The organism is Dyadobacter linearis (assembly GCF_907165045.1).
Taxonomy (GTDB): Bacteria; Bacteroidota; Bacteroidia; order Cytophagales; family Spirosomataceae; genus Dyadobacter; species Dyadobacter linearis.
This window is the reverse complement of the sequence record NZ_CAJRAU010000003.1, coordinates 865,071-980,413: the sequence shown is the minus strand read 5'-3', so window position 1 is coordinate 980,413 and position 115,343 is coordinate 865,071. Positions and strand designations below refer to the sequence as shown.

Annotated in this window: 108 protein-coding genes (2 of these 108 cut by a window edge); 64 read left to right on the top strand and 44 right to left on the bottom strand. The window is 45.6% G+C overall.

Annotated elements, in window-relative coordinates; translation table 11 throughout:
• The 6 genes from KOD92_RS14545 to KOD92_RS14520 form a co-directional block, all read left to right on the top strand.
• A protein-coding gene (locus tag KOD92_RS14545; RefSeq protein WP_215234278.1) for a dihydrodipicolinate synthase family protein crosses the window boundary here: on the top strand, positions 1-564 show its 3' portion. The gene continues 375 nt to the left of window position 1, outside the view; the window shows 564 of its 939 coding nt (coding positions 376-939); the start codon falls outside the window, past its left edge; it ends in the stop codon at positions 562-564.
• Positions 565-815: 251 nt separating this feature from the next.
• On the top strand, positions 816-2,297 hold the full coding sequence (locus KOD92_RS14540; protein ID WP_215234277.1) for an aldehyde dehydrogenase (NADP(+)): 1,482 nt from the start codon (positions 816-818) through the stop codon (positions 2,295-2,297).
• 193 nt (positions 2,298-2,490) lie between these two features.
• On the top strand, positions 2,491-3,492 hold the full coding sequence (locus KOD92_RS14535; protein ID WP_215234276.1) for a 4-hydroxyproline epimerase: 1,002 nt from the start codon (positions 2,491-2,493) through the stop codon (positions 3,490-3,492).
• A gap of 107 nt (positions 3,493-3,599) precedes the next feature.
• Positions 3,600-4,859: an NAD(P)/FAD-dependent oxidoreductase gene (locus KOD92_RS14530; RefSeq protein WP_215234275.1), complete on the top strand. Its 1,260-nt coding sequence runs from the start codon at positions 3,600-3,602 to the stop codon at positions 4,857-4,859.
• 39 nt (positions 4,860-4,898) lie between these two features.
• Entirely contained in the window at positions 4,899-6,680 is a 1,782-nt protein-coding gene (locus tag KOD92_RS14525; RefSeq protein ID WP_215234274.1) for a DUF885 family protein, read from the top strand.
• Positions 6,681-6,724: 44 nt separating this feature from the next.
• On the top strand, positions 6,725-8,176 hold the full coding sequence (locus KOD92_RS14520; RefSeq protein WP_215234273.1) for an APC family permease: 1,452 nt from the start codon (positions 6,725-6,727) through the stop codon (positions 8,174-8,176).
• Here the strand turns inward: KOD92_RS14520 and KOD92_RS14515 are convergent.
• From KOD92_RS14515 to KOD92_RS14505, 3 genes are read right to left on the bottom strand one after another with little or no spacing between them, the layout of a single operon-like run.
• Positions 8,173-8,505: a nucleotidyltransferase family protein gene (locus KOD92_RS14515; RefSeq protein WP_215234272.1), complete on the bottom strand. Its 333-nt coding sequence runs from the start codon at positions 8,503-8,505 to the stop codon at positions 8,173-8,175. The genes KOD92_RS14520 and KOD92_RS14515 overlap by 4 nt on opposite strands.
• Positions 8,498-8,893: a nucleotidyltransferase substrate binding protein gene (locus KOD92_RS14510; protein ID WP_215234271.1), complete on the bottom strand. Its 396-nt coding sequence runs from the start codon at positions 8,891-8,893 to the stop codon at positions 8,498-8,500. Before KOD92_RS14510 ends, KOD92_RS14515 begins: the two co-directional genes overlap by 8 nt.
• Before the next feature lie 54 nt (positions 8,894-8,947).
• Positions 8,948-10,330: an aminopeptidase P family protein gene (locus tag KOD92_RS14505; RefSeq protein WP_215234270.1), complete on the bottom strand. Its 1,383-nt coding sequence runs from the start codon at positions 10,328-10,330 to the stop codon at positions 8,948-8,950.
• A 104-nt stretch (positions 10,331-10,434) separates the two neighbouring features.
• Here KOD92_RS14505 and KOD92_RS14500 point away from each other — a divergent pair, with 104 nt between their 5' ends.
• Positions 10,435-11,256, top strand: coding sequence for a DUF3800 domain-containing protein (locus tag KOD92_RS14500; RefSeq protein ID WP_215234269.1), 822 nt, complete (start codon positions 10,435-10,437; stop codon positions 11,254-11,256).
• Positions 11,257-11,433: 177 nt separating this feature from the next.
• On the opposite strand, the gene KOD92_RS14495 is transcribed toward KOD92_RS14500, so the two are convergent.
• The 9 genes from KOD92_RS14495 to KOD92_RS14455 all read right to left on the bottom strand — a co-directional run bounded on the left by KOD92_RS14495 (position 11,434) and on the right by KOD92_RS14455 (position 26,358).
• Complete coding sequence (locus tag KOD92_RS14495; RefSeq protein ID WP_215234268.1) at positions 11,434-13,017, bottom strand: RagB/SusD family nutrient uptake outer membrane protein; 1,584 nt, start codon at positions 13,015-13,017, stop codon at positions 11,434-11,436.
• Positions 13,018-13,039: 22 nt separating this feature from the next.
• Complete coding sequence (locus KOD92_RS14490; protein ID WP_215234267.1) at positions 13,040-16,033, bottom strand: SusC/RagA family TonB-linked outer membrane protein; 2,994 nt, start codon at positions 16,031-16,033, stop codon at positions 13,040-13,042.
• Between the two features lie 135 nt (positions 16,034-16,168).
• On the bottom strand, positions 16,169-18,469 hold the full coding sequence (locus KOD92_RS14485) for a S9 family peptidase (protein WP_215234266.1): 2,301 nt from the start codon (positions 18,467-18,469) through the stop codon (positions 16,169-16,171).
• Between the two features lie 325 nt (positions 18,470-18,794).
• Complete coding sequence (locus tag KOD92_RS14480; RefSeq protein ID WP_215234265.1) at positions 18,795-18,962, bottom strand: hypothetical protein; 168 nt, start codon at positions 18,960-18,962, stop codon at positions 18,795-18,797.
• A gap of 11 nt (positions 18,963-18,973) precedes the next feature.
• A complete protein-coding gene (locus tag KOD92_RS14475) occupies positions 18,974-19,417 on the bottom strand; it encodes a DUF6934 family protein (protein ID WP_215234264.1) in 444 nt (147 codons plus the stop codon).
• A 142-nt stretch (positions 19,418-19,559) separates the two neighbouring features.
• Positions 19,560-20,438, bottom strand: a complete 879-nt coding sequence (locus KOD92_RS14470) for a helix-turn-helix domain-containing protein (protein ID WP_215234263.1) — start codon at positions 20,436-20,438, stop codon at positions 19,560-19,562.
• 16 nt (positions 20,439-20,454) lie between these two features.
• Positions 20,455-21,426, bottom strand: coding sequence for an arabinan endo-1,5-alpha-L-arabinosidase (locus KOD92_RS14465; RefSeq protein ID WP_215234262.1), 972 nt, complete (start codon positions 21,424-21,426; stop codon positions 20,455-20,457).
• A gap of 9 nt (positions 21,427-21,435) precedes the next feature.
• Positions 21,436-25,197, bottom strand: a complete 3,762-nt coding sequence (locus KOD92_RS14460; RefSeq protein ID WP_215234261.1) for a PVC-type heme-binding CxxCH protein — start codon at positions 25,195-25,197, stop codon at positions 21,436-21,438.
• Between the two features lie 33 nt (positions 25,198-25,230).
• On the bottom strand, positions 25,231-26,358 hold the full coding sequence (locus tag KOD92_RS14455) for a Gfo/Idh/MocA family protein (RefSeq protein WP_215234260.1): 1,128 nt from the start codon (positions 26,356-26,358) through the stop codon (positions 25,231-25,233).
• A 239-nt stretch (positions 26,359-26,597) separates the two neighbouring features.
• On the opposite strand from KOD92_RS14455, the gene KOD92_RS14450 reads away from it, so the two are divergent.
• Positions 26,598-27,203, top strand: a complete 606-nt coding sequence (locus KOD92_RS14450; RefSeq protein ID WP_215234259.1) for a GNAT family N-acetyltransferase — start codon at positions 26,598-26,600, stop codon at positions 27,201-27,203.
• Between the two features lie 111 nt (positions 27,204-27,314).
• Positions 27,315-28,748 carry a glycoside hydrolase family 125 protein gene (locus KOD92_RS14445; RefSeq protein WP_215234258.1) on the top strand — a complete coding sequence of 478 codons (1,434 nt, stop codon included), beginning with the start codon at positions 27,315-27,317 and terminating at the stop codon, positions 28,746-28,748.
• Positions 28,749-29,000: 252 nt separating this feature from the next.
• On the opposite strand, the gene KOD92_RS14440 is transcribed toward KOD92_RS14445, so the two are convergent.
• Both KOD92_RS14440 and KOD92_RS14435 read right to left on the bottom strand, forming a co-directional pair.
• Positions 29,001-29,297 (bottom strand): hypothetical protein, encoded by a 297-nt coding sequence (locus KOD92_RS14440; RefSeq protein WP_215234257.1) that lies wholly within the window; start codon positions 29,295-29,297, stop codon positions 29,001-29,003.
• Between the two features lie 127 nt (positions 29,298-29,424).
• A complete protein-coding gene (locus KOD92_RS14435) occupies positions 29,425-29,637 on the bottom strand; it encodes a hypothetical protein (protein WP_149640470.1) in 213 nt (70 codons plus the stop codon).
• A 172-nt stretch (positions 29,638-29,809) separates the two neighbouring features.
• On the opposite strand from KOD92_RS14435, the gene KOD92_RS14430 reads away from it, so the two are divergent.
• Both KOD92_RS14430 and KOD92_RS14425 read left to right on the top strand, forming a co-directional pair.
• Positions 29,810-30,271: a DUF6934 family protein gene (locus KOD92_RS14430; RefSeq protein WP_215234256.1), complete on the top strand. Its 462-nt coding sequence runs from the start codon at positions 29,810-29,812 to the stop codon at positions 30,269-30,271.
• The gene (locus KOD92_RS14425) at positions 30,268-30,423 is read left to right on the top strand and encodes a hypothetical protein (protein ID WP_215234255.1); all 156 of its coding nucleotides are present in this window, start codon (positions 30,268-30,270) and stop codon (positions 30,421-30,423) included. Before KOD92_RS14430 ends, KOD92_RS14425 begins: the two co-directional genes overlap by 4 nt.
• 112 nt (positions 30,424-30,535) lie before the next feature.
• Here KOD92_RS14425 and KOD92_RS14420 read toward each other — a convergent pair whose 3' ends face one another.
• The 4 genes from KOD92_RS14420 to KOD92_RS14405 form a co-directional block, all read right to left on the bottom strand.
• Positions 30,536-31,687, bottom strand: a complete 1,152-nt coding sequence (locus KOD92_RS14420; RefSeq protein ID WP_215234254.1) for a PepSY-associated TM helix domain-containing protein — start codon at positions 31,685-31,687, stop codon at positions 30,536-30,538.
• 27 nt (positions 31,688-31,714) lie between these two features.
• Entirely contained in the window at positions 31,715-34,192 is a 2,478-nt protein-coding gene (locus KOD92_RS14415) for a TonB-dependent receptor (protein WP_215234253.1), read from the bottom strand.
• Between the two features lie 156 nt (positions 34,193-34,348).
• Positions 34,349-35,173, bottom strand: coding sequence for a sugar phosphate isomerase/epimerase family protein (locus KOD92_RS14410; protein ID WP_215234252.1), 825 nt, complete (start codon positions 35,171-35,173; stop codon positions 34,349-34,351).
• A gap of 192 nt (positions 35,174-35,365) precedes the next feature.
• Entirely contained in the window at positions 35,366-35,794 is a 429-nt protein-coding gene (locus tag KOD92_RS14405) for an META domain-containing protein (RefSeq protein ID WP_215234251.1), read from the bottom strand.
• A gap of 259 nt (positions 35,795-36,053) precedes the next feature.
• Between KOD92_RS14405 and KOD92_RS14400 the strand changes: the two genes are divergently transcribed.
• The gene (locus tag KOD92_RS14400; protein ID WP_215234250.1) at positions 36,054-36,914 is read left to right on the top strand and encodes an AraC family transcriptional regulator; all 861 of its coding nucleotides are present in this window, start codon (positions 36,054-36,056) and stop codon (positions 36,912-36,914) included.
• 9 nt (positions 36,915-36,923) lie between these two features.
• On the opposite strand, the gene KOD92_RS14395 is transcribed toward KOD92_RS14400, so the two are convergent.
• From KOD92_RS14395 to uxuA, 6 genes are all read right to left on the bottom strand, one after another.
• Complete coding sequence (locus KOD92_RS14395; protein ID WP_215234249.1) at positions 36,924-37,247, bottom strand: helix-turn-helix domain-containing protein; 324 nt, start codon at positions 37,245-37,247, stop codon at positions 36,924-36,926.
• Positions 37,248-37,254: 7 nt separating this feature from the next.
• Entirely contained in the window at positions 37,255-37,593 is a 339-nt protein-coding gene (locus KOD92_RS14390; RefSeq protein WP_215234248.1) for a type II toxin-antitoxin system RelE/ParE family toxin, read from the bottom strand.
• A gap of 185 nt (positions 37,594-37,778) precedes the next feature.
• Positions 37,779-39,215, bottom strand: coding sequence for a Gfo/Idh/MocA family protein (locus KOD92_RS14385; RefSeq protein ID WP_215234247.1), 1,437 nt, complete (start codon positions 39,213-39,215; stop codon positions 37,779-37,781).
• A 33-nt stretch (positions 39,216-39,248) separates the two neighbouring features.
• The gene (locus KOD92_RS14380; protein WP_215234246.1) at positions 39,249-40,091 is read right to left on the bottom strand and encodes a ThuA domain-containing protein; all 843 of its coding nucleotides are present in this window, start codon (positions 40,089-40,091) and stop codon (positions 39,249-39,251) included.
• Between the two features lie 82 nt (positions 40,092-40,173).
• The gene (locus KOD92_RS14375; RefSeq protein WP_215234245.1) at positions 40,174-40,962 is read right to left on the bottom strand and encodes an SDR family NAD(P)-dependent oxidoreductase; all 789 of its coding nucleotides are present in this window, start codon (positions 40,960-40,962) and stop codon (positions 40,174-40,176) included.
• Between the two features lie 29 nt (positions 40,963-40,991).
• On the bottom strand, positions 40,992-42,197 hold the full coding sequence (gene uxuA / locus KOD92_RS14370; protein WP_215234244.1) for a mannonate dehydratase: 1,206 nt from the start codon (positions 42,195-42,197) through the stop codon (positions 40,992-40,994).
• 424 nt (positions 42,198-42,621) lie between these two features.
• Here uxuA and KOD92_RS14365 point away from each other — a divergent pair, with 424 nt between their 5' ends.
• On the top strand, positions 42,622-42,933 hold the full coding sequence (locus tag KOD92_RS14365; RefSeq protein WP_215234243.1) for a helix-turn-helix domain-containing protein: 312 nt from the start codon (positions 42,622-42,624) through the stop codon (positions 42,931-42,933).
• A gap of 12 nt (positions 42,934-42,945) precedes the next feature.
• Here KOD92_RS14365 and KOD92_RS14360 read toward each other — a convergent pair whose 3' ends face one another.
• From KOD92_RS14360 to KOD92_RS14340, 5 genes are read right to left on the bottom strand one after another with little or no spacing between them, the layout of a single operon-like run.
• Positions 42,946-44,265, bottom strand: a complete 1,320-nt coding sequence (locus KOD92_RS14360; RefSeq protein WP_215234242.1) for a DUF3748 domain-containing protein — start codon at positions 44,263-44,265, stop codon at positions 42,946-42,948.
• 4 nt (positions 44,266-44,269) lie between these two features.
• Positions 44,270-46,498 (bottom strand): hypothetical protein, encoded by a 2,229-nt coding sequence (locus tag KOD92_RS14355; RefSeq protein ID WP_215234241.1) that lies wholly within the window; start codon positions 46,496-46,498, stop codon positions 44,270-44,272.
• An 11-nt stretch (positions 46,499-46,509) separates the two neighbouring features.
• Complete coding sequence (locus KOD92_RS14350) at positions 46,510-47,685, bottom strand: sialidase family protein (RefSeq protein WP_215234240.1); 1,176 nt, start codon at positions 47,683-47,685, stop codon at positions 46,510-46,512.
• 7 nt (positions 47,686-47,692) lie between these two features.
• Positions 47,693-49,951 carry a ligand-binding sensor domain-containing protein gene (locus tag KOD92_RS14345; protein WP_215234239.1) on the bottom strand — a complete coding sequence of 753 codons (2,259 nt, stop codon included), beginning with the start codon at positions 49,949-49,951 and terminating at the stop codon, positions 47,693-47,695.
• The gene (locus KOD92_RS14340; RefSeq protein WP_215234238.1) at positions 49,948-51,873 is read right to left on the bottom strand and encodes a PfkB family carbohydrate kinase; all 1,926 of its coding nucleotides are present in this window, start codon (positions 51,871-51,873) and stop codon (positions 49,948-49,950) included. Before KOD92_RS14340 ends, KOD92_RS14345 begins: the two co-directional genes overlap by 4 nt.
• A 465-nt stretch (positions 51,874-52,338) precedes the next feature.
• Here KOD92_RS14340 and KOD92_RS14335 point away from each other — a divergent pair, with 465 nt between their 5' ends.
• Positions 52,339-52,878, top strand: coding sequence for an RNA polymerase sigma factor (locus KOD92_RS14335; RefSeq protein WP_215234237.1), 540 nt, complete (start codon positions 52,339-52,341; stop codon positions 52,876-52,878).
• 77 nt (positions 52,879-52,955) lie between these two features.
• Here the strand turns inward: KOD92_RS14335 and KOD92_RS14330 are convergent, their stop codons facing one another.
• Both KOD92_RS14330 and lgt read right to left on the bottom strand, forming a co-directional pair.
• On the bottom strand, positions 52,956-53,558 hold the full coding sequence (locus KOD92_RS14330; protein ID WP_215234236.1) for a hypothetical protein: 603 nt from the start codon (positions 53,556-53,558) through the stop codon (positions 52,956-52,958).
• The gene (gene lgt, locus KOD92_RS14325) at positions 53,555-54,406 is read right to left on the bottom strand and encodes a prolipoprotein diacylglyceryl transferase (protein ID WP_215234235.1); all 852 of its coding nucleotides are present in this window, start codon (positions 54,404-54,406) and stop codon (positions 53,555-53,557) included. The genes KOD92_RS14330 and lgt overlap by 4 nt, the downstream gene beginning before the upstream one ends.
• Positions 54,407-54,456: 50 nt before the next feature.
• On the opposite strand from lgt, the gene yidD reads away from it, so the two are divergent.
• Entirely contained in the window at positions 54,457-54,666 is a 210-nt protein-coding gene (yidD, locus tag KOD92_RS14320) for a membrane protein insertion efficiency factor YidD (RefSeq protein WP_149640489.1), read from the top strand.
• 1 nt (position 54,667) lies between these two features.
• Here the strand turns inward: yidD and KOD92_RS14315 are convergent, their stop codons facing one another.
• Both KOD92_RS14315 and prmC read right to left on the bottom strand, forming a co-directional pair.
• Positions 54,668-55,621, bottom strand: a complete 954-nt coding sequence (locus KOD92_RS14315) for an AAA family ATPase (RefSeq protein WP_215234234.1) — start codon at positions 55,619-55,621, stop codon at positions 54,668-54,670.
• A 25-nt stretch (positions 55,622-55,646) separates the two neighbouring features.
• Entirely contained in the window at positions 55,647-56,507 is an 861-nt protein-coding gene (gene prmC, locus KOD92_RS14310) for a peptide chain release factor N(5)-glutamine methyltransferase (protein WP_215234233.1), read from the bottom strand.
• Between the two features lie 91 nt (positions 56,508-56,598).
• Between prmC and ribD the strand changes: the two genes are divergently transcribed.
• Positions 56,599-57,666, top strand: coding sequence for a bifunctional diaminohydroxyphosphoribosylaminopyrimidine deaminase/5-amino-6-(5-phosphoribosylamino)uracil reductase RibD (ribD, locus tag KOD92_RS14305; protein ID WP_215234232.1), 1,068 nt, complete (start codon positions 56,599-56,601; stop codon positions 57,664-57,666).
• Here ribD and KOD92_RS14300 read toward each other — a convergent pair.
• Positions 57,663-58,436: a shikimate dehydrogenase family protein gene (locus tag KOD92_RS14300; RefSeq protein WP_215234231.1), complete on the bottom strand. Its 774-nt coding sequence runs from the start codon at positions 58,434-58,436 to the stop codon at positions 57,663-57,665. The genes ribD and KOD92_RS14300 overlap by 4 nt on opposite strands.
• 246 nt (positions 58,437-58,682) lie before the next feature.
• Here KOD92_RS14300 and KOD92_RS14295 point away from each other — a divergent pair, with 246 nt between their 5' ends.
• The 8 genes from KOD92_RS14295 (at position 58,683) to KOD92_RS14265 (ending at position 74,212) form a co-directional block, all read left to right on the top strand.
• On the top strand, positions 58,683-64,070 hold the full coding sequence (locus KOD92_RS14295) for a S8 family serine peptidase (RefSeq protein WP_215234230.1): 5,388 nt from the start codon (positions 58,683-58,685) through the stop codon (positions 64,068-64,070).
• Between the two features lie 140 nt (positions 64,071-64,210).
• The gene (locus KOD92_RS14290; protein ID WP_215234229.1) at positions 64,211-67,780 is read left to right on the top strand and encodes a T9SS type A sorting domain-containing protein; all 3,570 of its coding nucleotides are present in this window, start codon (positions 64,211-64,213) and stop codon (positions 67,778-67,780) included.
• Positions 67,781-67,809: 29 nt separating this feature from the next.
• Complete coding sequence (locus KOD92_RS14285) at positions 67,810-71,058, top strand: DUF6443 domain-containing protein (RefSeq protein WP_215234228.1); 3,249 nt, start codon at positions 67,810-67,812, stop codon at positions 71,056-71,058.
• A 6-nt stretch (positions 71,059-71,064) separates the two neighbouring features.
• Positions 71,065-71,370, top strand: coding sequence for a hypothetical protein (locus tag KOD92_RS14280; protein WP_215234227.1), 306 nt, complete (start codon positions 71,065-71,067; stop codon positions 71,368-71,370).
• Position 71,371: 1 nt separating this feature from the next.
• On the top strand, positions 71,372-71,503 hold the full coding sequence (locus KOD92_RS27550) for a hypothetical protein (protein WP_255567387.1): 132 nt from the start codon (positions 71,372-71,374) through the stop codon (positions 71,501-71,503).
• Between the two features lie 121 nt (positions 71,504-71,624).
• Positions 71,625-71,972 (top strand): polymorphic toxin type 24 domain-containing protein, encoded by a 348-nt coding sequence (locus tag KOD92_RS27735; RefSeq protein ID WP_215234226.1) that lies wholly within the window; start codon positions 71,625-71,627, stop codon positions 71,970-71,972.
• A gap of 5 nt (positions 71,973-71,977) precedes the next feature.
• Positions 71,978-72,520, top strand: a complete 543-nt coding sequence (locus tag KOD92_RS14270) for a hypothetical protein (protein WP_215234225.1) — start codon at positions 71,978-71,980, stop codon at positions 72,518-72,520.
• Positions 72,521-73,231: 711 nt separating this feature from the next.
• A complete protein-coding gene (locus KOD92_RS14265; RefSeq protein WP_215234224.1) occupies positions 73,232-74,212 on the top strand; it encodes a nucleoside hydrolase in 981 nt (326 codons plus the stop codon).
• A 9-nt stretch (positions 74,213-74,221) separates the two neighbouring features.
• Here the strand turns inward: KOD92_RS14265 and KOD92_RS14260 are convergent, their stop codons facing one another.
• Positions 74,222-75,328, bottom strand: coding sequence for an acyltransferase family protein (locus tag KOD92_RS14260; RefSeq protein WP_215234223.1), 1,107 nt, complete (start codon positions 75,326-75,328; stop codon positions 74,222-74,224).
• A 197-nt stretch (positions 75,329-75,525) separates the two neighbouring features.
• Between KOD92_RS14260 and KOD92_RS14255 the strand changes: the two genes are divergently transcribed.
• From KOD92_RS14255 to KOD92_RS14245, 3 genes are read left to right on the top strand one after another with little or no spacing between them, the layout of a single operon-like run.
• Positions 75,526-78,132, top strand: coding sequence for a family 20 glycosylhydrolase (locus KOD92_RS14255; protein ID WP_215234222.1), 2,607 nt, complete (start codon positions 75,526-75,528; stop codon positions 78,130-78,132).
• Positions 78,133-78,180: 48 nt separating this feature from the next.
• Positions 78,181-79,437 (top strand): MFS transporter, encoded by a 1,257-nt coding sequence (locus KOD92_RS14250; protein WP_215234221.1) that lies wholly within the window; start codon positions 78,181-78,183, stop codon positions 79,435-79,437.
• 21 nt (positions 79,438-79,458) lie between these two features.
• Entirely contained in the window at positions 79,459-80,619 is a 1,161-nt protein-coding gene (locus KOD92_RS14245) for an AraC family transcriptional regulator (protein WP_215234220.1), read from the top strand.
• Between the two features lie 100 nt (positions 80,620-80,719).
• On the opposite strand, the gene KOD92_RS14240 is transcribed toward KOD92_RS14245, so the two are convergent.
• The 8 genes from KOD92_RS14240 to KOD92_RS14205 all read right to left on the bottom strand — a co-directional run bounded on the left by KOD92_RS14240 (position 80,720) and on the right by KOD92_RS14205 (position 90,784).
• A complete protein-coding gene (locus KOD92_RS14240) occupies positions 80,720-82,762 on the bottom strand; it encodes a M13 family metallopeptidase (RefSeq protein WP_215234219.1) in 2,043 nt (680 codons plus the stop codon).
• A 32-nt stretch (positions 82,763-82,794) separates the two neighbouring features.
• Positions 82,795-84,288: a peptide MFS transporter gene (locus tag KOD92_RS14235; protein WP_215234218.1), complete on the bottom strand. Its 1,494-nt coding sequence runs from the start codon at positions 84,286-84,288 to the stop codon at positions 82,795-82,797.
• Between the two features lie 148 nt (positions 84,289-84,436).
• Positions 84,437-85,345, bottom strand: a complete 909-nt coding sequence (locus KOD92_RS14230) for a hypothetical protein (RefSeq protein WP_215234217.1) — start codon at positions 85,343-85,345, stop codon at positions 84,437-84,439.
• Positions 85,346-85,420: 75 nt separating this feature from the next.
• On the bottom strand, positions 85,421-86,206 hold the full coding sequence (locus KOD92_RS14225) for a TPM domain-containing protein (RefSeq protein WP_215234216.1): 786 nt from the start codon (positions 86,204-86,206) through the stop codon (positions 85,421-85,423).
• 4 nt (positions 86,207-86,210) lie between these two features.
• The gene (locus tag KOD92_RS14220) at positions 86,211-86,654 is read right to left on the bottom strand and encodes a TPM domain-containing protein (RefSeq protein WP_215234215.1); all 444 of its coding nucleotides are present in this window, start codon (positions 86,652-86,654) and stop codon (positions 86,211-86,213) included.
• Positions 86,655-86,738: 84 nt separating this feature from the next.
• Entirely contained in the window at positions 86,739-87,320 is a 582-nt protein-coding gene (locus KOD92_RS14215) for a LemA family protein (RefSeq protein ID WP_215234214.1), read from the bottom strand.
• Positions 87,321-87,470: 150 nt separating this feature from the next.
• Complete coding sequence (locus tag KOD92_RS14210; protein ID WP_215234213.1) at positions 87,471-88,652, bottom strand: deoxyribodipyrimidine photo-lyase; 1,182 nt, start codon at positions 88,650-88,652, stop codon at positions 87,471-87,473.
• A gap of 122 nt (positions 88,653-88,774) precedes the next feature.
• A complete protein-coding gene (locus KOD92_RS14205) occupies positions 88,775-90,784 on the bottom strand; it encodes an OmpA family protein (protein WP_456305219.1) in 2,010 nt (669 codons plus the stop codon).
• A gap of 298 nt (positions 90,785-91,082) precedes the next feature.
• Here KOD92_RS14205 and rpsL point away from each other — a divergent pair, with 298 nt between their 5' ends.
• From rpsL to carA, 34 genes are all read left to right on the top strand, one after another.
• Entirely contained in the window at positions 91,083-91,496 is a 414-nt protein-coding gene (gene rpsL / locus KOD92_RS14200; protein ID WP_026631225.1) for a 30S ribosomal protein S12, read from the top strand.
• Positions 91,497-91,613: 117 nt separating this feature from the next.
• A complete protein-coding gene (gene rpsG / locus KOD92_RS14195; protein WP_131961012.1) occupies positions 91,614-92,081 on the top strand; it encodes a 30S ribosomal protein S7 in 468 nt (155 codons plus the stop codon).
• Positions 92,082-92,373: 292 nt separating this feature from the next.
• A complete protein-coding gene (gene fusA, locus KOD92_RS14190; RefSeq protein ID WP_215234212.1) occupies positions 92,374-94,494 on the top strand; it encodes an elongation factor G in 2,121 nt (706 codons plus the stop codon).
• Positions 94,495-94,630: 136 nt separating this feature from the next.
• Entirely contained in the window at positions 94,631-94,936 is a 306-nt protein-coding gene (rpsJ, locus tag KOD92_RS14185) for a 30S ribosomal protein S10 (protein WP_026631228.1), read from the top strand.
• 277 nt (positions 94,937-95,213) lie between these two features.
• Entirely contained in the window at positions 95,214-95,834 is a 621-nt protein-coding gene (rplC, locus tag KOD92_RS14180) for a 50S ribosomal protein L3 (protein ID WP_215234211.1), read from the top strand.
• 4 nt (positions 95,835-95,838) lie between these two features.
• Positions 95,839-96,468 carry a 50S ribosomal protein L4 gene (rplD, locus tag KOD92_RS14175; protein ID WP_215234210.1) on the top strand — a complete coding sequence of 210 codons (630 nt, stop codon included), beginning with the start codon at positions 95,839-95,841 and terminating at the stop codon, positions 96,466-96,468.
• Positions 96,469-96,470: 2 nt separating this feature from the next.
• Positions 96,471-96,758, top strand: a complete 288-nt coding sequence (gene rplW, locus KOD92_RS14170) for a 50S ribosomal protein L23 (RefSeq protein ID WP_138365927.1) — start codon at positions 96,471-96,473, stop codon at positions 96,756-96,758.
• A 39-nt stretch (positions 96,759-96,797) separates the two neighbouring features.
• Entirely contained in the window at positions 96,798-97,622 is an 825-nt protein-coding gene (gene rplB / locus KOD92_RS14165; RefSeq protein ID WP_215234209.1) for a 50S ribosomal protein L2, read from the top strand.
• 9 nt (positions 97,623-97,631) lie between these two features.
• On the top strand, positions 97,632-97,910 hold the full coding sequence (gene rpsS / locus KOD92_RS14160; RefSeq protein ID WP_031528749.1) for a 30S ribosomal protein S19: 279 nt from the start codon (positions 97,632-97,634) through the stop codon (positions 97,908-97,910).
• A 51-nt stretch (positions 97,911-97,961) separates the two neighbouring features.
• Entirely contained in the window at positions 97,962-98,348 is a 387-nt protein-coding gene (rplV, locus tag KOD92_RS14155; protein ID WP_215234208.1) for a 50S ribosomal protein L22, read from the top strand.
• A 19-nt stretch (positions 98,349-98,367) separates the two neighbouring features.
• Positions 98,368-99,216: a 30S ribosomal protein S3 gene (rpsC, locus tag KOD92_RS14150; protein ID WP_215234207.1), complete on the top strand. Its 849-nt coding sequence runs from the start codon at positions 98,368-98,370 to the stop codon at positions 99,214-99,216.
• Positions 99,217-99,259: 43 nt separating this feature from the next.
• A complete protein-coding gene (gene rplP / locus KOD92_RS14145) occupies positions 99,260-99,685 on the top strand; it encodes a 50S ribosomal protein L16 (protein ID WP_138480884.1) in 426 nt (141 codons plus the stop codon).
• A gap of 41 nt (positions 99,686-99,726) precedes the next feature.
• Positions 99,727-99,921: a 50S ribosomal protein L29 gene (rpmC, locus tag KOD92_RS14140; protein WP_031528745.1), complete on the top strand. Its 195-nt coding sequence runs from the start codon at positions 99,727-99,729 to the stop codon at positions 99,919-99,921.
• 15 nt (positions 99,922-99,936) lie between these two features.
• Complete coding sequence (rpsQ, locus tag KOD92_RS14135; RefSeq protein WP_082217005.1) at positions 99,937-100,200, top strand: 30S ribosomal protein S17; 264 nt, start codon at positions 99,937-99,939, stop codon at positions 100,198-100,200.
• Positions 100,201-100,202: 2 nt separating this feature from the next.
• Complete coding sequence (gene rplN / locus KOD92_RS14130; protein WP_015813798.1) at positions 100,203-100,571, top strand: 50S ribosomal protein L14; 369 nt, start codon at positions 100,203-100,205, stop codon at positions 100,569-100,571.
• Positions 100,572-100,616: 45 nt separating this feature from the next.
• Positions 100,617-100,958, top strand: a complete 342-nt coding sequence (gene rplX / locus KOD92_RS14125) for a 50S ribosomal protein L24 (RefSeq protein WP_215234206.1) — start codon at positions 100,617-100,619, stop codon at positions 100,956-100,958.
• A 66-nt stretch (positions 100,959-101,024) separates the two neighbouring features.
• Positions 101,025-101,579 carry a 50S ribosomal protein L5 gene (gene rplE, locus KOD92_RS14120; protein WP_215234205.1) on the top strand — a complete coding sequence of 185 codons (555 nt, stop codon included), beginning with the start codon at positions 101,025-101,027 and terminating at the stop codon, positions 101,577-101,579.
• A gap of 27 nt (positions 101,580-101,606) precedes the next feature.
• Complete coding sequence (rpsN, locus tag KOD92_RS14115; RefSeq protein ID WP_138365937.1) at positions 101,607-101,876, top strand: 30S ribosomal protein S14; 270 nt, start codon at positions 101,607-101,609, stop codon at positions 101,874-101,876.
• 78 nt (positions 101,877-101,954) lie between these two features.
• A complete protein-coding gene (rpsH, locus tag KOD92_RS14110) occupies positions 101,955-102,353 on the top strand; it encodes a 30S ribosomal protein S8 (protein ID WP_031528740.1) in 399 nt (132 codons plus the stop codon).
• A 20-nt stretch (positions 102,354-102,373) separates the two neighbouring features.
• Positions 102,374-102,931, top strand: coding sequence for a 50S ribosomal protein L6 (gene rplF / locus KOD92_RS14105; protein WP_215234204.1), 558 nt, complete (start codon positions 102,374-102,376; stop codon positions 102,929-102,931).
• A gap of 46 nt (positions 102,932-102,977) precedes the next feature.
• Positions 102,978-103,331: a 50S ribosomal protein L18 gene (rplR, locus tag KOD92_RS14100; RefSeq protein ID WP_215234203.1), complete on the top strand. Its 354-nt coding sequence runs from the start codon at positions 102,978-102,980 to the stop codon at positions 103,329-103,331.
• A gap of 14 nt (positions 103,332-103,345) precedes the next feature.
• Positions 103,346-103,861 (top strand): 30S ribosomal protein S5, encoded by a 516-nt coding sequence (gene rpsE / locus KOD92_RS14095; protein WP_215234202.1) that lies wholly within the window; start codon positions 103,346-103,348, stop codon positions 103,859-103,861.
• A gap of 31 nt (positions 103,862-103,892) precedes the next feature.
• On the top strand, positions 103,893-104,072 hold the full coding sequence (gene rpmD, locus KOD92_RS14090; protein WP_031528736.1) for a 50S ribosomal protein L30: 180 nt from the start codon (positions 103,893-103,895) through the stop codon (positions 104,070-104,072).
• 12 nt (positions 104,073-104,084) lie between these two features.
• Positions 104,085-104,531, top strand: a complete 447-nt coding sequence (gene rplO / locus KOD92_RS14085) for a 50S ribosomal protein L15 (protein ID WP_215234201.1) — start codon at positions 104,085-104,087, stop codon at positions 104,529-104,531.
• Positions 104,532-104,581: 50 nt separating this feature from the next.
• Positions 104,582-105,895, top strand: a complete 1,314-nt coding sequence (gene secY / locus KOD92_RS14080; RefSeq protein ID WP_215234200.1) for a preprotein translocase subunit SecY — start codon at positions 104,582-104,584, stop codon at positions 105,893-105,895.
• Between the two features lie 5 nt (positions 105,896-105,900).
• A complete protein-coding gene (gene map / locus KOD92_RS14075) occupies positions 105,901-106,698 on the top strand; it encodes a type I methionyl aminopeptidase (RefSeq protein WP_215234199.1) in 798 nt (265 codons plus the stop codon).
• A gap of 12 nt (positions 106,699-106,710) precedes the next feature.
• The gene (gene infA / locus KOD92_RS14070) at positions 106,711-106,929 is read left to right on the top strand and encodes a translation initiation factor IF-1 (RefSeq protein ID WP_026631247.1); all 219 of its coding nucleotides are present in this window, start codon (positions 106,711-106,713) and stop codon (positions 106,927-106,929) included.
• Positions 106,930-106,968: 39 nt separating this feature from the next.
• Positions 106,969-107,085, top strand: a complete 117-nt coding sequence (ykgO, locus tag KOD92_RS14065; protein WP_015813811.1) for a type B 50S ribosomal protein L36 — start codon at positions 106,969-106,971, stop codon at positions 107,083-107,085.
• 4 nt (positions 107,086-107,089) lie between these two features.
• Positions 107,090-107,467, top strand: coding sequence for a 30S ribosomal protein S13 (gene rpsM / locus KOD92_RS14060; protein WP_215234198.1), 378 nt, complete (start codon positions 107,090-107,092; stop codon positions 107,465-107,467).
• A gap of 39 nt (positions 107,468-107,506) precedes the next feature.
• The gene (gene rpsK, locus KOD92_RS14055; RefSeq protein WP_149640536.1) at positions 107,507-107,902 is read left to right on the top strand and encodes a 30S ribosomal protein S11; all 396 of its coding nucleotides are present in this window, start codon (positions 107,507-107,509) and stop codon (positions 107,900-107,902) included.
• An 80-nt stretch (positions 107,903-107,982) separates the two neighbouring features.
• Positions 107,983-108,588, top strand: coding sequence for a 30S ribosomal protein S4 (gene rpsD / locus KOD92_RS14050; protein ID WP_215234197.1), 606 nt, complete (start codon positions 107,983-107,985; stop codon positions 108,586-108,588).
• Positions 108,589-108,718: 130 nt separating this feature from the next.
• Positions 108,719-109,708, top strand: a complete 990-nt coding sequence (locus tag KOD92_RS14045) for a DNA-directed RNA polymerase subunit alpha (protein ID WP_215234196.1) — start codon at positions 108,719-108,721, stop codon at positions 109,706-109,708.
• A 71-nt stretch (positions 109,709-109,779) separates the two neighbouring features.
• Positions 109,780-110,349: a 50S ribosomal protein L17 gene (rplQ, locus tag KOD92_RS14040; protein WP_215234195.1), complete on the top strand. Its 570-nt coding sequence runs from the start codon at positions 109,780-109,782 to the stop codon at positions 110,347-110,349.
• A 138-nt stretch (positions 110,350-110,487) separates the two neighbouring features.
• Positions 110,488-111,591 carry a glutamine-hydrolyzing carbamoyl-phosphate synthase small subunit gene (gene carA, locus KOD92_RS14035; protein ID WP_215234194.1) on the top strand — a complete coding sequence of 368 codons (1,104 nt, stop codon included), beginning with the start codon at positions 110,488-110,490 and terminating at the stop codon, positions 111,589-111,591.
• Between the two features lie 60 nt (positions 111,592-111,651).
• On the opposite strand, the gene KOD92_RS14030 is transcribed toward carA, so the two are convergent.
• Positions 111,652-112,356, bottom strand: coding sequence for a thioredoxin domain-containing protein (locus KOD92_RS14030; protein ID WP_215234193.1), 705 nt, complete (start codon positions 112,354-112,356; stop codon positions 111,652-111,654).
• Positions 112,357-112,482: 126 nt separating this feature from the next.
• Between KOD92_RS14030 and eno the strand changes: the two genes are divergently transcribed.
• The 3 genes in view from eno to gpmI are tightly spaced (at most 51 nt apart) and all read left to right on the top strand, a layout consistent with a single transcriptional unit that may run on beyond the window.
• A complete protein-coding gene (eno, locus tag KOD92_RS14025; protein WP_215234192.1) occupies positions 112,483-113,754 on the top strand; it encodes a phosphopyruvate hydratase in 1,272 nt (423 codons plus the stop codon).
• Between the two features lie 51 nt (positions 113,755-113,805).
• On the top strand, positions 113,806-114,138 hold the full coding sequence (locus KOD92_RS14020; protein WP_215234191.1) for an FtsB family cell division protein: 333 nt from the start codon (positions 113,806-113,808) through the stop codon (positions 114,136-114,138).
• Between the two features lie 38 nt (positions 114,139-114,176).
• Positions 114,177-115,343, top strand: partial view of a 2,3-bisphosphoglycerate-independent phosphoglycerate mutase gene (gene gpmI / locus KOD92_RS14015; RefSeq protein WP_215234190.1) — the 5' portion only. Its footprint extends 366 nt past the window's final position; only the first 1,167 of its 1,533 coding nucleotides appear in the window; it begins with the start codon at positions 114,177-114,179; its stop codon lies off the right edge, out of view.

Sequence of the window (115,343 nt, the reverse complement as noted above, 5' to 3'; positions counted from 1 at the left end):
ATTGCGCAGAGTACGAGCTTGCCGATGATGGTTTACAACAATCCCGTGGATTACAAGATCGAAGTAACGCTTGCGATGTTCGAAGAACTGGCCAAAGTACCTAATATAGTTGCGATCAAAGAATCGACCAGGGATGTGAGCAATGTAACGCGTTTGTTCAACCGTTTCGGCGACCGTTTCCGCATTTTCTGTGGCGTGGATACGCTGATCATGGAAGAGGTTATGCTTGGTGCTGACGGCGTTGTAGGCGGATTGGTTGATGCATTTCCAAAAGAAACCGTAGCGATTTTTAATCTGGTAAAAGCAGGATATTATAAGGAAGCACTGGCGATCTACCGCTGGTACCTGCCACTTCTGGAACTGGATATTCATCCAAAACTGGTACAAAATATTAAACTGGCCGCTGAAAGAGCCGGTATTGGGTCAGAATATGTGCGCGCTCCGCGCCTGGTATTGAAAGGCGAAGAAAGAGAAAGGGTATTGGCGATCATCGATCAAGCAATAGCGACGCAGCCGGTGCTGCCTGACTATCTGAATTTAACAACGGAATCGGTTTTGGCATAATGAATTTCAGGGGGCTCCGCTGGAGCCTGTCATTCGGTTGTACCGGTTGGTTCTATAAACAGGGTGCCCCTCTGGGGCAAAAAGGTTGTTTGTAGCTGCGGTTGATGCCCAATCATTCGGAACAGGAGGCGCGGGGAAATATGTGGCCGCAGCGTGGCCCCCTGTTTCTGGAATTTACGGTATTTATAGTAAATTCAGACTCCGGAGGAGTCACCTGATGCACAAAGTCCCGCATCATTAACACGAAATTTATGAGCATTTTTCAGGAGAATTTAGAAAATACTTTGCAAAAAACGCAGGAAGCATTCGTCGAAATACAAACATACCCTATTGCGCGCCGCATTCAATTGATGCGTACCATTGCCGATGAGATCGAAGCCCTGGGGCCGGAACTGATCGAAACTGCCCGCGCTGAATCGAACCTTCCCGAAGCCCGGCTTACCGGCGAAAAGGGACGGACCATTTTTCAATGGAGAAGCTATGCGGATGCAGTTGAAAAAGGGTACAGTTTCGACGCAAGTATCGATACAGCTAATCCCGACAGGACGCCGCCGAAGCCGGATATCCGCAAAACGAATGTTGCATTGGGCCCGGTGGCAGTTTTTGGCGCAAGCAATTTTCCTTTCGCATTCTCAACCGCCGGCGGAGATACTGCCAGCGCGATTGCGGCAGGCTGCCCGGTCGTAGTGAAAGCGCATCCCGGACATCCGAAAACGTCTCAGCTCATGGCCGACGCGATCAGTCGGGGCGTGGAGAAAAGCGGATATCCAAAGGGTATATTCTCTCATATATTTTGCGAAACCAATGAAGAGGCGCAGGCGCTGATCAGTCACCCGGTGATCAAAGCAGTCGGTTTCACCGGTTCAAACCGGGGCGGATTGGCTTTGGTAGAAATTGCGAGCAAACGTCCGGAACCGATTCCTGTTTTTGCCGAAATGGGCAGTATTAACCCGGTTTTTTTATTGCCGGAAAAAATAGAAACAGCCGCTGCTGCGCTGGCTAAGCAATATGCAGGCTCGCTGACACTTGGCGTGGGACAGTTTTGTACCAATCCCGGGCTGGTAATAGGCGTGGAAAGTTCGGCTCTGGAAGAATTTGAAAATGTATTAAATGAAGAAATAGCAAAAGCACTGCCCGCGCCCATGTTGAATGCAGGTATTGCAAAAGGCTACCAGACCAATCGCGAAAAGGTGATCGGTTTGTCGGGTGTGACGGTACTTTCAGTGGCGACTGCTGAGGCTGCGGAAGGGCAAGGTGCTGCTACGGTGGCTACCGTTTCCGGTGTTGATTTTCTGATCAATGAGGATTTACAGACTGAGGTTTTCGGTCCGTTTGCACTGATCGTGAAATGTAAATCTGCTGACGAAATGTTCTCAGTAACTGAAAAATTGCACGGACAATTAACCGCTACGCTACTCGCTACGGCGGGAGATCTGGGAGCAAATGCCGAGTTGGTTGCATTGATCCAGAACAAATGCGGAAGGATCATTTTCAATAACTTCCCGACCGGCGTGGAAGTTTGCAAATCCATGCACCACGGCGGCCCAGTCCCGTCTTCCAGCAACGCACAATATACCTCAGTAGGCCCCGACGCGATCAAACGCTTCACCCGTCCGCTCAGCTTCCAGAACTGGCCCGACGAATTTTTACCCGAAGAACTAAAAAATGCGAATCCGTTGGGGATCTGGAGAACGGTGGATAATGAGGTGGTAAAGGGAGCTATTGGCTTTTAGCTGTTGGCTATTAGCTATTAGCTTTTTGTGAGGATGGAGGAAGGATGAAAGGAGGAAGTGAAAAATCCTTTGGATCAAGATAATTTTATAATTGTGAGCTTCAATGCAAAGCTTACAGTAAACAACATAAAAAGCCAACAGCCAACAGCCAACAGCCAACAGCTAAAAGCTAACAGCTAACAGCCAAAAAACAATGCGTAAGACTTTTTTTTGTATTGATGCCCACACTTGCGGGAACCCGGTTCGGGTGGTCGCTGGGGGCGGACCTTTGCTGGATGGGAACAGCATGATGGAGCGCAGGCTTCATTTTTTGAAGGAATTTGACTGGATCCGGAAGGGATTGATGTTTGAGCCGCGTGGTCATGATATGATGAGCGGGAGCATCTTGTACCCGCCGGTTGATCCGGCGAATGATATTGGCGTACTATATATTGAAACGAGCGGCTGCCTTCCGATGTGCGGTCACGGCACAATCGGGACGGTTACTATCGCGATTCAGGAAGGTTTGGTAACACCAAAAGTACCAGGCAAACTTCGCCTGGAAACACCTGCCGGGTTGGTTTTGGTTGAATATAAGCAGGAAGGCAAGAGAGTAACTTCCGTCAAGCTGGTGAATATCAAATCTTTCCTCGCCGCCGAAAACCTGACTGTTGAGTGCCCTGATCTGGGTACATTGACTGTGGACGTTTCCTACGGAGGTAACTTCTACGCGATTGTTGATCCGCAGGAAAATTTCAAAGGTTTGGAAGATTATACCGCCGACCAACTGATCAGCTGGTCACGCGTACTGCGCAAGCGACTGAACGAGCAGTACAAGTTTGTTCACCCGGAAAACGAGCATATCAACGGTCTAAGCCACATTCTGTGGGCAGGTGCAGTAATTGACCCGACTTCAACAGCCAGAAATGCAGTTTTCTACGGCGACAAAGCAATCGACCGCTCGCCCTGCGGCACAGGTACCTCAGCCAGAATGGCCCAGTGGCACGCCAAAGGCAAACTGAAAAAAGGTGACAGATTTATCCACGAAAGTATCATCGGTTCCAAATTTACCGGAACCGTGGAAGACGAAGTAACAATAGGAAACAAACCCGCCATTATCCCAGGAATCGAAGGCTGGGCCGTGGTAACAGGCTACAACAACATTTTCATCGACGACGAGGAAGACCCGTACGCGTATGGGTTTCAGGTTATTTAAAAAGGAGAAAGGAGGAAAGGGAGGAAAGGGAGGAAGGAAGAAGGGACACTATTCTATTACTTCCTCCCTTTCTTCCCTCCTCCCTTTCCTCCCAAATTTCTAATAGAATGACAACAAACAAAGGAACCGCGACCATCATTGGTGGGGGAATTATGGGGTTGGCTTCGGCTTATTATCTGCTGAAAAGCGGGTGGAAAGTGACGGTGCTCGACAAAGGCGATCTGAGCGATAATTGCTCGCAGGGAAATGCGGGGATGATCGTTCCGAGCCACTTTATTCCGCTTGCTGCGCCCGGAATGGTGGCGAAGGGGATTAAATGGATGTTCGATAGCCGCAGTCCTTTTTACGTAAAACCTTCCCTGGATTTTTCATTGATATCCTGGGGATTGAAATTTATGAAAGCCGCCTCTCCGGCCAATGTAGAACGCGCCGCGCCTTTTTTGAGAGATTATCATTTGCTCAGCAAACAGTTGTATGAGGATATTGCCAATGAGGAAGGACTGAACTTTGGTCTGGAAAAGAAGGGTATTCTCATGCTTTATAAATCTGCAAAAGCGGGAGAGGAAGAAATACATGTTGGAAAAGACGCGCAGAAGCTGGGACTGGACGTGGAAATGCTTTCCAAAGAGCAGGTACAGGCCATTGAACCTGATATTAAACTGGATGTAGCCGGGGCGGTACATTACCATTGCGACGCGCATTTGTATCCGACTGCATTGTTTAACCAACTCCTTAAAAATATCAAGGAGAAAGGCGCTACCGTCGTTACCAACGCAGAAGTGACTGGTTATGAGATCTCAGGCGGTGAAGTGAAATCAGTCAATACTACACAGGGTCAATACGAAAGTGACCTTGTGATCATGACGGGCGGTACGTGGCTGCCTCAGCTAGCCAAGCTGGCCGGACTTTCAATCCCGGTGATGCCAGGCAAGGGGTATTCATTTATGGAACGTAATGCCGATCACCCGATCGTTCATCCTGCCTTGTTGATAGAAGCGCGCGTGGCGGTGACGCCGATGAACGGAAAAGTTCGTTTTGGCGGCACTATGGAACTTGCAGCGGTAAATGACAAGATCAATATGAACCGGGTGGAGGGGATAGTGAATGCAATCCCGCAATATTACCCGGAGCTGGAAGTAGCTATTCCTGCCAAAGAAAACATCTGGTACGGTTTCCGCCCGTGCTCGCCCGACGGACTGCCGTACCTGGGATACAGCAAAAAACTGAAAAACCTGATCGTTGCAGGTGGTCACGGTATGATGGGTATCAGCCTTGGCCCGGCGACGGGAAAAGTAGTAGCCGAGCTGGCCAACCGCACCGCCACAGCTATCGACATCAAACTTTACGATCCGGAACGGTATAACTGAGCGCCGGATAAATTCCTAACCTTTAAACATATTCTTTCCTTGAAAAAGCAATGCTACTCCCTGCTTTTCAGTCTCGTGTTTGCCTCCATTTTTGTTAGCGAATCCGCAGCTCAGAAATCCCAATTCAATCTCTACGAACAAACCAGCGAAACTGCCGGGTTGGTAATGCGTTATGATGAAGATATTCAGGCGGTTCGCTCGTTTTATTCTCCTATGCTGGTTCGTGGACGCGGATTTGCGGCGCCTTCATTTGTGCTCAACTCCCCCGAGCAGCGGAAGCGGTTGATAGAAGTGGATAAAAGTTACCTGGTACAGCTCGCCAAGATGGATTTCGACGCGATAAGCATTTACGGCAAAGTGGATTATATTTTATTAAAAAGAAATATAGACGATCATTTGCTGAGCCTTTCACAAGAAGAAAAAGAATATAACCAGATCACGAAATACATTCCTTTTGCTGAAAAAATTTACGCACTCGAAAAGCAGCGCCGTCGTGGAAATACTTTGGATGCGCAAAAAGTAGCAGCAGATTTGAATGATGTTTTGAAAGAATTAAAAGCTTCTTCGGAATCAGTTAAAAACGTCGAAGACATAGATATGCCGCTTGCGAACCGTGCCGAAGAAGCTGTAAAAGGTTTGGATGAACGATTGAAAGGTGTATATGAATTTTATAACGGTTACGACCCGAAGTTTACCTGGTGGGTGCCCAAACCCTACGAGTCACTCGACAGCGCGCTGACAGCCTATGCCAAGGTTTTGAAAGGAAAAGGTAAAATTAACACCACACAAAAAGAAGACAAAAGCGGGATCAAAGGCGTGCCGATCGGTCGTGACGAGCTGATCCGGCAGTTGCGGGTAGAAATGATCAGTTACACGCCGGACGAACTGATCGAGCTTGCCAATAAGGAATTTGCGTGGTGCGACAAGGAATTGCTGAAAGCTTCGCAGGAAATGGGTTTCGGGAATGAATGGAAAAAGGCGCAGGAGAAGGTGAAAAACAGCTTCGTGCCCGAAGGCGAGCAGCCGGCCCTGATCATGAAGCTTTATAATGATGCGAAGGATTTAATCACTAAAAATAACCTTTACGAATATCCCGAAATAGCCGACGAAACGTGGGGAATGCAAATGATGTCGCCCGAGCGGCAGCTGATCAATCCGTTCTTTCTGGGCGGCAGAGATATTATCATTTCTTATCCCACCAATACCATGAACCACGAGGATAAGTTGATGAGTATGAGGGGGAATAATCCGTATTTTTCGCGTGCGACAGTTCACCACGAACTAGTTCCGGGGCACCATTTACAGCATTATATGCGCAGCCGCTACAAGCCTTACCGTCGCGAATTTGGTACGCCGTTCTGGACCGAAGGTTGGTCGCTGTACTGGGAGCTGCTGCTGTATGACAAAGGTTTTGCCAAAACACCCGAAGAGCGGATCGGGATGCTTTTCTGGCGGATGCACCGTTGCGCACGCATTATCTTCTCGCTGAATTATCATTTGGGTAAATGGACGCCGCAGGAATGCATTGATTTTCTGGTAGATAGGGTAGGACACGAGCGAGCGAATGCGGAAGGGGAAGTGCGACGCTCTTTCCAGGGAAATTACAGTCCGCTTTACCAGGTAGCTTATCTGATCGGTGGTTTGCAGATATTAAGTCTGAAAAACGAACTGGTTGACACCGGTAAAATGAGCTATCAGCAGTTTCACGACGCGATTATGAAGGAGAATAATATGCCGATCGAGATGGTCCGTGCGACGCTGACCAACCAGGCATTGAAGCGCGATTTCAGAACACAGTGGAAGTTTTATAGTTTCAAATAATATTGTAGCTTACAAGCTTCAAAAGCCCGTAAAACCTAACCTGTATGTCATTGGAAAGCATTCCTGAATCTGCTGAGGAAAAAAAGTCATTTAAACCATCGCTCGGTCTGATGGACGCGACCATGCTCGTCGCGGGAAGTATGATCGGATCGGGGATTTTTATTGTAAGTGCGGACATTACCCGGAATACCGGCAGCGTGGGCTGGCTGATGTTCGTGTGGCTGATCACAGGCTTTATGACATTGACTGCCGCATTAAGTTACGGTGAATTGAGCGCGATGTTCCCCAAAGCGGGCGGGCAATATGTTTATCTCAAAGAAGCATACAATTCGCTGATCGGCTTTCTGTACGGTTGGAGCTTTTTTACAGTGATCCAAACCGCTACTATCGCTGCTGTGGCAGTGGCTTTTGCCAAATTCACTGCCTATTTGCTGCCTATGTTCAGCGAGGATCTGGTGGCGGTCGACCTGGGTTTTATCAAAATTTCCCCCGCCCAGCTGCTCTCGCTGGTGCTCATTGTTTTACTGACGTTTATTAATACACGTGGTGTAAATGGCGGGAAAATTATCCAGACCACATTTACATTAACCAAACTGCTGAGTTTACTCGGACTGATTGTTTTCGGGTTGCTTTTCATGAAACCGGAGATCTGGGCCGCAAACTGGGACTCTGCGACGATGTGGGATTTGCACAAACTGAATATCGACGGCAGTATCGAATCCTACACTACCATAGCCGCATTCGGCGCGATCGCCGCCTCCATGGTTGGCTCTATTTTTAGCAGTGATTCGTGGAATAATGTAACTTTCATAGCCGGCGAAATTAAAAATCCCCAGCGAAATATCGGACTTAGTCTTGCATTGGGTACCATTATCGTAACGGTCATTTACCTGATGACAAACGTGATGTATACCGGTGTTCTTTCGTTGCAGGATATTGCTTCTTCTGATAAAGACCGCGTCGCGGTGACTGCTTCGAATGTAATCTTCGGAAATGCAGGAACGATGATAATCGCGGTTATGATCATGATTTCGACTTTTGGTTGCAACAACGGTCTGATCATGTCGGGGGCGCGGGTATATTATTCGATGGCGAAAGACGGAATGTTCTTCAAGAAAGTAGGGACCTTGAACAAGAATTCTGTACCTGAGTTCGGGCTTTGGATCCAGTGCGTAATCGCCTGTTTGTGGAGTTTGAGTGGGAAGTATGGGAATTTGCTCGATATGATTTCTTTCGTAGTGGTCGTGTTCTATATGCTCACCATTGTCGGAATATTTATATTAAGGAAGAAAATGCCCGACGTTCCCCGTCCGTACAAAGCATTCGGGTATCCATTCCTGCCGATTATCTACATAATCATGGGCGTTGCATTCTGCGTACTCTTAATCATCTACAAACCAGAATACACCTGGCCTGGATTGATCATTGTGTTGCTGGGTATTCCGGTTTATTATTTTATTGGTAAGAAGAATATAGACACGGCAGAAATGTCTTAAATAGCAGATCGCGTCGGAGCCTTTTCAAAGAAAACGACTCCGACGCGATCAATATGATCTAGTAGCTCAGGATTCGATATCTTAGCAATATTCAATATATCAAAATGATACGGCAGAAGAGACTCTTCGTTTAAAATGCCGCTAAGTTGATTGGTAATATCCTTTCCTTTCATTTTCACTGCAAGATCCACGTCACTTCCGGTCCTGAAATTTCCTTTTGCACGACTTCCAAACAGCACAACCTGATCGATTTCAGAGAACTTTTCGATTGCTGAAATGATCTTCAAAACGTCCTCTTCGGTCAAGCCGCTTTTTATTACATCAGTCATCCAATCTTGACTTTAAATGAAGATAAACCTGTTCAATAGCCCCGAAATAGGAATCTTTGATCACTGTTACCGCATGCCCTGCTACCTCTTCATTATAAGTATGTGACAATTCGTTTCGCTTTTCGAGCATTTCAATCCAGGTGTGGCCGTCCGTGATAACTTGTGACGCAAAAGCCTGTTTAATAGCTTCCCTAGGGAAACTAGTCTCTAAACCCTGCTCATACAAAAAATCCTTGATTGTTTTCCAAGCCAGTTCAAAAGTAAATTCAAAGGCCTGGACCAGCCCGCCAATCTCAATTGGATTGTATTCGTCCTTTTGAACGGCAGTTTCCAAAAACAAAAATGCCTTCTCGAAATTTTGAAATCTCTGCTTCCAGCGACTATCCATACTTTTAATTATAAGGCATGAAGTTAGTTAACAAGACCTTCATATTGCAAACTTTCACCGCAACGCCTCCACTTCCGCTACTTCCTTCGGTAAATGCTTACCTAAAATCCTGTTGCCCGTTTCAGTAATCAGGACATTATCCTCAATGCGAATTCCCGTAAAGTCGCGTAGTATTTCCAGCTTGTTGTAATCCACAAAATCGGCCAGTTTGTTTTCGGCTTTCCAGCGGTCGATCAGGGTTGGGATCAGGTAGAGGCCGGGTTCTACGGTTACTACGAAGCCGGGTTCCAGCGCGCGGCCGAGGCGGAGGGATTTCCAGCCGAATGTGGTTCCTTTCACCAGATCGTCGGTGTAACCTACATATTGCTCGCCGAGATTTTCCATATCATGTACATCCAGCCCGATCATGTGGCCGAGGCCGCATTGAAAGAACAGCGTATGCACATCATTTTCGACTGCTTCTTCCGGGTCGCCTTTTACAACACCCAATGATTTCAGTCCTTCCAGCAGCTTCGTCGCTGCAAGTTTGTGGACATCTTTAAATAAAATACCAGGCTTGCAAGCGTCAACAGACGCATTTTGAGCATTCAGCACGATCTGGTACATATCCTTTTGCAAAGACGAAAACTGCTTTCCCATTGGAATGGTCCGTGTCAAATCGCCGCAGTAGCGCATTGCAGTTTCGGCTCCCGCGTCACATAAGCCCATTTGGCCTTCGCGCATGACCAGGTCGCGGGTGTGGGTGTGCAGGATTTCTCCGTTTACGGTCAGGATAATCGGGTAAGAAATGTCGCCGCCTGCTCCTATTGCGATACTTTGCAGCTTTCCGGCTACTTCCTTTTCCGTCATGCCCGGGCGCGCATTCCGCATAAAATCCAGGTGCATATCCACCGAAGTATCCACCGCCTTCTCCATTTCAGCGATTTCCTCCGCAGTTTTATAATTTCGCATGGAAACGATGGCCTTGATCAAAGTCACCGAAGCTTTTTGCGAAGCCTCAGCAGGAGATACCTGCAACCATTCCTGCAATTTCAAAGTATGCTCAGCCCGGTAGGGAGGCAGGAAATGTATCTGCTGTTTTTTGCCTAAAATAACTTTTAAAAAACCATCAATAGCAGCGAGCGGCATTACCTGCGAAACTCCCACTTTTGCAGCTTTGTCCACCAGCGGCTCTTTTGGACCCGTCCACACGATATCATCGATCGTCAGCTCGTTTCCAAATATGATTTCCTGATCGTTATCAATGTCAATCACCGCGTGAATGGACGGTATATCCAGTCCAAAATAGTATAGAAAAGAGCTGTCCTGACGAAATGGGTACACATTATCGCGGTAGTTCATGCCCGAGTCTTCATTGCCCAGGAACAGGATCAGGCCGCTGCCGACTTTCTGCTTTAAAGTCTGGCGGCGATGTATGTAGGTTTCTTTGGAGAACATAATATTGTGGCTATTAGCTTTTAGCTGATAGCTTTGTTTCAGATTTGAAAGATGAAATATAATTTACTTAATTGAAGTCTTTTTATTCACACACTATAATTTTAATGGGACTCGAGAATTCACCTCTTTTTCAATATCATCGTTTTCTGGACGAAGCGGGTGATACTACTTTCTATGGCAAAGGTAACACGCCGATTGTAGGGAATGAAGGCGTTTCAAAATGCTTTATTCTTGGAATGTTAAAAGTTAACGAGCCACTGAATGCTATAAGGCAGAAAGTCATTGATTTGCAAGTCGAGATTGCGGATGATCTTTATTTTAATTGCATTCCCAGCATTCAGAAAAGAAGGGATAAGATGGGCTTTTACCTGCATGCAAAAGATGATATTCCAGAGGTTAGAAAAATGGCATTTGATTTCATTAAAAGTATAGATTGTAGCTTTGAAGCCATTGTTGCCAGGAAGATTTACAGCGTCTATCAAAACAAGCATAATGGCAAAGAAGCAGAGTTTTATGCGGATTTGATGTCACATTTACTCAAAAACAAACTAAATAAGTACGAAAATCTTGTCCTCAACATTGCACATCGAACCCAGTGCACAACGCATGCTAATCTGCAAAAAGGGTTAAATAAATCGATAGAACGATCCAAGAGCAGGGCTCCGGAAAAAACGAGCGATTGCCGCGTTGTCTTCAATGTCCAACAACCTACAAAAGAACCGCTACTTAATATTGCGGATTATTTCTGCTGGGCTGTTCAGCGTGTTTTCGAAAAAGGTGAAACACGCTACTACGACTACATTAGTGACCAAATTGGTTTAGTAATAGACTTGTATGATTTTGAAAAATACGGGCTGGAAGACGGCAGAGCAGGGAATTACTATGATCGGAAAAATAAACTCACGAAACTGAATTTTATCCCATAAAAAAAGCCCGTAAGTGCACTAAGAAGGATACCCTTCAACGGCTTGGAGCCGACCTTCATGCATAACAGGCTGATACAAAGATGTAAAATATAAGCAGAGAATACAAAAAAATCTTGCTCTCAAACATCGACTGTTTTCGAGCAAGATTAAAACTACTAACCTAATCAGAATGTATTATCAGTAACCCGGATTTTGTTTCAGGTTGGTATTTTTGTCCAACTCGCTTTGCGGTATCGGGAACAATGCGCGTTGTGCAGCCTGTGGACGGTGGTTAAACCATTTTTTTGTACCAAAAACACCGAACCGGATCATGTCCTGGCGACGGTGCGCCTCCGCAGCAAACTCCCATCCAAGCTCATCAAAAAAGCGGCCGAATTTCACATCTTCGCCACCCTGGCGCTCGATAATGCTTCCGTCAACAGCCTGGTAACCATAGTTATATTTGCTACCCTTTGCCAGATCCGCGCCGGTAACCGTCGCTTTCGCCGGGTTATTTTTGAATGAGCGTTTACGTACTTCTGTCACGATCGCAGCAGCTTCTTCGGCTTTTCCAGTCCGTAAAAGAGCCTCCGCTTTGATCATCAGCACATCAGCATAGCGCAGAAATGGAAAATCGTTGTCCATACTGCCGGTCACATTTGGTTTGATTTTGTATTTCCCAATGCGATAACCGTCCGAGGAAGCCGTTTTTTCCATCGTCGGAACCGCTTTGCCGTAAGTGATCACCACGGCTCCGGTAGTCGCGTTTTTCTGCGGACCCATGATCCAGGTATCTGCCAGGCGGCTGTCGTCAGCGTCATAAGTGTCGATAAATTGCGGCACGGCGCAGTTTCCGCCCCACGGACCGGCATTCATCGGGTAAACCGTGCGGCTCAGCGGGTCGAGCGTTTTCATGTGGATTATGTTTCCTACGCCGTAAATCTCATCGTAAGGAATAGCAAAAATGATCTCTTTGGAATTGAAATTGGTCCAGGTGAAAATGTCCGAATAATTGGCATCCAGCACATATTTGCCGCTTTTGATCACCTCATCTGCCTGCGTGATCGCCTGCGCCCATTGCGGCGTGCCGGTGTATACTTCCGCATTAAGATAAATTTTGGCAAGCAAAGCCTTCGCGCCCCACCTGTTAAGCTGACCATAAGTAGTAGCCGCATTCTCGCTCAGGCTCGGGATTGCATCATTCAATTCTTTGATAATGAAGTCATAAACTTCCTTCCGCGTGCTTTGCTTCGGCAGACTGATATCTTTAAAATCAGTAACAATAGGCACATTTCCGTGGTTATCCATCAGCAGGTAATACGCCAGCGCGCGCACTGCTTTCAATTCGGCAATCGTATTTTCCTTTCCGGTAGTAATCGGTATCTCGCCGCTTTCTATCTGAGAAATAACCCGGTTCGCAGTAGTAATGCTGCTGAACGAACTGAACCAAGTGTTGGCCGGCTGGTCCTGTAACGAGGTCCACGTGTGGTAATGCATTCGTTTATAGGTACCTGCATCATCCCAGCCATTTGGGCGGGAGGGCGTGATGATGGCGTCGGCCGCTTCTTCCTGCAAATCAAAATAGCCTTGCCAGCCGGCCATCAGGCTTCTTAACGAAGAGTAGACCGGGGCTACGATCGCTGGCAGATCCTTCTCGGTAGGCTGGTAGCTGCTCGCAAGTACCTCAGAATAAACCTGTTCTTTAAGATCCGTGCAGGAGTACAGGGTCGCTGCACTCAGTACCGATGTCAGTAATATATATTTGGCGTTCCTGTTTTTCATCTTGTAAAAAGTTTGTTGTGGATCAGAATGTTACACTAAGTCCGGCAGTGAATGTCCGGGTTGTCGGATATTTGTCGCGTTGATCGCTTCCGGGGAAAAAGCCGGTCATCGTCATTCCTTCCGGATCCACGCCGGTGTAACCCGTAATAGTGGCCAGATTAAGTCCCGAAACAAAAACGCGCGCATTTTTCATACCCTTTATCAGGTTCTGAGGCAGCGTATAACCCAATGTCACATTGTCGATTTTCCAGTAATTACCGTTTTCAATGTAGTGTGAAACGTACACGAGGTCGTTGTTCAAAACTTTCCCGTCGATCGGATCGTAAGCGGTATTCAGCATATTATATGCCTTGTTTTTTGGGTTGTTATAAAACATACTTTGAAAATTCAGAACATCATATCCGAATGCGCCGCGCATATTCAGTGCCAGGTCGAAGCTCTTGAACCGCACCGAGTTGTTCCAGCCCACATTGTGCTTTGGAATACCATTCCCATAGTATTGGCGGTCTTCGGGCTTAGCCTCGGCAACCGGAATAACCTCGCCATCTTTATTCTCTACCAGCCAGCCGCCTTTTTCGTCTACACCTACACTTTTCCACACAAAAAACCGTCCGATAGGTTCGCCGACTTTAACTCGGTGCGTACTGATCTGGATCGGCTCGCCCGTGTATCCTGCATCGAAAAAGTCATTGGAAGCCTGGAATTGATCGTTTGAAAGACTAACCAGTTTGTTTCGGTTGGTAGAATATGTAAATCCTGAGTTCCACTGCAAGTTGGCTGTCTGTATCGGAACCAGGTTCAGAAGGACTTCAAGACCTTCATTCTTCATGGTACCTGCATTGATAAACATCGAGCCGGTCAGGTACGGTGGTACAGGCACAGGGAAATCGTAAAGCAGGTCTTTCACTTTTCTGCTATACACATCAATAGAGCCGCTGATACGATTTTTAACGAAACCAAAATCGACCCCTGCATTCACCTCTTCTTTTTTCTCCCAACGCAGGTCCGGGTTGAAGTTCCGGGCTGGAACAAAGCCTGGAACCCATTTTCCACCAATAAATGCACCCTGGTCGCGGCTGAAATTATAGCTGATCTGAGACAGATAAGGCGAGTTCGCGATCGTACCCGTTACACCCACACCGGCACGCAGCTTGATCTCGGAAACGTCCGTCAGACCTTCCATAAACCGTTCCTTACTAATCCGCCAGCCCACAGAAGCCGCCGGGAATGTACCCCATTGATTATTGATCCCAAAACGGGAAGAACCCTCACGGCGCACACTCGCCATAAAAAGGTATTTTTCGTCCAAACTGTAAGTTAACCGGCCAAAGAAGCCAGCCAGCTGCCATTTGTTTTTGGTACTTCCCATTCCAGCCTGGCCTTTTTGCAAAGCACCACCCGCACCGAGGTTGTTCCAGTCGTAAGCGTCAGTTGGGAAATCCCAGTTGCTCGCGCTGAAAGATTCGTAAGTCGCGTCCTGCCAGCTATAACCGCCAAGTAATGTAAAACGGTGTTTGCCGAAAGATTTGGCATAATTTCCAGTCAATTCCAGCAGGTTTTCATTGTTTGCGTACGTACCCCGGTATGCGGTACCATTCTGGTTGCTCAGTCGCGTTGCAGTATGGTTAAATGTCGTCGAGCCACCTTCCAGGTTGCTGTTTTGCACATTGGAAACCAATAATTTAAAGTTCAGGTCCTCAATAGGCGCGTAGTCCAGACTTCCGCTCATCCGCATTTCCTTAAACTTGGCATCGTAGTTTGACTCGTTAATGAGGGAAACCGGATTTTCATAAAAATAACCGTCACGCTCCTGCCACGCGCCTGTTTCCGTTCTCACGCGGTCTGTTGGGTTACGGATCATCGCCTGACGGTAAATGTATCCGTAAGCTATATCGTTGTCGGCAGGACTTACCGCGCCGTTTGTGCTGGTAATGCGGTTGATGATCTGGATGTTTGTTTTCAGTTTATTGTCAAACATCGCATGGTTCAGGTCCGCGCGACCAGTAAACCTGTTTTGCCCCGATCTCAAAAAGATACCTTCCCAGTTCCGGTAATTCACAGATCCTGTAAAGTTGGTGGTACTGTTGCCACCAAAAAATGTCAGGTTATGGTTGTGGCTGACCGGCTTTTGCATGATTTCGCCGAGCCAGTCTGTGTTTCCGCCGTAATCGGTATAATCAATACCCTCACTGATTTTTCTGCGGTAATCGTCGCCGGTAAACAGTTCAGGTCTGCGCGCGATCGTCTGGATATTTACATAATTGGAATATTCCACAGTCGCCCGCGAGGTACCCCGGTTTTTACGTGTCGTGATCAAAATCACCCCGCCGGTAGCGCGGGTTCCATAAATCGCAGCCGCCGATCCGTCTTTCAAAACGTCCACTGACTCAATATCCTCGGGCGCAACCGTATTCAATCCACCCGGAATACCGTCGATCAAAACGAGCGGATCAGAGTTTCCATTGATCGAATTAATACCTCTCAAATTGATCTGCGTGTTGGAAGAAGGTGAGCCGCTGGGCGTGGTAATACGTAATCCGGCCACTTTTCCCTGCACCAGCTGTGCCGCGTCGCGCACGGTTCCTTTGATAAAATCTTCCCTTTTAATACTCGCAACCGAACTGGTAACGTCACCCTTTTTCTGCGTTCCGTAACCGATTACCACCACTTCCGAAAGTTGTTTCTGGTCGGGCGCCATTTCAATGGTCAGCTCGCTTTGGCTGCCAACTACCACTTCCTGACTGATATAACCGATGTAACTTAAAATTAAAGTCGCTTCATCAGGTACGGTCAGTTTGAATTTTCCTTCGGTATCCGTAGCAGTTCCTATTGAATTATTTCCTTTTACGATAATCGTCACACCCGGCAGCGGGTTTTTATCCTCGGTGGATACGATCTTGCCCGAAATCTCACGCTCGGCAGCCAACAGCTGATCGGATAATAGGCATACCATGGCAAGACCTAAAAGCAGTCGGCGCGGTATTTCCTGGATCAAGTTGGATAATAGTCTATTCATGTTCATTTGGTTAGATGGTGATTAGTTTTTCAGGATTATCTTCTTCGGAAAGGCTTCTTGGGCATACTCTTTCAACCAGCCATGGGCTGTTATACGTAAACTATCAGGTATATACGTTCAAGATCTATCCTAACACTACTGCGTTATCGCCACCTTATTCCGCGCCGGCGGATCCACTTCCAGCAGCTTTTTTACGAAAAAGTCCCGCTTCTTGCGTCTTCCATAAGTGCCGCCGTCGCTGTGGCCCATACCGGGAATCGTCAGCAATTCAAAATCTTTATTCGCCTTGATCAATGCATCGGCTACGCGGTAGGTCGATTCGGGCGGCACGTTGGTATCCGCCTCGCCCACGATCAGAAGCAGGTCTCCCTGCAATTTGGCTGCATTGGTTACATTCGATTGTTCGTCGTAATGTTTGCCCACCGGATAGCCCATCCATTGTTCGTTCCACCATTGTTTGTCCACGCGATTATCGTGACAGCCGCAGGCAGAAACGGCCGCGTCGTAAAACCCGGGATGAAATAGGAGTGCGCCCAGTGAGTTCTGCCCGCCAGCCGAGGTGCCGTAAACGCCCACTTTTGTTGAATCAATGTACGGATACCTGGCTGCCAGCGCCTTCATCCAAGCAATGCGATCGGGGAAACCGGCGTCGGCGAGGTTTTTCCAGCATACATCGTGAAATGCTTTCGAACGGTTGGCAGTGCCCATTCCGTCCATTTGAACCACGATAAATCCCAGCTCGGCCATACTCTGCATCTCGCCATAATGCCTGAATGCTTTTGGGACAAACGAATCCTGCGGTCCCGCGTAGATATTCTCTATAATCGGGTACTTTTTGTTTGGATCAAACTGGCTTGGGCGGTATACAATACCCCATATATCCGTTTTCCCGTCGCGCCCTTTTGCCGTAAAAATCTCAGGTAGTTTGAACCCCAGCGATAAATATTTTGAAATATCAGCCTCTTCCAGTTGCATGACCAGCGACGCGTCAGAAGTCTTGCGCAGCTCCATTACCGGCGGGCTGGTCATCGTGGAATAGGTATCAATATAGTAACTGCGGTCGGGTGAAAATGCGAGTAAATGGTTCGCTTTCGCGTGATCAGTCAGTTTTACCAAACCTGTTCCATCAAACTTAATCCGGTAATAATGAATATGATACGGATCTTCATCGCGGTTTATTCCATTCGCCCTGAACCAAATCTCGCGCTTTTGTGTGTCGATACTATCAATATCCCGCACCACCCAGTCGCCTTTCGTAATCTGATTTTTGATCTTACCTGACTTTTCGTCAACGAGGTACAAATGCCGCCAGCCGTCTTTTTCCGAGGACCAGATAATTTCGTGTTGCTTGGGCAGGTAATGCGTGTAAATGAGGTTTTGGTAAATAAATGTATCCGTCTTTTCGTCAATGATATTTTTGGTATCGCCGTTCGCCGCATTCACTTCGATCACCCTGAACCGCTGGTGGCCACGGTCTACTTTCTCGTATGTAAAATGCTGCGGATCACCTTCGCGCCAGCGAATCACCGGCGCATTGAAGAAGTCTATTTTTTCAGACTTAACTTTTATCAGCTCCTTGGTTTTTACATTGACCACAAACATTTCGTAGCTCGTAAATTCATCGCCCGGCTGTGCATAACCCCTTGTTTTTACTTCGCCGCGTGTTGTGTTCGGAAGCGAGGAAAGAATGTAGCTCACTTCTCTTTCTTCCTGTTTATCAATGCGATAGCAGACAATATACTGTCCATCCGGCGACCAGCTCAACTCGCCGAACGGGCGAAGCGGGTTGCCTTCGTGAGTCAGTTGTCTTGCATCTTTTCCGGCAGGGGAGCCCAGGTAAATGTTACCGTTCCTGACAAATGCTTTCTGCTTTTTGTCCGGAGAAACACTATCCGCCCGAAACGGCCGCCACCGACTCGATTGTCTTGTCCAGCCCCTTTCTTTTGGATCTTCAATGGCGGGTTTTTCAATCTTTCTGGCGGTATTATCTTTGGTATTGTAAGCATACCATTTGCTGTCGGCTTGCAGGTAAATCGTACTTTTCGAATGGTCAAACCTTAAATTCTGCAACATTAATTTAGTGGCTGAGAACGTAGAATCTGCCGCTTTCGAAAGCGCTTTGGCTACTTTTTCATTGTCAAATGCTTTTGCTTTTTTACCCTTTACCGGATCGATGTATATGTATTCTGTCAGGCTGTCTCTAAGGATATTTTTGTACCAGAATGATTTTCCGTCTGCCTGCCACCCGGCCTGGATGCTGGCTTTTAGCACAGTGCCTTTCGTGACAGAATCCATCAATTCCATGCGCTTGTAAGCACTCGTGATTTCGTCTTTGGAAGGTTGGTAGGCAGGTAGTTGGGCAAGCGCAATATGTGACAGCAACGACAGTGCCGCCCAGATACTGATCCTTCTTATATCTATTGTAAAGATCCTCATTAACAGCATTTTATAAAGTTCAGGAAAGTGCAGACAATAGGAGATCTGTCTGCCAAAGTGGGGCAGGATCAGGGTTGTAAAATCTCAAAACGCGAAATACTCTTATTGTCTATTTGTAAAATTAGACTTAACCCCGAAGATAAACTTGGTAGAAATTAGCGGCTTTTTTACCGATATTAACTTAAATCAGCCCGAGCTTTGGCATTCGGAGCAATTTGGAGGATTTTATTTGGCACTTTCCCAGAAGAGGAAAATTAAAGGGAAGTAAAATAAGAAGAGCAAGCTGCATATGTGCGGCTTGCTCTTTAAGTAAGATCAGATAAGGTCACTTACTCTTCATGAAATCCGGAAGACCAACCCGCCGAATAAACTCATTATCCCTGTCAAACTTTTCTCTGAACAGGTCAAGGTGCGCATACTTGCCATCCAATGAAGGATTTAATGTCCAACCCTTTGGAAGTGCCTTATCTTTGCTCTGTGCTTTTGTTTTCATGATAATCAAATTTACGATTTTCTTTTAACTAGAAAAAGATCATAGTCAGTGCCCCTGACGAATTTTTGCCAGCCGTCGTCAAGGTAGCCTAAGAGGTTAAAGTCTTTCTCGATAGCTTCAAGATTGTTGCTAATGCCGATACGATAGAGGCGCGTTCTTGCCCTCGTACTTCCGGACGCAAGTACAAAAGCATCAGGATAGTTGTCTGTAAATGTGTAGAGTGTTGAAGTAACTGTGCGAAGAACTTTCTCGCTGTCGCCATTATTTGTAACATGCAAATCACTCTCATTGCCTGTATCCGGATCAACATCTCCAAAGCCCAGATTGTAATAGCCGCATCTTGAATATTCCTGATAACGAACAATTTTTCGGATTGCCCCATTTGGTCCAATACTTCTGAATTCGTAAGTTAAAAAATTGTCGAAGATCGTGACGGGATATACATTATCGAGCATTATTGATGTGGAATTGTGCAAAAGAAAAACGCCAGCGTTTGCTGACGTCAGAAAGTGTTTTGCAAAGTTAATATTCGTTTTGGGAGAGAAGTGATGATGGTTTTGTTGCTGGATAAACGTGGCTACCGGCAGATAAATGATTTTACCCTAACCGCTCCAAAAACTCACGCTGATATTCCCTCGGCGATAAACCAATCGTCTTCTTAAAAACCCGATTGAAATTCGTCACATTGTCAAAACCGGTCTGATAGCTCACATCAGAGAACCCGTCAAACTTGCCCGAAACGATTACTTTGCAGGCTTCGTTGATACGGACTTCGTTGAGGAAGCTGACGAAAGTTTTGTCGGTGTGTTTTTTGAAATAACGGCAAAAAGCTTGCGGAGTAAGGTTGGCGATTTCTGAAATTTCGGCCAGGGAAATGTGGCTTTTGTAGTGTCCTACGAGATATTGAAAGATCTTGTCCATTCTGATTCCTTCTACTTCCGAAATACGGTGCTCGCTGTTGCTGGTGGCGAGCGGTTTTAATTCTTTGGTCGTCGAAAAATGGTGTAAAAGGGAAATGAATGCAGCTACGCGCTGACTTTCCTTGTGCTGCATTACTTCCCTGATCGTGGTTTTGATCATTTCATTGTCGCCTTCCGGAAGCTGAAATCCATTATGCAGGCCGCTTACAAACTTGCGGATTCCAGTCATTTCGGGCAGACTTAGTATGTTTTGCGAAAGGTGGATCGGGTCGAAAAAAATAGAAACGGAATGCACCTGTTTCGGCTCGGCTGCATTGAAATACGACTCGTCGCTCTTGAAAATGTGGGACTGATTGGCGCCAATAATATACACTTCCCCCGACTCAAATCGCTGCATGTAATTCCCCGCAATCAAAATCCCTGATCCTTCCACAACCCATTCGATCTGCACTTCGCGGTGCCGGTGGAGATGGTTGTAGTAATGCGGTAAAATGTTATCCTGCACCACAATGGTACTTTCTTTTGGAACCGGTATGGTGAACTGGACGACTTTCATGGAAATTCAAATATGTTTAAAGCAACGGCCAGCCATCTTCCCAGCGCAACTTTTCGACGCGCAGCTTCGAGCGGCCTTTATCTTTGGCATCGTAACCGTGAAATATCAGGTAGTCTGTGCCGTCGAAAGTGTAAACTGCATTATGGCCTACGCCGTGCCAATCTTTGTCGCCCTCCAGCAGCAATGTTCCTCCCCCGTCTCTCATGGGTGTTCCTGCCTTGTCTGTGTAAGGTCCGGTTAGCTTTTCTGAGCGGCCGACTCGCATTTTGTACGTGCTTTTTTCACCACGGCAGCAATAATCATAAGAGGCAAACAGGTAATAAAAATTTCCTTTCCTGAAAATAAAAGGGGCTTCAATGGCTCCATTACCAGATTCCGATTGGGAAGCGGTTTTTGGAACACTCGCCAGGGTATACCATTCCTGTGGATCAGTTGCGATCGCTTTGGCATCCGGATTAAGTTTAACAAGCTTAATGCCGTTCCAGAATGACCCGAACGATAACCACGGCTGGTTACTTTCGTCAACTATTAAATTTGGATCTATTGCATTCCATTCATCTCTTCCGCTCACGGATTCTACAACTTGCTGGTGATCGGTCCAGTGGTAATCCGGGCTTTTCGGATCCAGGGTTTTATTAGTGGCCAGCCCAATGCAGGAGCGGTTTTTGCCAAAAGTAGAAATGGAATAATAGAGATAATACAGGCCATTGTGAAACGAAATGTCCGGCGCCCAAATATGTCCTTTAAATCCCGGAACCGCTTTTACGGCCCATTCCGGCGGAGATGCGAAGACGGGCTTTTCTTTCTTCCAATTCTCCATATCCTTTGAAGACCAGGTCGTTATCCCACGTCCTGTAGTGAAGACATAGTAAATTCCATCCTGCTGGATCATCACAGGATCGTGCGCGGGAATGTTCTTAAACAAAGAATCCTGGGCGCACGATATTTTAGCGCCCAGGATCAATATCAGAAAAGCGATGTGCTTCATTGATTTAAATTATTTACTCAATACGGCCTGCTCTTTGATCACTTTCATAGTGCCCTTCATCAGTCTCCAGTGACCCGGGAATGTGCAGACGTATGGATAATCGCCAACCTGATCAGGCACGACAAATTTCAGTCGGAAAGTTTGTCCCGGATTCACAAGCGGCGTGGCAGCCAAAACTTGCGGGATGTTCGGAACATAATTTTTCTCTGCCCCGTCCTTCGCCGTGATCATTTTATCAGCGGCTGCACCAATGATCTCCGTTGATTTTGGTTTTCCAATTACCACGTTATGCTGCATGGCATCAGGATTTTCAAAAACCAGCTCAACCGTTTTACCAGCAATGGCAGTGAATTCGGTTACGCTGAATTTCATCTCCTCACGAATCGCCTTGATCTGTACGATCTGCACATTCGGATCGGTGGTAGTCTCTTCTTTAATTCCGTAAGATTCCAGGAACGGAGTCAGTTTGCCGCTCAGATCGTCGGTAACCTCAGATTTCAGAGAAGCCAGCATTTTCTTGCTTTCGTCGTTTGCAGTCTCTTTGCGTTTCGGGTTCCAGGAACCTAGTACTCCTTTGAAAACTGCATTGCGACCTTGTGGATCGAGTGTTTGGGCTGTTTTTAACAAATCCAAAACTTCATTTCCACTTGCGGAAGAAGTATAACCACGCGTAGCGCGCTCCAATGCAAAGTCGGACAAACGGTCCAGCCTGCGCACCTCGAACGATTTGCTCATGGTATTGTTCTTGTTCTCGTCTTTTTCAGGAACCACATTATCCACGTCCACAGTGGCAGTTACATTCACTTTACCAGCCTCGTCGGAAGTAAACCCGAAAGTCGATCTCCAAGGGCCGTTGTTACCTTCCGTCAGCTTGATAGTCTCGCCGGGAGCGATTCCTTTTGTCAGCTGGCGGCTGATGTAATTGCTGTTCAACGAGCGGCTTCTGATACCTACATTCACAACTGGTACCACCTCTGCCGGCACAGCCACGCTTCCCTGGTTTGTAATTTCAACCACCACTCTTGCATATTCCCGCACATAAGGTTTGCCCGGCTCAATGGTAATATTGGTAATCGCCAGTTCAGCCGATCCCTGCGTAGTTACTTTGCTCGCGCCGTGACCTTCGTGGTTCATAGTCGAGTGATCCATTGGTTTGGCAGCTTCCGCTTTCTGGGCAGAGGCGGTTGCCGAACCTGCTTTGCTGGCACGCTGCGCCAAATATTTTTTGCGCAAAGCTCCATCTTGTGCATTCAATACTGCCGCAAATGCATCAGGCATCCAGCGATCGTCAGCTTGTGCGTAAGTATCCAATAGTGTCAGAACCGCAGTTTCAACCTGTGGGGTAAAAGGTATTTCCGAGAAAGTAAGCAATGCATTCATTGCTACCAGCGGATCTTTATCGTGCAATGCATCCACCGAAAGCAGTGTAGTTGCGGTTGCAGGAGTTTTTGGTAAAACCTGAACTGCGGTTTTGCGAACATCAGCAGATGGATGTTTCAAAGCTTCGGTAACCGCTGCCAGAACCTGCGCGTCTTCAATCGCATTCAGTCCGTGCAAAGTCCACAATGCGTGGATAGCAGCTGTATTTAAGCCAATTTCATCCACTGATTTGTCTTTAACCAGCTCCACCAATTTGCCCACAACATCTTTGTTATTGCGCTCAACCAGCAAACGTTGTGCGTGACGGCGCCACAGCATGTTCGTGTTTTTCAAAGTAGCAACCAGTTCATCAGGTCGTGATTTGCTCAATGAAACCGGCGTATATTTTGGCGCGTTTTTCCAGGCAATGCGGTACAAACGACCGTGTGTAAAATCACGCAAAGGCGTTTCGTAAGCATTTCCTGAACCGTTTTCAGATCCTTTCGGAGTCGGGTTGTGCTGGATAATATAGCTATACCAGTCGGCTACCCAAACAGCTCCGTCGGGGCCAACTTCTGCAAACACAGGAGCGACCCATTCATCGGCGCCGGCCAGGAGGTTAAAGCCAAGTACATCCTCAAAGTCAGTACCTTTTTTGGCCATTACATTCTGGTGCAAAATGTGTCCGGTAGGTTCGGAAACGAATGCAACTTTGTTCCAGTACTGTTTCGGATAAGCGCGGGCTGTGTAAAAATTGTGTCCCGCGGCAGCTGTAAATCCGCCAAAAACGTCTACCTGACGTACTTTCGGGGTAATTGGCTGCATATCTTTATGCGTGTCCGTACTGCGGCTACCATTATCTACTTTGCTTTTTCCAAAATATCTGTTTGGAATCGCAGAGTACCAGCCGTGCGAGTTATTGGCAGTTGAACCAAACAAATCGCCGCTTTCATTGAAGCCCAATCCCCAGGTATTGTTAGACGTTTTGGCTACAACTTCCATGTCAGAACCATCGGGCTTGAAGCGGAAAAGTGCCTGTCCGAAGTCCAATGAGTCACTTTTGCCAACTTTACCTTTAAATCCTGAATAACCAACTGAACCGTAAACCCAGTTATCAAATCCGTAATGCAGGTTAGAAGGTCCCGCGTGGGTATCTCCCGTACCAAAACCTGAGAATAGGATTTTCTTCACATCAGCTTTATCATCACCATCGGTATCCTGCAAAAACAACATGTGCGGTGCCTGCGAAACTACCAGACCACCATTTGCAAATGCAAGTCCGGTCGGGATACTTAGATCGTCAGAAAACTTCGTGAATTTGTCAGCTTTACCGTCTTTGTTCGTGTCTTCGCAAATCAGGATGTAGTCACTTCCGCCGGTATCTTTTCTTTCGTTAGGATAATCTTTGGTGATCAAAACAAACAACCTGCCGCGCTCATCCCACGTCATCGCGATCGGGTGCATTACGTCAGGTTCATGCGCGAAAACGTCCAATGTAAAGTCAACAGGAATCTGAATGTGCTTTACTGATTCTTCCGGCGAAAGCGGCAGCTGTTGCATTTGCGGGCCAGGGCGCTGCTCGTAGTTGGGCAACTTGGCTTCGCGGTATTCAAATGGTTTTGGTGCCAATGCAGCCAATGCTTTTCTCGCATCGTCATTTACAGCCCACAAAATCCCTTTTTCGATCAGATCCTGGAATCCGGGAACTGCCCAGGTACGCTCATCGTGACCGTAAGCTGTGTAAAAAATCCGGCCTTTTCCGTGCGTTCTCACCCAGGTATAAGGTTCTTTCTGAACGCCAGGCTTGTCTTTTTCCTGATCTTTCTGAATGGTACGTTCTGTCAAAACGATGTTATCCGGCTGCAATTGATTGTGCAGATAGGTTTCATCGATCGTTTTAAAAGGTTTTACACCTGCAATAGCTGGATGATCAGGCTGCGTCCAAACGGGTTGAATGGTGTCAAAAGTGTGACGCCAGAACTGGCCGCCGATCAGCTTTACGACTTCCGGATTGTTGCGGAAACAATAAGAAGCGCAGTGAATAGGGATAAAACCTTTGCCGCTCGCTACATAATCCAGCAATGCTTTTGCCTGCTGCGGCGCGATCGAATCGTGGTTCGCATACAGCATGAGCGCATCATATTTGTTGAGCGTCTCTGCATTCAGGTCGTTCAGATTGTCCGTATAAGTGAAGTTGAAACCTTTCGGTCCCAGCGCCGCCATAATTTGCGGCACGCGCTCGGCAGGATTGTGGTGCCCGTTGTCGCCCAGAAACAAAATTTCCAGACGCCGCGCCTTAGAAGCCTCGCCTTTGGAAGACGCACTTTTAACCGACGCGTTCTGCGAGGAAGGCTGAGAGGCACAGCCCAGCAGGACTATACCAAGGAAAAAGGATAACGCTTTGGTTTTCATACCGATATTGCGGTGCGATGCACCTTTCGTTTGTTATGATAATTCTTTAAAATCCGGCAATTGAATCAATGCGCCGCCTTGCAATGCTGATTCGTGAGCTAAAATCCCTACGCTCGTCCAGTTGGCCGACTGCCATGCATTCGGGAATGGATCGCGGTCTTCGATCAATGCGCTGATGAATTCGTGCGCCAAATGCGGATGTGAGCCACCGTGGCCACCGCCTTGTACGAAAGATAAATGCGCGTTTTCATCCAAATTATAAACTCCTTTGCCTGTGAAATGCTGGATTTCTTCGGGCAAATAATGTGCATAATCCGGCGTTGGCACTTTTTCAGCAATCTCGTGTTCCGGCTTTTTCGCGGTGTGGATCACGGGATCTTCACCTTCGATCAGCGGCCATTCGAATGATTTTTTGCTTCCGTAAACCTCGAAACTCTCGCGATACTGGCGCGCCACGTCAAACAACGAACGATATACATAAGCTGATAAATCGCTGTCCTTAAATTTAATATGTGCCGATTCAACTGCAAAAGGAGAGTTGTGGATCTTTGCCAAATCTTCACTGATCGTTCCTGAACCGAAGCACGAAACGTACTCAGCTTCCAGTTTCAATAAACCCGCCACCGGGCCCACGCAGTGCGTTGCGTAATGCATCGGAGGCAATCCCGGCCAGTAGTCAGGCCAGCCTTCCATATCCTGCTGGTGACTTGCTTTCAGGAATTGAACTTTACCAAGCTCACCTTTTTCATATAATTCTTTAACAAACAGAAATTCACGTGCGTAAACCACCGTTTCCATCATCATGTATTTCTTGCCAGACTCTTTCGTCGCCTTCACGATCTCGATGCAATCTTCCACGCTTGTTGCCATCGGAACGGTACATGCAACGTGTTTTCCGGCACGAAGCGCTTTCAAAGTCTGCTCTGCGTGATTTGGAATTGGAGAGTTAATGTGTACCGCGTCTACATTCGGATCGGCGAGCAGGTCGTCGTAGCTTGTGTAGCGGACATCGATTCCATATTGGTCACCAACTGCATTTAATTTAGATTCTGTACGTTGACAAATCGCGTACATATTCGCATTGGGATGTTGCTGATAAATAGGGATAAATTCGGCTCCAAAGCCCAACCCGACGATTGCAACATTAATTTTCTGAGACATACTAAATGAGAAATTGGTTAATTGTTCAGTTTTATCGGTATTCAAAATAAAGATCAGTTACGCATTGCCTCTCAAATGGAGGCTGGTAAGTGTATGATTTACAGTAAAATGAAGGGATGTTCGACAATACAATTTTAAAGTAAAATAATGCTAAAAACTTTACGTCATTTGATTAGTACTGACTGTATTTTGACTACTATTCGGTTGAAATAAAATATTAGAGCAAAAATTGGTGTAAAATGAATGAGCATATGATGGAGCTAAATCCAAAAATAAGAGCAGCTGTACCCGAAGATGCCCATGCAGTAGCCCCGCTGCTGATACTGGCAATGGGCCACATTGCAGGAATATTTGCCAGATCAGAAAACCATTCCGACGCAATCCCATTCTTCCGGCACTTTTTTGAGACTAACCAGAATCAATACAGCTACGAAAATACGCTCGTTTTTGAGGATGAAAATGGCGTTATCGGTTCCATAACCGGCTACGACGGCGCGCTTTTACACCAACTCAGAAAACCTGTTCTCGACCTGATCCGGGAAACACAACCGGATTTCAATCCCTCTGACGAAACCGAACCCGGCGAATATTACATTGATTGCGTGAATGTGCATCCGGCGCATCAGGGTAAGGGTATTGGTAAAAAACTGATCAAAGCTTTTTGTGAAAAAGCGGCTTCGCTGGGATATCAAAAAGTGGGACTAATTGTAGATCAGGTAAATCCGGCAGCAAAGCGATTGTATGAAAATTTAGGTTTTAAAATTGTGGGAGAAAAAGATTTCCTGGGTCACCAATACCACCACATGGTTCTAGAACAAACAACCTCGAACAACCTCGAACAATAAATAACAACAATTGACAATCAATGACAAGACCTCCTGACCTCCGGCGTGACAGTTTTTTACCTAAATTGCTTCTTTAAAATATTTTAAAAACTCCAACCTATATCCATTCCAATGTTGCAACGGAGAACCTTTATAAAAGCAGGTGCTTTGGCTGTAGCCGGCGCTTATATCCCGAAATGGTCTTTTGCCAGGCATGCAGTAGCAGATTTTCCGGTGGTCAGAATAGCGACCGATAAACGCAGTTTCACCAGTCCGGCGGTGGAAGCTACGATCACGCGGATGAAAAAAGTGATCAAAGATTCCGAGCTCGCGTGGCTTTTTGAAAACTGTTTTCCGAACACGATCGACACAACGGTACATTTCAAAACTGAAAACGGCAAGCCTGACACATTCGTGATCACAGGCGATATCGATGCGATGTGGCTGCGTGACAGTACGGCACAGGTTTGGCCTTATCTTGCTCTTTTAAAGGAAGATAACAAACTTAAAGATATGGTAGCAGGGCTGATCAACCGGCAGACGAAATGCATTCTAATCGATCCTTATGCGAATGCATTTTACGATCGTCCGAAAGAAAGTGAATGGACGAAAGATCACACCGAAATGAAGCCGATGCTTCATGAGCGGAAGTGGGAGCTGGATTCGCTTTGCTACACGATTCGCCTGGCTTATAATTACTGGAAAATCACAGGCGATACTACGCCGTTTGACGCCGACTGGGTTAAAGCAGCGGGCCTGATCCTCAAAACTTGCAAAGAGCAGCAACGCAAAGACGGACCGGGGCCTTACAAATTCGGCCGGACAACTGCCTGGTCCACCGACACGGTTCCGGGTAATGGTTATGGAAACCCAATCAAGCCCAATGGGTTGATTGCGAGTACTTTCCGGCCTTCCGACGACGCGGCTATGTACCCGTTTTTTGTTCCTTCCAATTTCTTTGCAGTCGTTTCTTTCCGTGAAATCGCTGAAATTTTGGAAAAACTAGGCAGCGCAAATGCAAAGCTGGCGGCTGATTTCAAAGCATTGGCAACAGAAGTGGAAACTGCATTGAAGAAGTTTGCAATATACCCGCACCCGGAATTTGGCAAGATCTACGCATTCGAAGTTGACGGATTCGGTAACTACCTGTTAATGGACGACGCCGGTATCCCCGGCCTGATCAGTATGCCGTATCTGGGCGCGATGCCGGTGAAAGATCCTGTGTATATCAATACCAGAAAGTTCGTTCTGAGCGATTCCAACCCTTATTTCTTCAAAGGAAAGGCAGGAGAGGGGCTGGGTAGTCCGCATACATTGGTGAACCAGATCTGGCCCATGGGCATCATCGCCCGCGCGATCACTTCTACCGACGAAAAGGAAATCGAAGCCCAGCTTAAACTCCTAAAAACGACCCACAACAACACCGGTTTCATGCACGAATCCTTCGACAAAGACGACGCCTCGAAGTTTACGCGCAAGTGGTTCGCGTGGGTGAATACGTTGTTTGGGGAGTTGATTTTGAAGCTGGAAAAAGAGCGGCCGCATTTGCTGGCGAAGGTTTATTGAGGCTCTTCGGCTGCGCTCGGAGTGACAAATTCACCTGCAAGTTGTTTATAACAACCTTCCGCTAATTCCTTTCTTGTTTTCTGACTGATCGTTTGAAGCTTTTGATCCGGAAGGGAAGGTTGTAGATGCTGATGCCGCTCGTCCCTCTTCTCCGAAATTCATTGAAAATTTGGATAAACTGTTAAACTAGGAAAAGTATACTGAGACACGAGGATCGGAGCTAAGCATCGATCCTCGTTTTCGTTTATCGGCTCAGGCAATGAAGCTTTTTGACTTAAAAGTTGCTCTTTCCAACTTAGCAATAAACGTAGTAACCCGCAATTGATTCACAATATGTACCCGCATTTCAGGGGTAACCCGGACAAGGTTTTCGCTGAATAGAAAACTCTCTACCATTGTGTTCAGTGATTCGATCATTTCGCTGACGGTATCAGTTTGAAAAAACTCTTTCACAATTTGATGCTGTTTCAGCAATGCATTTTCCTGACCGTTAAAATCAGTTTTTGTACCGGTAGCTTCTTGGAAGTTTGATTCTGGCAGTGTGTTCATAGCTTTGTTTAAGGTTTGATTGTGACTTGATTGAACTCAGCCCGGAGGTTTAGTATGCAGCTTTCTCCGGGCTATTTTTTTGTATTTAGCTTGGTGGGAAATATCCACACCTGATAGGTAAATTTTTTTATTTCAACTTATAGGTGATAATAGTCTTCTCATTAATGTCTCCAAAATCGGATAATACCTCTTTCATGCGTTTTTGCGAAATTCCTTTTTTAAATGTGAAGTCGCGCCATGCATTTCGGTATTTACCTTCCTTTGTTTCTGCCGGAAGCGTTGGATAGATGTTTTTCAGCCACCATTCAAACGTCTCCTCAACAGAGGAAAATGTTTGCATGTTTCAAAGGTAACGTTTGGTGGGTAAAATCCACAAAATTTAAAGAAAATTTGTTTAGGGCTGAGTGCCTACTCTACTCGGATTTACGGAAAACCCTTAAAACCGACCGGTAGAAAAGTATCGGATTTAGGACATCTGGCTATTCAGGAACAGAGATAGCTTTGTCAAAAAGATGAAGCAGAAAAGGTATTCTTATAGTTCTGAAAAGTTTTTTACAGTGTACAGATTTGATAGTGAGGGGCAGAAAGGAGCAATTAGGAAGCTAATTTTATTTACGGAGACTAGCGTAGACAATGTATACAATCTTGCCTTCGGTGATTACGATATTCAGACCGGAGAAATAGATGACTTTGCAGTAACCAACGACGGAGATACAGCAAAAGTACTTGCGACTGTCGCAGCAACAGTATACGAATTTATAGAAAAATATCCTGGGGCTTGGGTTGTCGCCACTGGAAGCACCCCCGCACGGACCCGACTTTATCGAATGAGTATCTCAAAGTACCTAGAAGAGATCTGTGAGGATTTTAGTATTTTTGGATATAATGATCGCGAAGATTGGGAGAAATTCGTTATTGGCGAAGAATATGGAATGTTTTTATTAACTAGAAAAGGCAACGAGATATCGATATGAAAGTACGTGAAGTGAAACAATCAAAGACAGCGCCAACCGAAATGGACGAAAGTCTTGAAAAATTTAGAGGGAAAAACCTGTTTCCTGAGCAATTGGCAAAAGTTAATGCCATTCTAGCCAAAAGTGGACTGCCTAAGGTGAAAAAGGCATAAATAAGGCTCGCGATACCTCGCCACTTATCAGACGGTAATGCCCCGTGCTGTACCAGATCGTTGCGCTTTTGGTTGAATATTTTCTTCTGCTCGCATTATCTCCTCAATCGACTCAAAAAGATTTCATCTCCTCGGCCACCTTCATCTTACCAAATTTCTTCTTCTTCCCCTTCACCTTCTTCCCCAACCAGATAATCACCCCAGTAACCGGCAAACTCGCGGCAATAAGCGCAACTATAAATGCAATGATCTTTGTCGGTAAACCCCAGATGTTGCCGGTGTGGATCGGGTAGACCAGCCTGCGCGCTTTCATGCCGCGGGATTCGTTTTCGTAGAGTCGTTTGGAAACGAGGTTTCCATTGTTTTTATCGAAATATAGGAAGCTGACAATGTTGCTTACAGCGGCGTTGTCGTTGACTTTTGAGACTGTGATAGACAAGCTGTCCGTCTTAGGCATTGTAAAAAGGATGCGGCCCGGATTGGGTAACTGATTGTTGGTTTCTGCTAGTATCTTTTCAAGCAAATAATCGTTTTCTGCTCCATTCAGCGAAATATTGGCGGGCGCTTCGCGAATTACCTGCGGCTTTCCGTCGAATGTGAGGTAGATCAGATTGTTCACCCATTTGTAACTCCAAACGAGTCCGGTTGCTGCGATCAGGAAAATGAAGGGGAGTATGTAAAAGCCGAAAACTGCATGCAGATCCCAGTTCAGTCGCTTGAATTTGGCGTTCCATTTAATGCGGAAACGCTGTTTTTGGTTCTTTCTGTTTGGCCACCAAAGTACCAGCCCGGTGATCATAATGACCAGAAACATGACGCAGGAAATGCCTGTAATTACTTTGCCGGTATCTTCCAGACAAAGGTACCGGTGCAGTCGGAGTACCACACTGAAAAACGCTTCGTGCTCGTCGCGCACAGCTGTGATCCGACCAGTAAATGGATCGATCGCGGCCGATAATCCCTCTTTTTCCTTTGTTTTGAGGTTGAAAATAATTGTCCGCTCGTGATCCGGCTCGATGGTAATGCGCTGGATTTTGTTCTTTGGGAATTTGTAGGTGATAATGCTTTTTAAATGATCCAGAGGCAACTTTCGCTCGCCGGCATTCGCCTCTACCACATGGAAATCCGGGTAAAGGACGGGTTCCAGCTCATCCTCAAAAACAAGAATGCTGCCGGTCAGGGCCACTACAAAAACCACAAGGCCGGAGATAATCCCCAGCCATAAATGCAGTTGCGACGCAATTTTCTTGAAAGCTTTTTTCACGCTCTTGGTTCAGATAAGTAGCTCACATTAAAAGGTATAGGCAATAGTAGCCAGGAAATTACGCGGGGTGCCTGGGAACAATCGTAGGTAATCGTAGCCGCCTACCCAGTACGTTTTGTTGGTCACGTTATTAAGGTTAACCTGGAACTGAAACTTGTCGATTTTATAATAAATCGCCGCATTCAAAAGCGTGTAAGCAGGTACAATCTGCGCATTGTTGATCGACAAATTACGCTCGCCCACATAGTTGCTCCCCAGTCCAAGCCCCAGTCCATTGAGACCGGCATTTACAAAAGTATATTTCGTCCAGATACTTCCCTGATTCTTAGGCGCATTTGGTTTCTGCAAATTCACCAGCACCTGATCAGCCGCCCGCGAACCGGCGTCGGTGATCTTGGCATCATTGTAACTGTAAGCGACGATCAGGTTCCAGTTTGGCAGGATATTTCCGGTCACGTCAAATTCAACTCCTTTGGCCTTTTCCTCACCAATTTGCTGCATCAGATTCGGATTGTCTACGGCATTTGCGGAGTACAAAGTATTGGTTTGCACGATCTGGTAAAAGGATGCATTCGCAGTCAACCGACCGTCGAGCCACTCGGTTTTCAAACCTGCTTCTGCCAGGCTACTGCGGATCGGGTCAAAAGGTCCGCCGGAAAGCGGGTCGCTTTGTACCACTGCATCCTGCGGGTTATAGCCTTTGGTATAAGTACCGTAAATATTCACATTGTTCGTCAACGTATATACAGCTCCGATGCGCGGCAAAAGTGCGTGCTGGGTTACATTGGTCTCGTCGTTTTTAGTATAATTCTTCTTGTCAATGTAAGTATCGTAACGCAGTCCAAGCAGGATCTGTAATCTGTTGATTTTCAATTGTTCCTGCAAATACAAGCCGTGCAGCTGGTACATTACCGGCGTGGTAGATGCATTGGTTACTACATTATATGTGTATTTCGTGGGATCTTCCAGATTGTTGTTTTGGAGTGTTAAATCGTAGTGAGAAATATTCGGTTTCGGAATGCTGCGGGTAACTCCGTTCTCGGTATAGTTATAAAAAACAAATCGCTCCGGCTGCTTTGCATTGTAAGCCGCCGCACCGCCAGCTTTCAACAAATAGCCATTTGCAGTCTGCTGTCCTGAACCTTTTGGAGTGGAACTTTGAATGTAGTCGTAACCCGCAACCAGCTTGTGCTCAGCGATTCCGGTATTGAAGTTATGGTTAAAAAACAGCGAAACGTTATCCATAAACGACTTCGTCTTACGCACAAAAACCTGTCTCGCAACCAGATTTTGGATCGGCGCACCAGCCGAGTCCACAGCGTTCACATTACTGCTCCGGTGTTCGAGCAGATCTTCGGTATAACCAGTACGCAGGTAGGCGATGTTGAAGGAAGTATATTGGGTAAACTGGTGGTTCAGCGAAGTCGTAATAAGGTAAGTTTCTTCATTCAGATAATCATTGACCGCATTGAGCGAAGTTTTGATCGAGCTCGAATACAAATCATTTCCCTTCACCGACTGCCCGCGATCCAGCCTGCTGTTCGACCGGTTGTACACCATATCAAAGTTGATCCGCGTCTTCTCAGTAGGCAGGAAGGATACCGAAGGAGCTACGATGATATTTTTGTCAAATTGCAGGTTACGAAAGCTCTGTGCATTGTTGTAACCGACATTAAGTCGATAAAGCAAAGTCTTTTTCTCATTCATCGGACCCGTAAAATCTGCCAGCATTCTCAAAGTATTGTAGCTGCCCGTGGTAAATGAAAGTGACTTCTGTGGCGTATCAAGTGGCTTTTTGGTCACCCGATTAATGGTACCGCCGGGAGAAGTATTTCCGTACAAAGCCGAAGCTGCACCTTTGATTACCTCCACTCTTTCCAGGTAGTTCACAGGAGGCTGTTTCCAAAAACCTGAAAATGTTCTCAGTCCATTCACAAGCTGCGTAGTACTTCCCCCATTCATCCGAAAGCCCCTGATTGTGAGATCATCATAGAATGTAAACTGGTTCACGCCGCTCATATTCTTCACCGCGTCGCCCATCAAAAAAGTACCCTGATCGCGCATTACTTCCTTGGTAATGTAGCTGATCGCCTGCGGCACTTCCTTGATCGGAGTGGCCGTTTTGCTGGCGATAAATGAAAGATCGTTTTTGTAAGTAGTTTCCTTGCGACCCAGGATTTCAAGGGTTTGAAGTTCCTCGGCACTTTCAGCGGCGGTGAGTTCCAGGTTTACTATTTCTCCCGATTTCAGGGAAACGGTCTGGTCTATTCGTTTGATACCAACTCCGGTTCCGATCAACTGATAAGTCCCGTCAGCCAATGCATTGAACTCAAATTCGCCGGTGGAAGAGGTTACAGTTCCTTTGCCGGTACCTTTTAAAATGATGTTAATGTACTCAGCAGGCGTGCCCGCGGCCGTTTTGATCTGACCTTTTATGGTGCCAGTCTGCGCTCGTGCGACGAAGCTGGTCAATATAAAGAAGAATAGTAAAGAAGGTATTCGCATAGTTGAGGTTAAATGAGATACTTAAATCGGGGATAAAAGTATACTTATTTAGACTAATACGAAATAATGAAAAAGCAGAATTGCGTAAATATGTGTTTGGCCAGAGAAATTGTTTAATAAATTCTAATTTTTCTGATCAAACACATATTGCAATCGCTACATATTCGCTTTAATAAAAGAAAGCCCGTCGCGCATGAGCTGCTCTTCGGAGTCGAACATTTTGCGCCAGATATTGGCTACCGGCAGTTTTGGACTGAATGCTTCAATGCTCAGCCAGCCGTCGTAATTGATGTCTTTGATCGATTTGAAAACACCTTCCCAATCTACATTCCCTTTTCCGGGAGTCGAACGGTCGTTTTCCGATAATTGTATAAATGAGATCCTGTTACCCGCTTTCCTGATCGTGTCGCCAATGTTCTTTTCCTCGATATTGGCGTGAAAAGTATCGAACATAATCGTGCAGTTCGGATGATTTACTTCATTCACAAAGCGGATCAGTTCATCGCCGCAGCTGGTGAGGTACATTTCAAAACGGTTCAGGTATTCCAGGCCCAGTGTAATATCCAGCGACTCAGCATAGTCAGCCACTTCACGGATCCCTTCAATGCCCCACTGCCACTCTTCCTGCGTAGCAGGCTGGCCGGTAAAAACGCCCAATGCAGAATGATAAGGCCCCATTAACTTCGTCGCGCCGAGTACGAGCGAACAATCGAGTACACTTTTCAAATGATCAATCGTGTGCCGCCGCATGGCAGGATCGGCGCTGATCAGGTTTTCGGTTGGGCCGCAAATTGTATCCGTTTCACATGCAAGACCGAGTGAATCCAGTTTTTTGCGGAAGCTAAACCAGTGTTCAGGATTGGTATTGAAAATAGGAACTTCAACGCCGTCAAAACCAATTTCTTTGATCAGTTCCAGTGTTGGAAAAAGGCTTTCATCAATTTGATTTCCCCAAAGGAGAAGGTTCATGCTAAATTTCATCAAAATTCCATTTTGCGGTAATGTATACGACAATCTTACGACAAACCAGCCCCGAACCTGTTCCGTGATTTGACGAGTTTTGGTCGGTTATTGATATATCCGGTGGTAAAATAGGAATAATGGAGAGAAGCGTGCATAAAAAAAGCAACCTTAGTTTGACCAAGATTGCTTTTTGCATTTAAAATATCGCTATTACTGCGCTCTTGCGAAGATCAGCGCGCTGTTGTTATCGTAATACAAAACCAGTTTGTTCGGCTTCAAATCATACATATTCACACTAGGTAATGCATTCACAAACATATTTCCCCAGGAAGTTTCAGCCCGTTCTGTGCCGCCTCCGCCTAGTTGAATTGTATTTTGCTGCGCGGTTTCGTAAAATCCTGTCAGGTAGTTGGTCGATGAAGTTCCTTCCAGTTCGCCCTTTTCCTTGAAGTTAAGACTTACTTCGAATGCGCCTTTTTGTAGCGGCGGTTTTTTGATGGTATCTTCTTCCTGCACAATGCTTTCCAGCTGCCACTTGCCGGTCAGTTCCATATTACTATTGATTGTGGTCGTTTTTCCACAACTGGTTAAGAGAGAAATGGACAGTACGAATACTGCCAATTGTAGCGCTTTTTTCATAGAGGTAACGAATCTTCAAAATTGTTATTAAGGGACATATTCATGGTGAAATCAGTTGGAAACTTTCGTTTCGGCTAGCAGAATATGAAAAAATTATGCCAGCCTAGCAGTTCCAGACTTACTGATATTTAACGTAAATACGAGCGAGTTCTTTTACCATTTACTAAATGAAATGAATTGAGTAAAAATGAGAACTAATCGTATTTTGATATTAATTTTGCTTATACTTTAATATTGATGTAAAAATTAAGGCAGAGCATTGAAGGCACCAATCCATAAGAATATCGAAAGTCAGGTTCACACCGTCACTGTGCAGGAGCTAAAAGCGCCGCATTTTGATCCGAACTGGCATTTTCACCCGCATTACCAGCTCTTCACGGTACTGGAAGGAACAGGCAAGCGATTGATCGGCGATTCTATTCAAACATTCGGTCCCGGCGACACTGTTTTCCTCGGTCCCGACGTGCCGCACCTCTGGCGCAGCGACCCGGCGTACTTCGAAGCAGGCTCCGATTTGATCACACACGGTGTAGTGTTATACTTTCAGGAAGATTTTTTAGGAAAGGATTTTTTGGAAAAACCCGAAATGCTCGGCCTGCGACAATTACTACTGGATTCAAAAAGAGGGATCGAATACAAAGGCGCACTCCGCGATCACATTCGCGAAGAACTTCTGACCCAAACCAACACAGAAGGTTTTAAAAGCATTTTAAAACTGCTAACTCTACTCGACAAGCTCGCGCACGAGCCAGGCGGCTCGCCGATTTCGAGTTATGGATACGTTAATACCTACAAAGTTTCGGAAACGGAGCGAATGCAAAAAGTGCACGATTATGTATTGCAGCACTTTTTCCAGGAGATCAGGCTCGGTGACGTAGCGTCGCTTGCCGGTATGACGGAAGCGGCATTTTGCAGATATTTTAAAGCGCGGGCCAACAAAACTTTCATCGATTTCGTCAACGAAATCCGCATCGGCCACGCCTGTAAATTGCTCTTGGAAGACAAATGGACCATCGCCCAAATCGCCTACGACAGCGGCTTCGACTCCCTATCCAACTTTAATAGAAATTTCAAAAAATACATCGGCCACACGCCGAGGGAGTATAAAGGGAATTATTGATGCAAATGATCAGCAGAGCCGCAGATGATGGTTATCGATTTTAATATTAAAGAAAACCTCAGCCTGCATTGCTTTAAACACCCTAACCAGCGTCTCGAGAGTGGCGCTATTGGCACTGCTTTCGAGTTTGGATATCTGGGCTTTTTGGACCCCCACCAACTCTCCAAGTTGAGCTTGCGTCAACTTTCGCTCCTTCCTGACCTCTTTGATCATCCGACCCATCAATTCCATTTTCAATTCATATTCGAACTGGTCGCGCTCCGGCGTTCCGCTTTCGCCTATGTATTTGTCCTTGATTTCTTCAAGCGTGTACGTCTTTAATTTCTTTGTCATAACGTCGTCAATCATCTAGTTGAGCAAAATATTGTTTTTTGATTGTAAGTGCTCTTTTTATCTCTTTCCCCGGAACCTTATCGACTTTCTTTACAAATCCATGAGTCGCAACTACCAGCGTATTTTGTTTATTGGTCTTATCCCAAAAGGCCAGCAGTCTGATTTGCTGCCCCTGATATCTTGTCCGAAATTCCCAGATTTCGTCAGTCAGTTTTTTTAGCAGTCTGGGATCATTTGTACTCTGGGCAAGCGAGATGTTGAAAACAATTTTCGCAGCAGCTTCCCTGGTTAGTGTAGCCAGAAATTCTTCCGCATCTTCCAGCAGTAGTATTTGAAAACTTTTCAATCAATAGTGTGTTAAAAGAAACGGGTTAAGTTTCTAAATTTAGAAACTTAACCCGTCCAAAACCAGTATTTTTATTCCTGGCTTTCGCTAATTATCCATCGGTGTCAAACAGGCTCCCCAAAATGGAAACCCTGCTGTATAATCCAAAATCCATCCTCCCTTTCCTCCGTCCTCCCTTTTCTCCCTTATCCTTTGACATAATTAGTCCCAAACGGAGCCCGCTGCGGCCTCGAAAGCATTGCATTCGCCTCCTTATCACCAATAAACTGCTCCTTCTTAGGATCCCATTTCAGTTTGCGCTGCAACTTCATTGCAGTATGCGCGATGAGGCAGGCTGAACAAGAACGGTGGGCGATTTCGGCATGACTGATCGTCTGTTTGCCGCTTTGAATGCTCTCGATCCAGTTCTGATGCTGCTCCGGACTTTCATATAAATGGATTTCATTGGCCTGAATTACGGAGCCAAGGATTTTAGGATCACTGGCGTAAAAAGCCTTGTTTTCTTTGGCCGCCGCCGCTGCACCCGGATCTGAGGCTGTAACCCCAACATTCCCGCGTGAAACGAATATCCAGCCTTCGGTACCTTCGAATTTTACGCCGTTTGGATTAGTACCTCCAATTTCCATTTCAACACCATTTGCATATTTGGCATTTAGCAAGAAATCACCGTGCACATCCCACAAACCCGATCCCTGCGCTGGGAAAGTAGCTTTTCCTTCGACTTCAATCGGTCCAGTAAGTTCGGTATCCATTCCCCAATGCGCAATATCGAGGTGGTGGGAGCCCCAGCCGGTAATCATACCAGCGCCAAACTGTTCCAAACGCAGCCAGCCCGGACGGTCGTTAATATTCTCTTGTGAATGCACGCGGTCGAGGGTGTAAAAAACCTCCGGCGTGGAGCCGAGCCACATATTATAGTTCAGGTTTGCAGGCACTTCCATTTTGGCAGTACTTCCTCCCGCGGGATCGCCTGGCAAACCAACGTATACTTTCTTCAATTTTCCAATGCGGCCATTCCGTACCAGCTCACAAGTCCGCTTAAACTGTGGCCACGGAGAAATCGACCGCTGCTGGCTTCCCAGCTGAAAGATCACGCCCTTTTTCTTGATCATATCTGCCATTTGCCGGCCTTCTTTGATCGTGAGCGAAGTCGGTTTTTGCATGTAAATGTGTTTTCCGGCCACGGCTGCCTCCATGGCAGGCTGCGCGTGCCAGTGGTCGGGCGTACTGATAATTACTGCGTCAATATCCTTTCTGGCGAGCAACTCGTGGTAATCGTCGTAGGTTTTTACTTCGAGATAATTCTCTTTACCTGTCCGCTCTGCGTATTTTTTCTCAATCCAAACCTTCCCCTTTGCAAGACGATTTTTATCGAGATCAGCCACCGCGATCACGTGTGCAGCTTCATTTTTAATCACTTCCGGTAAATCGTGCGAAGAACCGATTCGGCCGAAACCAATCTGTCCGATATTGATCTTGTTGCTCGGCGCATTTTTACCAAAAATACTTGAAGGAACAATGGTCGGGAACATGGACGCGGCGATAATGCCCGCTGTACCTTTTGCAGTCGTTTTTAGAAATGATCGCCTGTCTTGGTTGCTTTCTGAATGCTTGTCTTTCATTGCCTTTCAAGGTTAGGATGAATGTTTTTTATCTTATTTCCTGCGCACTTCATCTTGCGGACTGGTTGCGTAAGCTTTACTATAATTTCTTGGTTTCTGCGGCCCAATCGCCCATTCAATAGCACCAAGAAGGTGTTTTCTCAAATCTTCCTTTTCGTAGTCGGTTTTTTCGTGACCAATGGAAGTATAAAATGCGCGACCGCCGTCGTATTCATGCCACCACACGGAAGGGAAAATAGTACCAAATGTGTCCAGCGCTTTTCCGGCAGGTTTTTGAATGGTAGTATGGTCGTTGACAGCCAGTACATTCAGGTTAACCACCATTTCTTTGACGAAATAGAACTCATCTTTTTCCCGGTTCCAGGTCGCAGGTAAGTGCGCCAGTGACGGATTTTTAGGATCAAGTATTTTTACTGAAAAACTCTGTCCGGGCTCATGCCAGAAGAAAGTACCGCCGAGCATATCTTTAAACCACCGCCATTTCCGCTCTGTACCCGAAGCCGAATGGATTCCCAAAAAATTTCCGCCCGCCTGAATGTACCGCATCAATGCAACGCGCTGGGCATCAGTATCAAATACATCATTATTGGTATTTGAAAAAATCAATAAATCATATTGTTTGAGGTTATCTTCGGTGAACTTGGAAGCATCAGAAGAAGAATCCACCGCAAATCCATTCTGCTTCCCCAGCGCCTGAATCGCCGCCACCGAACTCGCAATATTATCATGCACATAACCCTTCCCATTACGGGTATAAACCAGCACTTTGACCTTGTTCCATTTGATTTTTTGCGCGAAAGTTTCAAATGAAAAGCTGGTTAAGCAGATCATGCAGACAGCCAGCGAAAGTGCTTTTAGGTAGTTTCTTTGTTTCATTTTAATGGGTTTGGATTCCTTAAGAAAATAGTCACTTCAAAGACGTTACAATATGTAACGCTTTCATTTACTCAGTCTGAGATTAAAACCCAATCGAATTCCCCCCATCAACCGGCAACGAAACCCCGGTAATAAACTTCGCCGCCTCTGAGGCAAGGAACACTGCTGCCCAGCCAATATCGTCGGGTTTGCCCCAGGTTCCCATTGGTGTGCGGTCCATTGCTTTGTCGCGGCGGGAAGGGTCTCCGTTCATGGCGGTGAGCATCATTGGGGTTTCGATAAAACCGGGTGCGATTGCATTGACACGCACATTATAAGGTGAAAATTCGGTTGTCAAAGCCTTTACCATTCCTCCGATTGCAGATTTGGACGCAGTGTAAGCCACTACCCGGTCGATTCCGTAAAGCGCGGCCATGGAAGTGATCATGATAATAGATCCTCTTTTCCGCTCGATCATTCTCTTGCCGCATTCTCGCGTTACAGAAAATACCGCGTGCAGGTTGGTTTGTATAATACGGTCAAAATCCTCATCGGTCACTTCCACCGCGTGCTTTTTCATATTAATACCTGCATTATTGATTAGAATGTCAATCTCGCCGACATTCGTTTCGATATTCTCAATTAATGCAGGAATGGATTTCAGATCGGTAATATCATTGACGAAACAGGAAGCGTTTTCCGGGCCGAGCGTATTGACTGCCTCTTGTAAAACTGCCTCTCTGCGACCGGTTAAGATCACTTTCGCGCCTGCGGAAATCATGCATTGCGCTATGTAAAACCCAATTCCGCTGCCACCTCCTGTTATCAGAGCGCGTTTTCCTTCCAGCGAGAACATCGCTTGCGCCGTTTTTAATGCTAATTCTTCTGGCATATACAAGCCTTTGTAAATGTGGATTATTGTTAAAACTGCGGGAGCGACCGTAAAATACTCATTTCCAGTCCACGTAATTCTGCCAGCGCCTTCAACCGGCCGATCGCAGAATAGCCGGGATAGGTTCTTTTATTGAGATCATTCAGCATTTGAAAACCGTGATCTGGTCGCATAGGAAGCTGGTTGTCAGTGTATTGGTTTTCGTTTCTCCTTTTCTCTTCTTGCACCAAAGCTTTTACCACTTCATACATATCCACATCGCCTTCCAAATGCGGCGCTTCGTGAAAGTTCAATGGATTATCGCTGTCCCGTTTTGTAGTTCTCAAATGCACAAAATGAATGCGGTCGCCAAACTTTCTCACCATTTCGGGCAGATTATTATCCGCGCGAACGCCGAGCGAGCCGGTGCAAAATGTAATTCCATTAGCCCGCACATCGCAGGATTGCAGGAGTTCTGCAAGATCGGATTCGGTACTTACTACGCGGGGAAGTCCGAGCAATGATTTCGGAGGATCATCAGGGTGAATGCAAAGGTTAATGCCCAATTCCTGAGCAAGTGGTGCGATCTGACCAATAAAGTAATACAGATTTTCACGCAACTCTTTGTCCCCGATTTCCGTGTACGCATTTAGCAGACTTTGAAATTCAGTGAGTTCAAAAGCTTCTTCCGAGCCAGGCAGGCCCAGTAAAACGGTATTTGTCAATGCACCTATCTCCTCCTGCGACATTGCATTCAGCTTAGACAACGCTGATTCTTGCACCTCCATTTCGTAATCGTCGAAAGCACCCGGTCTTTGCAAAATATACAAATCAAATAGCGCGAAATCCTCCCAAACGAAGCGTAGCGTTTTCTGGCCCTCCGGCAAGGTATAATCAAGCTTTGTGCGCGACCAGTCTAAAACAGGCATGAAGTTGTAGCAAACCGTTTTGATCCCGGAAGCCGCCAGATTTCGAAGTGACTCTTTATAGTTACTGATATATCGCTCCCGCGAAGGAAGTCCTTTTTTGATATCCTCGTGAACAGGCAGACTTTCCACTACAATCCAGTTGAGCGAAGTAAACTGCCCATTTCCAGTTTCAATCAACCCTTTCCTCTCTTCAATTGCTTCAATCGACCAAACTTCACCAACAGGAATCTGGTGCAATGCACTGACTACTCCGCTGCATCCAGCCTGCCGGATATCCATCAAAGACACCGGATCATTCGGCCCAAACCAGCGCATTGTTTGAATCATTTTTTAATTGGTTTTGGGATTAATTTTTCAGAGCCAGTTTCTGAATTGAATTCCAGGCGTTTCCATGAGACGTAGAATACCAGGGCTCTCCCTTACATCACGGAAGGTTGTCTATTGTGAAAGCTTGATGATAGCCGGTGGATAAATGCTTTGCTACCAAACCTGATTAAAGCGAGACCTTCAAATTACAACTAAATAATGGCTAGCATATTCACTTATAAGTGAATATATTTATGGCGAAATATTATGAAAGAATTCTCAATAGAGATCTGGAATGACGAATGCTTGAAGACCATGTTTTATACATTTTGCAAAAAAGATTACCCGGAAAATTGCAGACGGAGTTATTACCGTTGATACTGACACTAGAAAATTAAATCATTTCCAATCCGGGGAAGAGATCATCCTTTAAACTTCCAATATCATGAGGAGTAAAATTGCGGAACAAATCTTGGCTGAGGCTCCACCCGAGTCAGCTGTATTCGCACGCTTGTACGGTGATATCGTCGTACGAATACATGAGTTAATGCACGATCAGCAGATAACTCAGAGAGATCTCGCAAGTAGGCTGGGAAAAAGTCCGTCTGAAATCAGTAAATGGCTCAATGGTGGACATAATCTCACACTCAAATCATTGGCTAAATTAGAAGCCGAATTGAATGCGCCGATCATTGAGATCGTAACGGGAGTACCTGTAAAAAAATCTGCTAAATTTTCACGTTCAATCGATAATTGAGTTGAGGAGAAGCTAGATATCTACTCCCAACACAAACACCTGCCGGCTCCCGACACCCGTATTCAAATCCTCAATCAACCTATTAAAAGCCAAGACCTTCCCATGATGTGACCAAACCAGATTAGCAGGCGCTTGTTCCGAAGGCTTTGTCAATACTTGAATGCGCTCAGCAAAATCTGCATTACCCACTTTGCAGCTCACAATGCTTCCTTTCCATACATAAGTAACAGATTCTCCGCCGGGATGCCAGCGGAGGTTTCCGGTTACGTCCGAATCATGCCAGGTAAGTTGCTGAGGTGCTCCGCCGAGTGGCGAAATGGTGAAAATCTGGTTGATTCCACTTTTGTCTTTTGCTATAAATGCAAGCTGCGAGCCGTCTGGTGACGATCTGACAATTCCGCTGCAACCTGGAAATGGTGAATTAGCGGTAAATGTGAGTCGCTTTTGAACGGTAACTGCTGGTGGCATTGGAAAATCATTATCTGTACCTTCCAACGGGCCAAACTCTCCCGGCTTTGTAATATCATCGGGTATATCGACCACGAAAACTTCCAGTACCTCATTTCCTTGATTATCAACAATGGTACCGAGAAAGGCTCTCGCTATTTGCCAATTACCGTCCAATTTTTGATACCCGTTTTTGCCAATCCAACTGTCGCTTGCTGCGTGACTGATCTCGTCGCTTCCGGGAATAGGGTTAGGTACTACTCTCACTACCAGCACACTAAACCATTCACCGGAAATATTCTCAGCATTTTCATTAACGAATACCGGACCGATATTCTTCGATACGCCAATAGTGCGCAAGTTGCGCTTTGTACCAGTAATATCTTCCAGCGTTTGCAGAATTGCATCATTGTAAGTAAATCCAATCCATTTTCCATCGCCGCTCCATTCGTGGCGGTGGGTGCCGCCGCGCAATGCGCCGGGCCTAAATGGCGGAGTAATATCCCGGGCGTCCATAAAAATCGGCTTGCCAGGTTCACTATCACGGACAATTACGCCTGTTCGCCTCCATTGCTGATAGGGGTTTTCAGGCGTGCAGCCGGGCAATCCGTGGATAAAAACGACCGCATCTTCCACCGGGCTGTAACTTACCGCACCAACTCCGGGTCCCCAGTTTCCATTGTTTTGTATCTCGTAAACTGTCTTGATTTCTCCCGTTTCAATGGACACTTTTTCAATCCGGGCCGATTCAGGAATGCCGCCTTCGTCAGTTCGGGTATCGTAAACCAGCCATTTTCCATCTGGTGAAAAATTGTCATTATTATCCAGATCGTGGTGGTAACTCAGATCGTGCGTAAGCTGCTTTTCTTCCAGAACTTTAAACATAACGCTACTTTTGAGGAGCACTGATTACACCTAAATATCTTCCCAACCAATAGGGTAGCAGCCAGATATCACCCGCACTGTGCTCAGAAGCGCCATTTCCGCCATTTCTATCCAAGCTAAACATATTCGCATTGTGCCGCTGAATGGGACGCTCGTCTGGTGGTAGCACTTCTTTGGTGGTTTGCTTCCGGAAATTGGGCTCCAACATTTCAATATCCTTACGGTGACTGTTCTTGATTACCCAGTCAATCATATCAAGCGGATGTTCCCGTAAATACCAGGCCGCCTCGTTCAGGTCAAATTCCTTTGTGCCTGTCAAAGCTGTAAAAATATTCCACGCTCCTTCTTTTTCCGGCCGCTCGGCTTCCCAGTGATCAAGTATTGACTCTTTGTATTTGGCTTTCAAAGTATCATTAAATGCATATCTGTACAAACCCCAATACCCTACAAAATACATTTCATCATCAGAGTGGTTCCAGCCGTCGGACATGTGTTTGGCGTGTTCATCGGCATCGGCGGGCGCTTTTCCGATCTCTTTCATCGAACGCATCATATTTTCGAGGTAACCATATTTCGTCATCAGCTCGAATGCTTTTGCCTTGTATTTTTCCTTTTTGGTAAAATGATAAGCTGTCTGCAGCATTGAAATGATATTCGACGAATTCAGTTTTCGGTCACCTACATTGGTTGGAAACGAGTTGACATATTCCGGGTTCCACTTGCCCCACATCGTCGGTTTTCCATCAAAATCGATGAGGTACATATTGTTTTTAACAATGTGCGACATGACAGTATCGATCAGCATAACTGCCTGTTTCTTTATCGCAGCATCATCGATCAGCTCCGCCGCCGCGCCGAATGCAAATATGTGGCCGATCACTTCGTCGCTGCTGGTAGTCGATTTCCAGTCCCATTCCTTTTCAGGTGAATGCTGCCAACGTTCCTGATCGTGCAGCTCCTTAATATGCCCAGAGCGTTCAAACGACCGCGCAGGGAAACCTGGGACAGGGTTAACCGTGTACAACCTTTCCATCGCGTCCATCGATTCCCGGCAATTCTGCAATGCTTCCGGATCTTTGGTAACCGCATACCTGAATATCTCACCGCCCAGATACATTGAAGTCCAAAGCCCGTCATTGTCCGAATCTTCCATGTGGCCCGTCGCGAGGTTACCGCGTTCCATTCCTACCAGCGTGGCATTGAAACCGTTTCGGATATGCCGTTTTCTTACCTGTTCACCAAAAAACGCAGCCTTTTCTTCCAGTGTCATCATTTTAAAATGAATCTGGCCTAAGCCCCTCGTAGTCAAAATTAGTACTGAGTTTTTCGGGCCCGGTTCAATGTCTTTAACGATATTTCCCGGCAGCCAGCGTTCACCGAAATAGTAATCATATTTACCGTCTTCCCGTAGCGCAAATGCCCCCGCATCAGACCCAAACCACAATTTCCCATTGATCTCTTTTACAGTATTGATCTTGGTAGCAGGCAGCTTTTTCATAATTGTACCTGCCTGCTTTCCTGTTTTTATATCAAAAGAATGATAACCATCGCTGGTGCCGACTACCAGGTTACTTTCTTTATTTGCCAGCGTAAAACAAGTGAAATTTGCTCCTTCCAGCGCTTTGGTCAATTTTTTATCAGCAACTGTAAAGGAGTACATTGATTTTTTACCCAAAATCCAGAACACATTTTTTGTCGGCTGGTAAGTAATGTCGATCGCGTTATCGTCTGGCAGCTTGCCGCTCCATAATGTTTTCGAATCTTTGATCAATTGAAGCGACGGACCCTCGGAAACCAGGAAAGTAAAATCACTTCCACCAGCAAAAGTCTTCGCCGCCGGCAATGTATGTTTCGAGAACAAAGTCCCGGCCCAGGCATTGCTTAGTACCACCGACTGCGCGAGGTACACAAACTGATTATCGTAAGACAGCAGCGCGCTGATCTTTTTATCCTTCATGAACCGGTAACTATTATTCGGTTTTACAGCGCCCGGATGCAAAAATTGACCGTCCTGAATATGCTGCAAGCCTTCTTTTGCTAAAATTTCAATATTACCATTGCGATCAGCTGCTACCTGAAGTAAGTGGCTTTTGGTGGTGTCAGCGTAGTATTTGACACTGTAATCCTGCAAAAAAGGCTTGTCCTGATAAACGGATTGAGCCTGGCTCCCGAAGTGCGGTAGCAGTGTAACAAGAGCAAGTGCCAGGAGTTGGGTAAAGGTAGGTCGTTGCATTAAAATGGAATTTAAGGTAAGCGTGCCGGGTCAACGACAACATATTTAATAGACTTTTTTCCTTTTTCGGGATGGTGCGAATACGTCATGTGCAGCATTCCATCGGGCGTTTGTATCAGAGAAGGGTAGGAGTAGCCGCCCCGTTTGGTTTCGTCTTTTTCTATCCAGCCGCGTTTCCACGATTTGCCTTCATCGTCAGAAATTCTCAGCGTAAGTTCATAGCGTCCATTGTCGATATCATTGCCCAGAAATGCCCAGCGGCCGTCTTTCATTACAATTAATTCAACACTTGCGGTATTAGGGATATCTGTTTTTTCGGTCGCTTTCCACGTTTCACCTTTGTCGGTACTCTCGCTGACATGCACCCGCGTAGGCTCGTCGCCGCTGTCGCGCATGAATGCGAGCAGGTTACCATTCTTCTTTTTGATAATTGCCGGCTGGATCGGGCCTCTTCCCACAATAGGCAACCCCGGTCGCCAGGTCGCACCGTCGTCTTCGGATATTGCTGTGATTGAAAAGTTGAAACCGTCGGAGTAGAGGGGGAGAATAATTTTTCCGTCCTCCAAAATCAAAGGCTTGATTCTGGTCATCCAGCCAATGCTCCGTTTTGGGGCATCTTTGCTGGCTTCAATGATCATATCATCATATTTAGGCGCATATCCTGCCCAGCCTGCGGTCAGTCGCGGCAGGTTTTTGAATTTCTTCTCCACTTCCTCCGCGAAACGATTATCGGGTTTAAGCAAAATATTATCCTGCCATTCCCAAACCGGTGGGCCCGCATTTGAAAAGTTGGTCGACGTTTTAAACCGCAAAATTGATTGCTCCCAAAGATTCGCCTGCACCGCAATCCATACCAGAAATAATTTGCCTTTTGCATTCAGGAAAAGAACCGGGTTACAATCCGGAATATTCGGGGTGTCGGCCATTAAAAAAGGCTCACTCCATTTGCTTTCGCCCTTTTTCAACCTCGCGCCCATGATCCGCACATCGTCGGCAGTGCGTTCGCCGCTGCCCTGGAACCACGTTACCAGGAAATCGCCGTTGGGCAAATTCACAATGCTGCTTCCGTGAACATGCTTTTCCTGGTGCGGGAAAACAAGCATTTGTTTGGTTACTGCGCTTTCCTGCGCTATTAAGGATACGCTGAATATGAGTGCAGCGACTAGTGTTAAGACAACTTTTTTCATCAGATTATCATTTTGAAATCATTCCCAGATACCGGCCCATCCAATAAGGAAGCAGCCAAAATACCGGCTCACGCTCTACCTGTGGGTTTCCGCCCGCCGCTGTCCACGGGTTTTTATCCCAGCGAACGGTCATTCTTATACTCGGCGGCTGCAATACATCCACCTGTTCGTCTTCCAGCACCGGGGTGCGGACAATGCGGATATCTTCTCTCTTGCGGTGGTCAATCGGCCAGTCTATCAGGTCCAGCGGCGTGTCTTTCAGGAAATCGACCGAGTTTTTTAGTTCGGATCTTTGGTGCAGACAGTAATTATAAATGAAGTTGATCAGCGGATTATGATCCTCTTTCCGGTGCGCGAACCATTCTTCCAAATGCGCTTTATAAAATTTCAGCCGCTTAGGATCCTGCTCGCATTGGATAAAAATAGGGTAGAGATAAGCCTGCAAAACGACATCGAAATAGATGAACCACGCAGGATTCGGGCTGGTTACCTGTGCCATATTGTCGAGGTAATGCTCCTTTTCGATCAGCCTGAGGTATTCTTTCTGGTATTTGTCCTGACCAGTCATAAAATGCGCCAACTTGATAAATGCGAGTATTTCCATCGAATTCTGGTTCCGGTCCGGCAGCCACTCGGGGTCACGGTTCAGCTGGTCGGGCGACCATACCGACCAGCGGGTATGCGTCCCGTCCACATCCACGAGATTCAGATTGTTGCGCATTAAATGGTCTACGATTTTCCCAACATGCGCGGCAATGATTTTCTTCTCGGCTTCATCGGCCACGAGCGTGTAATAAAAATAGTAGCCAAACATGTGACCACACATTTCGTCGCTGCTCGTATCGCCTTTCCAGCGCCATTTTCCGTCTTTTGATAAATGCCAGCGAACTTCAACAGGTTTGAACCTTGGCTCTTTCACGAGTGCATCGGCCTTTTCCCGCGCCGTGAACACACGGTTTTCATCGTGCATTTGTTTCCAGTCCGCGGGAATGATCGTTCTGGCGAAAAAACCGTCAGTGCCGGTTACTTCCTGCAATAATTTCAGAAATCCGAATGCCTTTTTTGCATTCACTTTCGCTTCCGGAAGTTTGGTCGCCGCGTACCGGAAACTTTCCATCGCGAGGTAATTTCCGGTATATTCTCCGTCGTTATCATCGTCTTCCGGCTCCCAGGAAGTAGTGTCGCCTGGGATTTTCAAATGCGCCTGACCGGCTATCCATGGTGCACGGATGTGCCTTTTCATGAGTTCCTGGTAAAAGAAATCACTCTTGGAAGCCAGCGTCATTTCTCTTTTCCTAATAATACTCACACCTTTCGGAGTCGCGATCCATGCGTTTCCTTTTTGGTCAAAAGCAATATCATTCACCTGATCATCGAGCAGCCATCTTCTTGAAAATAGCAGTGATTTTGTGCTGTCAGGCCGAAATCGCACCACACCAGATTGCGTGCCGACCCACATGGAGCTGTCGGGAGAAAGCCTGAGGGCGGTGACGTGGCTCGAAGGTATTCCATTGTCTACCCTAATTTCTCTATCCTTCGAAGTCGCATTACGAACCGTAATCCCACCCAGGCCGCCTACCCATAATTTCTGGTCAGTATTGAATGCCAAACCTTTCGCATAGCCACTGATCAATGCGTCAGTTTGATAGTAATGCTGCGTTTTCGTTTCCGTCCAGTGATAAAGTCCTACATCCGTTGCGATCCAGAGTCCACTATCTCCGTCACTAATTACGTCGCGGATGGATTTGGCAATATTACTTTTGTCCTCCCGAAAACCCTGGCCTTTATTGATCCAAAATCCTCTGGGACCCAATGTATAAACCGTGTTTTTGACGGCCAGAAGCGCCGATACTGGACCTTTGAGTCCGTTAACTTTGTCAGGATTGTTATTTGAAAATTTATAAAGCCCATTCCAGTTACCTAGCCAGATTGTGCCAGTTTCGTCTTGTGCAACTGCATAAGCCGGACCGTCATTTTCACCGGATATTACTTTCGTCCATACAGATTGACCACTGTTTCTTTTGAATATCCCACCAGCGGTAGCAGCCCACGCATTATCTTCTTTATCAATAAAAATGCTCCTTACTTCGTTGGATTCGGCATTTTCCCCTATCAGTGAGGCTTCGTGGTATTCCTGCCAAAACGGTTTGTCCTGGTAAAATGCCGCTTCTGTTTCACCAGTTCTTTCACGGGAGCAAGCGACTATCAGAATAAAAAAGAGCGCCGCTACTAATCCGGAATATCGTTTTCTCAGCGTAGCGATCATGCTTCCGCATAATTTACACTTTCCTGAAAGAGCAGGCTGACCAGTATTTTGTATCGAGAAAAATCAGGAATAAGCAACTGTGCGCCGGCTTTTACAAGTCGCGGGCGTTTTGCAGGATTATGTCCGAACCGCTGCACTTCATTGCTTGTGATTCCTACCGCAATTCCACCCGCGCGCCGGCCCTCCCTGATCTCGTCGGGACCGTCGCCGAAAACCGCCAGCTCGTTTCCACGGAGGCCGTTTTCCCGGATAATCTGCTCAATGATCATTTTCTTGGAAAACTTGGTGTAATCCTTCAATGCACCATAAATGCCGCCGTCGAACAAATGTGCATAACCCAGCATTTCGGCCTCGTTCCTCACATCGTCCACGTCAGTACCGCTGGCCAGGTACATTCTCACGCCCCTTGCTTTCAATTCATGCAGAAATGCCACCGCACCTTTCATCGTAAAATCTTCCGGCCCGAGTTCTCCTTTGGTCAGCCTGTCCATTCTTTTGCTGACCATTTCCATTAATGCATTATTATACAGCTCTTTATATTGAAATTTGTCCAGGATTTCCTCCTCCGGCACAAAACCGGAATCGCGCACGAGATCAACCAAACCCTCCATTTGATAAATCGTCTGGATCCCCGTGGTTTTGTGGATAAAAGACTTTACTTCCAGCTCCACCAGATGAAAGGTCTCGGCACTGACGTGATCATGTTGGTCACCTAAAATAGCTTTCATCATCACGGGCTCCATGATATCTTCCCAGCCCTGCCGCAGCGAGCTGATCGTCCCGTCGTGGTCAAAAACGGCGTGACGAATGTGGCCGAACTGTGCTAAAATAGCAGGGACGCATAATTCGAAATCGGTATCTTGTAAATACACCGCATTGCGCTCATTTTCAGCCAGCTCTGCATTATATATGTAGTCCGGTTCGCGGCTCATCTGCAAAATTTCCGCCGGGCTGGCGGTGCCGGTTGTGTATAACTTTTGAACTGTAACCGCAGCTGCGAAGTTGGCAAATCTGGCTGCTTCTGCTGGTGGAACACCGGCTGCGACGCAAAGTGTGATCGCGCTGATCGCAGTATCGCCAGCCCCGACTGTATCCAGCTTGTTCTTCAATTGGAGTCCCGGTACCTCGCTGTACCCGTTTTGGTCAAAAGCGATGATCCCGCGCTCTCCGCAGGTTACGAAAACGGGTTTTTGGGATTGGGCAAATATCTGCTTACCGTATTTGATGATATCCCTGGTAGTAATATTTTCTTCCGGAGCCATTTGCATTCCCGCCAGTGAAGCGATCTCGCGATCATTGGCTTTCAGGAAAGTATTTTTAAACCGATCATTGAAATGCCGGGAGTCGAGCATGACGATCTTGTGGTTGTATTTGTCAAAAAGCTGATTCGCCGCTACGATGAAAGATTCGTTGTTAATGCTGCCCGTCACCTGCTGGTTAAATATCAAAGCGTCGCATTCAATCAATGCATTTTCCAGGGCGGCTAATAGGAGCTGGTCTGTTTCGGTGCCCCTGTTGTTGAAAACCCCGAAATCAATGCGCGGCTCCTCGGCTCCGTTGACGATCCTTTTAAGGTAACAGTAAGTCGTAAAATTTTTTTCCTGGATAAAAAGGCTGGAAGTATCCGCTCCGAGTTGCATTAGTTGGGCGCTCAATTCCCGTCCTTGCATATCGTTCCCTACCGTTCCGATCACTTTAATGCTCGCCGGATTGAGTGCTGCAAGATTGGCAACCACATTCCCGGCGCCGCCCGGGGTGTAGTAATGTGTCGAAACTGCTTCTGTCCACAAACCCGTTTCAATAGACACTTCCGACCCTTTCGGGTCCATTACCCAATAGGCGTCGAGGCAGAAATCGCCGTAGACGGCAATCTTCACATCCGTGATTTTCTGCAGAATGATTGAGATACTGTTCTCGTCCATGAAAATGATCTGAGGTTAAGAATATTTGGTGTGCCCTTTCGGTAATATACTCGGCAAAAGTTGCGGCGGGCTATCTGTCTGCGCCGCATTTATGCGGAGTGTTAAAAAATTATTAAGAATTTTTTGTGACCAGACTACTGAATCTGCGTCTAAAGGAGGAGTGGAATTCTGAATGGAAAACAAGAAACGTGTGCTTTCGTGAAGAGAATGCTAAGCATTTATAATGAAACTGTTAATAAAAACACGTTTGCGCAAAATGAAGATATTTTTACGCACTTTGCGATTTATATATTGAAATGAGCACGTAGTTTTATCAAACAATTGTAAGGCACCACTCAAAACAAAAAATCGCGGAAGGATTGACGGGCAAAATAATCGGCTGTATCTGCGATAATTAAAGCAATAATATTTTTTACAAGAGATTCCGATTTACCCTTTTTTCTATTACGTTAAACCTGATCAACCGTGGCCTGTCCTGACGAAAACACCCTGCAAAAAGTAACCGAAGGAGATGAAGCAGCTTTTGCCGAGCTGTATAACTACTATAAATCTCCCGCGCTGAGATTCACCACATCGCTTTTGAAAGACGAGGAAGAGGCGGAAAATATGGTCCAGGACGTGTTCATCAAAATTTGGGTGAAGCGGGCGCATATCAAGCCTGACTACAATTTCAATTCTTACCTGTTCACCTGCCTGCGCAATATGGCGTTTGACTATTTCAAGAAAATAGAAAAAAGTGAGCTGCTGCGGAAAAACTATATAGAGATGGTGAAAGTGGCCGGAGAAGAGGAAAAGGAGGAAAGCGAGAGAAGGCTAAACCTGGTCCAGGCAGCGGTAGACTCACTTTCTATCAAAAGGAAGCAGATTTTAAAGCTCAATATTGAAGAAGGGAAGTCCTATCAGGAGATCGCAGAATTTTTAAGGATTTCTAAAAACACAGTCAAAAACCAGCTTGTGAAAGCAAAGCAGATACTGCGGGACAAAGTAGATTTCGCGGCAGTCTGAACAGATATTTATTCCTAAATCCAATAAAAAACCAGAAGCCGCCAAGCCTCTGGTTTTTTTGTAATTAGCGTAAATTCTTATTTCAATGCTTCCAGTTTTACAAGATTAATATCTTTCAGCGCTTCTTTAAGCTGGTCCACTGAGATGTTGTTGCCTTCAACGTTTACTACATAGCGATCAGCGACAAGCACATTGATCTCACCCGCTTTGATCGTGCTGTTATATTTCTCAAATGCCTTGTATCCGTCCAGCTGGGTCGTTTTTTCGTAGCCGTCGGCCGTTTCTTTATCTATTTCAGCCATCGACCACGTCGCCAGCGCCATTGTGGACACACCTGCAATCCCGCCGGTATCTACAATTTCAATTACAATCGATTCATCTTTATCACCTTTGTATCTCGCCTGGGCTGTGGAAACTGTGAAGCCCATCGCGCCAGACTTTTCCCCCGTCGCTTCTATCCGTTTCAGCCCGATCAGTTCCTCAGGCATCAGTTCTTTTAATTTCCTGAAATCAATCGGATCGACAGTCTCCCGCTTGCCCATTTCCTTCGCTTTGTCGGCGAAAGCCTGCAATGCATCGGTCGGGCTTTCTGCTTCCTCTGCCTGATTATCTTTTTTACCGCAACTGGTAAAAAGTAATGCAAGGGCGAAAGCCAGCGACAGAATAGACGAAGTTTTCATCGGCTGGAAGTGGTTTGCACTATGTTTCGTTGCAGCGGGTCCCTTCTCGATTGAACGATAAAATAGAGCCCGAGCAAAACAGCAGGTATACTTAGTATCTGCCCCATATTCAGCGCATAGTTCGCTTCGAAAGCTTCCTGATTTTCTTTCAAAAATTCATACAAAAAGCGAAGTGTGAATACCCAAACCAGAAAAACGCCCACCATCAATCCCCTTGGCGTGGCAGCTTTGTACTTGTTCCAGATCGCGAAAAGCACAAAAACCAATATAAAGCAGGAGATCGATTCGTATAATTGGGCCGGGTGGCGGGGAATCTGACGGAATTCTGTATTGTTTAAAAAGACAAAACCCCAGGGAACATCAGTTGGCCGGCCTACAATTTCCGAATTCATGAGATTACCAAAACGGATGAATGCGCCGCCCAATGCAACAGTGATAATAATGCGGTCGATCACATAAAGGAACGTCTGACCTGTGCCCTTTCGGGAACGCGCGTACAACCATAACCCGATCAGCACACCAATCGCTGCACCGTGGCTCGCCAATCCGGAGTAAGGCGGAATAAGAACTTCGAGCGGATTTTTGAAAAGCGTTTCAGGCTCATAAAATAGAAAATGTCCAATCCGCGCACCGATCACGATCGACAGAACCATGGTAAGGGTCAATGCATCGATATCATCAAGCGAGCGGCCTTCTTTTTTGAATATATGAATGACGATCTGCTGGCCAACCAGAAACCCGAGTGCGAAAAGCAAACCGTACCAGCGTACAGGAAAGGGCCCAATGCCAAAAAATTCAGGTATGGTAAATATTTCGGGACTGGCATCCCACAGAATGTACGAAATCATGCGAAAGGGTTGTTATTTGTCAAATATACTATTTTGAGACAACAAGATAAATGAAATTTTTACTCATAGGACTGGTCCGGATTTACCAGGGTGTGCTGTCGCCATACCTGCCTAATTCGTGCCGTTACACGCCTACCTGCTCTCAATATATGATCGAAGCGATTCAGAAATATGGGCCTTTTAAGGGTACCTGGCTGGGTCTGAAACGGTTTTCAAGGTGTCATCCCTGGGGTGGTCACGGGCATGATCCCGTTCCCTGAATCAACCGATCGCCACTTTTCTAAGTATAGAATCAATAATAGTCATCGTGCGGACACCGTCGGCCTCGGCTTCGTAATTGAGCAGGATCCGGTGGTTCATAATATCGGGCGCGAGCTCTTTGATATCTTCGGGCAAAACGTAATCCCGGCCTTCCAGATAAGCCAGCGCCTTGGCCGCGCGGTTAAGGTAGATTGTTGCGCGGGGAGAAACTCCGAACTGAATATAACGCGCTTCGTCCCGCAAACCATAATCCAGCGGGCGGCGGGTAGCGAATACAAGTTCGATAATGTACCGTTCGAGAGTATCAGAAATATTTACTTTGTTCACATTATCGCGGATCGCAAAAATGTCTTCTTTGTTCAATATCGGCCGGATCTGGTACTCGTAATTGATATCTGACATCCGCCGCATTACTTCCAGTTCCTTCGCTTTATCCAGATAATCGACGTACACTTTCATCATAAACCGGTCGATCTGCGCTTCCGGAAGTGGATACGTACCTTCTTGTTCCACAGGGTTTTGGGTGGCAAGTACTACGAATGGGCGGTCGAGTAAATAGGTTTCGTCACCGATCGTCACCTGCTTTTCCTGCATCGCTTCCAGCAGCGCCGACTGCACTTTTGCCGGCGAGCGGTTCACTTCATCAGCCAGGATCAGATTTGAGAAGATAGGTCCCTTTTTGACCTCATAATCACCGATTTTCGGTTTATAGATCATCGTACCGATCAAATCGGCTGGCAGCAGGTCGGGCGTGAACTGAATGCGTTTGAAATCGAGGTGGAGTACTTTGGCCATTACATTGATAGTCAATGTTTTGGCTAATCCCGGCACGCCTTCCAGCAAAATATGGCCGCCGGTGAACAGACCTATCAGCAGCCGGTTCAGGAGTTTATCCTGTCCCACCACTACCTTGCCCATTTCGTCGAGCACTTCCTTAATTTTTTCTATATACATTTAGTAGTGTCGTTTTAGGCAGGTCTCAGCCCCAGATCGCTCTCACAAACCGGTCTTTTCCGTTGATATCTCTCAGGATCTCAACATTGCGGTAATTTCTTTCCTCAAACACTTTCTTAGTTTCGGAGCCAAAATGCTCGTTGATCTCCACGTAGCATTTCCCATTTGATTTCAGGTAATGGGTTCCAAAATCGGCGATCGCCTTGTAAAAAAGGAGCGGATCGCTGTCTTCTACAAAAAGTGCCTCGTGAGGCTCAAAACGCAATACATTGGGGCGCATATGCTCCTGCTCCGAGTAAGTCACGTAAGGCGGGTTACTTACCAGGCAGTCAAACTGAGGGATACTACCCGGCAAAGGCAGGGTCATATTCAGCATATCCTGCTTCGCAAAAGTGACGTCTGCGATCAGCTGGCGGGCATTTTCCTGGGCTACTTTCAATGCCTCGTCGGAAACGTCCCAGGCATGTACGGAAACGTGCGGCAGAAAACGCGCGAGTACAATAGCAATACAGCCGCTGCCCGTGCCAATATCCAGGATCGTGATATCCTTGTCTGGCTCAGCGTAATCTCTGGTGACCATTCTTACCAGTTCCTCCGTTTCGGGACGCGGGATCAGTACCGAAGAAGAAACGCGGAATTCGAGCCCGCAAAACTCCGTGGAACCGATGATATGCTGAACAGGCTCGTTATTGTTAAGCCGGGCTATGATATTGTCCCAATCAGGCTGGGCCGCATTGTCCGCGATCGGGCGGTCGACCAGCACATCAATGTTGCGAAGCCGCATGTAATGTTCAAGCAACATGAATGTTATTGCCTGCGATTCTTTTTCGGGATATACCGTTATTTTTTTGACAATATATAAATATAGCTGGCGTGCCGAAGTCATTTCCAATGGTTTTTAAAGCAATGTCGGAAAGTTAGCAAATTATGGCAACTCCCGAAAACTGTGTTTACAAGGACGTTTGTATTTTTGCCCGATGGAGACTGATATTCAATGGATGCGCAGGGCCTTACAGCTTGCAGAATACGGCAGGGGAAATGTAAGTCCTAATCCGATGGTTGGCTGTGTGATCGTACATAATGAGACGATCATCGGCGAAGGCTGGCACCGGCATTACGGCGGGCCGCATGCAGAAGTGTGGGCGGTGGAAGATGCAAAGCACAAGGGAAATGCAGCTCTTTTGTCGGAAGCTACCGCCTATGTGACGCTCGAACCCTGCTCGCATATCGGAAAAACGCCTCCCTGCGCAGATCTGCTGATCCGCCACAAATTGAAACGGGTCGTAATCTGTAATACGGACCCTAATCCTCTGGTATCCGGCCGGGGAATACAAAAGCTGGCCGATGCCGGTATTGAAGTGATCACACAGGTTTTAAATGAAGAAGGTCTTGCGCTGAACAAGCGGTTTTTCAATGCTATGACGCGGCAGCGGCCTTATGTAATCCTGAAATGGGCAGAAACGGCCGATGGTTTTCTGGGGTATTCAGACGGTCCGCCGGTGGCGATCAGCGGCGCACTTTCCAATATGCGCGTTCACAAATGGAGAACGGAAGAGGATGTAATACTGGTGGGTTTTAAAACTGCGCTTGCCGACAACCCGCGATTGAATGTCAGGCATTGGGCAGGACGAGATCCGGTCAGGATCGTGCTGGACCGTTATTTACAGCTGCCCGAAACGCTCAACCTGTTCGATAACTCCCAAGCGACGATCGTTGTTAATTTTTTGGAAGAAACAAAATCTCCTGCCGAACCGGAGCGATATTCGGACACGAAAGCAGTGAGCTATTTAAAGATTTCTTCGGGAGAAAATGAAATAGGGGACATGCTGGAAGAACTATGGAAGCGCAAGATACATTCGGTTTTTGTGGAAGGCGGCACTACCGTGATCAACGCATTCTTACAATCGGGACTCTGGGACGAGATCAGAAGATGCCAGGCGAAAAAAACAATAGGTAAAGGAACGATCGCCCCCGTGCCGAAAGGCACTTTAACCTACTCTGAAAAGGTGGAAAACGACCTTTGGACCTACTATTCAAATAGCTAGACGCTCCAAAGATTCTCCTCGTTTGTCCAGATTTCCCAGGCTTTTTCTGCCTGCAACTGTAACATTTTCAATCCATTCTGAACTGCTGCGCCTCTTTCTGCACTGTTTTTCAGAAACAATGTTTCCGCTGGATTATAAACCAGATCGTACATAAAGTGCCGTCTTGTGACCCATTGATAATTCAGGTCCGGGCATTCTTCTGTATTTGGAAAAGTACCGAGCGGAGTTGTGTTGATAATAAGCAAATGCTGGCTCACGATCTCTTCAGTCAGTTCTTCGTAAAGCAGTGACTCGCTGCTTTTTTGCCGGGAAACGAGCTGGAATTCTACGTGCAGATCGCGCAGCGCAACCACTACCGCCTTAGCCGCACCGCCATTTCCCAATACCAGCGCCTTTAAATTGCTGCAAGATTCTCCCCGCTTGTCGACCCACTCTACCAGCGATTGTCTGAAACCGTAGTAGTCTGTATTAAAGCCTTTTGTACTGCCGTCGGCATATATTTTGATCGTGTTCACTGCGCCGATCCGCTCGGCTGATGCGTCGTCTAGATCGTCCAGATAAGCGATCACATCCCGCTTGTGCGGAATCGTCACATTCAGTCCCCGCAAGTCCGTTTTTTTCGCCAGCAGTTTCGGAAGGTCTTCGAGTGATTTCATTTCAAATAATTCGTAACTGCTCTCCTTGATCTTTTCGCGCACGAACTTATCTGTGAAATATCTTTTCGAAAACGAGTGGGTGAGTGGGTAACCGATTAAACCGTATAAATCCATATTTGCTGCCGGCAGGCACTAATGTGAGGCCGCTAAGTTAGCCGAGCGTTCAGGCAATTGCAAAATTTTAATGTGACCAAATGCACAATCCGCCGTATAGTATGTAGACGCCGGGATTACGTAACTCAGTTCTGCGTAGAAGCAGTTGTGCAATATCCCAATTAGGTTGCAAAATTTAAACCGAATTTATTTGTAAAGCTTTGCCAAATACGGTAGAATTACCTTATATTTTTTATTTGAATTGTTATGAAATGGCCCCAACTCTACCTTACAATTGCTATTATTTTCTCGGTTTCCGTACATGGATTTTCCCAGGGAAAGCGGGATTATAGCCTTTTACTGAAAAGCGGATCCTTCACACCCGCTAATAATATACGGAGCTCAGGTGCAATAACCCTTCGCAAAGCTGCTGCTACGGGTTACCAGAAGTCATTTGTGATCATTCAGTTTGAAAACATCCCTACCCCAGAGGAGCGGGAGCAGCTCCGCGCTGAGGGAATCGAGCTCCTGGAATATATTCCCAATTTTGCCTATACAGCTACAATTTCAGCGTCAGGTAATACAAATGCATTGGCCAGGACAAAAGCGCGGGCGATTATTGAGCTTACTCCGGAACAGAAAATGGAAGCCGCACTTGTCAATGGGAATATCCCTGCTTATGCGATCAAAACGCCCGGAACCGTCGATGTGTGGATCAGTTATCCGAAGTCTTTTTCATTGGAAGAAATTAAAACAGGTCTGAAAAACAATTCGTTTGAGGTGCTTTCAGACCAGTTCAATGCCTACCAGATCCTTGAATTGCGCGTTCCGATTACCCGGATCAAAGAGCTGGCAGGGCTTCCATTTGTGCAATATGTGCAGTCAAAACCGCAGGAGGACAAGGGGTTAAACAATAAAACCTACACCAATGCGAAGGCCAATGTGCTCGCTTCCACATTACCAGGCGGCCGCGGACTGACGGGAAAAGGGGTTACGGTGGGAATAGGCGACGAGTCAAATCCTTTGCAGCATATTGATTTCAACAGCCGGATCATTAACCGTAACCCGACGGAAGCAGGAGCACATGGCGTGCACGTAATGGGAACGATGGCCGGGGCGGGACTTATGAACGAGCGGTATGCTGGTTTTGCACCCAAATCGACGATCGTGGTCCAGAGCTATTCAAATATTCTGGCCTATTCACCGCAATATTTCAAGGATTTCGGGATGACGATCACCAACAATTCTTACGGCGGCGACGTGAATACCTGCGCTACCTTCGGGACTTACGATCTGTACTCGTATATTATTGATAAACAAGCGTTTGACCTGCCTTACCTGCAACACGTTTTTGCGGCCGGCAATAGTGGATTAACCAATTGCAGTCCGATGCCGGCGGGTTTTGGAAATGTACTGAGCGGGTATCAAACCTCCAAGAATACAATCAGCGTGGGCTATACTTCCGAAGTGGGCCTGATCGCCAATGGTTCGAGCCGCGGGCCGGTGCGCGACGGGCGCATTAAGCCGGAACTTGTGGCGCAGGGCAGTGCGGTTATGTCTACTATTCCTGTGAATCTATACGGAAATGGAAATGGAAGCAGTATGTCGTCGCCCGCTGTGGCGGGTGGGCTGGCATTGCTGACCGAGCGTTACAAGCAGCTTTTTAACAATCAAAACCCTAAAAATGCCTTACTGAAAGCGCTGGTAACAAACGGCGCGATCGACAAGGGAAATGAGGGGCCGGATTACCGTTACGGTTTCGGCTGGCTGAATTTGCTGCGATCACTCAAAATGCTGGAATCGGGAAGCTTTAAAAATGATTCGCTGGAACATAATACGACCAAAGATTTTAATATTCAGATACCTGCGAATACGGCGCAATTGAAGGTAATGCTGTACTGGAACGATCCTGCGGCAGCTGTACTTTCCACCCAAAACCTCGTGCACGATCTGGATCTGAAAGTGATTAAAGAAGGAAAAACAACTTTGCCAAGGCTGCTGGACCCGACTCCTTCGGGCGTAAACCAGGTGGCTACCACGGGTGTTGACAATACCAACAATATTGAGCAGGTAACTATCAGCGACCCGACGGAAGGTACTTATACAATTTCGGTAAAAGGCACCTCAGTTGCCCAGAATCCGCGTCAGGAGTATTTTGTGGTTTACGATATCATCCCAAATTCCCTCACCCTGACTTACCCGGTCGGCAACGAAAGTTTGCGGGACGGAGATGCTGTTTATGTGCATTGGGATGCTTTTGGGAATACTACAAGCACTTTTACGGTTCAATATAGTGTCAATAACGGAGGCGCGTGGACTACGATCGGCAACAACCTTGCGGCGCCGACGCGGCAATTGCTCTGGACTATTCCCGCAGGTACGCGCACCGACCAGGCCAAGGTGCGGGTGATCCAGAACAGTACCGGCGCTGAGAGTGTGAGTGAGGCATTTACGATATTGGGAATCCCAACTTTGACGCTCGCCAATCTGCAATGCGAGGGATATATCGCCCTGGGCTGGACAGCTGTAACGGGCGCGACAGACTACGAGGTGATGATCCTGAAAGGTAGTGAAATGGTTTCGGCCGCTACTACCACTGCCACCAATTATACATTCAGCGGGATGATCAAAGATTCTACGCACGTGGTAACAGTTCGGGCGCGGCTGAACGGGCATCCAGGCAGGCGCGCAGTAGCTATTTCGCGCAGACCCGATTCGGGCAGTTGTGCGGGCGCTATTTCAGATAATGACCTTAAAATTGAATCCATTCTCACTCCGACCGGTTCGGGCAGGCACAATACGTCTTCGCAGCTGAGTAACCAGGTTTTTGTAAAGATCAGGATCAAAAACCTGGACGATGTTGATTCTAATGTACCTTTTGAAGTAGGCTACGAACTGAACGGAACACAGATCCCGCTCGAAACGATCACGCCATTTATCGAAAAAGGAAAAACCTACGACCATACATTTTCGGCAGGAGCAGACCTTTCGACAGCGGGTGATTATACGTTCAGGGTTTATATCCATAGCGCGGCTGACCAGGTTTCGGCGAATGATACTTTGATCAAAACATTCTGGCAACTTCCCAACGAACCGCTGGTTTTGCCTTTTTTAGATAATATGGAAAGTCTTCCGGTGCAGACGATCGTGGCGAATCAGGCTGGTTTGGCAGGCGACGGCAGGTATGATTTCTCTTCGAATACCGATGCAGGCCGGATCAGAACTTTTGTGAATTCGGGATTTGCGCATTCTGGTCAGCGCGCACTAACGCTCGATGCGAGCCGGTATTACGCGGCCGGGAATACCAATTACCTCGACGGTACCTTTAATTTATCGGGATATGATATTGAAGATCAGGATGTAAGATTGAATTTTAGCTATAAAAATCATGGGCAGAAAACGAATCCAAACAACAAAGTCTGGATTCGCGGCAACGATACCGACACCTGGATTGAGGCTTACGATCTGTTTACAAACCAGAAACTGGCGCAGGATGGCTACAAAACCTCACCAGGAATAGAGGTAAGTAACCTGCTCGCGGCAAATGGTAAGAATTTATCATCCAGCTTTCAGGTCAGGTTTGGGCAATGGGGGAAGTCTATTACGGCCGATTATCTCAGTGGCGCGGGTTATTCTTTTGACGATATTGAGATTTATACCGTCGAGGACGATATTCAGGTGCTTGCTATGGTAGCACCTGTCGCGGAAAGTTGCGGGCTGGGAAATGCGGAACAGATCACGGTCAAACTGCGGAACAGTTCAGCCAAGAATTTAGTGAATGTGCCTGTTTTTTATCAGTTAAATAATGGCGTGACTGTTTCAGACGTAGTTCCTTCCATCGCCAGGCGCACAACCATTGACTTCACATTTGCTGAAAAAGCCGACTTGTCTGCGCTGGGAAGTCAGATTGTGAAGGTTTGGTCGGCATTCCAGACTGACAGTTACCAGGAAAATGATACGACGCTATTGTCCTTTTACAATGCCCCGCTGATCACTGCTTTCCCTTATCTCGAAAAGTTTGAAGCGGGCGACGGATATTGGAGTGCAAAGGGAATTAATAGCTCCTGGGAACACGGAACGCCGATTTCGGCGGTGGTAAGTAAAGCTGCGAGCGGCAGCAAAATCTGGAAAACAAACCTGGCTGGCGGCCACAATGACAAGGAAGAATCGTATCTGTACTCGCCCTGCTTTCAGGTTGCGGAACTTGCGGCGCCTATGCTCAGTTTCAGTGTTATCCTCGATTTTGAAGTGTGCGACCCGAATCCCTGCGATTATGTGTATCTCGAATATTCAGGAAACGGAGGCGCATGGACGCGGCTGGGCAGCCAGGGCCAGGGTACGAACTGGTACAACAAAAGCTATTCGGGAAAAGGGGCTTGGAGCATTCAGGACTATATTCGCTGGCATGTGGCCTCCATTCCATTGCCTACCGGTTTCGAAGACCTTAAAATCAGGTTTGTGATGATTTCAGACGGTTTTACGCACCGCGAGGGTATTGCGCTCGATGATATCCACATTTTCGACAAAGCGGGCAGCATTTATGATGAAGCCACATTGGCATCGCCGGTTTCAAAGAACGTGACGGGAGGAAACGACTGGGTTCATTTTACCCAAAACGGAAAACTGGTTGCCTCTGTGAACCCAAACGGACAGGATCTGGGCAATACCGAGGTGCAGACTTTTATCCATTCCGGCGCGGTGAGAAACGGGAATCTGCAATATTACCTCAACCGAAATTTCACAATTAAACCAACCAATACTAGTTTCTCTGACTCCGTGGCTTTGCGAATGTATTTTCTGGAAACAGAAATAGAATCGCTGATTGCGGCAACTGGCTGTAATTCGTGCGGCAAACCTGCCAATGCTTACGAGCTGGGAATTTCGAAATTCCGGGGGGATAAGGCGAAAGAAGACGGAAACCTGGCAAATAGTACCGAAGGCGGCTGGTCGTTTCATCCTTCCTGGGAGCTGGCGATCGTTCCTTATGATCAGGGTTATTATGTGGAGATGAAGATGAAAGCGTTTTCCGAATTCTGGCTGTCGAAAACCTTTATTGGGAATTCGTCTGCATTGCCGGTAGACCTGATCCGATTTGATGCGCGTAAAAAGTCTGGTATTGAAGGAGGTAATGATGTGATACTGGAATGGGAAACTGCGGCGGAGGAGAATTTTGAGCGTTTTGATATTGAACTGGCAATCGGCGATGCGGCTTATCGGAGTGGATTTTTTGAAAAGATAGGGGAAGTGTCGGGTGCTGGCGGGCTGGTTTCTGGCCGCAAATATGCATTCCTGGATCAGGACCCTGTTAAAGCCGGCGCACGCTATTACCGTCTGAAAATGGTAGATACCGACAGTACTTTCGCCTATTCCCACGTAAGACCTGTTGTATTTGACCAAAAAATGGAGTGGACAACTTTCCCTAATCCGTCGACGGGTATATTCAATATCACCTACCAGGCCGATCCGGGCGAGTTGGTAGTGCTGCATGTTTATGATCTCAATGGCAAACTGGTTCAGCAATCGAATGTTAAGGCGACCGGCTTGTTTCAGAAGGGAAAAATAGATTTGTCCTCCGACGCGATTCCGGAGGGGTTATATGTGCTGGAAGTCGTAAATGGGGATAGTAAGCAGGTATTTAAGCTACTGAAAAAATAAAGTTTCTTTATTTTCGGAGCTAACCGTTACTTTTTTAAAAGGCTACGTCTAAATGGATCATAGAAATATTGATTCATCAAAACGTAGCCTTCTTTATGCGGTTGTTTTACCGATTCAAAAAGTGTATTTATTGCTTACTAGTGATTTCGAGTTCAGCATTTGGTCAGATTCCGGAACCTCCCAAAGCTGCACAAAGTCCGAATAGCGCTAACCTGGGCATTTTCGGAGATTTTAATATTTCTCCTTTTACTGGAAAACCGGATATCGGCATTTCATTGCAGACACTGGAAGACGGTCCAGTACAAATACCGGTTGCCCTGCATTACGATGCTTCCGGTATCCGGCCAGATATGCATCCGGGCTGGACTGGTATGAACTGGGGACTTTCCGTCAATTATGCAGTGATTAGAACTGTGCGGGACGGGCCCGACGAAGGCCTGGTTTCCTCTCCGGCCCAACCAGGCTACTTGAATGCGCCTGTAAGAAATGCCCTGGATTATGGTGCGGCAGACTGGTTTTCAACTACCAAGCTGGAAAATCTCGGATTCAATGCGCCGTCCTTCGACATGGAACCGGACGAGTTCAATTTTAATGCGCCTGGCCTGAGCGGCAAGTTCTTAATGGGGCATGACGGGCAGTGGAAAGTTTCCTGTGACCAGGCGGTCAAGGTCGAGTTAATCAGTACGGTACTGGTCGATATTCCTTTCAAACCTCCTTATTGGACAGGAAATCTTTGGGACCAGATTAATAATGGTAAATACAATCCTACGATTCAGGGTTTTTACATTACCGATGAGCAGGGTACGAGATACGAATTTGGCGGAACAACGGCCAATATGGAATTCAGTATCGACTTCTTTAGCCAGGGTAAATCGACCTGGGTCTGCAACTCCTGGCATCTCAAATCTATAAAAAGGCACACGGGGCAAACGATCAGTTTTACTTACGAAAGGGGCAGTTTTGTAGCCCAAATGTATTTCTCGGTTTTCAATAAGGCGGCTAGTGTGAATGGCGGCTCGCTGTTTGGATGCAGCAACTGGTCTTCGCTCATTAATGAATATGGGCCGTACAATGGAAAGCTGATATCTCCCATTTACCTGAAAGAGATTGTTGCGGATAATTTTAAGGTCAAATTCATTTCCAGCGAAAGTACGGAGCTGCGTTACGGGGAGGATATTTTTTTAACCTATGTCAACAAGCTCGTGAACTCCGGTGTAAGCAAGCTGGATTTTCTAACTTTTTTACACAGCTGCTGTTACCCGGTTTATAATCAAAGTTTGTGTAACAATCCGGCGGAGACATTAACGCAGCTTTTGACCAAACTCAAATGGCGAAAGCTGGATAAGATCCAGGTTCAAAATGGAGGCGGTACAACAGTCAAGGAGTTTGAACTGACCTATAATAACCTCGCCACGGAAAGGCTGATGCTGCAAAAAGTCCAGGAAAAGTCGGGCTACAATGCGAGCAAGCTTCCGCCTTATGAATTCGCCTATTTTACTGCACAAGGGCTTTCTCTGCCCGGTTATTGTAAATCACATACCGACCATTGGGGCTTTTATAATGGGAAATTAATCGATGCGGCAGTTGATTTCAACGCGGTTGCAAGCTATGGAGCTACGCATCGTGCGCCGGCGGCTAACAAGAATATATACCGTTTGGGTGCATTGACCCAAATTAAATATCCGACGGGCGGCATTACGAAGTTCTGGTTTGAACCTCATACCTACATCAAGGAAGTAAAATTGAAACGCTGGGAAGGGGTGGATGCATTTGCCTCGAACCAGAAAGCAGGTGGCCTTCGCATTAAAGAAATTCACAGTTATGATCCCGCCACGACGAGTCCGGTTGTCAGGAAAAAATATTTCTATTTATCAGGTTTTAATCCAGTTAACGCAGACACGACGACATTACTTTCGAGCGGTGTAATGGGTGGAAAAACGCAGTATTACTGGCCCAACTACATGCCAAAACCGGATGCGCCAAATACCACGGTTTCCGAGCAGATCTTTTCAACACAATCCGTCCTGCCCGCAACGGAAAACAGCCTGGGGGCACATATTGGCTATACCAGCGTCATCGAATGGACTTCTGCCGATGGTTGGAAAGTTCACGGTTTTAGCAACTTTGACAACGGATATGCAGATTCAGCGCCGGCCGGATTTATACAGCCGGGCTCGACGCCCTACCAGCCTTACAATAGCAATGCATTTAAAAGAGGGAAGCTGCTTTCTCTCGAAACTTTTACAAAAAACGGCGCTCCTGTTTCCAGAACAGCATATCAGTACGAAACCGTAGGCGCTCTTGCTGACTGCGCTGCCAGATCTGTTCGGGCAATGGTAACAACGCTATGCAACACGCGAACGTATAGTTATGAGGGGACGGCCTATCTCAACAATATGCAGAAGTTCCTGCCGGTACAGGAAGTAAGTACCATTTATGATCAGGAAAATCCGGCACAGAATGCTGTATCTGCGACCAGAACTTACCAGTACCGGCCAAACGGGCAACTATATATCAGGGGACGGTCCGACAGCAAGGGTAATATTTTAAAAACATCCTATACCTATCCTTCAAATTTGAACGATGTCATCAGTACCGGGATGAATGCGAAAAACATCATCGGCACCCCGACATCCGTATTTGAATACACAGGTACCGAGATAGCACCGGTCGGGCTGAGCCTGCGCAAAGTCAGTTTTGACATTTTCAATGGTCTCTACCTGCCCAAAAAAGTGGATCGTGGTGTCGGAACAGTTTTACCGATGATCATGGCGACGGAGACTGAATTTCTGAACTATGACGCGAGAGGTAACCTGCTCACTTACAAGTCGCGGGATGGGTCAATCACCAAACTGGAATATTACGGCCCCGCAGATATTGGCAAAACAGACCTTCTAAAGAAGCGGACGGTTTTTGAAGCAACTCCGCTGGCACAATCCGAGAATTTCAACCACAAGCCACTCGTAGGAGTCGAAAGCAGCGCCGATGTAAATGCAAAGGTTATTTATTATGAATATGACAATTTTAACCGATCCAAAAGCGAGCGGTCTGGTCAAGCTGCGGGGCCTATCCGTAAATCCTATTGCTACAATTATGCGGGCCAGGTAGTGGAATGTGCCTCGATTGCGCCTGTGGGGAATATTGCGGCGGATCAGCCGACACTCCTGGCCGAACCACCCTTGCCGGTAACATTGCTGGAATTCGTCGCATTCAGACAGGAGAATATTGCGCTTTTAAAATGGTCGACCACGAGCGAGACCAATAGCGAGCGGTTTGATATCGAGCGTAGCCAGGACGGGAAAAAGTGGCTGCATATCGGTTCTGAGCAAGCGATGGGAGAAAGTGACTCGCTTCGAGCCTACACTTTTACCGATCAGAAACCTGATCAGGGGGAGAACCTGTACAGGCTGAAAATGGTCGATGCGGACAGCACTTTTGCTTACAGCCGCATTCGCAGCGTCGTTTTTGAAACAGATAACAAAGTTGAGATTTACCCAAATCCAGTTACTGTCGGCGAAAACCTGAACCTGCTGACAAATGATCTCAGTCAGATTTCAAGCGTGCGCATTTTTGATACAGCCGGCAAGCTTGTGCACGATTCCGTAGCTACCAGAACCATCAATATCTCCAAACTGACGACGGGGCTTTACATCATACAGTTCACTTACAGAGACGGAAGTATTTCTACGCAAAGAATTGTAAAGCAATGAATTATGCCAATTTCTCTAAAATAGAAAAGATGAAAAATCGACACATATACACCCTGATCTTACTGGCTTTGCTGATTCCGCTGGCCTCTTTCCCGCAACAGACCAATAGCCGCAACTATGTTATTTCACGCAATTACAAGCAATCAGGCGCTGATCCGAACGATGTGAGCAAGGTTGTTACGGACGTGCAATACCTGGATGGTTTGGGCCGTCCGCTTCAAAAGGTATTGGTCGGACTGAGCCCGTCGGGCAAAGACTTCGTATATCCCAATGAGTTCGACGCCGCTGGCAGGCAGCCAAAGCAATATCTGCCTTATGTATCTGCGGGAAATGGCGCTTACCAGGGCAATGGAGCGACTGACGCAGTAACCTGGTATGCTGCTAATTCTGCCGGGTTACAATCCGCTGACCTGGGCCGGCCTTATCATGAAAGTTTTTATGAAGATTCTCCGGCCAGCCGCATTAGTAAAGAGCGTGCGCCGGGAAATAAGAGTAGTAATTCTGTCATTAAGTACAAAACCAATGCGACCAACCAGGTTAATCGCTATGATTATGACCCGGTTGCGAAAACGATCGTCCAGGTGGGCCAGTTTGCCGCCGGGACACTGCTTTTGGTCAGTAATACGGATGAACAAGGTAATGTATCCCACGAATTCACCGACCTGCTCGGCCAGGTCGTCTGTCGTCAGGTAGTTGCGGCGGCGGGAAATACCTTGTCTACTTACTATGTGTATGATGGGCTGAGATTGCTTCGCGCCGTTTTGCAACCGAATTATCAGGATGTTGCCTCATTAACCGATCACGCATTCACCTATGATTACGACGAGCTGGGAAGAATGATTGGGAAAAATGTCCCGGGCCTGGGTAAAACGGAATATGTTTACGACCAATATGACCGTCCGTCGCTATCTCGGGACCCCGGACAGAAGCAACGCGGCGTGTGGGCTTTTACCAAATACGACGCACAAAGCCGCCCGGTAGTGAGCGGAGAAATTACTTCCGCATCGACCAGGACAGACTGGTCGATCGTCGTCGATGCAAACACGCAGCATCATGAAGAGCGGAATAATGCCGTTTCAGCTGGGTATACGCTTGATAAGACCGCGCCCAAGAATGCGACGGAAGCAAACTTGCTGACGGTCCATTTTTATGACGATTATGCTTTTTCCAAAGCAGCGAATCTTGCATATTTCAATGCTTACTATCCATCGACCAATCCGAATGTAAAGTCGCAGGTAACGGGCGGCCGGGTGCGAATGTTGCCTGGAAATGGCGCGGCGGGCGGCTGGCTCACCCATGTTGTTTACTATGACGGCGAGTACCGGGCTATTCAAACTGCGAGAGAACTTTACGATCTGGGAGCAGGCGCGATCGAACGGGTTTCAACACAATACAAATATGACCTCGCGCCGGTTGTAACTGAGCAGAAAACCGAGCAGGTGTTAGCAGGAAATGTTATCAATACGCATGTAGCTACTTACACTTATGACCATGCCGACCGCCTTTTAAGTGTAAAGGAAAAGGTAACAAACGGAGCCAAAAACGCGGAGGCAGTTACAGTTGCCCAACGGTACAACGCATTGGGGCAGCTGCAAAGCAAATGGTTTCATTCAGATGATGGTACTAAATTCCGACTCAAAACGGCTTACACTTACAATATCCGCAGCTGGCTTTCAGAAGGCAAAACGTTTTACAAAAAAGTAGAGAATGGGCCGGAGGTTTCGTACTATGGTTTCAACCTTGCTTATAGCAATGGTGCAACTTATACCGACGGAAATATCAGCCAGATGCAGTGGCTGGGCAAAGACGAGGCCACTTTTTCAAAAGGACTCAGCTTTACATACGATGGCGCAAACAGGCTCACGGGATCAACGGGTTTGTCGGGTTACCTGGATACCGAGAAAAATATCACCTACGACAAGAATGGGAACGTCAAAACGCTCGTCCGCGCTGGTGCGGCAGTTGACAACCTCACTTATGCTTACACCGGCAACCGCCTTTCGAATGTTACCGACGGTTCGGGAAGTAACCTGGGCGTAAAGAACGGGGCAAGCAGTTACGCCTACGACGCCAATGGAAATATGACCACGGACGGCAACCGGGGCGCGACCTTGGCCTATAATTATCTGAATTTGCCGAAAACTGTCAAGATCGGCGCGAAGGCATTTACGTACGATTATGATGCGGCAGGAGAAAAGTATAAATATGCCGGCGATACTTTGATTCTGAAATATGCAGGCGCATTTGAATACCGGCAAGTCGGCAATGCGAATAATCTGTACCGGGTTGGGTTAAAAGAAGGCCAGGCAGTATTCCGGGACGGAAAGCTGGTGTTTGAATATTATTTGCAGGATCATCTGGGCAATGCGAGAGTTGTTTTTAACAAGAGTGGGAAGGTATTGCAGAAGACGGATTACTATCCTTTTGGGTTGAGTATAAACCGGGATGGAGCGGTGCCGAAGGTGCAGAATTGGGTGAATAGGCATTTGTATAATGCGAAAGAGTTGCAGGTTGGGAGTGGGTATCTGGATTATGGGGCGAGGATGTATATGCCGGAGGTGGGACGTTGGGGGGTAGTGGATCCGATGGCGGATATTTATGAGGGCTGGTCTCCATATCATTACGTGTTCAATAATCCATCAAAATGGACGGATACAGACGGGCGTTGCCCGACTTGTCCACAAGGCAAGGATGCGAAGAAGACCTATGCCGAAGGTGCCATGGTCACCAATCAATATGGCTCCTGGACTTGGACGGGGAATGAATGGCAAACGAATTCTGCTACATCGGTACCCTCCGGCTCGCAGGTTATGGCAGCTGTATCAGGTCTTACAGGTTGGGCTGATCAGATCTGGAACGGCAACCGTACTTACGGGGATGGCAGGCAAGTTAATAGTAGTGGTATTCTGCTGGACAGGCCGACTCCGAAGATGGGAACCCCGCCTGATGGCGGTTTTGGAAAGCTTGGCTCTATTAAGGATTTTAAGGATGCTATCTCCAAAGCAATTCATTGGGGAAAACAAGGCAAGCACATTATTGGCCACAATAATCTCAAGCCAGGCGCAAGTATTTTAAATGTGAATGCGCAGGATTTGTTAGATGCCTTCCACGAAGGGAAAATTGTTAGTTCTCAGATCGTTAATGAGACTAAAACGAGGGTTGACTTTGGCAAGGTAATTGGAGGCTTCGTAAAAGATGGAGTTTCAATGCCTACCACCAAGGGAATGATCATTAATAGTAAAACAGGGGTTCATATAGTGCCATCAGCACCTAACTAACATACAATGACAAAAGACATTGAATTTCGAAGAGAAGTATTGATTTCAATTCAACGGGCCTTATTAGGAGAGATTTATCCAGCTGTTCGTGGTGTTGCGGTTGGTTACGATGCGAATGTAAAATTGAAGATAATATATTATTTGGATCGAGACCCAGAAGAAGAGGACTATGAGAATATTAGTGACGTTGCAGGCGAAGTTTTAGCAGACATTAATTTCTCTGAGGTTGAAGAGCAATGCATATATTCAAAGGAGTCCTTTTCCAATTTAGACTGTTTAGAGGCCTGGGTTTATATAAGAAAAGAGGATTGATATGCATTTGATCTTGTTGGAAGGACAACTGGAATTTTACCGTATCATTATTATAAGCGCCAAAGCGCTACCCCTGGTTATGCTGGTGCGTATAGCAGCGGACGCATTGTGGGGCACTATGCAGCAATGGTAGTAGGTGCTACCGAAATTGCAGCCGGTTTAATAGGTAACGCTGCGCTGTTACTGGCGAAGTCGGAAGTGCGGGACTATTGACGCCGGTTGCACTACCAGTAGCTGCAGTATCGACTGCTGTTATGGTGCATGGTTCGGCAACCGGTGCAAGGGCAGCTGAAAATTTGAGGAATGATAATGGGAGGGTGAATGCGAGTTCTACCGAGAGCAGCGGACGGGGCAGTAATCATTTAAAGCCAGACCACAAAGCGCAAGGTGACCATAGTACATTCAGAACCGATCCTAAAAAGGGGAAAACAACTAATACGGCAACGTATAAGGAGAATCCTAAACACCCAAGTGGGTTCCAGGAAACTAAGAGGGTTGATGTAACTGGAAATTCGCACGGAGGGGTACCAACACCACATGTTAAAGAGCCTGGCACTAAAACAGTACGTCCAGCAAGGAAAGATGAAATCCCTAACCAATGAACACCATGGAAAGTATCAAATATAAAGGGAATTGGAACGAGGCTGATTTCGAACAAATGGGCTGGCATGACTGTAAAATCTATTCTATCCTTTCTGATGATAGTAATTTTAGGTTAATACTTGATATTGACTATATTTTTGAATGGATAACAGATTCTGAAAGTGAGTATTATAAGTTCCTAATATCGCCGTCCACTCTGGTTTTTCATAATGTATGGGATGTGAAAATTGATTTGGAAACTGATGGGGAAATTGAGATTTCTGATCTACATAGAGAAAACCCTCAAAGGGCAAGGAACGAAGCTTATATAGATAAAAAAATGGAATGGGATTGGTTGATAGAAACACAGAGCGGAACCATTTCATTTAAATCTACGGGCTTTGATCAGTATAGCCGCGAAACCCCTGTTCTATCTGAATCGCAAAACCTAGGTTTAGTAAGCCGAATGGAAATGCTGAAACTTTATAAAATACCTGGCTTTAATTTAACCGAACCTGAAAGTAAACGGGTCAGGCCAGCCCGACCTGATGAATTGCCACGGCAATGAAAATAGACTAAAGCCTGAATACATTTCAATGTACTGCTGTTGTCGTGCATGGTTCCGCAACTGGTGCAAGGGCAGCTGAGAATTTGGGGAATGATAAGGGGAGCAAATCGAATATTTACTATACTAGGTGGACTATCAAATCTTCTTTCGGAGAATGGAATAGGAAAGGATTGGGAGCCTAATGAGTTTGAGTATTTCATTGAATCTATAATTGACACATTGAGTCGATCTTTCTACGAAAAAAATAAGTAAATGGCGCCTCGAATCTTCGGTGCACCATTTACTTTGTTACCGTCTAAGTTCCTATTTAGGCCTACACCGGCAACAAGCTTTCAGCTGTCACAGACGGTTCAGGGAGTAATTTGAGCGTACAGAATGGGGCGAGCAGCTGTGATTACGATGCTGCCGGGAAAAGTATAAATATGCCGGCGATACTTTGATTCTGAAATATGCAGGCGCTTTCGAGTACCTGCAAGTTGGAAATGCCAATAATCTTTACCGGATTGGGTTAAGCGAGCGGCACGCGGTGTCTAACAGAAACATAAAAATTGTTTTCGACGGAGGGGTTCTGAAGGTGAAGAATCAGGTGAACCGGTATTTTGTATAATTGCTTTTATGAAAAATATTTGCAGGTTTACCATTGCTGCGTCAGAACGGCGGGATCAAATGAACGTATATTGGTGTTACAGTTGAAATCTGCATTCTCTTATCATGAACAAAATTCTGTTTTTCTTCTTCCTGCTGATGTTTTCAAATCTCTACGCACAAAACAGGGGCAGAGCCGGTAATGCGGTGATCCTTGATACCGATATTGGCCCTGATTATGATGATGTGGGCGCTATGGCGGTTATGCACGCGCTTGCTGACAGAGGGGAACTGAGGCCGATCGCAGTAATTGCTTCCAATAAAAATGAGCTCGTAGTGCCGGTTATCAGTATCCTGAACTCCTATTTTGGCCGCCCGGAACTACCGACAGGCGCGCCGAAAGGGACAGGCGCAGATTTCGGTGCTCAGCAGAAATGGCCTGAAATGCTGGTTGAGAAATACAAACCTGCTATTACCAAAACTTCCGACGCGCCCGATGCAGTAGAAACTTACCGCAAAATCCTGGCCAAAGAAGCCGACCAGAGCGTGACGATTGTGACGATCGGTTTCCTGACAAATCTTGCAGATCTCCTGGATTCAAAACCCGATAAAATATCCCCGCTCGACGGGCCTGCATTGGTGAGAAAAAAGGTAAAGCAGCTGGTTTCGATGGCGGGCAAATTTCCGGAAGGAAGAGAATATAATGTATATGCGGATTCGGTATCCTCCGCAAAAGTGTTCACCGAGTGGCCGACTGAGATATTGTTCAGTGGGTTTGAGATCGGTGAAAAGGTGAAAACAGGGCTGAGGCTGGTTGCGAATGAGCAGCTTAATAGTCCGGTGAAGGAAGTTTATGCCATGGCAATGCCTATGAATAAGGAAGACGAAGCGGGTCGCATGAGCTGGGACCAGACAGCTGTGTTAGTAGCTGCGCGCGGGGTTCAGCCATATTTTGGATTGAAAAGGGGGAGAATTACGATTGAAGGCGGAAACAATAAGTGGCAGAACGATCCCATGGGGCCGCATGCTTATTTGACCCCTAATATGCCTGTTGAACAGTTGGTGGCCGTTATTGAGGGGCTGATGATGTGGCAAGGAAAGAAGTAACGCACGTTTTTATAGTTTAATAAAAATCCGTTTGCGATAAAGAAGGTACGCGGGGATAAAGTTGATGCAGACAAAGAAAATTGCATATAACATGCTGGCAAAGTTGGCCCCGAATCCTGCACCAGTTAATGTATTGACCAAAATCGCATTCAAAGTCTGGCCGCCGAAAGGAAACTGGTAGAACAGCAGCGCCAGTATATCGGCAAGCACATAGGCGGCAATTGCATTGGCACCGAAGATCAGGCCAGGCGCAATTGCCGCTTTTTTGTTTTTAATATCAATTCTAAAATACAATGCACCCAGCAGCATGGAGGCGAAACCGGAGGTAACCAATACGAAGGAGCTGGTCCAGAGGTTTTCGTTCACAGGAAAAATCAATCCCCAGAAATAGCCCGCCGCCGCACTTAGCAAGCCTGCCGACATTAGGTAGTTACTTTTTTCATTTGAAATAATATTCCCCAATAACAGCCGGCCTGCCAGCAATCCTGAAATGCCGGATACAATGGAGGGGAATGTGCTGAGAATACCCTCAGGATCCCAGTTGCCCTGCCACATTTTGCCGGGCAGATATTGCTGATCGACCCAGGCAGCGAGGTTTTTGCCGGGTTCCAGCATTACTCTTCCGAAGCCGGGAGTTGGAATGAACGTCATGGCCAGCCAGTATCCGATCAGGATCAGCGCGCCGAGAATAGCCTGCTGTTTTGCATTTGTATTTAAAAAAAGGATCGCGCATACCAGAAAAACGATCGCGATCCGGTGCAGCGTGCCGGTGTACCGCAAGTCAGACAGATCGAAATTTGGGAGCATATTCAGGAACATTCCCACAGCGAATATCTTGACAGAACGGAAAATGATCTTTTTGTAAAGTTCTGTTTTGGAACCGTGTTCCAGGCGTTTTTTTGAATAGGCCAATGCAATCGAAACGCCTACTATAAATAAAAATACGGGTGCGATGAGGTCAGTGAAGGTTAACCCGTTCCATTTTGTGTGGCTGAGGGTCGGGAATTTGTGCGATTCGCTGCCCGGAAAGTTGACCATGATCATAGCGGCGATCGTAAATCCGCGCAATGTATCCAGTGAGAGTAGCCTGGAAGAAGTACCCGTTTGATTATTCATCAAATCACATTTTAAAGGATATTACACAGTTCGCTGAGGGAAAGGCTATCCCGGTTTTAATTAAATGATTTCCATTGCTGGTAAATCGCCCGGACTAGTATATTTTGCCGGATATTAAGTATTATAATCACGTAATACCTCACCCCAAATACCGACTACATTTCACTGACATCAAAACAAATCCGCGTTTAAAACCTATGAAGAAAATATTCCAATATCAGCTTTTTGTAATGATCGTAATGCTGCTGGCGAGCTGCGGTAAGTCGGGCGAAATCAGCAAGGAACAGGCTGAGAAAATCGGCGTTTCCTGGAAGCTGGTTAGCAATTTTATAGAGCCTGACGGAAGTTTTGAGGCGAAGTTCACGATTAGAAACGGTAGTGACATTACGTTGGACGCGACAAACTGGAAGCTGTTTTTCAATATGTCGCCGCGCCCTATTCAATCTAACAAAACCCCACAACCCGCTAATGTGGAGCACATTAACGGCGACTGGTACCGGATGGTGGCTAGTAAGGATTTCAAGCTGAGCCCCGGTGACTCGGTGACGGTAACCTATACAGGCACGGAGGGTGTGATCAAGGAAACCGACGCGCCGCTGGGACTGTATTTTGTTTTTTACGATAATGAAGGAAAAGAGAAAGATATTGTTCAGGTGGCTGATTACACGATCGAGCCTTTTACCGAAAAAGAACAGATACTAAGAGGAAAAAGGGACCTGTTGGCAGTGCCGACGGCTGCGACGAGATACGAACACAATCTGGCATTTACGACACTGGGCGCTGATCAGCTTCTGAAAGTGATCCCTAGCCCGGTGAAGGTTACTTCTTCCGCCGGCACATTGACGCTGAGCGGCGAAACGCAGGTATTTTATCAGGAAGGACTGGAAAATGAGGCTAAATTTTTGATTGGAAAACTGAAAGCACTTACCGGAACCGATCTGCCTATTCAGGCTGGTTTGCCGAAAAACACCAGTGCATCCGCTCCTGTGATCGTATTGAAAACGGGTGCAGTTAATGTGAATGGTATTTCAAAAGAAGCATATAAACTTGGTGTCGATGCAGCTGGTGTGACGATTACAGGAAGCGACCCGGCCGGGGTATTTTATGCAGTGCAGAGCTTGTTGCAGCTGGCGCCGGTGGAGTCTTACCAGAAAGTGCAGCCTTCGGTTGTGCTGGGATATGTGCAGATTGAAGATGCGCCGCGCTTCCATTTCAGAAGTATGCATCTGGATGTGGGCCGTAATTTTCAAACCAAAGAAACGGTGAAGCGCGTACTCGACCTGCTCGCTTCTTATAAGGTTAACCACTTCCTGTTTTACACAGCCGAAGACGAAGGCTGGCGTGTGGAAATTGACGGACTTCCTGAACTGACCGAGGTAGGTGCCCAGCGGCAGCATACTTCCGGCATGAACGCTCCCGCGATTCATCCCGCGTACGGATCGGGACCAAAAGCGTATGATAAAGACAAGTTTGGCAGCGGCTTTTATACCAAAGCCGATTTCGTGGAAATACTTAAATATGCCAAAGAGCGTCACATTAAGGTGATTCCGGAAGTGAATTTCCCGGGACACGCAATGGCGGCTATTAAATCAATGGAAGCCAGGTACGAGCGTTTGATGAAGGAAGGCAAGGAAAAAGAAGCAAATGAATATCGCCTCATTGATCCGGCTGACAAATCAGTTTACCTGTCGGCGCAGGCTTACAAGAATAATGTAGTGGATATTTCACGCGAGTCGACTTATCATTTTTACGAAAAAGTGGTGGACGAATTTGCGAAAATGTATAAGCAGGCGGGTTTGACAATGGATATTTTCCACACCGGTGGTGACGAGGTGGCCGAGGGTGTATGGACCAAGTCTCCGAATGTGGCCAAGCTGATGCAGGAGCATCCTGAAATAAAGGAATACCGCAATTTGCAAACCTATTTCTTCCGGCAACTGCTGCCAAGATTAGAAAAGCGAAACCTTAAGGTACACGGTTGGGAAGAGGTGGCATTGACCAAGACTGCGCAGGGTGCATATCTCGCAAATCCCGAATTCGTGGGTCGGCCGGTTGTACCTTATATCTGGAACAATGTATATGATGTTGATCTGGGTAATCGTATGGCCAATGCGGGTTATCAGGTGGTACTTTGCAATGTGACCAACTTCTACTTTGATATGTCGTACAGCAACGATCCGAAGGATCCGGGGCTGTATTGGGGAGGATTTGTGGATACCTGGGACAACTGGGCATTTGCACCTTTCAATATGTTCAAAACGACGGAGGTGAATGCGATGGGCAAACCGATGAAGGAGGAATTCATTGGAAAAGAAGCATTGAAACCGGCTGCGAGAAAAAATGTACTTGGCATAGAAGCACAGCTTTGGTGCGAAACGGTGAAAGGCCGCGATATGATGGAGTTTCAGATATTGCCGAAACTCCTGGGATTTTCGGAAAGTGCGTGGGCTGCTGAGCGGAAGTGGGAGTTTGTGGACGATGATGCGGCAAGAAGGAAAATGATGCTGGAAGGCTGGAATGTGTTTGCCAATACAATTGCCCAAAAGGCATTGCCGAAATGGAGTTACATCAACGGCGGCTATAATTATCGGGTCCCGATGCCCGGCGCTATTGTTGAAAACGGGGTGCTGAAAGCCAACGTGGAGCTTCCCGGGCTGATGATCCGGTACACGACCGACGGTTCGGAACCTACTGCCAAGTCGCCTCTTTACGATGCGCCGGCAAAAGTTTCTGGTACGGTCAAGCTCAAAAGTTTTGACGTCGCCGGAAAATCGAGCCGCACTGCGGTGGCGGTGGTCAGGTAGTATCTGAAACAGTGCGGCTAGTCTGCACAAAACCACGTAAATCCTCCCATGCAAAGAAACAGTTTTATCGTCGTACTGATCCTGCTCATTTTTTTTGTCATTTCGTTCCTTACCAATATCCTGGGGCCTATTATTCCTGATATTGTTAAGAGTTTCGACCTCAGCCTCGGCCTCGCCGGATTTTTGCCCTTTGCATTCTTTGTCGCCTATGGCGTAATGTCCATTCCGGCCGGCTTAATGGTAGAGAAATATGGTGAAAAGCGCATTCTGATCGCTGCTTTCGTACTTGCATTTTTAGGTGCACAACTTTTTGCTTTGATACCGGGCTTCTCCATCGCATTGCTTTCGCTTTTCCTGATCGGAATTGGAATGGCGATGCTGCAGGTGGTGATCAATCCATTACTTCGGGTTGCGGGCGGGGAAGAGAAATTCGCTTTTTTCTCGGTATTGGCGCAGTTATTCTTTGGTGCAGCCTCCTTTTTAAGCCCGCTTTTATATTCTTATTTAGTGCTAAACGTACACTCGGGATCGTCGGGATTTCTGATCGAAACATTAAACAGCCTCGTTCCTGAAAATCTGAAATGGGTTTCGCTGTACTGGGTATTTGCGGTGATTGCGCTTTTAATGGTTTTAGTTATCGCCCTGGTTCGATTTCCGAAAGTGGAGCTCAGGGAAGATGAACGTATGGATGTAGGGAAGTCATTTAGTGAACTTTCATCGAACCGCACTGTCTGGCTTTTCTTTCTGGGGATATTCGCCTACGTGGGTACCGAGCAGGGGATAGCGAACTGGATCTCGCAGTTTTTGCAAACTTATCATGGTGTAGATCCCGCCACCACTGGGGCCAGCGTCATTTCCTATTTCTGGGGCTTGCTCACGATCGGCTGCTTTCTGGGATTAGCGCTTCTTAAATTGATGGACAGCCGGAAAGTGCTCGCGTTTTTCACTTGCGGCGCTATTGTTGCATTGCTTACTGCATTGTTCGGTTCAAAGGAACTTGCATTGGTGGGTTTCCCGTTGGCCGGCTTTTTCGCCTCTGTAATGTATTCCGTTATTTTTTCGCTCGCATTGAATTCCGTGCCAAAGCATCACGGTACGTTTTCAGGGATTCTATGTGCGGGGATTTCAGGGGGCGCAGTAGTGCCGCTGATCGTGGGCGGGCTGGGTGAACTGGTGGGGCTGCGGCTGGCGATGGTGTTTTTGTTGATCCCGCTGGGCTACATTTTTAGTATATCAATCTGGGCAAAGCCTCTTGTCAACAATGAGACGGTTACCAGCGTGAAAGAACTGTTTAAAATGTCGTAAAAACGGTCATGACCGCCCAATATGTACAAGGTTATCCTGCTCCTCGATTTTGCCGAAGAATATAGTAAGACGCTGATGAAGGGGATTAATGCCTATTCAAAAGAGTTCGGACCGTGGATTTTTTGCCGGATGCCGCTTTTCCACCGTGAAACGGTCGGGATCGATGGAATTTTGCAATGGGCGCTTGAATGGGGCGCAGACGGTATCATAGGTCAGCTTTATAATAAGGAAATTGACAAAATACTGAAAGCAGGGATTCCTGTTATTGCGCAGGATTTTAAAGAGCGGTTCACTGAAATACCCAATATCACAGGCGACTACCATGAAGCAGGAAAGCTTGGGGCCGACTACTTTTTGAAAAAAGGTTTTACAAATTTCGCTTTTTACGGCTTCAATGATATTGTCTGGTCGCGCGAACGAGCGGAGGGTTTTGAAGAAAGATTGAAGTCAAAAGGGCATCAGGTGCATTATTTTGAGCATAAAAAAGCCAGGTCAACTGAGCTCTGGTATTATAAACCCAGCTCGCTGAGCCGCTGGCTGAAAGGCCTTCCCAAGCCGATCGGACTGATGAGCTGTGACGATAACCAGGGCCAGCATATTACCGAAGCTTGCCGGCATGTAGGGATCCGCATTCCCGAAGAAGTGGCAGTATTAGGTGTTGATAACGATGAAATGATCTGCGATTTGTCCGATCCACCGCTGTCCAGTATTGCACTCGACGTAGAAAAAGGGGGGTACGATGCTGCGAAACTGCTCGATCACATGATCAAACACGGTACCGGAGCGTATTACGACATCATAGTAAAACCGATGCAGGTAATCACCCGGCACTCGACTGATATTTATGCTACCAATGATGATCACATTGCTTCGTCCCTCAAATACATTCACCAGAATATCGAGAAAAACCTGCACGTGGATGAGGTAGTGAAGCAGGTACCTTTGTCGCGCCGGGCGCTGGAAAAGCGTTTTCTTGAAATAACCGGCTACCCCATTTATAAGTACATCTTCAATCTGCGCATTGAAAAATTCACCCAGAAGTTGCTGGATACGGATATGTCGGTGTTTGAGATTGCATTGGATATGGGCCTGAACGACAGCAAAAATATAGCCCGCCAATTCAGGCAGGCTAAGGGTTGTAGTCCAAGTGCTTATCGGAACAAGTACCTCGCGGGAAAATGAGTTTTAGAGTTCAGAGTTTAAAGTTTATGAGTTCAGAGTTTATGAGTTCAGGACCTAACTTTAAACTCATAAACTTTTGACTCCTAAACTTTAAACTCAATTACCAGATTACGATTTTCGCCGAATCGGCCAGAGCCATTTTTGTGCCCGGCGTACAGCCGAATGCAGCCTGGAATTCCTTCAAATGAGGAAGCGGCCCGTTGATCCTGTCTTTTGCAGGCGCGTGCGGGTCAGTTTGAATCTGGTTTCTTAATGCTTCGTTGGTCGTGTTCATGTGCCAAACCTGCGCCCAGCCCAGGAAAAAGCGTTGTTTCCAGTTGAAACCGTCAATAGGGGCCGGCTCTTCTTTACCTTCCAGCGACTTTTGCAGCGCGTAATAAGCCAGTGTTAATCCACCCAAGTCGGCCACATTTTCACCGATAGTTAATGCACCGTTGATATTAAAGCCGGGCAATGCTTCGATGCCGTTGAAATATTCAATATACTTCTTGGTTAGCTTATCAAAATTCGCGCGATCCGAAGCTGTCCACCAGTTTTTCAGGTTACCCTCGTCATCAAACTGTGAACCCTGATCGTCGAAACCGTGCGTAAATTCGTGGCCGATCACTGCGATGATCCCGCCGTAATTGATCGCATCGTCGGCATTACGGTTATAAAACGGCGGCTGCAATATACCTGCAGGGAAAACCACTTCATTGTTCAGTGGGTTGTAATACGCATTCACCGTCTGCGGAGTCATTCCCCATTCTTTCTTATCCACTTCCTTGCCGATCTTCTCAACCGCTTCTTTATGTCCGTAAAGGGAAGCAGAAATGACGTTTTCAAATAGTTTATCAGGTGCAATCTCAATGCTTGAATAGTCCTTCCATTTATCAGGATACCCGATTTTGTAAGTAAATGCTTTCAGCTTCTTATGCGCTTTTGCTTTGGTAGAGTCGCCCATCCAGGTAAGCTTATCAATGCGCTCGCCGTATACTGTGCGTACGTTCTCGATCATTTCAGCGACCTTTTTCTTGTCTTCTTCCGGGAAATATTTTTTCGAGAAAAGTTTACCAAGCGGCATTCCAAGCAGACCATCGGTTGAGCGGATCGCCCGTTCTGTACGTGCTCTTTGCTGTTTTGTTCCTCTCATTACCGTGCTGAAAAAGCGGAAATCTTCCTGATCGAAGCTTTTCGGAAGGTAGCCAGCAAAACGTGAGAGCAGCTGCCATTTCGTATATAGTTTCAAGGTAGCAAGCGGCGTAGCTTTCAGCAATGCATTCAGGTTTTGCAGGTACGCTTTGTTCTGTACGATCAAAGTGTCTGCCTTGATATCCTGCTTGTCTGCAAAAGTTTTGGTATCGAAATCCGGCAGCAGTTTTCCGAAATCCTCAAAACTCATTTTGTTGTAAGTTTTATTAGGATCGCGCAGCTCTACATTACTGAGCTGGTGTTTCGCCAGTTTCGTTTCAAAATCAAGAATTGTCTTTCCGGGCGTAGCGTCGGTGAATGCAGCCAGGGAGAACATCTTGTCCACGTGTGAAACAAATTCTTTTCTTACATTAACCGTGCTGGAATCTGTGCGCTCATAATAGCTTTTTTCTCCCAGGCTTAATCCGCCCTGACCCTGATAAAGTGCATTGATCTTGCTATTTTTCAAATCGCCTTCTACACCAAAACCGAAGGCACCAGTTACACCGATTTTTTGCAGTTCACCCGCCAGTGCTGCCAGTTCTTTCAGCGAACTTACTGCATTGATTTTATCAAGATAGGGTTTCAATGGAGCCAGGCCGCGTTTTTCAATAGTAGCCGTATCCAGAAACGACTGATAATAATCCGCGATCTGCTGCTCTTCCGTTCCTTTTTTGCGGTCTTTCAATGCGGCGATCTCTGCGATGATGCTTTTCAGCCGAACTTCTTTATTCTCTTTATCAAGTACATTGAATGCGCCCCAGCGGCTTTCGGTGCCTGGTATCGGATTTTTCTTTTTCCAGCCTCCATTTGCGTAGCTGTCGAAATCTTCACAGGCTTTCGCCGTTGAATCGAGCGAGCTGATATCGAATCCCGGCACTTTTGTGGTGTCGGTTTCTTCCTTTTCTTTCTTGCAACCCGCCAGGCTGACCACCAGGGCCAGTATTGCAACACGGAACACGGCTGATTTCATGTGATGTATTTGTTTTGAAGTATTGAATGACATTAAGAAATACCGCCCATCCAGCCTTTGATAGGCTTCCAGAATACAAGCAGTACCAGTCCAAAAATGGTAGTTATAATCGCTACCTGGTTGAACAGTGCGGGCATTTGAAGGATATTTTTCTCATCAAAACCACCTGCAAAAATCCCGGCGATCAGGTTACCTAGCGAAGCACCCACAAACCAGATCCCCATTAACTGGCTCACGTAACGTTTTGGGGCTAGTTTGGTGTAGGAACTTAATCCAACCGGGCTCACGCAAAGCTCCCCGATTGTATGCAGAAAGTAAGTAAAAGTGAGGAAAAGCGGCGATGCGAGGTCTCCCGTTACAGCGATTTTGGAAGCAGCAACCATCACGAAAAAGCTAAGACCTAACAGGATCAAACCCATAGCAAATTTAACCGGGATTGATGGATTGCGGTTTCTGGAAGATAATGAAATCCAGAGGCTTGCTAATACTGGGGCGAAAATGAGTACGAATGTGGGCTGAAAGTTTTGGAACCAGCTTGATGGAACTTCCCAGCCACCTATGATGCGGTCCGTATGGCGTTCGGCGAAAATCTGTAACGAAGTGCCAGCCTGCTCATAACCTGCCCAGAATAACGCTATCGCAAGAAACAGGATGATCAACACACCGACACGGTATTTCTCCACACGGGTAAGTCCGCCGGCAACAAGTATAAAGAGGAAATAGGCGGCAGAGATAGATACGATAATCACACCTGCACCCTGCGCGAGACCCTGAGCTGTGGACATATCGATCGTACCTGATATTTGCAGTACGATCAGGAATACGACCAGCAATGCGATCAATCCGTAACCGATCATTTTGTTGCTGCCCGATTGTGAGCCCGCATTTACCTTGCTCACTTCCTTCGCAGGAGGTACGTCACCAAGTCCCTTCAGATAGGTAGCGCTGCCGATGCGAAAAACGATCAGGCCCAATAGCATTCCGATCGCCGCAGCACCGAAGCCCATGTGCCAGTTCACTTTTTCACCCAGATACCCCACGATCGCAATGCCGAGGAATGAACCCAGGTTAATACCCATATAAAAGATCGAAAATGCCGCATCGCGACGTGCCCCGCCTTCCGGATAGAGTTCGCCCACGATGGAGCTGATATTAGGTTTAAGAAGTCCGGTACCAACCGCGACGGTAGTTAGTCCAAGAAAGAATATCGCTGACCCGGCCGGAATCGCCAGGATAATGTGACCGAGCATAATGATGATCCCACCGTACCAGATCGCTTTTTTCTGTCCCAGGATATTATCCGCGAGCCAGCCGCCTGGGAGGGTTAGCAGGTACACCGAAGCTGTATAGAGACCGTAGACCGCAGTTGCCTCGGCCGCACTCATTCCCATTCCTCCTCTTACATTATCAAGTAAAAAAAGCAAGAGGATAGCGCGCATGCCATAGTAACTAAACCGCTCCCACATTTCTGCAAAAAATAAGACATACAGGCCTCTGGGGTGTTTCTGGGAAATTGTTGCTGACATACGGGGGGACTTTTTATTTGGCTTTTTGGGTTATTGCCGATTGATTTTTCGGTGCAAGATAGGAATTATGGATAAATATAGAAACGCATAAAAAAGCGGCAACCGGAATGAATCCAGCTGCCGCGAACAAACACTGTGGTTTACTTAATTATTTTACTGAAAAAGAACCTTCTCCTACTGAAAAACCTTCGGAATATAGTTCAATTGTATATTTTCCTGACGGAAACGGTGCGTCCCGGTCGTACAGGATACTTACATCCTGGTTGTTATTGGAGTATAATACATCCTTACTTACCGTGTAACCTTGTTCCTGTCCATTGTACTCAAATACCCCTGAGCCCGTTTTGGTATCAGAAATAGTGGCGCCACTTGGGTCGATGATCCGCAGATAAATCGTTTTGTTGTCGTTTTGGGTTAAAGGATTTTTCTCCAACATAAAATCTACCCGCACTTTATCGATCCGTTTTGATTTTACATTTTCACCTTCGCGTATTTTTCCTTTTGAAGATACCGCATACACTTTCACATTCCTGGCGCGCAATGCTGCTGCCATCGTTACCTTGGATTCCAGTTCGGTATTCTTCGCAGCAACGGTTGAAAGCGAATCGCTGACAGCCTGTTTGATAGTTTCGAGTTGCGTTTTCTCCTGAACGAGGGTTTCGTTCTGGCTGATCAGTTGCTGGTTTTCCTCGCGGAGCTGCGCAATTTCTTCGTCCTTTTTATTCAGGAATGTCTCATATTCCTTGATCTTGCGGCCCATATTTGCAGTTCCTTTACGGAGTGCGATACGGTCATTTTCGAGAGAAGCTTTTACTTTTTGTAGTTCTTCAATGTCGCCGCCCAGTCCCTGTACTTCCTGAATGCGGGCATCGAGTTGTTTGGAAATCGAGTCGAGCTTAATTTCCGAGGTAGCCAGTTCATTTACCCGCGCCTGCAGGTCGGAAGATTGCTGGGTGGAAAGCGTTCTTTCATTATAATAGAGGTAGCCAAATACAGCAGCCAGGATTGTCATCAGGATTAATCCGACGAGCATTCCGGTGTTACTTTTACGTTCCATGAGTTGTTGTTTAGGTTAATTGATATATTTTATGAGATATATTCAAAAACCATGCCATCACTATACGTAAATCGCTTAGTAATCGCCGCCTGCGCCTCCGCCTCCAAAGCTTCCTCCGCCAAATCCACCAAAGCCGCCGCCACTTCCGCCTCCGAAGCCTCCGCCCCAGTTACCCGAAGAGCTTCCGCTACCTGAATGCGTCGTGTAAGGAAAGAAGAGTGGGGGAATGCCCATTCCGCCGATACCTCCACCGCCTCTGCCACCGCGGTTGTTCTTATTCCGGAACATAACAATCATAATCACGATGAAAATAATCACCAGGATCAGGATTGGAGAGAAGGATTGCTCGTCGCTGCTTTGCTGCTTATCGGCTTTGTACTCACCGGTTGCATATTTGAAAATCGTATCCACACCTTCATCCAAACCCTCGTAAAACTGGTTTTGTTTGAAGCGCGGCGTGATTATCTGTGAAATGATCCGCTTTGCGATCGCGTCGGGTATTGCGCCTTCGAGGCCGTAGCCGGTACTTATAAATATCTTCCGATCGGTGGGTGCCCAGAGTAGTACGATCCCGTTATTCTTGCCTTTCTGCCCTACGCCCCATTCGCGGCCAAGCTTGATCGCATAGTCGGCAATAGGGTAGTCGCCTGTCGTTGGGACGATTACAATCACGATCTGAGAAGAAGTGGAATCGTTATATGCTACCAGCTTTTGTTCAAGACGCGCTTTTTGATCTGCACTCAACTGGCTCGCGAAATCGTTGACGAGTTTGGGCGGGTTTGGTTTGGCAGGAATATCTTGTGCCCAGATGCTGCATATTGAAATGATCAGCATAATGGGTAATAATAGGATTTTCTTCATGAGCTCAATGTCCAAACGATATATCGTCCGGAAGTTCGTTGATGTCGTCGGAATGGTAGGGGAAGTGTGATTTCAGCTGGAATCCGGCCTCATCAATACCTCTGCACAAACCTTCCAGGTATTCTCCCTTCGAGAAGTGACTTCTCAGGTGATCTTTTGTCGTTTGCCAAAAGTCGGCATCGACTTTTTCGTCAATTCCTTTATCTCCTAAAACTGCAAACTTGCGGTCTTCGTAAGCCAGGTAAAATAAGACGCCGTTGCGCTGCGCTGTCTGATGCAGGTTGAGTTTAAAGAAAACCTCTTTTGCTCTTTCCATTACATCCGGCGAAGGACATTTCTTTTCAATATGAACCTTCACTTCACCCGAAGTCTGTTTTTCAGCTTTCTGAATCGACTGAATGATAAGCTGTTGCTGTTCTTCTGTAAAAAAAAGGGGTTCGGCTTCCATGGGCAGGCTGTTAGGTCGGTGAGTACAAACAAAAACAGGGTGTTTTCAAAGAATATATCTTTCCGAAAACACCCTGTAATCTTATTAGAATTGTACCGAAGGCGCTTTCTCAGACCCCGCGGTCGCTGTGAAATAGCCTTTTTGAGCAAAGCCAAATACGCCTGCGAAAAGGTTAGTCGGGAATGTCCGTACTTCCTGGTTATAGTCTTTCACGACCGTATTGAAATCATTTCTTGCTACACCAATCCGGTTTTCCGTTCCTTCCAGCTGCGCTTGCAATTCAAGGAAGTTCTGATTTGCTTTCAGCTGAGGGTATTGCTCTACTGAGACAAGTAATCGGGAAAGTGATCCGCTCAACTGATCCTGTGCAGCCTGAAATTTGGAAATATTCTCAGGTGTCAACTGATCTGCATTGATAGTGGTTTGAGTTGCTTTGCTACGTGCCTCGATTACGGCAGTCAGTGTACTTTTTTCAAATTCCGCCGCTCCTTTTACAGTGCTGACCAGATTGGGGATCAGGTCCGCGCGACGCTGGTACTGGCTCTCTACTTTCGCCCAGGATTCTTTCACTACTTCGTCTTTACCCACAAGCCCGTTATATTTTCCACAGCCGACGAATCCGAGAATCAGAACCACGACGATAACTCCAATTAGTCCTTTTGACATTTTAGTATTCGGTTAATGTTAATGAAAGTTCAAAGTTGGCCAAAGCTAACAAAATATGCAGCAAATACTACATAACCGGTTTTTGCTCCACATTGGCAGATAATAGGCGTGATAATGGGTTTCCAAATAATCAGGCCAGCGAATCAAATATCAATCCTGGCCTACACCCGCAACTTTGTTCCACTTGCCCCAGCTGACAGACGGTTCATAGTCCTTTAAGTTGCTTTCAAAATACATCGCGCCCCAGGTCCAGTTAATATTTAATGTGTTAGCTAAATATTTAGCAGCAATCCATCGCTCCGCTGAAAGCAGGTTTCCCTGGCTTTTTAATTTCCGCATTAAATCATTTACCTGTGCATCGTCCGTTTGAGAGTCTGTCCATTTTCTGAATGTGACAAGATCGTCGTCCCAGCGTTTTGCAAAATGGTGCTTTACTCCGCTAGGTTTGAATATACGCGGCCCGTAACGAAGCAGCGTCCAATGAAAATAGTCTCTTTCCAAAAGATCCTGCATCAAACTTTGCTTTTTAGCTGAGTCGCTTTTTGTGGCAACTGCTTTATACACATACTTTGGAGAGAGGCAGCCCATTGAAAGCCAGCGCGAAATTCCGGAATCGATCAATGCATGAAAGTCTATCGGATCGGCTTCGGATGCCAGATATTGAGAAAGTGACCGGATAGCCTCTTCCTCGCTAATCGGCTTAATAGTTTCAGGCTCTTGCCCGGTTCCAATTTCTTCAATCTCAATTCCCAGGTCAGCCAGTGTCGGCATCTGGCCCATTTCAAGATCAGCAGGTAGCTTGATCTGAGCAGGTTCAGGAAGTATACTTTCGATGTCAAGACTATTTTGCATTGTCTTTGAGAAAGCTTCAAAAGAGCCGGGGAGCTTGGAAATAGGGAAGGGCAGTTCGGTTGCGTGGACCAACGTATCCATCCAGAAAAGCTTGATATCTATATTTCCGGTTTTCAGATTTTTGCTGAGGGAAGATTCAATGCGCGTTTCCTCCGGCGCTATCTCCTTACTACAATATACATATCCTGCCTGGTGGTCTTCCGCCAACTGCGCGACGATCTTTTCGGGTTCGCCTATTCGTATTAAAAGATCCCCGCCCTTTTTTCTGATATTTTCCCTGAGATCAGTTACGCAATCTATGAGCTGCTGAGCTCTCAGTGCGCCTGTCCGCCGGAATCCAAGTCTGGTTTTTTCATATTGCCTGGGATCAAAAACAAATACCGGAATAATTTCATCTGAGGAGTTGCAGGCAGAAAGTAGCGCTTCATTATCAAGTAATCGAAGATCGTTTCTGAACCAATAAACAATGCGGTCAGCCATTTAATAAACTGAATATTTTAAAATGATATTAAAAGAAGAATAGTGCAAAGATAGGGACGCGTAAAATAAAAATCCCGCTCCGGAGCAATCTTGTCCGGAGCGGGATTTTTAAGTTTTATATCTTAGTAACTCAAAATTGTAAATTCGGTGCGACGGTTTCGCTGATGCTCTTCCTCTGTTTTTGCATTTGGAACAACCAATTCACGTTCTCCATAGCCTTTCGCAACCATGCGATCGGCGTCGATTCCTTTTGAATTCAGGTAGGTAACTGCGGATTCCGCACGATTTTGCGACAAGGTCATATTGTAAGCATCGGTAGCACGCGCATCGGTATGCGAGCTCAGCTCGATATTCATACTAGGATTGTCTTTTAATATCTGGACCAACTTATCAAGTTCGATGGCAGCATCTGGTCTGATATTGTACTTGTTCAAATCATAATAGATATTCTCAAGAACGAATGTTTTGTTCAACTCAAGTTTATCCAATTTGATAGTCACATTGAATGTCGTATCGGTTAGTTCCTTTGTCAGGAATATCGGCGGAATAGTACGCCCGTTCATGGAAAATGGCTCCCGCTTACTGATATAACCTTTTCGCTCTACAAGCAAAGTATAAGATTTTCCTTCCTCAACAGGCTGCTTTCCAAACTTACCTTCCGAATTACTAGGTAATTGAGCAATCTGCGTATCGGAAGTGTCGGGCAGAATATGAACGATTGCAGAATCAAGCGGCACGTTTTGTCCGTTTGCAATCACATTACCACCCAGGAAATACCTTACTACCTTTGGCTTTCCATTCACATAGTTTGGGTTATTCGGGTTAAGCGGATCGTTTGGGTCATTGTTTTTAGCAGTGGTGGTACTATCCGGCTCTTCGGGTCCGCTGAAATAATAAATGTCATCGTCCCCTTTTCCGCCTTCGCGATTGGATGCAAAAAAGCCTTTATTCAGATCCTGGTAAAACACGAGCCCAAAATCATCTTGTGGACTATTAAACGGCAGCCCCATATTTTCAATGGTAATTACTCCCTGTATTCTTGTGGCTGAAAATAAGTCCAGTTTTCCAAGTCCCGGGTGTCCGTCGGAAGCGAAGTACAATTTCCCGCCTTCGGCAACATACGGAAACATATCGTCGCCGGCAGTATTGATATCGCGTCCCATATTTACAGGCTTGCTGAACCTGCCCGACGCGTCCATATTAGTTCGGTAAATGTCTATTCCTCCCGCACCTCCCGGCCGGTTAGAGGCAAAGTACAGCGTTTTTCCATCCCGGGAAAAAGCAGGTGAACCGTCCCAGGCAAGAGAATCGTTTATTGGCAAAATAGCAGGTACGGTCCATTTTCCATCGATATTACGGCTCATATAAAGGTCCACATCGACGGCACCATTCTTTTTCCCATTGTTACCACGAGCAAAAACAAGTGTTTTTCCATCGGGAGAAAATGCCGGCGAAGCTTCATTTGCATCTTCGGCGAATATGTCCTGACTAAGCAAAACAGGGTTTCCCTGTATATCCGCCGGATCCTGCGTGATCGCTACTTTGTACAGGCCCAGCATCGCCTGACCATTATTTTTGTATATCTTCTCTTTCTTTGAGGAAGAAAAAACCAGCTCGTTGCCTAGAATTGTCGGCGAGAATTCAGAACCGGCTGAATTAAGGGGGATACTCGTTGCTTCAACGGGCATTTTTTCGGTTTTAAGCCTGTCGGCAATCCTGAGGATCTCTACTTCCCTTAATGCACGATCCTGTAAAGCCTGTGAGCTGGCAGTGTCTCTGGCAAATGCTGCAAATTCGGCAGAGGCTTCGTTATATTGTCCAGCAGTTTTTAGCGCATAAGCATATTGAAATCGCGCATCTGCAATTGCAATACCGCCGTCAAGTGCTTGTTTGTAATAGGGAATAGCCTCTTTGAAACGATTGGAGAGGCGGTAGGATTCAGCAATCAGATAATTAGTCTGCACCGGTTCGTAGTTCTCGGCAGCCGCTTTCTGGAAACCTTTGATCGCGAGGTCGTATTCTCCGTTAGCGAACTTCTTCTGTCCATCCTTGTAAGCCTGCATCGCCGAATTGCAGCCGGATAAATAGGTACATATAATTACGAGGGTAAAAAAACTCCGCAAAAGTTTCATAGTTTAAAATATAAAATCTAACGATTCGACGCGCACTTTGGGTTTCTGAAAAACAATACTAATAAAGAACGTTTGGAAATAAAATTCTGGATACAAGAGGATAAGATTTTTATAGCAAGGCTCTATTTACTCATAATCACTGAGATCGGCCAGCAATTTTGTAAAGCTTCGTGAAAAAACATTTAGTAACACTTTGTTAATCAGTTGTGGAATATTACTTTTGCAGTCCGATTTTTCGGGAAAAGTGTTTCCATAACAATGGATCGGACAAGTAATCTGATCAAAATCAATTTGTTAAATGCCAACTATTTCACAATTAGTCCGTAAAGGTAGAGAGACCATTACATGGAAATCAAAGTCACCGGCTTTGGATTCTTGCCCTCAGCGTAGGGGTGTGTGCACCAGGGTGTACACTACAACGCCAAAAAAACCGAACTCAGCACTTCGTAAAGTAGCACGTGTTCGTCTTTCCAACAACAAAGAGGTGAATGCCTACATCCCAGGAGAAGGCCACAACTTGCAAGAGCACTCGATCGTATTGATCCGTGGTGGTCGTGTTAAAGATTTACCAGGTGTTCGTTACCACATTATCCGTGGTGCATTGGATACAGCTGGTGTTAACGGACGTAAACAACGTCGTTCTAAGTATGGTGCTAAGCGTCCAAAACCAGGACAAGTTGCGGCAGCACCAACAAAAGGTAAAAAGAAATAAAAAGTAACTCTCTCTGCTTTTATTAAATAATTAAGTTGATAAAAGGGAAGTAATCCGGGAGCAATCCAGGGTGAATAAGTTGCAAAACGAAACCTCGTGTAAAAACATTAAGACAAAATGAGAAAGTCGAAACCAAAGAAAAGATATATCCTTCCTGATCCGAAGTTCAGGGACGTTCAGGTTACTAAGTTTGTGAACAACCTGATGTACGAAGGAAAGAAGAGCATTGCATTTACTATTTTCTATGACGCATTGGAGTTGGTTGAGAAAAAAACTAGCGAAAGTGGATTGGAAACTTGGAAAAAAGCATTGAACAATGTTACTCCTTCTGTGGAAGTTAAAAGCCGCCGCGTTGGGGGTGCTACCTTCCAGGTTCCAACCGAAGTTCGTCCTGAGCGTAAGCAATCTCTTGGCATGAAATGGTTGATCAACTACTCACGTAAGCGTGGAGAAAAAACGATGGTTGACCGTCTTGCTGGCGAAATCATCGCTGCTGCAAAAGGTGAAGGAGCTGCTGTTAAGAAAAAAGACGATACGCACCGTATGGCAGATGCGAACAAAGCATTCTCGCATTTCCGGTTCTAGTCCGTTTTATTACATAGCATCAAGCCGGGTCTTCAACGAGATCCGGCTTTTTGTTTATTATGGGTAGCTTGGGTTATCAATTGCCGCGATATTTAGTTGGCTGTAAGGTTAGGCGCTGTACTTCTGAATGTTTTTTCGGAAAATTACTTCCACTCAATTGTTTTTATAATCAACAATATATACTTTTGCGCTCTGAATTTTTAAAAGTAATGGCTTCTGCTGTCTCCTTACAAGTTCAAGTTCTTCGAATTGAATTGCACATCGAATAAAATATAACACATCACCATCAGTCATGGCACGTGATCTAAGATTAACAAGAAACATTGGTATTGCTGCGCACATTGATGCGGGTAAAACAACCACAACGGAGCGTATCCTCTATTACGCAGGGGTTAGCCACAAAATTGGAGAAGTACATGATGGTGCTGCTACAATGGACTGGATGGAGCAGGAACAGGAGCGTGGTATCACTATTACTTCAGCTGCTACGACAGTTGACTGGAATTACCGTGGAGAGAAATATCATATAAACATTATCGATACACCGGGACACGTTGACTTCACAGTTGAAGTAAACCGTTCTCTTCGTGTATTGGATGGTCTTGTATTCCTTTTTAGTGCAGTTGACGGTGTTGAGCCTCAGTCTGAGACGAACTGGCGCTTGGCTAATAACTATAATGTTGCCCGCATCGGTTTCGTAAATAAAATGGACCGCTCAGGTGCAGACTTCTTGAAAGTTTGTACGCAGGTTAAAGAAATGCTTGGAAGCTATGCTGTGCCTCTTCAATTGCCGATCGGTGCAGAAGATACTTTCCGTGGTGTGGTTGACCTTGTTAACTTCCGCGGTATCGAATGGAATGAAGAAGATAAAGGAATGACTTTCAAAGAAGTTCCGATTCCAGAGGATATGCTTGAAGAAGCAACTGAGTGGAGAGAAAAGTTGCTTGAAGCTGTCGCAGAATTCGACGATACTTTGATGGAAAAATACTTCGAAGATCCTAATTCAATCTCAGAAGACGAAATTCTTGCAGCTTTGCGTGCAGCAACGATCAGCATGAAAATCGTTCCTATGGTTTGTGGTTCTTCGTTCAAAAATAAGGGTGTTCAAACGATGCTTGATTACGTGATGGCTATCTTGCCTTCACCACAAGATCGCGAAAGCATCATTGGAACTGATCCTCGCACTGGAAATGAGATTTCTCGCCAGCCAACGGATGCAGATCCTTTCTGCGCATTAGCGTTTAAAATTGCAACTGACCCTTATGTAGGACGTCTTTGCTTTATCCGTTCTTACTCTGGATATCTTGATTCAGGTTCTTATGTTTTGAACAATCGTTCAGGAAACAAAGAGCGTATCTCTCGTATCTTCCAAATGCACGCTAACAAGCAAAATCAAATTGATCGTCTTGAAGCAGGTGATATTGGTGCAGTTGTAGGTTTCAAGGATATTAAAACAGGAGATACATTATCGGATGAAAAGAACCCAATCGTTCTTGAATCAATGGTGTTCCCTGAGCCGGTAATTGGTTACGCAATTGAACCTAAGAAAGCTGCTGATAGCGACAACTTCTCAAAAGCAATTACCAAATTGATCGAAGAAGATCCTACGTTGCAAGTTGAAAGTAACGAAGAAACAGGTCAGACCATCATCAAAGGAATGGGTGAGCTTCACCTTGAAATCATCATCGACCGTATGCGTCGTGAATTCAAAGTCGAAGTGAACCAAGGGGCGCCTCAGGTTGCTTACAAAGAGATTCTTACTAAAAACTTCGAGCACCGCGAAGTATACAAGAAACAAACAGGTGGTCGTGGTAAGTTTGCCGATATCGTATTTGAAATCGGACCACGCGATGATAACGAAGAGGGGCAAGAGCCAAAAACCGGTTTGCAGTTTGTTAACCAGATTGTGGGTGGTACTATTCCTCGTGAATTTATCGCTCCGATCCAGAAAGGGTTCGAAGCTTCGATGTCAAATGGTGCACTTGCAGGATATCCTTTGGATTCTATGAAAGTGCGTATTTTCCACGGATCTTTCCACGATGTCGATTCAGATGCACTGTCATTTGAACTTGCAGCAAAAATTGGTTTCAAAGAAGCTGCTCGTCATGCAGGTTCAAAATTGATGGAACCGATCATGCACGTTGAAGTTCTTACACCTGATGAATACACTGGACCAATCACTGGTGACCTTAACCGTCGCCGTGGTGTTATGCGCGGAATGGATTCACGTAATGGCGCACAGGTTATCAAATGTGATGTGCCTTTGTCTGAACTATTCGGTTATGTAACGGATCTTCGTACAATGTCATCAGGCCGTGCAACCGCATCTTTGACATTCGCTTACTACGAGATTGTCCCTAATAACATTGCAGAAGCGGTAATCGAGAAAGCAAAAGGATTAGTTAAAGCATAAATAATTAATTAGTTACCAGAGTAATCTGGTAACTAATCTATATAAGACATAAATCAGTGAAGTAAATGGTTCTTTCGCTGATGGATTGCCAGAGTTACTCTGATCAAGTTTTCTGAACCGGAAATAAACAAGCAAGATGAATCAAAAAATTCGTATCAAACTTCGGTCATTTGACCACAACTTGGTTGATAAGTCAGCTGAGAAAATTGTGAAGGCAGTAAAGGCAACAGGTGCAATTGTTAGTGGGCCTATTCCTTTGCCGACTAAGACTGAAAAATTTACGGTTCTGCGTTCTCCGCACGTGAATAAGAAATCGAGGGAGCAATTTCAGCTTTGTACCTACAAACGCCTGGTTGATATTTTCTCAACAAGCGCTAAGACTGTTGATGCGTTAATGAAGCTTGAATTGCCAAGTGGAGTTGATGTGGAGATTAAAGTATAGTGATAAGGGTTTATTGAGTTAAACCAAGACATAATTTGGATGAAGGTCCGGTTCCCGGAAACCACATCTGAGCTCAGAAAAGCTAACAAATAACATATTGTATATGTTATTGAGAGTGTTTTCAGAATTGAGGTCAGATGTTTATTCATCTGACCTTTTTTGCTGATTATCAACGAGAAATATTTTGAAACTGCATTGGATGCTAATTTTTGATTTCCTACCTTTGCAGTCCGTTTTAAAGAATAAGGGTATTACCTGCTAATTTTAATTTCGAAACATGTCTGGTTTAATTGGTAAGAAAATCGGGATGACCAGTTTGTACAATGCTGACGGGCAGGCTCTGGCATGTACTGTGATCCAAGCTGGTCCTTGTGTTGTTACACAAGTTAGGTCCGAAGAAAAGGATGGCTACAAAGCCATTCAATTAGGTTTTGGTGAGAAGAAGGAAAAAAACTCTACTCAACCTATGATTGGCCACTTCAAAAAAGCCAACACAACTCCCAAACAAAAAGTGGTTGAGTTCAAGGAATTTGAAGTGGAGCATGAACTTGGAACTTCATTGTCCGTTACGGATATCTTTGAAGAAGGCGAGTTTGTTGACGTTGTTGGTTCTGCTAAGGGCCGCGGTTTCCAAGGTGTTGTGAAACGCCATGGCTTTGCCGGGGTAGGAGGTCAGACTCACGGTCAGCATAACAGAGCGCGTCACCCAGGTTCGATTGGTGCCTGTTCATTCCCGTCACGCGTATTTAAAGGCATTCGTATGGGTGGACGCATGGGTAACAATCGTGTAAAAATTCAGAATTTGCGTATTCTGAAAGTGATACCTGAGCAAAACATTCTTGTAGTGAGTGGCTCAGTACCGGGTTCAAAGAATTCATTTCTAATCATTGAGAAATAGTACAATGGAACTGTCCGTATTAAATATAAAAGGAGAAGATACCGGCAAAAAGGTAAGTGTGTCAGAAGAGATCTTCGGCATCGAACCTAACACGCACGCTATCTATCTCGACGTGAAGTTGTATTTGGCGAATCAACGTCAGGGTACACATAAGTCAAAAGAGCGTGCTGAGATCAATCATTCAACTCGCAAGATCAAACGTCAAAAAGGTACAGGTGGAGCTCGTGCTGGTAGCATTAAATCTCCTGTATTCGTAGGTGGTGGACGTATATTCGGTCCAAGACCTCGTGATTACGGTTTTAAAATTAATAAGAAAGTCAAAGTATTGGCTCGTATATCAGCCTTGTCTGCTAAGGCGAAGTCCGATGCGATCTCTGTTGTTGAAGCATTCACATTTGATGCTCCGAAAACGAAATCGTATTTGAATGTATTGAATTCGCTATCATTGGTGAATACCAAAACATTATTGATTCTTCCAGCAATTGACAGCAATGTTTACTTGTCGAGCCGTAACATTCCGAAAGCGAGAGTTACAACGGTTGATTCAATCAATACTTACGACCTCATGTATGCAGACCGTCTTTTAATAAGTGAATCTGCTCTGTCTATTTTGGAAACCCAATTGAACAAATAACAATGAGTGTACTGAAACGTCCGATTATAACCGAAAAGGTAACGGCTCAGGGTGGTCAAGGAAAATACGCTTTTGAAGTTGCTCTTACCGCTAATAAGGTAGAGATCAAAAAAGCTATCGAGAAACTGTTCGGGGTTACCGTAGAAAGCGTTCACACCATGCGTAGCATTGGTAAAAGTAAGTCCCGTACATCGGGAGGGAAATTTGTAAGTGGAAAAACGTCGACTATCAAGAAAGCTATCATCACGGTGGCTGAGGGTGAAATCATCGATATTTACGGTGAAGCATAAGCTAGTTGAGCGACTTAAATCTTTGACGAGTAATAGCAAATGGCAGTTAAAAAATTAAAACCGACAAGTGCTGGTCAGCGTTTCCGCTCGGCTCCTACATTTGAGGAGATAACCACAGCGAAACCTGAAAAGAGTCTTCTGGAACCCATCAAGAGAACAGGTGGTCGTAATAGCCAGGGACACATGACCATGCGATATATTGGTGGTGGTCACAAAAGGAAGTATCGTGTAATCGATTTCAAAAGAAACAGGTTCGATGCGCCGGCCACCGTTCTAACTATAGAATACGATCCAAACCGTTCAGCGCGTATTGCTCTTGTGCAGTTTGAGGATCAGGAAAAGAGATATATCATTGCTCCTAACGGATTAAAAGTAGGACAGGTAATTGTCTCCGGTAATGCAGTTGCTCCGGAGGTTGGGAATGCCCTTCCATTGAGCGCAATGCCAATCGGTACAATTGTTCACAATATCGAGCTTACTCCTGGAAAAGGTGGTCAGTTTGCAAGGAGTGCTGGTGCTTATGCGCAGCTAGTGGCGAGAGAAGGCAAATATGCTGTTCTCAAAATGCCTTCTGGCGAGATGAGAATGATCCTTTCTACTTGTATTGCAACGGTTGGTACGGTTTCTAACGCAAGTCACATGAATGTGGCTTTGGGTAAGGCAGGTCGTAGAAGATGGTTGGGACGTCGTCCACGTGTAAGAGGTGTAGCGATGAACCCAGTCGATCACCCAATGGGTGGTGGTGAGGGCCGTTCGTCGGGAGGTCAGCCTCGGTCTAGAAATGGACAGTTTGCGAAAGGTCTTAAGACTCGCGATCGCAACAAGCACTCTGAGAAATTGATTATCAGCCGTCGTAAAAAATAATAGTAAAATATGGCACGCTCATTAAAAAAAGGACCATACATCGACTTCCGTCTTGAGAACAAGGTTCAGGTAATGAACAATTCATCACGCAAGTCAGTAATTAAGACCTGGTCACGACGCTCAATGATATCTCCTGATTTTATCGGGCATACATTCGCAGTCCATAACGGGAATAAGTTTATCCCGGTATACGTAACTGAAAATATGGTTGGTCACAAACTCGGTGAATTTTCTCCAACAAGAAACTTCCGTGGCCACACTGCAAAGAAAGATAAAGGAAGAAAATAAATAGTCTACGGTAGCTGGTTCTCACAGGAACGAGCCGATATCTGAAAGAACATGGAAGCAAGAGCTATATTAAAAGACGTGCCTACTTCTCCTCGCAAGATGAGATTAGTAGCCGACATGATTCGCGGACAAAAGGTTAGCAAAGCGTTGGCACTATTGAAGTTTCAACCGAGAGCATCTTCTCCGATTTTGCATAAAGTTCTATTGTCAGCTGTTGCTAACTGGCAGCAATTGAATGAAGGAGCAAAATTAGAGGACGCGGATCTTATTGTAAAAACCGTATTTATCGACGGTGGACGTATGTTGAAACGTTTGCGTCCTGCTCCTCAGGGGAGGGCACACCGGATTCGCAAACGGTCAAATCACATCACAATCGTGATTGATGATGCATCAGTAACAGCTGAGGCGCAGGAACAAGCAGTAATAACTGAATCATAAGTAAAACGATCTATATCGAATGGGACAAAAGGTTAATCCTATAGGTCTGAGACTAGGAATTGTTAGAGGGTGGGAGTCAAGCTGGTATGGAGGAAAGGACTTCTCTGACAAATTGGTGGAGGACGAAAAAATCCGTAACTACATTAAGGCTCGTATCCCAAAAGGTTCGATTTCAAAAGTAGTTATAGAGCGTACTTTGAAGCGCATCACATTAACCATTCATACCGCCCGTCCGGGAATCGTGATTGGAAAGGGTGGTAGCGAAGTTGATAAAATCAAAGAAGAGCTTAAGAAAATTACAGGAAAGGATGTTCAAATCAACATCTATGAAATTAAACGTCCTGAAATTGATGCAAAATTAGTAGGCGAAGCAATCGCTCAGCAATTGCAAGCTCGTATCTCTTATCGTAGAGCAATGAAGCAATCTATAGCTTCTGCAATGCGCGTAGGAACTCAGGGAATCAAGATTCGTCTTGCAGGTCGTTTGGGTGGTGCTGAAATGGCACGTACAGAAGAATATAAAGAAGGAAGAATTCCTCTTCACACTTTGAGAGCTGATATTGATTATGCAATTTCCGAAGCTCAGACTATCTACGGAAAAATCGGTATTAAGGTTTGGATCTTCAAAGGCGAGTTGTACGGCAAGCGTGATTTGACTCCTAGTGCAGCAACTGCGGCTTCTGACAGAGCTGATAGAAGCGCATCTTCGGGAAATGATCGTGGCGGTAATGACCGAGGCGGAAGAGGTGACCGAAGAGGTGGTCGCGGTGATGGTGCTCCACGCGGTGAAGGCGGTGGCGGCGGAAGCGAAGCAGATCGTCGCAAACGCAGTAGCGGCAACAACAACAATAAGAATAAGAAGAAGTAATCAGACATTTTCCGGTTTATACCGGGTCAAATAGATTAGAATCATGTTACAGCCGAAAAGAACGAAATTTCGCAAGCAACAGAAAGGAAAAGGTTCATACAACGGTTTGGCTACACGTGGACATGAAATCGCTTTCGGCTCGTTCGCCATTAAGGCGCTCGAACCAGGTTGGTTGACAGCACGCCAAATTGAAGCAGCCCGTATCTCAGTAACACGTGCTATGAAACGCGAAGGCCAAGTTTGGATCCGTGTTTTCCCGGACAAACCAATTACTAAGAAGCCTGCTGAGGTTCGTATGGGTAAAGGAAAGGGTGCTCCTGAATATTGGGTAGCTCCTGTTAAGCCCGGAACGATCATTTTCGAAGCGACTGGTGTTGCACTGGATACCGCAAATGAAGCATTGCGTTTGGCTGCACAAAAGTTGCCAATTAAAACCAAGTTCGTGGTGCGTCGGGATTACCAGGAATAGGATTGACCCGAATGTATTAAGAACGCTAATTATTTAAAGCAATGACTAGTAAAGAAATAAAGGATCTTTCGCAAGATCAGCTTAAAGAGCAGATCGCCCAAGAGAGAGAGCGCTTACTGCGGTTGAAATTTGCTCACGCTATTTCTCCGATCGAGAACCCTTTGCGTATTCGCGCCTCACGTAAGGAAATTGCAAGACTCTTAACAGAGCTGTCGGCTAAATCTAACCAACAGTAAATCAGTTTAGAAATTATGGAGGCAACAGAAAGAAATTTACGCAAAGAAAGAGTTGGTAAAGTAGTGAGTAACAAAATGGAGAAATCCTGTGTGATCACTGTTGAACGTAAAGTGAAGCATGCCAAGTACGGTAAGTTTATGACTAAAACTACCAAGCTGATGGTGCATGACGAGACAAATCAGGTTGGTATTGGTGATACAATCCGAGTGATGGAAACTCGCCCGCTTAGCAAGAATAAACGTTGGAGATTAGTAGAAATCCTTGAAAGAGCGAAGTAATCATGGTACAACAAGAATCAAGACTGTCGGTAGCAGATAACAGTGGTGCAAAAGAAGTACTCGTAATCCGTGTGCTTGGCGGAACTGGAAAACGTTATGCCTCGGTTGGCGATAAAATCGTCGTAACGGTAAAGTCCGCTCTGTCTTCGAGCAATATGAAAAAGGGAACGGTATCTAAAGCCGTGGTTGTACGCACTAAAAAGGAAGTACGACGTAAAGATGGTACCTACATCAGGTTTGAAGATAATGCGGCTGTTTTATTAAATAACAATGACGAACCTCGCGGTAGTCGTATTTTCGGACCTGTTGCAAGAGAATTGCGCGAAAAGCAGTTTATGAAAATCGTATCCCTGGCTCCGGAAGTGTTGTAAGAAATCAAGCACAAGTATTTCTTTAAACTGTAATTGAGAATACCAATGGAAAGTAAAAATAAAAAAGCTCCGGCTAAGCTGCATATTCGCAAAGGCGATACAGTAAAGGTTATTTCTGGAAACGCCAAAGGCGAATCCGGCGTAATAACGAAGGTGCTTGTTGATAAGTCGAGAGCTACTGTGGAGGGCGTGAACATGATCACTAAGCATGTTAAACCAAATGCTCAGAACCCACAAGGAAGCATCGAGAAACTTGAGGGGGCGATTCATATCAGTAACCTGATGGTTGTAGATCCGAAAACTGGTGAAGCAACAAGAACTGGACGTAAAGCTAACGATAAAGGTAAGCTTCAGCGTTTTTCAAAGAAAACGGGAGAACTTTTGTAGTCCTGTATACGAACTGATTTATCATTTGAAGAGTGGGTCGGCAATCCACGTAACAAAATTTAGAAAATGGCACAGCCAAGATTAAAAGAAAAATACCTGAGCGAAGTTGTTTCGCAATTGAAAGATAAGTTTCAATACAAATCAGTAATGCAGGTTCCCCGCTTGACCAAGATTGTCATTAACAAGGGAATCGGAGCTGCTGTGGCTGACAAGAAATTAGTCGATACAGGAGTTGAAGAATTAGGTTTGATTACAGGTCAAAAAGCGATTGCTACAATTTCGAAAAAAGCTGTATCGAACTTTAAGCTTCGTGAGAACATGCCGATTGGAGCCAAAGTTACTTTGCGCGGAGATCGCATGTACGAATTTTTGGATCGCCTAACCGCTATTGCAATGCCCCGTGTAAGAGATTTCAAAGGCATTAGCGATAAAGGTTTTGATGGACGTGGAAATTATACATTTGGTGTAAAAGAGCAAATAATATTTCCGGAGATTAGTATTGAGAAAGTCAATAAAATCACTGGAATGGATATTACATTCGTTACTTCTACCAACTCGGACGAAGAAAGTTACGAGCTGTTAAAAGCACTGGGAATGCCTTTCACCAACGCGAATAAATAAGAAATTACTTAAGATTATTTACCGACAATGGCAAAAGAATCAGTTAAAGCAAGAGAGAGAAAAAGGCAAGAATTGGTTGCTAAATATGCTGATAAGCGTAAGAAGTTGAAAGCTGCCGAGGATTGGGTGGGTCTTGATAAGCTACCACGCAATTCATCTCCTGTTCGTCTTCATAACCGATGCAAGATCACGGGCAGACCTCGTGGGTACATGCGTAAATTTGGGATTTCGAGAGTTCTTTTCCGGGATATGGCTTCTGATGGAAAAATTCCGGGAGTTACTAAATCAAGTTGGTAAGAATACTTTCAATTCTGATTTCAATTACTTAACTTTGCACTCCCGTTCAAAAAGGGGTGTTTAAACTTGGCATAAAAAATGTTAACGGATCCCATAGCAGACTATCTGACGAGACTCAGAAACGCTATCAAAGCGAAGCACCGGGTTGTTGAGATACCTGCATCCAACATAAAAAAAGAAATTACGAAAGTACTTTTTGATAAAGGGTATATTCAAAGCTATAAGTTTGACGAAGTAGGTCCGCAAGGCACTATTAAGATTGCATTGAAATACAATCCTGTCACTAAGCAATCTGCAATTGTAAAATTGGAGAGGGTTAGCAAGCCTGGGCTTCGTAAATATTCTGGTTCATCTACTCTACCGCGTGTATTGGGTGGATTAGGAACAGTGATAATTTCGACATCTAAGGGTGTAATGACTGACAAAGAGGCTAAAACCTTGAATGTTGGTGGTGAGGTATTGTGTTTCGTGTATTAATATTTTAAAGATATTCAGGAATGTCACGGATAGGAAATAAAGTTATCGTTTTACCAGCTGGTATTTCGATTACCGTTGGCGAGGATAACGTCGTGTTGGTAAAAGGGCCAAAAGGTACACTATCGCAAACAGTCGATACTGATATTACCGTTGAGGTTGAAGGCAACGAGCTAAAAGTTTCACGTCCAACTGAGCAGAAACGTCATAAAGCGCTTCATGGCTTGTACCGGTCTTTGATCAACAACATGGTTATTGGTGTTGGTGAAGGGTACAAAAAGGAGTTGGAAATAATTGGAGTAGGTTATAAGGCCAGTGCCTCAAATAATGTGCTTGAATTACAACTTGGTTATTCGCATAATATCTTTATGGCGATTCCAAGTGAGATCAAACTAACGACAACGTCAGAGAAAGGTCAGAATCCTAAGGTGATACTTGAAGGAATTGACAAGGAGCTGATTGGTTCAGTTGCAGCGAAGATTAAGTCATTGCGTAAAGTTGAACCTTATAAAGGTAAGGGTATACGGTTTGTGGGTGAAATTGTACGTCGTAAAGCCGGTAAGTCTGCTTCTAAGAAGTAATTCGTTGCCACTAAATAGGTTATAAACAAAGTTAGAAAATATTAAAATGGCTAACGCAAAAGCAGACAGAAGACAGCGCCTTAAACTGCACATTCGTAAGAGGGTGAAAGGTAGCGTAGAGCGTCCAAGATTATCAGTTTTTCGCTCTAATACTAGCATTTATGCTCAGATTATAGACGATATAAATGGAGTTACTTTGGCCAGTGCATCATCTGTTGATCTGGGTGGCAGAAAAGAAAATTCCAATGTTGAAGTTGCGCAGCAGGTAGGTAAGAAGATTGCTGAAAAGGCGCAGGAGGCAGGTATTCAAGCGGTAGTTTTCGACCGTAATGGATATTTGTATCATGGAAAAGTTAAAGCATTGGCCGAAGGAGCCCGTGAGGGTGGCCTGAAATTCTAAGCATAACAAAGACTATGTCTATAAATACAAGACCTTCGAAGGTTAACGAATCTGATTTGAAAGAGCGCGTAGTTGCCATCAATCGGGTAGCAAAAGTAGTAAAGGGCGGTCGTCGTTTTAGTTTTTCTGCAATTGTCGTTGTAGGAGATGGTAACGGAGCTGTTGGATACGGTTTAGGAAAAGCAAATGAAGTAACTGATGCAATCGCAAAGGGAATAGATGACGCTAAGAAGAACCTTATTCAGGTACCAATGCTTAAGCACACAGTTCCTCATGCTATGGAAGGTAAGTTCAGTGGAGGCTTTGTACTTATCAAGCCAGCTGCTCCTGGAACTGGTGTTCTTGCTGGTGGTCCGATGCGGGCTGTTTTAGAAAGTGCAGGTATTAAAGATGTACTTGCGAAGTCTAAGGGATCATCGAATCCTCACAACGTAATTAAAGCTACAATTGACGCTCTTTTGAAAATGCGTGCTCCTCATCAAGTGGCTTTTCAGCGTAGCGTGAAGTTAGAGAAAGTATTCAACGGATAATCCTGAGGGATTTCCTTATCTGAGAGTTGTCATGTCGAAAGTACGTATTACACAAGTTAAAAGCACGATTGATCGTCCGGAGCGCCAGAAGCTTACAATTAAAGCCTTAGGACTTGGAAAGTTGAACCGGTCAGTTGAGAAGGAAAATAGCGATGCGATTGCGGGTATGATCCGTAAAGTAAGCCATTTAGTTAAAGTCGAAGAAATTTAATATACTAAAAGTATGAATCTTAGTTCATTAAAGCCGGCTACTGGCTCCGTTAAAGTTGGAAAGCGGGTTGGACGTGGTCAGGGCTCGGGTAAAGGAGGAACTGCTGCACGTGGACATAAAGGGGCTCAGTCGCGCTCAGGATATAGTCGTAAAGTTGGATTTGAAGGTGGCCAGATGCCGCTTCAAAGACGTTTACCAAAATTCGGATTTAATAATATAAACCGGGTTGAATATAAGGCACTTAATCTTGATGCAATCCAGGCGCTTGCTGAAAAAATCGGTGTTAGTGTAATTACGCCACAGGTAATTAGCGAGCATGGTTTAAGTGCTAAAAAGGATCTTATTAAAGTTCTGAATAGAGGTGAAATTTCAAGTGCGCTCGAAATTCATGCACATGGGTTTTCTTCCACAGCAACGGAGGCGATTGAGAAGGCTGGTGGTAAAGCGGTTAAGTTGTAATTACGCTGTTCTGTAGTTGAGCATTTGAATAGCTAATGTAGACCCATAAAATGAAAAGATTTTTAGAGACTATTAAGCATATATTTTCAATCGAGGAGTTGAGAACACGTATTCTCAACACTCTTTTGTTTATAACCATATTCCGTCTGGGGTCTTACGTTGCTTTGCCAGGTGTCGAACCTGATCAGATGAATGTTTCGACGCAGGGTCTATTGGGTCTTTTAGATACTTTCTTAGGTGGAGCTTTTAGTAAAGCTTCCATTTTTGCATTAGGTATCATGCCTTACATTTCTGCATCCATTGCGATACAGCTTTTGACTATGGCTTTGCCATATTTTCAGAAAATGCAGAAAGAAGGAGAGTCGGGTCGTAAGAAGCTAAATCAGATTACGCGGGTATTGACGATCGTTGTTACACTAGTCCAGGGAACTGCTTATTTGAATACAACCGTTCCTGACGAAGCTCTGCTTGTTAGCAGAAGCCTTTTTTCCATCTCATCGGTTTTTGTACTCACAGCCGGTACAATGTTTTGTATGTGGCTTGGAGAAAGAATTACTGATAAGGGAATAGGTAATGGAATCTCAATGCTAATCATGATTGGTATTGTTTCGAGATTTCCAGGCGCTATTTATAAAGAGTTTGTTTCCCGTGGAAGTGGTCAGATCCTTTTATTCGTTCTGGAAATCGTAGCACTTTACTTTGTAATCATGGGTGCTGTAATGCTTACCCAGGCTGTACGGAGAATTCCTATTCAGTATGCGAAGCAGGTAGTTGGTAACAGGGTTATGGGCGGTCAACGCCAGTATTTGCCATTGAAGCTAAACGCTGCAGGTGTGATGCCGATTATTTTTGCTCAGGCGCTTATGTTCATTCCTTCATTAGGTGCATCCTATTTTGCTGAGAAAAGTGATTTTGCAAGCGATGTGGCTACCATTTTCGCTAATTATACTACCTGGCAGTACAATCTGCTCTTTGCAGTGTTGATAATAGTTTTTACATTTTTCTATACTGCTATATCAGTTAATCCTCAGCAGATAGCAGACGATATGAAAAGAGGTGGTGGATTTATTCCCGGCGTAAAACCTGGTCAGCAGACCTCTGAATATATCAGTTCTATACTTGATAGGATTACATTTCCGGGTTCGATTATGTTAGCGATCGTCGCAACACTACCTGCCTTTGCGAGTTTGTTGGGCGTGTCTACAGACTTCGCTCACTTTTTTGGAGGAACGTCTCTGTTGATTATGGTAGGTGTTGTATTGGATACGTTGCAGCAGGTAGAAAGTTATCTTCTCATGCGTCGGTATGAAGGTTTAATGAAATCAGGAAGAGTAAAAGGTAGAACGGAGACCGTCGCTATCTGAGGAAAATGATTTATCTGAAGACGGAAGAAGAAATAGAGTTAATAAAAGAAAGTGCACAGGTTCTAGGCAAGGCTCATGCGGAAGTGGCGACCTGGGTTAAACCCGGAGTAGCAACGAAAAAACTAGATACTGTTGCAGAAGAATATATTAGGGAGTTTGGAGGTATACCTTCTTTTAAAGGTTTTAACAATTTTCCAGCTTCTCTCTGCATATCAGTTAATGAAGTAGTTGTTCATGGTTTTCCTGGAAACTACATATTAAAAGATGGGGATATCATTTCTATCGACTGCGGTGTTAAGTTGAAAGGTTACCATAGTGATAGTGCTTACACATATCCTGTCGGCGAAGTTTCCAGCGAAGTTATGGATCTTTTGACTGCTACGAAAAAGTCTCTTTACAAAGGCATTGATCAGGCGGTTGATGGATTAAGGATGGGGGACGTTGGCTATGCAATCCAGAGCTTTGTTGAAGAGCGAGGTTATTCAGTAGTACGAGAGTTAGTAGGACACGGAGTTGGAAGAGACCTTCACGAGAGTCCGGAAGTTCCAAACTATGGCAAACGCGGAAAGGGAGTGAAGTTGCGTGAAGGAATGGTGTTGGCGATCGAACCTATGATTAATCTCGGTACCAAAGCGGTTATGCAGGAGCGGGATGGATGGACAATCAGGACAACCGATCGTAAATATTCTGCCCATTTCGAACATACAGTTGTAGTGAGGAAGGGGAAAGCAGAGATTCTGACAACATTCGATTATATAGAAAAAGTGACGGCCAATACCAGCCTAATGGTGGAAGTAAAGTAATTAACGCTACGAATGGCAAAACAGGCATCAATCGAACAAGATGGAGTAATTCTTGAAGCATTATCAAATGCAATGTTTCGGGTTATATTAGAAAACAAGCATGAAGTTATAGCGCATATTTCAGGAAAGATGAGAATGCACTATATAAAGATATTACCGGGAGACCGTGTAAAATTAGAAATGTCTCCTTATGACTTATCTAAGGCAAGAATTACCTACCGATACAAATAAGGAGTCGATCACCTCAAATTAACACTTAAGTATACTCAGATGAAAGTCAAAGCATCAGTTAAAAAGCGCAGTGAGGACTGCAAAGTTATACGCCGTAAGGGGAAGGTATATGTAATTAATAAGAAGAACCCACGGTATAAACAAAGACAAGGTTAATCATATGGCACGTATTTCAGGAGTTGATATTCCCGACCGTAAAAGAGGCGAAATTTCTTTAACGTATATTTTCGGAATCGGTCGCAGTTCTGCTAAGAAGATACTCGACAAGGCGGGAGTTGATTTGAATAAAAAAGTTCTCGACTGGACAGACGACGAATCAGGTGCGATTCGTGCGGTTATTGCTGGAGAATACAAAGTGGAGGGTGCACTGAAGTCGGAAGTTCAATTGAGCATTAAGCGCTTGATGGATATTGCTTGTTACAGAGGCCTTCGTCATCGTAAGGGATTGCCGTTGCGCGGACAGAGAACTAAAAATAACTCTCGTACTCGTAAGGGTAAGCGCAAGACAATCGCTAACAAGAAAAAGGCTACTAAATAAACAATGAGCAGTGGTTAGTCCACACTTATTCCTCAAGCAATGGCACAAAATAAAAGAAAAGATAAAGCAAAAAAGAGAGTGGTTGTTGTTGAATCTGTTGGTCAGGTCCACATCAAGGCATCTTTCAATAATATAATTATCTCTATTACCAATAATAACGGCCAGGTTATTTCCTGGGGTTCTGCTGGTAAGATGGGATTCCGCGGATCAAAGAAAAATACTCCGTATGCTGCGCAAACAGCTGCTCAGAGTGCAGCCCAAGTTGCGTTTGATCTGGGAATGCGTAAGGCTGAGGTTTTTGTTAAAGGACCAGGATCCGGCCGTGAATCGGCAATTCGTACGATTCAGAATGCTGGAATTGAGGTGATGACAATCCGTGATATCACACCACTTCCACACAACGGCTGCCGTCCCCCAAAACGCCGTAGAGTATAGTACAATATCATCCATTCGTAATTTGGACACTGGGGTTACGGAATGGTTTTAATTAATTATAATAAATAAAATAGGTTTTAATGGCACGTTATACAGGTCCCAAATCGAAGATTGCAAGACGTTATGGAGAGCCCATCATGGGTCCAAGCAAAGCGCTTGCAAAGAAAAATTATCCTCCCGGCATGCACGGAAAGGGTCGCCGCTCCAAGAAATCGGAGTACGCGTTACAGTTGATGGAGAAACAGAAAGTGAAATTCATCTACGGTATTCTTGAAAGACAATTCCGTAATCTTTTTGAAAAAGCTTCTGTGAAAGAAGGTATCACTGGTGAGAATCTTCTGAAATATTGTGAAGCTCGTCTTGACAACACTGTGTACCGTCTTGGAATTGCTCCTACAAGGAGAGCTGCAAGACAATTGGTCTCGCACAAACATATTCTTGTGGATGGTGAAATCGTAAACATCCCTTCTTACTCTCTTCGTCCAGGACAAGTAGTTACCGTTCGCGAAAAGTCTAAGTCACTTGAATCTGTTACAGAAAGCTTGGCAGGTCATAGTTCCAGAGGATTTAACTGGCTGGAGTGGGATGGTCAGCAACTATCAGGCAAATTTGTTACGTTCCCTGAACGTGAGCAGATTCCGGAAAACATCAACGAGCAACTTATCGTTGAGTTGTATTCTAAATAATAATCTTCATAATTCTGGTACTTTCCCGGCAACGGGAAAGTACTTTTTAGCCGTTAACGGCAATTTGCGATCGCAAAGGTAACGGTAGCGTGATCAACTATCATTTACTACTATAAAAGGACCAAAGACTATGTCAATATTAGCTTTCCAAATGCCTGATAAGGTCGTCATGGAAAAAGCAGATGACTTTCACGGGTTGTTTGAGTTTAAGCCTTTAGAGAAAGGATACGGCGTAACAATTGGTAATGCGTTACGTAGAATACTTCTTTCTTCTTTGGAGGGTTACGCCATTACGAGTGTGAAGTTTCCCGGCGTGCTTCACGAATTTTCTTCTATCGAGGGTATTGTTGAGGATGTTACTGAAATCATCCTGAACCTGAAAATGGTTCGATTTAAAAAAGTTTCTGATTTAAGTGAAAGCAGGATAGTTGTAAGTCTTAAAAATGTTTCTGCAATAACAGCTGGCGACATTGGCAAATTTACAAATGCATTTGAAGTTCTGAATCCAGACCAGATCATTTGTCATATTGACGATCAGAAGGAGTTCGAAATGGAGCTTTTGCTGGATAAAGGCAGAGGTTATGTTCCAGCTGACGAACCTCGTGCAAACGAATTGCCATTCGGATATATCGCCGTAGATTCTATCTACACACCTATTAAGAATGTAAAATATAGCGTCGAAAATACGCGTGTTGAACAACGGACAGACTACGAACGTCTTTTGATCGATATCCAAACTGACGGATCTATACATCCCGAGGATGCCCTGAAAGGAGCAGCCAATATCTTGATTCAACACTTTATGCTATTCTCAGACCAGACAATGACCTTTGAGAAACAAAAGGCAGAAGAGGATAATCAGGTAGATGAAGAAATGTTACGTATGAGAAAGCTTTTGAAAACTTCTTTATCGGAACTGGATCTTTCTGTACGTGCATATAACTGTCTGAAATCAGCTGATGTTAAATCACTTGGTGATTTGGTAAGGTTGGAAATTTCTGACATGATGAAATTCCGCAATTTTGGTAAAAAGTCCCTGACTGAGTTGGAGCAGCTAGTAGCTGACAAACAACTTACTTTCGGAATGGATGTAGCCAAATATCGCCTGGACGAGGATTGACAATTATTCCATCATAAGTATGTATTCTGTAGCGCGCAAGTCGCAGCTCGAAGCAACTAAACAACAAAACAATGAGACACGGTAAGAAAGGTAATCACTTAGGAAGAACAGCATCTCACCGCAAGGCGATGCTATCGAATATGGCTTCCTCGTTGATTCTCCACAAAAGAATTGAAACAACCCTCGCTAAGGCAAAAGAACTTCGTACATACGTTGAGCCTTTGCTTACTCGCGCAAAAGAAGATACTACTCACAACAGGAGAATTGTATTCTCTTACTTGAACGACAAAGAATCTACAAAAGAGCTTTTCGGAACGGTATCTGATAAAATTGCGTCTCGCCCAGGTGGTTACACACGTATTATCAAGCTTGGTAACAGACTTGGTGATGCTGCTGAAACTGCACTGATTGAGTTGGTTGATTTCAACGATGCATTACTACTTGCAAATGCTGACAAGCCAGCTAAAACTCGTCGTAGTAGAAGAGGGGGTAACAAAAAAGGTACAGACGACGCTGTTGAAACAACAATTGCTGCTGCGCCAGTTAAGAAAGAAGATCATCCAATAGTTGAAGAATCTGAACCAGCTGTTGATGAAACTCCTAAGAATGAAGAGTCATCTGAAAACACTGACAAAGCGTAATTGGAGACCTATTAAAATATACAAAGGGTTAAACGTTTTCGTTTAACCCTTTTTTATGCGCGAAAAACTGTATTTTTGCACCGATTTTGGCGACTAGCAAATTATCGTCTGTTTGAAAGAAAAATCGATAAACCATATATGAATCAGAAAAAGGAAGCTCTGTTGTTGCTTGAAGACGGAACAGCATACAAAGGTCTAGCTCTAGGAATGCGTGGAACGACCGGTGGCGAAATTTGCTTTAACACCGGCATGACGGGCTATCAGGAGATTTATACTGATCCGTCATATTATGGACAAATTATAGTCAATACCAATTCTCATATTGGTAATTATGGAGTGCAGCTGGATGATGAGGAAGAATCCGGGTCTGTAAAGATTCGGGGTATGGTCTGCAACACGTTTTCAGCTATTTACTCAAGAGATACTGCGGATTTTTCGCTGCAGGAATACTTCGAGAGGTCTCAAATTGTCGGTATCAGTAATGTGGATACCAGGCATTTGGTAAGGCATGTCAGACAAAAAGGTGTGATGAATGCGATTATTTCTTCGGAGATCCTGGATGAGGCGCTGCTGATGGAAGAATTGAAAAAAATACCATCTATGGATGGGCTCGAACTTTCGTCGGAAGTGACAACTACCGAGCCTTACTTTGTCGGTGATGAAGCGGGAAGCCAGTGGAGAATAGCAGTAATGGATTACGGAATCAAAAAAAGTATTCTTTCGAACCTTACTTCCCGCGGTTGTTATTGCAAAGTTTTCCCGGCAAAAACTCCTTTTGAAGAGGTAATGGAATGGCAGCCGGACGGATTCTTTATTTCCAACGGACCGGGAGATCCGTCTGCAATGCTTTATGCAGTGGAAAGTGTGAATCAAATGATCAAAAGCAGCAAACCGCTATTTGGAATATGCCTTGGCCACCAGTTGCTTGCATTATCAAGTGGTATCAACACTTATAAAATGCACCATGGACACAGAGGTCTCAACCACCCGGTGAAAAACCTTGTTACTGGTTTATGCGAAATTACTTCACAAAATCACGGTTTTGCGGTAAATCCCGGGGAAATAGAAGATCATCCGGATATTGAGATCACGCACGTGAATTTGAATGATAATACGATTGAAGGAATAAGACGGAAAGATTACCCGGCTTTTTCAGTACAGTATCACCCGGAAGCTTCTCCTGGGCCGCATGATTCTCGTTACCTTTTTGACGAATTCATCAAGCTATTGAAAACTAGCTAGCATAAAAAACCTCCGCTTCTGGCATTATAACCAAAACGCGGAGGTTTTTACTTCTAGTGCTTACAAATTCGAGTCAAGCAATTCCCTGAAATCTGCTTCGGTTAATAGTCCACTTTTGCGATTGATCAACTTGCCGTCTTTATACACCAAGAACACAGGAACTTCTTCGATTTTAAGCTCTTTCGCAAGTGCCTTATTTTGATCATAATCGATAGTTTCGATTTTCACCTTCCCTTTATATTCAGAAGTAAGCTTCTTTACTGTCGGTAACATTTTTTGACACGGCGCACACCAAGGCGCGAAAAAATCAATCAATACTACCTTTTCAGAACTAACTAACTGCTGAAATTTCGTGTTCGACATTCCTTTATTCGCGTCGCTTTTTGACGAACCTTCCGTTTTTTTGCCTGCCGAAGTCCACTTCATATAGCCGCCTTTCATATCGTAAACCTCTGCAAAGCCACTTTCGGCTAACATTTTTGCAGCAGCGCCACTTCTTCCACCCGAGAGACAATACACATAAACCGGCTTATTCTTATCCAGCTTGTTTACCTGCTGCCGGAAATCTGCATCCTTATAATTCAGGTTTTTGGAGTTCGCCAAATGTCCTTCTTCGTACTCTTCCGGCGTACGCACATCAAGCAATTGGATTTCCTTAGTTGTTGAAATCTTACGCTCGAATTCGTCCGGGCTCAATACTGTCTGCGCGGAGGCAGTTGTAATTGCCGCCCCGATCAGCAACACGAATGCACTTAGTATTTTCATAAAAATGGGTTGCGTTATTGCATTGCAAATTTAGCCAAAAGTAAATTGGCGTTTATGGATGACGATTTTTTTGTGTTATTTTGTAGGCGTTAACATATTCAATAATAATCAAAAAATAAGCTGCAAATGAGTACGATTCAGTCAGTACATGCAAGACAAATTCTGGATTCAAGAGGAAACCCAACCGTAGAAGTTGATATTCGTACCGAGAATGGCTATCTAGGACGTGCTGCTGTTCCTTCTGGCGCCTCAACTGGAAAACACGAGGCGGTTGAGCTTCGCGACGACGACAAGAGCGTTTATGTTGGAAAAGGAGTTTTGCAGGCAGTTGAAAATGTAAACGATATCATTTTCCCGGAATTGATCGGTTGCTCTGTATTTGAGCAAAACCTTATAGATAAGATCATGCTGGAACTCGACGGCACTCCTAACAAGAGCAAGTTGGGTGCTAATGCAATCCTTGGCGTTTCGCTTGCTGCTGCCAAAGCTGCTGCACAAGAGGCAAATCTGCCACTTTACCGTTATATCGGCGGTACCAATGCGAATACATTGCCGGTGCCGATGATGAATATCCTGAACGGAGGAAGTCACGCAGACAACTCTATTGATTTCCAGGAATTTATGATCATGCCAGCCAAAGCGGATACTTTCTCACAGGCATTGCGCATGGGCGTTGAGGTTTTCCATACACTTAAAACTGTATTGAAAAGCAAAGGTTATTCTACCAACGTAGGTGACGAAGGTGGATTTGCACCGAATATCAAGTCGAACGAAGAGGCGATTGAAATTGTGATCCAGGCTATTGAAAAAGCGGGTTACAAGCCAGGTGAAGAAATTTTCATTGCAATGGATGCTGCTGTTTCTGAATTTTACGAAGATGGTTTCTATCACTTCAAAAAATCAGATGGTCGTAAACTGACATCTCCTGAAATGGCTGACTATTGGACTCAGTGGGTTGCCAAATATCCAATTATCTCTATTGAAGATGGAATGGACGAGGACGATTGGGCAGGTTGGAAAACTTTGACCGACTCTGTTGGCAGCAAATGCCAGCTTGTTGGAGATGATCTTTTCGTTACGAATGTAACCCGCCTGCAACAAGGAATTGAATCTAATATTGCAAATGCTGTTTTAGTAAAAGTAAACCAGATCGGTTCTCTGACGGAAACTATTGATACCGTAAATCTTGCAAAACGTAACAGCTACAAGAGCATTATGTCGCACAGATCTGGTGAAACGGAAGATTCAACGATCGCTGACCTTGCTGTTGCATTGAATACCGGCCAGATCAAAACCGGTTCAGCTTCACGCTCTGACCGAATGGCGAAATACAACCAGCTACTTCGCATCGAAGAAGAGCTTGGAGAAAGCGCTTATTTCCCAGGATTGAAATTCTGATTAACCGAGACCGGAGCCTAGCGCTCCGGTTCTCATTTTAGGGTAGTGCTGATGAAAAGTAACTCATTCTGGTCTTTCCAAACCTTGAAAAATTTCTACGTCGCTACGCTGGTCGCGTGGCTGATTTGGGTATTGTTTCTGGATAACAACAATGCGCGTATCGTCTTTTCCAACCGGATGAAAATGAAGGAGCTGGAAGGCGAGAAAGCGAAGCTGTTGGACAAAATCGCAAAGGTCACTGAAGAAAGAAACGAGGTTTTCGGGAATCCGAAAATGGTTGAAAAATGGGCCCGTGAGAAATTTCTCATGCGGAAGCCAAATGAACAGGTTTTCGTGATAGTTGACGAAAACAATCAGCCGATAGAAAGAAAAAAAGAAGAGTGAGCCGAGGTTCGCTGGATAACAATTTAATATTAACCACATTGAGCAGGAAAGTAATTCTCATCATCATGGACGGTTGGGGAATCGCAAAATCAAGCGAGGAGAACCGTTCAGCCATTGTCGCTGCAAATACTCCGTTTTACGATTCTATTCTTCAAAAATATCCGCATAGCAGATTGCAGGCAAGTGGCCTGGCAGTTGGCTTGCCCGAAGGGCAAATGGGGAATTCCGAAGTAGGTCATACCAATCTGGGAGCAGGTAGAGTTGTTTACCAGGATCTTGTAAAGATTAATCTGGCTGTCTCAGAAGGTACTCTGGCCCAGGAAAAAGCATTGACCGATGCTTTGGACTATGCAAAAGTGAACAATAAAAAGCTGCATTTCATCGGTCTGGTATCCGACGGTGGGGTGCATTCACATATTGAGCATTTGAAAGGGCTTTGCGCAATTGCTGCAAACCGTGGCCTTGAAAACGTTTTTGTACATGCTTTTACAGACGGAAGAGATTGTGATCCGAAAAGCGGATTAGGGTTTCTAACGGATCTGAAAGACTCCATGAGCAAAACGACCGGCAGGCTGGCAAGCGTTACAGGCCGTTATTATGCAATGGACCGTGATAAAAGATGGGAGCGAGTGAAGCTGGCCTATGACGCGATGGTTCACAGTGAAGGAAATCACGTTCCCGAAATGGAGGTTTTGAAGGCTGTTCAATCTTCGTACGAAGAAGGTGTAACCGATGAATTTATTATGCCGATAATTGCCACAGACGCACTGGGCAATCCTATTGCAGTGATTGAAGACGGGGATGTAGTGCTATGTTTCAATTTCCGAACAGACCGCGGAAGAGAGATCACGGAAGTTCTGACACAGCAGGATTTTCATGAGCAAAATATGCACAAGCTGAATCTTAGATATGTTACAATGACAAATTATGACGATACTTACCAGGGAGTAGATGTCATTTTTGATAAAGATAACCTCAACAATACACTGGGGGAAGTACTGGAAGGCGCAGGCAAAAAGCAGATCCGCATTGCTGAAACCGAGAAGTATCCGCACGTGACTTTCTTTTTCTCAGGAGGAAGAGAAAAACCTTTTGAAGGTGAAAGCCGCCTGCTTTGCCCGTCTCCGAAAGTAGCTACCTACGATCTGCAACCTGAAATGTCCGCTTTTGGTATTCGTGATGCGATCGTTCCCGAGTTGGAAAAA

Bases quoted from the DNA above. Each gene is read 5' to 3' on its own strand.
- KOD92_RS14540 (WP_215234277.1), top strand. From the start codon at position 816: ATGAGCATTTTTCAGGAGAATTTAGAAAATACTTTGCAAAAAACGCAG.
- KOD92_RS14535 (WP_215234276.1), top strand. From the start codon at position 2,491: ATGCGTAAGACTTTTTTTTGTATTGATGCCCACACTTGCGGGAACCCG.
- KOD92_RS14530 (WP_215234275.1), top strand. From the start codon at position 3,600: ATGACAACAAACAAAGGAACCGCGACCATCATTGGTGGGGGAATTATG.
- KOD92_RS14520 (WP_215234273.1), top strand. From the start codon at position 6,725: ATGTCATTGGAAAGCATTCCTGAATCTGCTGAGGAAAAAAAGTCATTT.
- KOD92_RS14515 (WP_215234272.1), bottom strand. From the start codon at position 8,505: ATGACTGATGTAATAAAAAGCGGCTTGACCGAAGAGGACGTTTTGAAG.
- KOD92_RS14510 (WP_215234271.1), bottom strand. From the start codon at position 8,893: ATGGATAGTCGCTGGAAGCAGAGATTTCAAAATTTCGAGAAGGCATTT.
- KOD92_RS14505 (WP_215234270.1), bottom strand. From the start codon at position 10,330: ATGTTCTCCAAAGAAACCTACATACATCGCCGCCAGACTTTAAAGCAG.
- KOD92_RS14500 (WP_215234269.1), top strand. From the start codon at position 10,435: ATGGGACTCGAGAATTCACCTCTTTTTCAATATCATCGTTTTCTGGAC.
- KOD92_RS14495 (WP_215234268.1), bottom strand. From the start codon at position 13,017: ATGAAAAACAGGAACGCCAAATATATATTACTGACATCGGTACTGAGT.
- KOD92_RS14490 (WP_215234267.1), bottom strand. From the start codon at position 16,033: ATGAATAGACTATTATCCAACTTGATCCAGGAAATACCGCGCCGACTG.
- KOD92_RS14485 (WP_215234266.1), bottom strand. From the start codon at position 18,469: ATGAGGATCTTTACAATAGATATAAGAAGGATCAGTATCTGGGCGGCA.
- KOD92_RS14480 (WP_215234265.1), bottom strand. From the start codon at position 18,962: ATGAAAACAAAAGCACAGAGCAAAGATAAGGCACTTCCAAAGGGTTGG.
- KOD92_RS14475 (WP_215234264.1), bottom strand. From the start codon at position 19,417: ATGCTCGATAATGTATATCCCGTCACGATCTTCGACAATTTTTTAACT.
- KOD92_RS14470 (WP_215234263.1), bottom strand. From the start codon at position 20,438: ATGAAAGTCGTCCAGTTCACCATACCGGTTCCAAAAGAAAGTACCATT.
- KOD92_RS14465 (WP_215234262.1), bottom strand. From the start codon at position 21,426: ATGAAGCACATCGCTTTTCTGATATTGATCCTGGGCGCTAAAATATCG.
- KOD92_RS14460 (WP_215234261.1), bottom strand. From the start codon at position 25,197: ATGAAAACCAAAGCGTTATCCTTTTTCCTTGGTATAGTCCTGCTGGGC.
- KOD92_RS14455 (WP_215234260.1), bottom strand. From the start codon at position 26,358: ATGTCTCAGAAAATTAATGTTGCAATCGTCGGGTTGGGCTTTGGAGCC.
- KOD92_RS14450 (WP_215234259.1), top strand. From the start codon at position 26,598: ATGAATGAGCATATGATGGAGCTAAATCCAAAAATAAGAGCAGCTGTA.
- KOD92_RS14445 (WP_215234258.1), top strand. From the start codon at position 27,315: ATGTTGCAACGGAGAACCTTTATAAAAGCAGGTGCTTTGGCTGTAGCC.
- KOD92_RS14440 (WP_215234257.1), bottom strand. From the start codon at position 29,297: ATGAACACACTGCCAGAATCAAACTTCCAAGAAGCTACCGGTACAAAA.
- KOD92_RS14435 (WP_149640470.1), bottom strand. From the start codon at position 29,637: ATGCAAACATTTTCCTCTGTTGAGGAGACGTTTGAATGGTGGCTGAAA.
- KOD92_RS14430 (WP_215234256.1), top strand. From the start codon at position 29,810: ATGAAGCAGAAAAGGTATTCTTATAGTTCTGAAAAGTTTTTTACAGTG.
- KOD92_RS14425 (WP_215234255.1), top strand. From the start codon at position 30,268: ATGAAAGTACGTGAAGTGAAACAATCAAAGACAGCGCCAACCGAAATG.
- KOD92_RS14415 (WP_215234253.1), bottom strand. From the start codon at position 34,192: ATGCGAATACCTTCTTTACTATTCTTCTTTATATTGACCAGCTTCGTC.
- KOD92_RS14410 (WP_215234252.1), bottom strand. From the start codon at position 35,173: ATGAAATTTAGCATGAACCTTCTCCTTTGGGGAAATCAAATTGATGAA.
- KOD92_RS14405 (WP_215234251.1), bottom strand. From the start codon at position 35,794: ATGAAAAAAGCGCTACAATTGGCAGTATTCGTACTGTCCATTTCTCTC.
- KOD92_RS14395 (WP_215234249.1), bottom strand. From the start codon at position 37,247: ATGACAAAGAAATTAAAGACGTACACGCTTGAAGAAATCAAGGACAAA.
- KOD92_RS14385 (WP_215234247.1), bottom strand. From the start codon at position 39,215: ATGAAAGACAAGCATTCAGAAAGCAACCAAGACAGGCGATCATTTCTA.
- KOD92_RS14380 (WP_215234246.1), bottom strand. From the start codon at position 40,091: ATGAAACAAAGAAACTACCTAAAAGCACTTTCGCTGGCTGTCTGCATG.
- KOD92_RS14375 (WP_215234245.1), bottom strand. From the start codon at position 40,962: ATGCCAGAAGAATTAGCATTAAAAACGGCGCAAGCGATGTTCTCGCTG.
- uxuA (WP_215234244.1), bottom strand. From the start codon at position 42,197: ATGATTCAAACAATGCGCTGGTTTGGGCCGAATGATCCGGTGTCTTTG.
- KOD92_RS14365 (WP_215234243.1), top strand. From the start codon at position 42,622: ATGAGGAGTAAAATTGCGGAACAAATCTTGGCTGAGGCTCCACCCGAG.
- KOD92_RS14360 (WP_215234242.1), bottom strand. From the start codon at position 44,265: ATGTTTAAAGTTCTGGAAGAAAAGCAGCTTACGCACGATCTGAGTTAC.
- KOD92_RS14355 (WP_215234241.1), bottom strand. From the start codon at position 46,498: ATGCAACGACCTACCTTTACCCAACTCCTGGCACTTGCTCTTGTTACA.
- KOD92_RS14350 (WP_215234240.1), bottom strand. From the start codon at position 47,685: ATGAAAAAAGTTGTCTTAACACTAGTCGCTGCACTCATATTCAGCGTA.
- KOD92_RS14345 (WP_215234239.1), bottom strand. From the start codon at position 49,951: ATGATCGCTACGCTGAGAAAACGATATTCCGGATTAGTAGCGGCGCTC.
- KOD92_RS14340 (WP_215234238.1), bottom strand. From the start codon at position 51,873: ATGGACGAGAACAGTATCTCAATCATTCTGCAGAAAATCACGGATGTG.
- KOD92_RS14330 (WP_215234236.1), bottom strand. From the start codon at position 53,558: ATGAAAACTTCGTCTATTCTGTCGCTGGCTTTCGCCCTTGCATTACTT.
- lgt (WP_215234235.1), bottom strand. From the start codon at position 54,406: ATGATTTCGTACATTCTGTGGGATGCCAGTCCCGAAATATTTACCATA.
- yidD (WP_149640489.1), top strand. From the start codon at position 54,457: ATGAAATTTTTACTCATAGGACTGGTCCGGATTTACCAGGGTGTGCTG.
- KOD92_RS14315 (WP_215234234.1), bottom strand. From the start codon at position 55,621: ATGTATATAGAAAAAATTAAGGAAGTGCTCGACGAAATGGGCAAGGTA.
- prmC (WP_215234233.1), bottom strand. From the start codon at position 56,507: ATGACTTCGGCACGCCAGCTATATTTATATATTGTCAAAAAAATAACG.
- ribD (WP_215234232.1), top strand. From the start codon at position 56,599: ATGGAGACTGATATTCAATGGATGCGCAGGGCCTTACAGCTTGCAGAA.
- KOD92_RS14300 (WP_215234231.1), bottom strand. From the start codon at position 58,436: ATGGATTTATACGGTTTAATCGGTTACCCACTCACCCACTCGTTTTCG.
- KOD92_RS14295 (WP_215234230.1), top strand. From the start codon at position 58,683: ATGAAATGGCCCCAACTCTACCTTACAATTGCTATTATTTTCTCGGTT.
- KOD92_RS14285 (WP_215234228.1), top strand. From the start codon at position 67,810: ATGAAAAATCGACACATATACACCCTGATCTTACTGGCTTTGCTGATT.
- KOD92_RS14280 (WP_215234227.1), top strand. From the start codon at position 71,065: ATGACAAAAGACATTGAATTTCGAAGAGAAGTATTGATTTCAATTCAA.
- KOD92_RS27550 (WP_255567387.1), top strand. From the start codon at position 71,372: ATGCATTTGATCTTGTTGGAAGGACAACTGGAATTTTACCGTATCATT.
- KOD92_RS27735 (WP_215234226.1), top strand. From the start codon at position 71,625: ATGGTGCATGGTTCGGCAACCGGTGCAAGGGCAGCTGAAAATTTGAGG.
- KOD92_RS14270 (WP_215234225.1), top strand. From the start codon at position 71,978: ATGGAAAGTATCAAATATAAAGGGAATTGGAACGAGGCTGATTTCGAA.
- KOD92_RS14265 (WP_215234224.1), top strand. From the start codon at position 73,232: ATGAACAAAATTCTGTTTTTCTTCTTCCTGCTGATGTTTTCAAATCTC.
- KOD92_RS14260 (WP_215234223.1), bottom strand. From the start codon at position 75,328: ATGAATAATCAAACGGGTACTTCTTCCAGGCTACTCTCACTGGATACA.
- KOD92_RS14255 (WP_215234222.1), top strand. From the start codon at position 75,526: ATGAAGAAAATATTCCAATATCAGCTTTTTGTAATGATCGTAATGCTG.
- KOD92_RS14250 (WP_215234221.1), top strand. From the start codon at position 78,181: ATGCAAAGAAACAGTTTTATCGTCGTACTGATCCTGCTCATTTTTTTT.
- KOD92_RS14245 (WP_215234220.1), top strand. From the start codon at position 79,459: ATGTACAAGGTTATCCTGCTCCTCGATTTTGCCGAAGAATATAGTAAG.
- KOD92_RS14240 (WP_215234219.1), bottom strand. From the start codon at position 82,762: ATGAAATCAGCCGTGTTCCGTGTTGCAATACTGGCCCTGGTGGTCAGC.
- KOD92_RS14235 (WP_215234218.1), bottom strand. From the start codon at position 84,288: ATGTCAGCAACAATTTCCCAGAAACACCCCAGAGGCCTGTATGTCTTA.
- KOD92_RS14230 (WP_215234217.1), bottom strand. From the start codon at position 85,345: ATGGAACGTAAAAGTAACACCGGAATGCTCGTCGGATTAATCCTGATG.
- KOD92_RS14225 (WP_215234216.1), bottom strand. From the start codon at position 86,206: ATGAAGAAAATCCTATTATTACCCATTATGCTGATCATTTCAATATGC.
- KOD92_RS14220 (WP_215234215.1), bottom strand. From the start codon at position 86,654: ATGGAAGCCGAACCCCTTTTTTTTACAGAAGAACAGCAACAGCTTATC.
- KOD92_RS14215 (WP_215234214.1), bottom strand. From the start codon at position 87,320: ATGTCAAAAGGACTAATTGGAGTTATCGTCGTGGTTCTGATTCTCGGA.
- KOD92_RS14210 (WP_215234213.1), bottom strand. From the start codon at position 88,652: ATGGCTGACCGCATTGTTTATTGGTTCAGAAACGATCTTCGATTACTT.
- KOD92_RS14205 (WP_456305219.1), bottom strand. From the start codon at position 90,784: ATGAAACTTTTGCGGAGTTTTTTTACCCTCGTAATTATATGTACCTAT.
- rpsL (WP_026631225.1), top strand. From the start codon at position 91,083: ATGCCAACTATTTCACAATTAGTCCGTAAAGGTAGAGAGACCATTACA.
- rpsG (WP_131961012.1), top strand. From the start codon at position 91,614: ATGAGAAAGTCGAAACCAAAGAAAAGATATATCCTTCCTGATCCGAAG.
- fusA (WP_215234212.1), top strand. From the start codon at position 92,374: ATGGCACGTGATCTAAGATTAACAAGAAACATTGGTATTGCTGCGCAC.
- rpsJ (WP_026631228.1), top strand. From the start codon at position 94,631: ATGAATCAAAAAATTCGTATCAAACTTCGGTCATTTGACCACAACTTG.
- rplC (WP_215234211.1), top strand. From the start codon at position 95,214: ATGTCTGGTTTAATTGGTAAGAAAATCGGGATGACCAGTTTGTACAAT.
- rplD (WP_215234210.1), top strand. From the start codon at position 95,839: ATGGAACTGTCCGTATTAAATATAAAAGGAGAAGATACCGGCAAAAAG.
- rplW (WP_138365927.1), top strand. From the start codon at position 96,471: ATGAGTGTACTGAAACGTCCGATTATAACCGAAAAGGTAACGGCTCAG.
- rplB (WP_215234209.1), top strand. From the start codon at position 96,798: ATGGCAGTTAAAAAATTAAAACCGACAAGTGCTGGTCAGCGTTTCCGC.
- rpsS (WP_031528749.1), top strand. From the start codon at position 97,632: ATGGCACGCTCATTAAAAAAAGGACCATACATCGACTTCCGTCTTGAG.
- rplV (WP_215234208.1), top strand. From the start codon at position 97,962: ATGGAAGCAAGAGCTATATTAAAAGACGTGCCTACTTCTCCTCGCAAG.
- rpsC (WP_215234207.1), top strand. From the start codon at position 98,368: ATGGGACAAAAGGTTAATCCTATAGGTCTGAGACTAGGAATTGTTAGA.
- rplP (WP_138480884.1), top strand. From the start codon at position 99,260: ATGTTACAGCCGAAAAGAACGAAATTTCGCAAGCAACAGAAAGGAAAA.
- rpmC (WP_031528745.1), top strand. From the start codon at position 99,727: ATGACTAGTAAAGAAATAAAGGATCTTTCGCAAGATCAGCTTAAAGAG.
- rpsQ (WP_082217005.1), top strand. From the start codon at position 99,937: ATGGAGGCAACAGAAAGAAATTTACGCAAAGAAAGAGTTGGTAAAGTA.
- rplN (WP_015813798.1), top strand. From the start codon at position 100,203: ATGGTACAACAAGAATCAAGACTGTCGGTAGCAGATAACAGTGGTGCA.
- rplX (WP_215234206.1), top strand. From the start codon at position 100,617: ATGGAAAGTAAAAATAAAAAAGCTCCGGCTAAGCTGCATATTCGCAAA.
- rplE (WP_215234205.1), top strand. From the start codon at position 101,025: ATGGCACAGCCAAGATTAAAAGAAAAATACCTGAGCGAAGTTGTTTCG.
- rpsN (WP_138365937.1), top strand. From the start codon at position 101,607: ATGGCAAAAGAATCAGTTAAAGCAAGAGAGAGAAAAAGGCAAGAATTG.
- rpsH (WP_031528740.1), top strand. From the start codon at position 101,955: ATGTTAACGGATCCCATAGCAGACTATCTGACGAGACTCAGAAACGCT.
- rplF (WP_215234204.1), top strand. From the start codon at position 102,374: ATGTCACGGATAGGAAATAAAGTTATCGTTTTACCAGCTGGTATTTCG.
- rplR (WP_215234203.1), top strand. From the start codon at position 102,978: ATGGCTAACGCAAAAGCAGACAGAAGACAGCGCCTTAAACTGCACATT.
- rpsE (WP_215234202.1), top strand. From the start codon at position 103,346: ATGTCTATAAATACAAGACCTTCGAAGGTTAACGAATCTGATTTGAAA.
- rpmD (WP_031528736.1), top strand. From the start codon at position 103,893: ATGTCGAAAGTACGTATTACACAAGTTAAAAGCACGATTGATCGTCCG.
- rplO (WP_215234201.1), top strand. From the start codon at position 104,085: ATGAATCTTAGTTCATTAAAGCCGGCTACTGGCTCCGTTAAAGTTGGA.
- secY (WP_215234200.1), top strand. From the start codon at position 104,582: ATGAAAAGATTTTTAGAGACTATTAAGCATATATTTTCAATCGAGGAG.
- map (WP_215234199.1), top strand. From the start codon at position 105,901: ATGATTTATCTGAAGACGGAAGAAGAAATAGAGTTAATAAAAGAAAGT.
- infA (WP_026631247.1), top strand. From the start codon at position 106,711: ATGGCAAAACAGGCATCAATCGAACAAGATGGAGTAATTCTTGAAGCA.
- ykgO (WP_015813811.1), top strand. From the start codon at position 106,969: ATGAAAGTCAAAGCATCAGTTAAAAAGCGCAGTGAGGACTGCAAAGTT.
- rpsM (WP_215234198.1), top strand. From the start codon at position 107,090: ATGGCACGTATTTCAGGAGTTGATATTCCCGACCGTAAAAGAGGCGAA.
- rpsK (WP_149640536.1), top strand. From the start codon at position 107,507: ATGGCACAAAATAAAAGAAAAGATAAAGCAAAAAAGAGAGTGGTTGTT.
- rpsD (WP_215234197.1), top strand. From the start codon at position 107,983: ATGGCACGTTATACAGGTCCCAAATCGAAGATTGCAAGACGTTATGGA.
- KOD92_RS14045 (WP_215234196.1), top strand. From the start codon at position 108,719: ATGTCAATATTAGCTTTCCAAATGCCTGATAAGGTCGTCATGGAAAAA.
- rplQ (WP_215234195.1), top strand. From the start codon at position 109,780: ATGAGACACGGTAAGAAAGGTAATCACTTAGGAAGAACAGCATCTCAC.
- carA (WP_215234194.1), top strand. From the start codon at position 110,488: ATGAATCAGAAAAAGGAAGCTCTGTTGTTGCTTGAAGACGGAACAGCA.
- KOD92_RS14030 (WP_215234193.1), bottom strand. From the start codon at position 112,356: ATGAAAATACTAAGTGCATTCGTGTTGCTGATCGGGGCGGCAATTACA.
- eno (WP_215234192.1), top strand. From the start codon at position 112,483: ATGAGTACGATTCAGTCAGTACATGCAAGACAAATTCTGGATTCAAGA.
- KOD92_RS14020 (WP_215234191.1), top strand. From the start codon at position 113,806: ATGAAAAGTAACTCATTCTGGTCTTTCCAAACCTTGAAAAATTTCTAC.